This window comes from Arthrobacter alkaliphilus (assembly GCF_021483235.1).
Taxonomy (GTDB): Bacteria; Actinomycetota; Actinomycetes; order Actinomycetales; family Micrococcaceae; genus Arthrobacter; species Arthrobacter alkaliphilus.
This window is the reverse complement of record NZ_JAKEEC010000008.1, coordinates 1-115343: the sequence shown is the minus strand read 5'-3', so window position 1 is coordinate 115343 and position 115343 is coordinate 1. Positions and strand designations below refer to the sequence as shown.

Genomic DNA, 115343 nt, shown 5'->3' with positions numbered 1-115343 from the left:
ACAAGGTCCCCAAGGGGAACGTGATCGGCACCGACCCGGGAGCAGGGTCCCGGGTGGCACCGAAATCGCAAGTCGTGCTGAACGTTTCAAGTGGCCCGGTCTCGGCAACTGTTCCGGCGGGCCTGAACGGCCTCACCGAAGCCGCTGCGCGCGACCTCCTGCGCCAGGCGGGACTTGTTGGCGGATCGAGCACCTTGGCCAACAGCGCCACGGTTCCCGCGGGCTCCGTTATTAGCACCAAACCGGCTTCGGGTGCCGTGGTTGGCGTGGGCAGCACCGTTGACTTGGTGGTTTCCACGGGCAAGGTCGCCGTGCCTCAACTCATTGGTCTGACCGAGCCCGATGCCGAAGCACTGCTCAAAGCGAACGGCCTGGGCATCGCAGTCACCCAACAGGAGAACTCGCAAGTAACTCCTGGAAAGGTGACAGGCCAGGGCGATGCCTACAATTCCCTGGTGGAGCAAGGAAAGACCATCAGCGTGATTGTCGCGAAGGCTCCCGCCCCGCCCCCGCCGAGTCCCACTCCGACGCCCACGCCGTCTCCCAGCGAGACCAGGGGCGGCGGCGGAGGAGGATTGGGATTAGGCGGCTAGCGCTGGATCAGGGGGCTCAGCGTGGCAGCACGGGCTGCCGCACCGGACATCCCCAGTGACTCGAGCCAGTTGCCAAGCATGAGGTAGCCACCTTCCGTGAGCACCGACTCCGGGTGGAACTGCACGCCGCAGAGCGGTGCCGTGCGGTGCCGCAGGCCCATGACGACGCCGCCGGCCGTTTCGGCGGTGATTTCCAGGACGTCGGGGATGCTTTCCCGGACAGCCGCGAGGGAGTGGTAGCGGGTGGCCGTCACCGGCGAGGGGAGACCAGCGAAAACGCTCTTACCCTCGTGCTGCACGGGTGACGTCTTGCCATGCATCAGCTCCGGAGCGTGGGTCACGGTCCCGCCGTAGGCCTCGGCCAGGGCCTGGTGGCCAAGGCAGACCCCGAACATCGGCTTGTTGTTGTCTCCGCACCACTTGATCAGCTCAATGCAGACGCCGGCTTCGGCGGGCGTGCCCGGACCGGGCGAGATCAGTACGCCATCGCGCGCTTCCGCCAGCTCAATCGCTTCGGCAAGGGTGACGTCGTCGTTGCGGACCACGGTGGTTTCCGCACCGAGTTCCTGCAGGTAGCCGACAAGGGTGTAGACGAAGCTGTCGTAGTTGTCCACGACGAGGATTTTTGTTGTGCTCATGGCTGCGGTGCTGAACCAATCGTTGAGTCGGTGAAGGTGGTGAACTGTGACATCCAGGGAAAGAGGAACTGGACCATCAGGACAAGTGCGCAGGCCACGAGGGCCGCGGATGTCAGGATGCGCACCCAGAGGGGACCCGGGAGGTGACGGAAGATCCATCCATACATGGCTTAGCCCTTCCCGGCCGTCTGGGCGACTTGCTTGGCAATGTCTTGTGGAGGCCCCGCGGATGCCGGCTGCCAGCTTTCCAACACGGAGTAGGCAATGATGCGTTCTTGCGCTCCGAAGCGCGGATTGCAGCTTGTCATGGTGAGGTAGCTCTGAGTGGGCACCGCACCGGGCTGTGTGGGGACGGGCAGAAGGACATCCGTCCGCGACGGCAGGACGATCTGGTTGTTGCGGAACACATACGTGTAATACCCGTCCTTGGTCTGCACATAGATCTTGTCGCCCGGAACCAGGAGATGGATGTTGTCCAGCACGGCACCATGGGTCTGGCGGTGCCCTGCGACAGCGAAGTTGCCGGGCGCGCCAGGCATGCTCGTGGTTCCGTAGTGGCCAAGGCCCAGGGTATCCAGGATGTCGGAACCGGTTCCCTCAATAATGGGCCGCGAATAGTCCGGGCCGAACCGGGGAATGTACATGATGCCGATCATGCCGCCGTGCGCGGGAGCCTCGGCCACCACGGGCTTGCCGTAGTCGGGAGGTGCGGCAGGGTTGGCGGGGGCAACAGGCGCCACGGGTCCGGCAAGGCTCTTCGCAAAGCCCTGGACGGCCTGGCTTTGCTTGGCATCGGCTTCGACGTTGGTCCACCACAGTTCCCACGCCACAAAGAGCAGCAGGATGAGTCCTGCCGTGACGAGCAGTTCGCCCACGACCTGGATGACCTTGCGCACGATATCGCCCGTACTTGGCCGTCCTTTGCGGCCGGCCGGGCGCGGCTGGCGACCCGCCCGGCGGGTACCTTCCGTGCCTGTTCCTGCGCCGTCGCCCGGCACGGCAGCGGCTTGCTGCGTCTGCTGCTGCGCCACTGGATCTCCTCTTTGCAGGCGCGGATGCCCGACGACGAGCAGGCCCCGAAATCCGGCTAGACTTGACTGCTAGAACGAACCCCGGAATTGCCGCGTGCGCGTTGACCGCTGGAATTTTCCTCCTTGCAGGATATCAAGCCGGCGCGCGGCCTTTCATTCAGCCGGCCAAGGAGGAACCGTGCCCGAGTCCAAGCCCCGAAAGAGGGCCTCCCGCCCCACCGAAGCGGCCACTGCACAGCAGTACAAACCGAACCCGGTCTGGTACAAGCCGGTCATGTTCGGTCTCATGATCATCGGCCTGCTGTGGATCATCACTTTCTACATCACCAGTGGCCAGCTTCCCGTGCCCGCATGGTCGTCCTGGAACATCGTGGCGGGCTTCGGCATCGCGATCGTCGGGTTCCTCATGACCACGCGCTGGCGCTCCTGAGCGGCGACCTCACATTCCGGCCGCCTGAAGCGTCTTCCAGACATGACCACCAGGCACACAACCATCGGGTCCCGGCTGGGCCGGCTGACGCTGACTGCGCAGGATGATCTCCTGACCGGCATTTTCTTCGAGGGTCACTGGCATATGCCGCCTTCGGAGTTCTTCGGCGAAGCCGTCCCGGCTGAGGATCCCTTGTTCCAGCAGGCCGCTCTTGAACTTGGCGAATACTTGGCCGGTGACCGGACCGTGTTCGATGTCCCGTTCAAGGCTTCAGGGAATCCGTTCCAGCAGCGGGTCTGGGCGCGGCTCGAAGAAATTCCGTACGGGGAAACCGTCAGCTACGGGGGACTCGCCGTCGAACTGGGTGACCGGAACCTTTCCCAGGCTGTCGGCTCGGCGGTTGGCCGGAACCCCCTGAGTATCATCATCCCGTGCCACCGGGTTGTTGGGCATGACGGAAGGCTCACCGGATACGCCGGCGGCCTCGATAATAAGCGGTTCCTCCTCGAACTCGAAGAACCCGCGGCGGCGAAGGAAAGCAAGCTCTTCTAATGGAGCCCAAGAAGCCGTTCGAGCTGGTTGTCCGGGAGCACGGACCCACGGTCCTGCGGGTGTGCCGCGCGGTCCTCGGCGACCACGACGCGGAGGACGCCTGGTCCGAGACTTTTCTCTCTGCTTTGAAGGCCTACCCCGAGCTGCCGGCCGGTGCCAACGTCCAGGCATGGCTCGTCACCATCGCCCACCGCAAGTCCATCGACATCGTGCGCTCAAGGAACCGCCGGCCGCTTCCCGTGGATGAGCTGCCTGTGCGACCGTCCGGGCTCGGTGTCCCCGGCAACGGCCACCGGGAGGTGCTCGACGCCGTCGGGCAGCTTCCGCCGAAACAGCGCCAAGCGGTGGCGTACCACTACATCGCCGGGCTCCCGTACAAGGAAGTCGCCGGGCTTCTCGGCGGAACTCCCGACGCCGCGCGTCGCGCGGGAGCCGACGGCGTCAAGGCGTTGCGCGCCATTCTCTTCGATAGCTCCTTGAGTTACGTGAAAGAAGAAACACCATGACCATCCACCATGATGATCCAGGCCTTTCCGAGATCCTCGCCCCTCTCGAACCCGCAGAACCAGCCGTCATGCAGAGGCTCCACGAGCGGTTGACGGCCGCAGCTGCGGAGCAGCACACGCTCGACATTGCCTACCGCACGGTGGATTCCCCGATCGGCAAGCTGCTCCTTGCGGCCACGGAACGAGGAATTCTGCGCGTGGCATTCGAGGTGGAAAACCACGACGCCGTGCTGCAGTTGCTCGCGGAAAAGCTCAGTCCGCGGATCCTCTTCGCACCCGACCGCCTGGATCCCGCGGCCCGGGAGCTGGACGAGTACTTTGCCGGGACCCGGCGCGAATTCGACCTTCCCGTGGATTTCAGCCTTTCGCGTGGATTCCGCCTCAGCGTCCTGGAACACCTGCCGCGGATCGCCTACGGCCACACGGAAAGCTACGCACAAGTCGCTTTGGCGACCGGAAGCCCGCGGGCCGTGCGCGCCGTTGGCACTGCGTGCGCCACCAACCCGTTGCCGGTGATTCTTCCTTGCCATCGGGTGGTCAAGTCCGATGGATCGTTCGGCAGCTACCTCGGCGGTACGGAAGCCAAGCGTGCTTTGTTGGCTCTCGAGGCCGCATGAGTTCAGGATGGACGGAACCCCTGTTTCCGCTTGAGTTGCCGGACCCGCCCGACGCCGGTCCACGGGAGATCGCGCCCGGCGCTGTGCACCTGCCGGGTTGGCTGAGCCTGGAGCAGCAGGAGTGGATCGCGGCCCGTTTCGAAGAGTGGACGCGGGGTCCCGTGCCCCCGCGCGCCGCCGTCCTTCCGGGCGGCCACCCGATGTCCGTGCGAACGGTCTGCCTTGGCTGGCACTGGCAGCCCTACCGGTACACCCGGGAGGCATTTGACGTCAACGGGCGGCGGGTCCTCGACTTTCCCGATTGGATGGTGCGCGTGGGCCGCAAAGCAATACTGGAAGCCTATGGCGACCCTGCCGAAGCCGGCGCTTATACGCCGGACACGGCGCTCGTGAATTTCTACGACGGGGCCGCCAAGATGGGGATGCATCAGGACAAGGACGAAAAGTCCCGGGCCCCTGTGGTGTCCCTGAGCATCGGAGACAGCTGCGTCTTCCGCTTCGGAAACACGCAGACGCGCACCAAGCCGTATACCGACGTCGAACTCTCCTCAGGGGACCTCTTCGTGTTCGGAGGCGCTTCCCGTTTCGCCTATCACGGAGTCACCAAAGTTCTCCCCGGAACCGCTCCTGAAGGCTGCGGGATTCCTGAGGGACGGATCAACATCACCATGCGGGTCACTGGAATGTCGTAGTGCTTAGGCACAATGTCAACAGCACAATGTGAACAACTGCTTCTGCCCGGCGTCTTGAGAAGGAAAGCCATGAACCCGCCTGAGAACGGCACCATTATCGGCGATGACGGCCTTGCTCGTCCCCCATGGGCATCCGTCGACCCGCTCATGCGTGAGTACTACGACCACGAGTGGGGCATGCCTGTACGGGACGAACGGGGTTTGTATGAGCGCATCAGCCTCGAGGGCTTCCAAGCGGGACTGTCCTGGGCCACCATTTTGCGCAAACGGGAGGCCTTCCGGACTGCTTTCCTGGATTTCCACCCTGAAAGCGTCGCGGCTTTCACGGAGGCGGACGTGGAGCGGTTGATGCAGGATTCGGGGATCGTACGCAACCGCCTCAAGATCCGTGCGGCCATCACCAACGCCAAAGCGACCATCGCCTTGCGGGACGAGGGCGGGCTGGTGGACTTCGTGTGGTCGTTCCAACCGGAGTCCACGCCGGAGCCGCGGACGTTTGCCGACGTCGCTACCCAATCGCCGGAGTCGATCGCCCTGTCCAAGGCGTTACGCAAAAAGGGCTTCGCTTTCGTCGGCCCCACCACCATGTACGCGCTGATGGAAGCGATCGGGATCATCGATACCCACCTTCTTGACAGCCATCGTCGGGGCAGCTCCGGGGTTTGGCCCTGATGGGCAGCCGCTTTCCACAGAAGTGCGTAACTTTATCCACAACTGTGGACAATTTCTGTGGACATCCATGTATATGAGCCGGGAATCCCCGGCATTCCGGCGATAGCCGGGGCTTCAGGCTATGTTCCGGGGGTTTTACCCAGCGTGCACAAGGCTGTGGATAGTGTCCGCGGTTTCACTGAGAGTTCACTCTGAAGAGTTGAGAACTTCATTCTGAACCTGCTCACGCCCCGCAGTGATCGGATTCCGGACCGCTTTTGCCGACCCCGACGCGGTCTTGGCCGACATGTGAAAGAATATGCGTATGAATGCAGATAAGGGGCATTACCCGGCTGCAGTGTCTCAGCATCCTGTTGGCCATCACCACGGCCACGACGGACACTCGCACGGGCATCATCACGACGACGACCACGACCACGACCACGAGCACGACCACGAGCATCACGCGGGTGTCAAAGGGTGGCTGTACGAGCTTTTTGTCCCGCACACCCACGATGCCGCCGATTCAATCGATGACGCCCTTGAGTCCAGTGCACAGGGCGTCCGCGCACTGAAGATCAGCCTTTTCATCCTCTTGGGCACCACGCTCCTGCAGTTTCTTGTGGTCCTCATCAGCGGTTCGGTCGCGTTGCTGGCCGACACCATCCACAACTTCTCGGACGCGCTCACGGCCGTGCCGCTGTGGATCGCGTTCATTCTGGGACGCCGTCCGGCAACCCGCCGCTTCAACTACGGATTCGGGCGGGCGGAGGATCTTGCCGGACTGTTCATCGTCGGCGTCGTCGCCCTTTCGGCAGTGGTCGCCGCCTGGCAATCCATTGATCTCCTGTTCCATCCGCAACCCCTTCACAATCTGTGGTGGGTTCTTGCCGCCGGAGTCACAGGCTTCGCGGGCAATGAAATTGTGGCCGTCTACAGGATCCGGGTTGGCCGGCAGATCGGGTCCGCTGCGCTCGTTGCCGACGGCGTGCACGCGCGCATAGACGGGTTCACCTCCCTCGCCGTGGTACTCGGAGCTGGCGGCGTTTTGCTCGGTCTACCGTTGGCGGACCCGATCGTCGGCCTGCTGATTTCGGCAGCCATCCTTGTCCTCCTTTGGGGTACGGTTCGCAGCATCGGACGGCGCTTGATGGATGGCGTGGAACCGGAACTGCTCGACAGCGCCCAGGCGGCGTTGGAAATGGCGCCCGGCGTATTGTCAGTGCCAAAGCTGCAACTTCGGTGGGTCGGCCATCGCCTGCAAGGCGCCAGCACGATCGTCGTCGCCAACGTGCCGCTGTCAGAGGTGGAACAGACTGTCAGCCGGGCCAGGTATCGGCTGGAGCACGCACTTCCGAAGCTCGACGACATGGTGATACAGACCGTTACTGCCGGCGGACGGTGATCAAAGGATCCCGTTCCCGACCGCTCCCCAGCCGCTCCGGATATGATGGCCCACTGAACCTTATGTTGAGGCACTGACCCGATCTTGAGCCAGGGAACCGGACCTGCCGACCGCCCAGAACGACGAAAGAAGACGCCACATGAGCCAGCAAGCGATTCCGGCGAAGCCTCGCCGAAACGTCGAGATGGTGCTGCTGGTGTTGGCACTTGGCGTCGGCATTGGCGCACTTGCGATGACCAGCGTCGACAAGAAGGAAGCCCTCGACGTTGGCTTCTGGCTTCAAGCCGGTACCTTGACGGCGCTGGCCGCTGCTTTCCACGTCGTCCTGCGGTTCAAGGCAAGGTTTGCGGATCCGCTCATCCTCCCGATTGTGGTGGCTTTGAACGGCCTCGGCATCGCCATGATCCGGCGCCTGGATGTCTCGAACGGTACGACCGCCGGGGCGAATCAGCTCACCTGGACGATCGTCTCGGTCTTGGTAGCCGGCGCCGTCTTGTGGCTTTTGAAAGACCACCGGCTTTTGCGCCGCTACACCTTCATCGCACTTGCGGTCAGCGCTGCCCTCCTCATCCTTCCGCTGGTGCCGGGCGTTTCGGCAGGCGAGATCAACGGCGCCAATGTCTGGATCCGCCTCGGTTCACTGCAATTCCAGCCCGGCGAAATCGTGAAGATTACGCTCGCCGTCTTCTTCGCCGGCTACCTGTCCTCCAACCGGGATCTGATCCTGCTTGCGGGCAGGAAATTCGGCCGCCTGCAATTCCCCAGGATCAAGGACACCGGGCCGATGATCACCGCCTGGGCGGCGAGCGTTGGCGTGCTGGTCTTCCAGCACGATCTAGGAATGTCCATACTGTTGTTCGGCTTGTTCATCGTGATGATCTACGTTGCCACGAGCCGGGCCAGTTGGCTCGTCCTCGGCGTCGTACTCATGCTCGTAGGCGGGTACTCCGCGGCAAAGATCTTCCCCCACGTCGGTTTGCGCATCGACGCCTGGATCAATGCCTTCGACCCCCAGGTCTTCACCCGGTTCCCCGGCGGCAGCGCCCAGATCGTCCAAGGCCTTTTCGGAATGGCCGACGGCGGCCTGATCGGCAAGGGCCTCGGGCTCGGGAGCCCGGACCTTGTGCCTTTTGCGAACAGCGACATGATCATCGCTTCCCTCGGTGAAGAACTGGGCCTGATCGGGCTGTTCGCGATCGTTCTCCTGTACTTGCTCCTCTTCACAAGGGGATTCCGGGCCGCACTGGGCATCCGGGATGCCTTCGGGAAGCTCCTTGCCTGCGGCCTGGCCTTCACCATGGCTCTTCAGTGCTTCATCATTATCGGCGGCGTCACCCGCCTTATTCCCCTCACTGGACTGACGACGCCGTTCCTCTCTGCCGGCGGATCCTCACTCCTGGCCAACTGGATCATCGTTGCCCTGCTGCTGCGGATCAGTGACGCCGCCCGCAGGCCCCAAACGGTTGCTACCCAGACCGAACACGTTCCGGTCTGACACACGCCGGCAACCGCTTAGCGAGCGGCCCCGGCCAGACGCGTCAACACGGTAGGCCGGAGTTACGCACTTAACAACAGGCAGCTACCCACAAGTTATCCACAGCTGGGGAAAAGCTGTGCCTGCCACGTGGAAAACTCCCGGAACGGCGGGCCCCACAAGGCCGGAAGGCCATCGAACTACATTGTTGTGAGTTATTAACAGTGTTGATAACCCTGTTGATACAGTGCTCTCTTGGGCGCTAACGCCGCGGTTGTCCACACCCATGCCGAAAATAGCCCCCTTGTCCACATACCCACAGGACCGCAGGCAAAAGTTATCCACAGGTGTGGACGCGATTTGCCCCAGAGAAGGCAAATCCCTGCAATACCGCCTCGCGAAGTGCGTTTGCCAGAGAACTACACGCCTGTAAGTTACGCACAGTGTGGATAACTCCTGTGGAAAACAGGTCCCAGGAACCTTGACCGAGTCAGCACGCAGTTTTAGGCTGGAAGTACTCAACCCATTAGTTGATAAACCAGTTGCTTGAATACTGGGTACGAGGCATAAGTCGGTTCAGGCCCGGAGCCAGGCAGGGGAGACGCATGCAGGACACGATTCGTACGGCTGCGCTGGACGCGGAAGACCAGCTCAACAGGGCGTTCATGGCCCTGGCGGACCCTGTCCGCCGGCAGATACTGGCGAGGCTGGCCTTGGGCGATGCCACCGTCAACGAGATCGCCCAGCCTTTCCCTGTCACCCTCCAAGCCATCTCGAAGCACCTTCAGGTGCTTGAGGGCGCAGGGCTCATCACGAGGAGCAGGGAAGCGCAGCGCCGTCCCTGCCACCTGAATACCACGGCGCTCGGCCCGTTGGCCGAATGGATCGAGAACTACCGTCTTCAGGCCGAAGAACGCTTCACCCGGCTGGACGAGCTCTTGGCCGAAACGGCCGATCAGGACAATCCGGAAAAGGAGAAGGACAATGAGCACCAACACAACCACCATTGATGTCACGGCAGGGACGCCGTTCATCGATACGAGCCGGGACTTCGACGCCGCGCCGGAGCGCGTGTTCCAGGCCTTCACGGATCCGCAACTTGTCATGAAATGGCTGGGTCCGCGTCGCCTGGAAATGCGTGTGGAGTCATACGAGGCACGGACATGCGGGAGCTACCGCTACACGCATGTGGACGGCCAGGGCAACGAGTTCGGGTTCCGTGGGGTCTTCCATGAGGTCCAGGAGCCGTTGCGGATCATCCAGACCTTCGAATTCGACGGCGCCCCTGGGCAAGTGACGCTGGACACCATCAGGTTTGAAGACCTTGGCGGCCGCACCCGCGTGGTGCAGCACTCCGTATTTCCCTCGGTGGAGGCACGGGACATGGCATTAGCCAGCGGCATGGATGCGGGCATCAAAGAGTCGATGGACCGCTTGGCGGAGCTCCTGGGCTAAGAAAAGCGCAGGGGGTGTTATCCCGCCGTCGCCCGAAGGACGGTGGCCAGGATCAGGATTCCGGCCACCAGGGCCATGCCGGCAGTCTGCAGCAGCGCCTGGCGCGGTCCACGCGGAGCAAAGGCGATCGCGGCCGCACACAGGGCACCGGTAACAAGGCCGCCCAAGTGGGCCTGCCAGGCAATGCCGGGGACAACGAATCCAATCACGCCGTTGATGGCTATCAGGATCCACAACTGCCGGGTGTCCCCGCCGCGACGGCTTTGTATCACCAAGAGTGCGCCGAAAAGGCCGAAAATAGCGCCTGACGCACCTACCACCGCGACGGCGGGCAGCGTCGGCGTGAGCAGCAGGAAGCCTACGGAGCCGCCAATGGCTGACAACAGGTACACAGCCAGGAAGCGCACACGCCCGAGGACGGGCTCAAGGAATTGGCCGAAAACCCAGAGCATGTACATGTTGAGCAAGATATGCAGAACAAAGCCCTGTGAGTGGACAAAAGCACTGGTCAGCATGCGCCAAGGCTCGACGTCCCCGTATTGCGGCATGGCGTAAACGGACGCGAAAGCAAACTGGCCGAAAACCGCATCGTCGGGAACCAGCCACTGCGCCACGTACACCAGGGCGCACAGCCCGATAAGCAAGTACGTCGCCACAGGGCGGCCGGTCGCGACGGCGCCGCCGTAGGCGGAACGCGCTGCCGGCGTCGAACGCTTCAGTTCATTGACGCAGTCAATGCATTGGAACCCGACGGCGGCCGCCCGCTGGCACTCGGGGCATGCTGGTCGCCCGCAACGCTGGCACCGCACATAGGAGGGCCTGTCCGGGTGCCTGGGGCACACCGGAATGTCTGCAGACGGCTCTGCCGCCGGGATTCCGTAACTCATATGCTGTTCAGGCTCGCGGAATTAGAGCTGGACGATGTCAATGCTGTTGATGACGACGTCTTCAACGGGGCGGTCGCCCATGCCGGTGCGGACCGACTCGATGGCGTCCACGACCTTCTTGGACTCTTCGTCAGCAACCTCGCCGAAGATGGAGTGCTTGCCGAAAAGCCAGTCGGTGTTGACCGTGGTGATGAAGAACTGGGAACCGTTGGTTCCCTTGCCCATCTGGATGCCGGCATTGGCCATGGCCAGCTTGTAGGGGGCGTTGAAGTTGAGTTCCGGGTGGATCTCATCGTCGAACTTGTAGCCCGGTCCGCCGATGCCGCGGCCGAGGGGATCGCCGCCCTGGATCATGAAGTCTTTGATGATGCGGTGGAAAATCGTGCCGTTGTACAGCGGCGTGCCGGTCTTGTCTTCGCCGGTCTCCGGGTGCGTCCAGGACTTTTCGCCCGTGGCCAGGCCAACGAAGTTGGCGACCGTCTTGGGCGCGTGGTTGCCGAAGAGGTTAACCCTGATGTCGCCGAGGCTCGTGTGGAAAGTTGCTTGTGCGGTTGCGATGGTCATAGGGCCATTCTTCCACGCAGGGTCAACGCCGTGGCGGCCAGGCAGGTGGTTCCGCGCTCGGTGAAATCTTGCATGAATCCGCCGGATAGATAGCCGGTGCCGTACAAGCGACGTAGGCTAACAACAAACGAGCATGTTGATCGGGAGGTAGTTGTGAAGAAATCGGACCGAATTGCCCGCGAACTTGAACACACGGTTGTGAACGGTGTTGAAAATGCCAAGGACTGGGCGGCACCGCGGGTTGAAGCAGCTGTGAACTGGGCGGTTCCCCGCATCCAGCACGGAATCGACTCCGCTTCTCCGAAGCTTCAGGAAGGCCTGAAGTCGGCGGCGACCAACCTCGCCGACGGCGTTGCAACTGTCACGCCAAAGCTCCAAGAAGGCCTGGCGAACCTCGCACCAAAGATCCACGACGTCGTCGAGGACGCCTCACCCAAAATCCAGGAAGCCCTCAACAAGGCCACTCCGGCACTTGGCCACGCCCGTGACAAGGTTGTTGAGGAATACCTCCCCAAGCTCTCGGAGCAGCTCGGGCAGGCCTCCGTGGTTGTCCACCAAGCCCTTGAAAACGCACCCGCACAGGTGGACGCAGTCGCCCAGAAATTGGTTGACTCGGGAGTCGTTCACAACCTGCAGGAGCAGGCACAAGTCACAGCGGCCCAGCTGAAGGCCGCGGCCGAGGAAGCATCCAAGACAGTCTCGAAAGAACTCTCGAAGACCCGGAAGCCGAAAAAGCGCGGATTCCTGATCTTCACGGTCATCGCAGCAGCGGCCGCGGCCGGCGTCGCCGCGTGGCGGGCCAGCCGCCCGGTCGAGGACCCCTGGAAGACTCCCGCCCCGGTAACTCCATCGCCGACACGGGCCGCCGAGGCAGCCGAGAAGGCCGCCGACAAGGCCAAGGAAGCTGCCGACAAGCTGGCGGACAAGGTCGACGATCTGAAACTCAAGGTAGCCGACAAGGCTGAAACCGCCGCTGAGAAAGCAAAGCACGCTGTCGAAGACGCTACGGAGACCGCGGACAAGGTGGCGACCGATGCCAAGACGGCGGTAAAGAACATCGCCGCCAGCCTGCACAAGGACGAAGAGGCCAAGGAAGAGGCAGCCACGGAGGAAGCGGCCAAGGAAGAGGCAGCTATCGAGGAAGCCGGGAAACACGAGGCCTAGAATCAAGCCATAGTCGTTCCAGATTGAAGGGATTCCGGTTCGCCGGGATCCCTTCAATTGTTTGGCCACGTGTCACCGGGGGCTCCCTCAGGGGACACCGGCCTGATGTTAGATTTGTGGAGATGCTAGCCGACAGATCTTTCGCAGATGCAGCCACTAACGCAGCCGTCGCACCCGTGAAGCCGAGCGTTTCAATCGTCATTCCGGCATACAACGAGGAAAGCGTCATACGGCAGTGCCTGATCGCGGCCATCTACCAGTCTGTTCCTGCCGACGAGATCATCGTCGTGGACAACATGTCCACAGACCGGACGGCGCAGATCGTCCAGCAGATGCAGCAGGAATACCCGGAGAGCCCCATTATCCTCCTAAGCCAGGACGAGGCACAGGGACTCATCCCCACCCGTAACTTCGGCCTCAATAGGGCCACGTCGGATGTCCTGGGACGGATCGATGCCGACTCCGTTGTGGAACCGGACTGGGTCGAGCAGGTCCAAAAGGCCTTCGCCGATCCCTCGGTGCAGGCTGCCACGGGCCCGGTGGTCTACTACGACATGCCGATGCGCCGATTCGGCCTCAAGGCCGACGACAAAATGCGCCAGCTGATGCTTCGGCTGGCGAAGCACCAGTACCACTTCCTTTTCGGCTCCAACATGGCGCTGCGCCGTTCCGCCTGGGAAACCATCCGCGACGAAACCTGCCCGGATGAAAAGGACGAGATGCATGAGGACATCGATCTTTCGCTGCACCTTGCCGACCACGACCTCAGGGTGCAGTACTGGCCGCAGATGGTCTCGGGCATGTCAGCCCGCAGGCTCGAGGATTCCCCGCGAGACTACCGCTACTACGTGACCCGCTTCGACCGCACCTACAAGGCCCACAACGTCAAGAAAATGGCGTTGAAGGCGCCCATGGTGGTCTTCTTCTCCGTCTATTTCCCGGCCAAGCTGCTTCGCGCCATCCACACAGCCAATGCGAGCCAGAGCGTTCGCCGCGGCGGCCTGTAGCCCCGCTTAGTCAGCACCGAGTTCGGCGACTGTGCCTTCGCCGTCGCTCTTGCCGCGCCGCTGGCCGGCCACGACGACGGCGAGTCCAACCAGAATGAGGGCAAGTCCCGCATACGTGCCGGCCGGCAGGGTCTCATGCAGGAAGGCCGCTGCAAGAAGGGCAGCGCCCGGAATCTCCAGCAGGATGATCATGGACACCAGCAGAGGACTCATGGTGGCCAGGAGATGGTTGAAGGCGGTGTGTCCCACAAGTTGTGCACACACAGTGATGGCAAGGATCCCCAGCCAGCCGCCGGCGTCGAACCCTACAAGTGGCTGGCCGCCCGCCAGGGCCAGCACGGCGACGATGGCCGCACAGATCCCGTAGCAAAGCGTCGTGTACGTTCCGACGCCCATGCTCTGGCGGGCTTTGCCGCCGGCCAAGGTATACAGCCCGGCCAAGGCACCTCCCGCGACAGCCAGGAGGTCGCCAAGGATCGCCGTTCGGGACGTCCCCATATCGAAGCCCGTGATGGCCACGACGCCGCCCAGCGCAATACCCAAGCCCACCAGGACCGGCCAACGGTGCTTTGTGCCGCGGAGGAGCTGGAAGACGGCGATCCACGCAGACTGCAGGCACACCAGGGCCGTAGCGGCCGCCACCGAGGTGAGCTGGAGTGCGGTGATGAAGCACGCGAAGTGGAAGGCCAGCGCCACTGCTGCAACAGCGGACCACGTGAACTCGTTGCGTCTGACCTTGCGGAACCTGCGCGGCTCGCGGACCAGGATCGGTGAGGCCATGACGACGGCGGCGATTGCGTTACGCCAGAAGGCGATAGCCAATGCCGTGACGGACGTAGCGCCAAGCGTTCCTGCGATGAGGGGTCCGGAAGAGGCGACGCCGAGCACACCCAAGGCAGCAACAATGAAGTTCACGTTTCAACCTTAGTGGTGCGCCTTTCGTGGGTGATGACAGTGGCGGCCAGGGCGATGGTGAGGCCAATGACGGTCTCGAGCGCGCGCTGACCCAGGAGGGTGCCGATCGAGGCTGGCAGCATGAGATCGCCTAGCAGAAGGGCCATCGAGGTGAAGAAGACCAGGCCGATGCTGTAGTTGCGCCCGGTGGTCAGCTCGGTGCACGCCTGGAGCACGGCGATCAAGATGATCGCGGCATAGCTGCTGGGGTGGGCCGCCAGGACGAGGGCCGCGACGCCGAGGCCGGCGGCGGTGCCGATCACCCGCTGGGCAGCGCGCGTGAGGCGGGCATGCAGGTCAGGTGCCGACATGGGGACGGATGCCGTGACGAAGGTCCAGTAGGGGTGGCCGATGCCGCTGGTCGCGACGGCGAGGCCGGCGGCGGCGATACCGAGCAGATACCGGGCGGCGTGGCGGCCCACCGGTTCGGACGGGCGTAGGTCGCCCCACGACAGCCGGTACCGCACCGGGTTCCCGTCGTCCCCGCCTTCCGCGCCGTCGCCGCCGTCGCGGGCAGTGCGACCCGGGAGAGCGAGCAGCAGCGCGAAGACGGCCGCTCCAGCCGCAGCGAGGGCGGCTGCGGGCACCGTGTCCAGCGCGATCGGGACCGTGGCCGAGGCTGTGAGGGCGAAGACCGGGTTGAGGGCTCCGGCCGGATGCCATCGGCCCAGTTCGGCCAGTACTACTGCGACGCTGGCCCAGACGGCGGCCACCGGGACGAGCAGCCAGAGCCGGAACGGGACGGTCGCCACTAGCGCGCCGACGACGACGCCGACCACCAGCACCGCACCCGCCTGCGCCTGCATGGCCACGCGTACCCGGGCCGGCTCGTGTCGGCCGTACAGGGCGGTGAATGCACCGATCGCCGCGTACAGCAGCAGGTCATCGCGACCGAACGCCAAACAAGCCACCAGCGGCACGAAGATCGCCAGGCTTGCCCGCAGGGCCGTCCAATGCGCGCCGGCATGCGGGCCCAGGTCGAAGACTGCCGCCCACCAGGACCGAGTGGGGGTGGGCTGCGTCATTTTCGCCTTCCGAAGTGGTACAGAAATGAAGTACTTCAAGTTTACTACAGTTATGAACTACTATTCTGGTTGACCGAGGCGACGGCTACGGGGCTGCGGAGGAGCCGGATGGATCAGGACACGGACGGACTGCCCGCTCATGGCGACGTGGTGGACCGAATGCAGCGTGAGTGGGCCCGGCTGCGCCCGGACCTAAACTTCGCCAGCCTCGGGGTGATCCATCGCGTGCTGCGCGCTTCGCGCCTCATCCTCGAAGCCAGCGACGCCTTCCTCGCCAGCTACGGGCTCACCCGCGGCGAGCTGGATGTGCTGTCCGCGCTGCGCCGTTCGGGCGAACCGCTGAGCCCAACGACGCTGGCCCAGACGCTGCTTGCCCCGCGCTCCGCGATCACCATGCGGCTGAACGCCCTCCAGGCCCGGGGTCTGCTGAGCCGGACGGCCAACCCGGCGGACGGCCGCTCGTCCCTGCTCGTCCTCACAGACACCGGCACCGCGCTCGTGGACGAGGTGATTCCCGCCCAGCTCGCCTTCGAGGATGCCCTCCTCGCCGAAGCTCCGGCTTGGGCCGTCGAGGCCTTGGTTGATCCCCTGCGGGCACTGACCTCAATGTGGGAGCAAGGACGCGGCCACTAAAGCTGGCGACGCGGAAATTAGCTACCGACGCGATAATTCCCTGTCGACACCGGAATTCGCGTGTCGGTGGTCCACGAGCGCCGCGCAGAGAATTTTCCGCGTCGAACGGCGGGTACGGGAGCAGGACTATCTGCTGGTGGGCATCAGATCCGCTGTCCCATAAGCAACCCGGTTCTGCCAGTCCACGATCGTGACGCTTCGAACCTTGAACGCCGGAACCGGCGGCAACTGGAAGGACTGCGAACCGCCACCACCGGGTTTCAGGTTCGCACCAATGTCCATACCCTTCGGGTCGTCGACGACCATGTTCCCTGAGGGATCCTTGGACAACGCGCCCTCGTTGAGCACGACCTTCAAATCTTGGTCAGAGGAAACCGAGACGCCTTCCAAAGTCAGCGTTGCCCCGGCAGTGGTTCCCGTGATGCGAACGCTGCCGGTGGTCCTTGCCGCTTGGCTCACGAACTGCCCGGACAACGGAGCTCCCCATGACGCGGCAACCGAAGTCGGCGTCGGACTCGGATAGGGAATCGACACAGATGCCTCCGTGCTTCGGACCTCAGAACCGGCCGACGGCGCGACATAAGTACAGCCCGCCGTCATCACCGCGACGACAGCAGCGACAAGAATCCGGCCAACGGGGATGGCCTTGGCTTCTCGATGCGTCGGCATCAATATCCCCTTGCAAGAAGTCATCACGGATATCCGTTTCAGTGCGCGGGAGTACCGTCTGCACACCCCAATGCCGCCAACTTACCAGCAACCAGACAACCTTTGACCAGGTGCGAAGTCCGCCCACCTATTGCCCGATCCCTGGGTGGTGCGGTCGAGTAAGCGGACCAAAACGTCCACCATCGCGCCAAAATCCGCGACATACTGAGGAAAACAAAAGAGCCAGACGGTCTAGCCGCCTGGCTCTTCATTATTTCCTATGGTGGAGGCACGGGGACTCGAACCCCGAACCCCCTGCTTGCAAAGCAGGTGCGCTACCAATTGCGCCATGCCCCCATAAGAAGCAACCCGTCCATACTACCCTAGTTCTTTCGATGGTTTTCACCACTTCCGGACAGGGCGTCTCTCGCTAGTCAACCGTGTCGGTTGCCTTGCTCCAGACTGTCTTCTGGGCTTCGGATTCCTGCACTTTTTTGAAGAGCAGGACGCCTGCGATCGCAGCTGCAACTACCAGCAACTTCTTCACATGCACCCCGTTCCGGTTCAGTTTCCCGAACCATTAGCAAAACCTGTGCAGGTTCCGTGGGCGTACCAGGACTTGAACCTGGGACCTCTTCGTTATCAGCGAAGCGCTCTAACCGCCTGAGCTATACGCCCCGATACCTCTTCGGGCCGAGACACGACTTTACAGCACATCCCGGCCCGATCTCAAATCGAGGTATTTCCACCACTGTTTTCCAGCAATTTGCCTCAATTTCCGACGGCTTGGCCTAGTCGTCGGTGAGGGTCACTCCAATGCCGCCCACGAGAGTTGCAGCAATGTTATAAAGCACGGCGCTCAACATGGACAAAGCGGTGAGCAGCACAACATTCACCACGGCAATAATGGTGGCGAAGGAGGCTACTTGGCCGAGGGATGCGACCTTCTTGAGTTCGAAGCCCCCGCTTTCCGAGCCCGCCAGGGTACCAAGAAGGCTGTCCACCTGGTTGAAAATGCCGGTGAGGTCCAGAACGGTCCAAAGCACGATTGCGGCAATCACGGTCACGATGCCCAAGGCAACGGACAAGAGGAATGCCATTTTCAGGACAGACCACGGATCAACCTTGCTGACGAGCAAACGCGCGCGGCGGACCTTCGCCTTGGGTGCTGGCTTCACGAGCCCCGGGGTCCCTGCGGCGGGCCGCTGCTGGCCCTGCACTGGGCGCTGGCCGGGCACGGCGGGGCGCTGGCCGGCAGGACGCTGTGTGCCTGCGGGGCGCTGTCCAGGAACAGCGGGTCGCTGACCGGGAACCGCCGGTCGCTGGCCTGGAACCCTTTCCGCGCCGGTTCCTGCCGCACCCGGGCCGGATGCCGCAGGCCGCTGTTGGGGACGGGCCGGTGCGTCTACCCGTGGAGTAGCCGACGGCTGCCGCAATCCTCCAGGGACACCCGTACTCGGCTTGGGATATGAGTCCGAATTACTCACTCGTTACCTCCGGTATTGTCTTCGTTCAGCTCGACGCCGGACCCATTACCGGATCCTGCGGCCGATCCCGATTCGGCCGTCGCGGTCGCCTGATCGGCGCCGCCGTTTGCAGCCAACGTTACGTCATCGTCCGCCTCGGACGTTCCTCCGGCGGGATTTTCGACACTATTGACGCTTGATGCGTCGTCGGTGCCCTCATCGTCGTCGGACTCGTCAAGGCCGCGTTCGCTGTTGCGGGCCACCTCGATGATGCGGTCGTTCTTGTCAGGCTTCGCGAAGATAACGCCCATGGTGTCGCGGCCCTTGGCAGGGACGCCCGCGACGGCGGAACGGACAATCTTGCCGCCCTCCATGACCACCAGGACCTCGTCTTCTTCGTTGACGATCAGCGCACCGACAAGGTCGCCCCGCTCTTCCTGGAGCTTGGCCACCTTGATGCCAAGGCCGCCACGGCCCTGGAGCCGGTACTCCTCGACGGCGGTGCGCTTGGCGTAGCCGCCTTCGGTGACCACGAACACGAACGATCCGTCCTGCACGACGTCGGCCGCGAGGAGTTCGTCGTCTTCGCGGAACTTCATGCCGGTCACACCCGACGTGGCTCGACCCATGGGGCGCAGTGCCTCGTCGGTGGCCGTGAAGCGGATTGACTGGCCCTTGCGGGAGACCAGGAGGAGATCGTCGGTTTCGGACACAAGCTGCGCCGAGACGAGTTCGTCCCCGTCCCGAAGGTTGATGGCGATGACGCCGGCTGTTCGGTTGGTGTCGTAGTCTTCCAGGCGCGTCTTCTTCACAAGGCCGTTCTTGGTGGCGAGCACCAGGTACGGGGCTTGCTCATAGTCGCGCAAGTCAAGGACCTGGGCGATGTGCTCGTCCGGCTGGAAGGCCAGAAGGTTTGCCACGTGCTGTCCCTTGGCATCGCGGCCGGCCTCGGCAAGCTCGTACGCCTTCGCCCGGTACACGCGGCCCAGGTTGGTGAAGAACAGCAACCAGTGGTGGGTGGTTGTGACGAAGAAGTGCTCCACGACGTCGTCGCCACGAAGCTGGGCACCCTTGACGCCCTTGCCGCCCCGCTGCTGCGAGCGGTAGTTGTCGCTGCGGGTGCGCTTGACGTATCCGCCGCGGGTGATGGTGACCACCACTTCTTCCTCGGGGATGAGGTCTTCCATGGACATGTCACCGTCGAAGCCCATAAGGATGTGCGTCCGGCGCTCATCGCCGTGCTTGGCCACGATTTCGGCCAGTTCCTGGCTGATGATGTCGCGTTGGCGCTGCTCGGAGGCCAGGACCGCGTTGTATTCCGTGATCATGGCTTCGAGCTCGGCGTGCCGGTCCTGGATCTTCTGCCGTTCCAACGCGGCGAGCCGGCGGAGCTGCATGTCGAGGATGGCGCGGGCCTGGAGTTCGTCGATCTCCAGCAGTCCCATCAGGCCGTCACGGGCCGCCTCAGTGGTGTTGGAGGCGCGGATGAGTGCAATGACCTCGTCCAGCATGTCCAGCGCCTTCAGCAGAGCGCGCAGGATGTGCGCCTCTTCCTCGGCTTTGCGCAAGCGGTAGCGGGTCCGCCGGACAATGACGCTCATCTGGTGGGCCACCCAGTGCCGGATGAAGGCGTCCAGGCTCAGCGTACGCGGGACGCCGTCGACGATCGCCAGCATGTTGGCACCGAAATTGTCCTGCAGCTGGGTGTGCTTGTAGAGGTTGTTGAGCACAACCTTGGCCACGGCGTCGCGCTTGAGCACGATCACGAGCCGCTGGCCGGTACGGCCGGACGTCTCGTCGCGGAGGTCCGCGATGCCTTGGATCTTGCCGTCCTTGACCAGCTCGGCGATCTTGATGGCAAGGTTGTCCGGGTTTGCCTGGTACGGAAGTTCGGTGACCACCAGGCATGTGCGGCCCTGGAGTTCCTCGACATTCACCACCGCGCGCATCGTGATGGAGCCGCGTCCGGTCCGGTACGCGTCCTCGATGCCCTTGTGGCCGAGGATGGTGGCACCGGTCGGGAAGTCCGGACCTTTGATGCGCACGAGCAATGCCTCGAGCAGTTCTTCGCGGCTGGCCGAAGGGTTGGCCAGGTACCACTGCACGCCTTCGGCGACTTCGCGGAGGTTGTGCGGCGGGATATTGGTGGCCATGCCGACGGCGATGCCGGAGGAACCGTTGACCAGCAGGTTGGGGAAACGCGCCGGCAGGATGGTGGGTTCCTGGTTCTTGCCGTCGTAGTTGTCCTGGAAGTCGACGGTTTCCTCGTCGATGTCCCGGACCATCTCCATCGCCAGCGGCGCCATCTTGGTTTCGGTGTACCGCGGGGCAGCGGCGCCGTCGTTGCCCGGGGAACCGAAGTTGCCCTGGCCGAGGGCGAGCGGATAACGCATCGTCCAGTCCTGGATGAGGCGGACCAAGGCATCGTAAATCGCCGTGTCACCGTGCGGGTGGTACTGGCCCATGACCTCCCCCACAACACGGGCGCATTTGTTGAAGGAGCGGTCGGGGCGGTAGCCGCCGTCGAACATCGCGTAGAGAACGCGCCGGTGGACCGGCTTCAGGCCGTCGCGGACGTCCGGAAGCGCACGGCCAACGATCACGGCCATGGCGTAGTCCAGGTATGAACGCTGCATTTCGGTCTGCAGGTCCACCTGGTCCACGCGGTCGGTCAGCACGTCGCCCTCAAGCACGGGTTCCGGCAGGTCGGCCGACCCGGCGGGAACCTCAGGTGTTTCTTCACTCATGGTTTATGATTTCCGTTTCAGGTATATGTCAGTACTGGAATATTTCTAGGCTTTTGGCCTGTCTAGATATCCAGGAACCTGACGTCCTTGGCGTTCTGCTGAATGAAGTTCCGGCGCGATTCCACGTCCTCACCCATCAGTACTGAGAAGGTCTGGTCCGCCGCCAGGGCATCGTCCATGGTGACTTGCAGGAGCGTGCGGTGCTCCGGGTCCATCGTGGTGTCCCAGAGTTCGGTGTAGTCCATTTCGCCGAGGCCCTTGTAGCGCTGGATGCCGTTGTCCTTCGGGATCCGGTGGCCGGCGGCTTGGCCCGATGCCAGCTTGGCGTCACGTTCGCGGTCGCTGTAGACGTAGTCGTGAGGGGCGTTCGACCACTTGATGCGGTACAGCGGCGGCTGGGCCAGGTAGACGTAGCCGTTCTCAATCAGCGGACGCATGTAGCGGAACAGCAATGTCATCAGCAGCGTCGTGATGTGCTGGCCGTCCACGTCTGCATCGGCCATCAGCACGATCTTGTGGTAGCGCAGCTTGGAAATATCGAAGTCCTCGCCGATGCCCGTGCCGAAAGCCGTGATCATGGACTGGACTTCGTTGTTTCCAAGCGCCTTGTCCAGACGCGCCCGCTCGACGTTCAGGATCTTGCCGCGCAGCGGAAGGATGGCCTGGGTCTCGGGGTTGCGTCCGCGCTTGGCAGAGCCGCCGGCCGAGTCACCCTCCACGAGATAGACCTCGCAACGCGCGGGATCCTTTGAGGAACAGTCGGACAGCTTTCCCGGCATGCCGAAGGATTCCAGCGGGCTCTTGCGGCGCGCGTTGTCACGGGCCTTGCGGGCGGCCATGCGTGCTTGTGCCGCCTGGACAGCTTTGCGGATGACGTCGCGCGCGGGGCCCGGGTTCCGTTCCAACCAGTCGCCGAGCTGGTCGGTGACCACCCGTTGGACGAAGCCCTTGACCTCGGAGTTACCCAGTTTGGTCTTGGTCTGGCCCTCGAACTGCGGTTCCGACAACTTCACGGAGATGACGGCCGTGAGGCCCTCCCGGATGTCGTCACCTGTCAGGTTGTCATCCTTCTCCTTGATGATGCTCTTCTCACGCGCGTAGCGGTTGATGAGCGAGGTCATCGCCGCACGGAAACCTTCTTCGTGCGTGCCGCCCTCGTGCGTGTTGATGGTGTTGGCGTACGTGTGGACGCTCTCGGAATAGGCCGTGGTCCACTGCATGGCGGCCTCGACGGCGATGTGCCGCTCGGTGTCTTCGGTTTCGAAGGCAATGACGTCTTCGTGAACGACTTCTACCTTCTTGTTCGAGTTCAGGTGCTTCACATAGTCGAGCAGGCCGTCGTCGTACTGATAAACAACAGTGCGGTGTTCAGCGGCCACTTCGCCCTCAGTCGCGACAGCGTCCAGATCCAGGTCGTCGTCGCCTGCTCCTGCGACAGGACGCTCGTCCGTGAGGGTGATGCGGAGGCCCTTGTTGAGGAAGGCCATCTGCTGGAAGCGTGCGCGGAGGGTTTCGAAATCGAATTCGGTGGTCTCGAAGATGCTGCCGTCCGGGTAGAACGTCTGGGACGTTCCGGTCCGGTCCGTTGCCTCTCCCTTGACGAGTCCACCCTGCGGCTTGCCGCCATCGGCGAAACTCATCCGCCAAACGTGGCCCTGGCGGCGCACCTCGGTGTCTACCCGGCGCGAAAGGGCGTTAACGACGGAAATACCGACGCCGTGGAGGCCACCGGACACGGCATAGCCGCCGCCGCCGAACTTGCCGCCCGCGTGCAGGATGGTCATGACAACTTCGACAGTTGGCTTCTTCTCGGTCGGGTGCATGTCCACCGGGATGCCGCGGCCATCGTCCACGACCTTCACGCCACCGTCGGCCTGGAGAGTCACTTCAATGTGGGTGCAGTACCCGGCAAGAGCTTCATCCACCGAGTTGTCCACCACTTCGTACACCAAGTGGTGGAGGCCACGCGGGCCTGTGGATCCGATGTACATACCCGGGCGCTTGCGCACCGCTTCGAGACCTTCAAGAACGGTAATGTCGCTCGCACCGTACTCCTTGGATCCCGACGGCGTGTCCGGCTTATGGGCGTTCTCCTTCGCGGGATCTACTGCCAAGGTCTCTGCATTGTCGTTAGCCACAGGCGCTTTCGACTCCTCCGTGTTCGATGGTCGCCGGCCGTCACCGCACCAAAAAGCACGTCCGTCAGGACACACCACAGGGATACGGCAGCCGCCAACAAGGGACGCCACTGCTAACGCCGGCTACTTCGTCAATGGCGGATCCGCTTTTACAAGTACTGCCCAGCAGAGCCAAACGACGTTCACCGGCGCCCAGTTGTCTATCCCGATTCTATCGTGACTGGACGCAGTTCCTTGCAAAAACCGGACCTTATGCCCAGGAAAGTAGCTCTGGGAGGCCGCTGGCCCCATCTGCAAGCCGCCAAAACGGCACCCTCTAGGGGGCTGTACGCCCCGGGGAGGTTTCTGGCCCCTGTGCGCCTTTCAAGCAAATATCCAGATCGAGGCGCACTGGAAGTTACCCGTAGGTATCCCGGGGGCCTCGCCCATTGACGCTTCGGGCGCCCTTCCGCCAGCTCGGTGCGGTCGGCGCGAGGACCTGGATGGAAGTCACCACTCCGTCACCGAGTTCCTTTCGGAACATCTCCAGGAGGCTGGTGCTCAGGAGCCGGAGCTGCGTTGCCCATGCCGTGGAATCGCAGCGGACATGGAGCGTGGTATCGGTGAAGCTCTCCGGTGTGCAATGCGCGGAAATCTCCGGTCCCACCAGGGCATCCCATTCGGCCATCACGGAACCGACGGCCACTGGAGACGTCCAGCCGCGTTCAGCGACGAGCCTCCCGACGACTTTCCCCAAGCCAAGCGGATCCCGGCCGCTTCCATGGAATTGGCTGAAACCACGGGTGTCGCGGACACCCTTGCGTTGCGGAGCGGCGCCTGTCCGCGGGGCGGCCCGGCGGACTTCGCCTCGTGCGGCGGCCGCCTCGCGCATGCGGTTCAGAGCTGATTGGGCAGCGTCAATCTCGTCCGGGTCCCTGCCCGGCTGGCGTCCGCCCGGCCTATCCTTCTCCATCGATGCCTCCGGGAACAACCTTCACGCGCCGCCCCGCAAGTTCCTCGGGAATGTCGGCGTCGACGGCGGCCGTCACCAAAACCTGTTCGGCGCCGGCCACTATTGCGGCCAGTTTACGCCTGCGCTGCACGTCCAGTTCGGCGAACACATCATCGAGGATGAGTATCGGAGCAGAACCGCCGGTCCGGGTGTCATCGAGCATGACGTAGTAGGAGGCCAGCCGCAGGGAGAGGCACATGGACCATGTTTCGCCATGGGAGGCATAGCCCTTGGCTGGAGCTTGGCCAAGAACCAATTCGAGCTCGTCGCGGTGGGGTCCGACGAGGGAAATTCCACGCTCCAACTCCTTGCGGCGCGAAGCAGCGAAAGCCTGGACGTAGCGCTCGGTGAGCTGTTCCACGGACAATCCCCGGAGATCCTCAACCCCGTCCGGACCTTGAGCGGGCCGCTCGGAGGGACCGCCGTCGTCGTCCAATGCACCCTGGATGGTGGACCGGTAGACCGCGCTTGCTTCCTTCGATCCGTCCGTCAAAAGCGCGTACGCGCGTTTGAGGTGGGGTAGAAGCAGTTCGACGAGTTCAAGCCGTGCATGCAGGAGCTCGGCACCGGCCCGCGCCATATGCTGGTCCCACACATCCAAGGTTGCCTCGTGGGCCGCGGTGAATTTCCCGGTCCGGGCCGATTTCAACAGGGCGTTGCGCTGTTTGAGCACGCGGTCGTAGTCGCTGCGGGTGGCCGCGTGCGCTGGCAGGAGGCTGACCAGCAGTTCGTCCATGAAGCGCCGGCGGTTGGACGGATCACCCTTGACCAAGGCCAGGTCTTCCGGGGCGAAGAGCACTGTCTGGCAAATGCCCAGGATGTCGCGGGCGCGCACAGGGTTTCCGCGGTTGATCCGGCCACGGTTGGCTCGGCCGGCATTGATTTCGAGCTCGACCACCGTCGACTGCTCACCGCGGACAAGCTTCGCCCGGACCAAAGCACGCTCCGTGCCGAAGCGCAGGAGTGGTGCATCCGTACTGACGCGGTGTGAACTCAAGGTGGCCAAGTATCCGATGGCTTCCATGAGGTTCGTCTTACCGATGCCGTTGGACCCCACGAGGACCGTCACGCCGGGGCCCAGCTTGAGGTCAACCTGCGCGTAGCTGCGGAAATCGGTCAGCGAAAGATGCTCGAGATACACGCGTACTGCTGGTCGGCCGGGGCCTAGTTGGCCGGACGGGTGGCGTGTCCGCCAAACTGGTTGCGCAGCGCGGACACCATCTTCATGGCCGGTGAGCTGTCTTCCCGCGAGGAGAAGCGGGCGAACAGCGCGGCGGTGATGGCCGGCGCGGGGATCGCGTTGGCGATGGCTTCTTCAACGGTCCAGCGGCCTTCGCCCGAGTCCTCGACGTAGTCCCCGATGGAGGCCAGGCCCGGGTCCTCATCCAGGGCTTTGACCATGAGGTCCAGCAGCCAGGAGCGTACAACCGTGCCTTTTTGCCAAGCACGGAAGGTGCCGGGAAGGTCCTTGATGATGTCCTTGGCGGCGAGCAGCTCGTAGCCTTCGGCGTAGGCCTGCATCAGACCGTATTCGATGCCGTTGTGGACCATCTTCGCGTAGTGGCCTGCTCCGACGCCGCCCACGTGGACGAAGCTGTCGGCACGGTCACCTTCAGGACGGAGTGCGTCGAATACCGGCATGGCGAGTGCGATGTCTTCGTCCGAGCCGCCTGCCATGAGCCCGTAACCGTTCTGCAGGCCCCAGACACCGCCCGAAACACCGCAATCGGCGAAGCGGATGTCCTTGGAGGCCAGGAAAATGGAGTGTTTTTGGTCTTCGGTGAAGCGCGAGTTGCCGCCGTCGATCACCATGTCCCCGGCAGAAAGCTTTTCGCCGAGTTCGGTGATCACGGCATCGGTGATGGCGCCCGAGGGAACCATGACCCAGACCAGGCGCGGTGTTGGAAGGGCGGCAATCAGTTCGTCAATCGACGCGACGTCGGCGACGTCCTGATTTTGGTCGAAGCCAGTGACTTCGATTCCGCCGTTCCGCATGCGTTCACGCATGTTGAAACCCATTTTTCCAAGGCCGATTAGTCCGATGTGCACGGTGTGAACTCTTTTCTGCGTTGGTGTGGTTGGGCCCACGCCGCCAGGGTTCCCTGGCCGTGGGGGCCGCCGGCGACTAGTTGGGGAGGCGGACAGGCATCACGAGATAGCGGTAGTCGCCCTTGTCATCGCCGTCAGCGTCAACCTGGGCGGTAATCATGGCCGGTTTGGGCGCCGTGGTGAAGGAGAAGCGCACGAACTTGGTTTCGATCACGCTCAGGCCTTCCACCAGGTAATGCGGGTTGAAGGCCACTGTGATGTCTTCGCCGCTGAGCTGGGCTTCCAGTTCCTCGGAGGCCTGCGCGTCTTCGCCGGTACCGGCATCGAGGTTCAATTGGCCCTGCGTGAATGCCAAGCGAACAGGGGTGTTCCGTTCGGCAACCAGGGATACGCGGCGAACAGCTTCAACGAGTTCCTGGGTCTGGACCGTTGCATGGATCGGCGTGGAATCCGGGAACAAGGACCGGATCTTCGGATAGTCGCCGTCGACCAGCAAGGACGTGGTGGTGCGGCCGCCGCTTTCGAAGCCAATCAGGCGGCTTTCGTCATCTGCGAGTGCGAGATGGATGTCGCCGCTGCCGCCGAGGGTCTTGGCCACCTCGTTGAGCGTCTTGGATTTCACCAAGGCACTTGTGGAAATTCCCGGGGTGACGGGTTTCCACGGTACTTCCCGCATGGCGAGGCGGTAACGGTCGGTGGCGAGGAGGGTGATCATGTCATCCTCGATCTCCATCCGGACACCGGTGAGGATCGGCAGGGTGTCATCCCTGCTGGCCGCGATGATGACCTGCGAAACGGCTTGCGCGAAGGCGTCGCCGGGCAGGGTTCCGCTGATCGCGGGAAGTGCCGGAAGCGGGGGGTACTCGGATTCGGGCATGGTCGCGAGATGGAAGCTGCTTCGGCGGCATGTGAGCGTGACCTTGCTGCCGTCGGTTTCGATGTCGACGGGAGCAGAGGGGAGGCTGCGGCAAATATCGGCCAGGAGGCGGCCGGAAACCAAAATGGTCCCCTCTGTTGTGATGTCAGCCGGTATCTCCAGACGCGCGGAGGTCTCGTAGTCAAAGCTCGAAAGGCTGAGTGTTCCGGCTTCTGCTTTGAGCAGGAGGCCTGAGAGTACCGGTACGGGCGGCCGCGGAGACAAGGACCGGGCTGTCCATGTGACGGCTTCTGCCAAGACATCCCGCTCGACTCTGAACTTCACGGAAGGGTGCCGCCTTTCATTGCTGCTGCCAGTGTTCCACCGGAAACTCCGTGAGGAGTCCCTCAAATCGGCGCCCCGGAACCTGAAAGCTGCATGGTCCGCACTGAGCGAACTACAAGGCAGCGCCAAGGATGGACGCGATGCAGACAGCTTAGCCGGAACTTCGGGCATTAACCCATCCCCGGCCTTCCGGCTTGTGGTTCGAGGCAGCCGCGGGCTGCCTCGACGGTGGGAAGGAGGGAGATTGTTATTTGAGGGACTTCAATTTTTTGGGATTAGTAGTGTTAATAACCTCTGTGGAAACTGTGGATAACCGCCCCTGGTCCCGCAGTTCCGCGGTTAAGCCCTGTTCACGATGTGTGGGTGAGAGGGGTTTTAAACAGGGTGTGGACGTGGATAACCCCAAGGGCGGTTTTTAACGATCCACAGACGGCTTAAGGGTTTTAAGCCCATTAACCGCGCTTGTCCCCTTAAGTATCCACAGGCTTATCCACATGTGCCTGTTAATAAGGTATTAGTACTTGGCGGGAGCAGCCTCAGGAATCGCGTTGCTGCTGCTTGATGCGGTTGGTCAGCTCAGTGACCTGGTTGTAGATCGCGCGCCGCTCGGCCATCAGTTCGCGGATCTTCCGGTCCGCGTGGATCACCGTGGTGTGGTCCCGCCCGCCAAGCTCCTGACCGATCTTCGGCAGGGACATGTCGGTGAGCTCGCGGCACAGGTACATGGCGATCTGCCGCGCAGTCACCAATGTCCGCGTACGCGACTTGCTGCAAAGCTCGTCCATGCTGAGCTTGAAGTAATCGGCGGTCTGCTTCAGGATCTGCTCGGCCGTGATCTCTTGGGCGCCATCGTCGGTGATCAGGTCCTTCAGCACCATTTCGGCGAGGGCCACGTCCACGGGTTGGCGGTTGAGGCTGGCGAACGCAGTGACGCGGATCAGGGCGCCTTCAAGCTCACGGATGTTGCTGGAGATCTTGGAAGCGATGTACTCCAACGCGTCGTCGGGCGCGGACAGTCCCTCGCTCTGGGCCTTCTTGCGGAGGATCGCAATGCGGGTTTCGAGTTCCGGCGGCTGGATATCGGTCAGCAGGCCCCATTCGAAGCGGGACTTCATGCGGTCCTCGAAGCCGGCAAGTTGCTTGGGCGGGAGGTCCGAGGTGATGACCACTTGCTTGTTGTTGTTGTGCAGGGCGTTGAAGGTGTGGAAGAACTCCTCGAGCGTCCGGTCCTTGCCCGCCAGGAACTGGATGTCATCGATCAGGAGCACGTCGACGTTGCGGTAGGTGGTCTTGAAGCTGGCGCCTTCGTCGTCGCGGATGGAGTTGATGAAGTCGTTGGTGAACTCTTCGGAGTTCACGTAGCGCACCCGGATGCCGCCGTAGAGCCGGCGGGCATAGTGGCCGATCGCGTGCAGCAAGTGGGTCTTGCCGAGCCCGGAGTCACCGTAGATGAACAGGGGGTTGTAGGCCTTGGCCGGTGCTTCGGCCACCGCGACGGCGGCAGCGTGGGCGAAGCGGTTGGAGGAACCGATCACGAAGGTGTCAAAGACGTACTTCGGGTTGAGCCGGCCGAATTCGTGCGAAGTGCTCGGCGGGGTCGGCTGTGGCTTGGATTCGACAGCCAGGCCGTTCGGGGAAGAGAGTTCGACGGCGGGAGCCGGTTCTTCGTGGATGGGCACCAGATCCGTGTCCACGTCGATTGCACAACGGATGTCGTCGGAAAAGACGCTGCGGAGGGCGTCATCGAGGGCGTCCTTGACCTGCGTCTGGAGAACCTCGCGGGTCAGTTCGTTGGGCACGGCCACCAAAAGAGTGGAGCCGATCAGGCCCTGCGCCTGCGCGAGGATGACGAAACCACGCTGCCGGGGTGTGACGCGATCGTCTTGTTCCAGCAGGCTCAGCACCCTCCGCCAGGAACTTCCGACCGTGTTGGCGTGGTTGGCTTCGTCTACCGTCATCAATTGGTTTCCTCGAGTGCTTGCTTGCCTGGATTGGGCAGCCGAAGGTCCAAACCATGAGTGGATTCCGAACCGAATCCACAGGGTTATGCACAGTCCGTGGATAATCGGCTACTGAGACACTCTAGGGGATGGAAACTCCAGAAGATAGCTGGCAAGAAGCTTGTGGATAATTACACCGTTGTGGTTCTGGAACGGGGTCTGTGACCCGCTTCATCCACAGGCTCGCGCGCATACTTAGCCACAACTGGGGATAGCCGGCACCGCGGCTCCCGGTTTGACCTTGGGCGTCTTTTTGCCCTAACGTTGTGAAGTCCTATGTGTCCGATTTTCGACCACCCATGCCTCCGGTAGATCCGGTGTTGGGTGGCGGCGGATACTCAATAAACTTAGCGTCGGCCAGTTCTTCCCCTTTTGATCGGGTGGGCGCACCTTTGATCCACTGGAGTAACTAACGTGAGCAAGCGGACTTTTCAGCCGAATAACCGCCGTCGGGCCAAGAAGCACGGCTTCCGCCTTCGTATGCGCACCCGTGCCGGCCGCGCCATCCTGGCCGCCCGTCGTGGCAAGGGCCGCGCCGAACTGTCGGCGTAAATAACTGGCTCGTCGGTCAGTCTTCCAAGCGAGTCAATAGGTGCTGGCCACCCGTAACCGTCTGCGGACTTCTACCGACTTTTCAACAACTGTACGTTCCGGCGTCCGCAATGGACGCCGGAACTTAGTGTTATATACGGCACCTATCGGTGCCAGCGAACCTAGTCGCATCGGCTTCATCGTTTCCAAAGCTGTCGGGAACGCTGTCACCCGGAACCTCGTTAAGAGGAGACTGAGGGAAGCAGGTGCCCTGTCTTTGAAAAGGCATGGCACGGGCCTTGCAGTTGTGGTCCGGGCGTTGCCCGCGGCCGCGACGGCGAGCTGGGACCAGCTGCTGACCGATTACAACACCGCCTTGGCGGTGACCACGAAACGGCTCGGCGGATCCTCTCCGCGGGCTGTTTCGCCCACCCAGGGCACCACAACCGAAGGGACACCGCGTGCATGAGCTGAGCTCCGCCGTCGTCCGCTTCTTTAGAGCCGCTCCGAGGATCCTCGGAACTTTTCTGTGGGAGCTGCCGCGCAACGTCCTCATCATCTCCTTGAAGATGTATCGCAGGATCATCTCTCCCCTGTACGGCCCGGTATGCCGGTTCTTCCCATCCTGCTCGGCATATGCCCTCGAAGCGGTGACGGTACATGGTGCCGTCAAGGGAAGTTGGCTCGCAGTGCGGCGCCTCGCGCGTTGCCACCCTTGGAACGCCGGCGGCGTGGACCACGTCCCCGCCGGACACCGCCACTGGCCCGAAGGCCAGACGCCCACAATTGTTGTACTGAACAACCCGGACCAGTTCCTGGCTGTGTGGTCTGATGAAGACGGTCGCCGCACAGCGGCCTGAGGAAATAGGGAAAACGTATGGACATCTTTGGAACAATTCTGGCCCCGTTCAAGTGGCTAGTGTCCGCAATCATGCTGGGGTTCCACGACGGGCTGAGCTTCCTCGGCCTGCCGCCGGAAAACGGCTGGACCTGGACGCTGTCCATCATCGGCTTGGTGATGGTGATCCGGGCCGCCCTGATCCCTGTCTTCGTCAAGCAAATCAAGGCGCAGCGCGGCATGCAGCTGCTTCAGCCTGACCTGAAGAAGATGCAGGCGAAGTACAAGGGCAAGACGGACCAGCTCTCCCGCCAGGCTATGGCGCAGGAACAGATGGCGCTGTACAAGAAGCACGGCACCAACCCGTTTTCCGCCTGCTTGCCCATGCTGATCCAGATGCCGTTCTTCTTCGCGCTGTTCCAGGTGCTTTCCGGTGTCACCCAGGCCCGCCAGGCCGGCACAGGTATTGGAGCGCTCAGCCACGAGCAGGTGGTGCAGTTCGACGAATCCAGCATCTTCGGCGCTCCGCTTTCCGCGTCCCTGCTTCACGGGGGTGGCGGCGATCAGACCGTTGTGTGGATCCTCTCGATCGTGATGATCCTTGCCATGACGGCTTCGCAGTTCATCACGCAGAAGCAAATCATGGCCAAGAATATGTCCGAAGAGGCCATGGCCAGCCCGTTCATGCGCCAGCAGAAGATGATGCTCTACATCCTGCCGCTCGTCTTCGGCGTCGGTGGCATCAACTTCCCGATCGGTGTTCTCATCTACTGGACCACAACCAACCTGTGGACCATGGGCCAGCAGTTCTTTGTCATCCGCCGCATGCCGACGCCGGGTTCCCCGGCAGCGAAGGCACTCGCTGAGCGCCGCGCCGCCAAGGGCCTTCCCTCCCAGCCCCTCCTGGGAGCTAAGAAGGACGCAGACGTCGCCGCCGAGGTGGCCGCCGTGGAGGTCAAGGCACAGCAGCGCATCCAGCCACAACGTAAGAACAGGAAGAAGAAGTAATGTCTGTTGAAAGCACCGAAGAGGCAACGGCCGCTGCTGCCGCAGGACTGGCGGATGCCGCTGACGAGACTTACGAATCTGGCGCCCCGGCCGGTAAGGGCAGTTCCGTGAGCCGCCTCGAGGAAGAGGGCGACGTCGCCGCGGACTACCTTGAGGAGCTCCTCGACATTGCCGACATCGACGGCGACATCGATATCGAGATCCGCAACGGCCGCACTTACATCTCGATCGCGGCCGAAGACAATTCCGAAGGACTTGAGAGCCTGGTAGGCCGTGACGGCGAGGTACTCGAAGCCCTGCAGGAGCTCACCCGCCTGTCCGTGCTTTCGGCGACCGAGAACCGCTCCCGCCTGGTGCTCGACATCAACGGATACCGCAAGGAACGCGCCGGCGATCTGCAGCAGATTGCCGAAGACGCCGTGGCTAAGGTCAAAGAGACCGGCGCGCCTGTGGCACTTGAACCCATGAGCGCGTACGAACGGAAGATCGTACACGACGCTGTTGCGGACCTCGGCTTCGTCTCCGAGTCCGAGGGCGAAGGCGCCGGCCGCCACATCGTAGTTTCAAACGACTAGCGGATCATGGTTGACATCACGGCAGCCGAACTTCAGGCGGCAGAGAAGATTTTCGGTGACCGGCTTGGCCTCGCCCAGCGGTACGTGGAACATCTTGCGACCTCCGGAACCGAGCGCGGCCTGATTGGTCCGCGCGAGGTTCCCCGCCTGTGGAGCCGGCACGTTCTCAATTGCGCCGTCATCGAATCCGCGATTGCCCACGGAAGCCACGTTGCCGACGTCGGTTCCGGTGCGGGGCTTCCCGGCTTGTGCTTGGCGATCGCACGCCCCGATCTTGAACTCACGCTGATCGAGCCCCTTGAGCGGCGTGTCATCTGGCTCCAGGAAGTCGTTGACGATCTCGGGCTCGCCAACGTGACGGTCATGCGCACGCGGGCCGAGTTGGCAGTGGGAATGGTCGACGCCGACGTCGTCACCGCCAGGGCGGTCTCTGCGCTGACTAAGCTGGCAGGCTTGACCATCCCCTTGCTTAACGGCAAGGGTGAAGTGGTTGCGATCAAGGGCCGAAGCGCGGCCGAGGAGATTGAGCAAGCCGCAAAAGTGATCCGCAAGCTCGGAGGTGTGGAGACATCCGTCCTGGTTTGCGGGCAGGAACTCCTGGAAGAACCCACCACAGTGGTAAGGATCGTCGTTAACAAACAGCCGAAGATCGCTTAGCTTCGGCGCTGTGTCCCGCGTGTCCGCAACTGAGCGGTTAAGCTAGAGAACGGCAGCTAGAGCCGAATGAGAGTGAGAGTGTGACAGTGGGCAGTAGCGAAACCTCCACCCAGCGGATCCCGCCCTTTGTTTCCTTGGGATCGGCACGGGCCATGGCTGCACCCTCGGCGTCCTTCGAATCTGCGTTGATGCGCACGAATTCGGTTGCGAACGCTGCTGTTTCACGTGAAACGGTGATCGACGGACACGACAACGTGATGGACTCCATCGACGACTCGAGCCCGATCGCGCGCCAGCTCGCCAACGAGACCCGGCGGCGCGAGCGTCTGGTGGGCCGAGAGCTTCCGAAGCCGGAGAAGACCCGGATTTTCACCGTCTCCAATCAAAAAGGCGGGGTCGGAAAGACCACCACCACGGTGAATATTGCGGCTGCCCTCGCTTCAGCCGGACTCAATGTCCTGGTCATCGACATCGATCCCCAGGGAAATGCGTCTACGGCGCTGGGTATCGAGCACCATGCCGACGTCGACAGCATTTACGACGTGCTGATCAACGATCTTCCACTTGGTGACGTTGTGGCTCCTTGCCCCGATATTCCCAATCTCCTCTGCGCTCCCGCCACCATTCACCTGGCGGGCGCTGAAATTGAGCTGGTCTCCCTCGTGGCACGCGAGCAGCGACTGCGTCGCGCAATCGATGTCTATTCGCAGGAACGCGCAAAGGCCGGAGAAGGCCGCCTGGACTACATCTTCATCGATTGCCCTCCGAGTTTGGGCCTGCTGACCGTCAACGCCTTCTGCGCGGCCAGCGAGGTACTCATCCCTATCCAGTGTGAGTACTACGCTTTGGAAGGGCTGAGCCAGCTTCTCAAGAACATCGAGATGATCCAGAAGCACCTCAATGCCGAGCTGGTCGTTTCCACGATTCTTCTCACCATGTACGACGGCCGGACGAACCTCGCAGCACAGGTGGCGTCCGAGGTCCGTCAACATTTCCCGAACCAGGTTCTCGGGGCAGTGGTTCCCCGCTCTGTGCGCATCTCGGAGGCTCCGAGCTACCAACAGACGGTGATGACCTATGATCCGTCTTCCAGCGGCGCGTTGTCCTACATGGAAGCCGCCGCGGAAATCGCCGAGCGCTAGACTTCCTTAACCACTGCAATATCCTTGGCGGGCTCCATTCTTGCCATTCCACCGGAGGGACATACTAATGAGCGAAAAGCGGCGAGGCCTGGGTAGGGGTCTTGGGGCTCTCATTCCCAGCTCCGCTTCGGCCGGCGCATCGGGCACCAGCGCTCCGACGTCCCGCCCTGTGGATCTTTTCTTTCCTGAGGCCCGCAAGGCCCCGGAAACCCTGGATACGCCTGAGGTCCCAGAAACCGAGGTAGCGAAGAGCTCTCCCTCACGCGGATCCTCGTCGAGGGGTTCGACGGCGGAAAAGGCCCCCGCTGCGAAGTCACCGGCCGCGAAGGCCAGCCAGGATGAGGACTCGTCCGTATCTGTGCCGGCTGCGGCCAATGCCGAAGTTTCGCGGGACATCGTTCCTGAGTCGGCCGTCCCAGCAGCGTCCGAGGTCCAGCTGGTGGAGGTTCCCGGGGCCCGCTTCGCCGAAATTCCGGTCGGGGACATTCATCCCAACCGCAAGCAGCCGCGCAGCGTCTTCGATGAGGACGACATGGCGGAGCTGGTTCACTCTGTCAAAGAAATAGGCGTCCTCCAGCCAATTGTGGTGCGTACTTCAACCGAAAAGGGTGGAGAACCGTACGAATTGGTGATGGGCGAGCGTCGGTGGAGGGCCGTACAGGCTGCCGGCCTTGAAACCATCCCGGCGATTGTCCGTGATACCAGTGATGACGACCTTTTGCGCGATGCCCTTCTGGAGAACCTGCATCGAAGCCAACTGAATCCTTTGGAAGAAGCAGCCGCGTATCAGCAGCTGCTGGAAGACTTCGGCACTACGCATGAGCAGCTGGCCGATCGGATCGGACGCTCGCGTCCTCAGGTGTCCAACACGCTCCGTCTCCTCAAGCTCCCTCCCTTGGTGCAGCGGCGCGTAGCAGCCAATGTGCTCTCGGCCGGCCACGCTCGCGCGCTGCTCGCGCTCCCCGATGCAGCTGCGATGGAGCGTCTTGCGCAGAAGGTTGTCGCCGAAGGCATGTCCGTGCGGGCTACTGAGGAAGCAGTGGCGTTGTACCAGGATCCGGCTGTACCGCCCAAGAACAGTATTCCGCGTCCCAATGCGCGCCATGAGCGCCTCGACTATCTTGCGTCTTCTCTTTCTGACCGGCTCGACACCAACGTGAAAATCACGCTGGGCGCTCGAAAGGGCAGGGTTAGCATCGAGTTTGCAAGCGTTGAGGATCTCAACCGCATCATGGATGTTCTGGCGCCTGGAGACGAAGGCTAGTTGCTCGATCTTTGCGGAGAGGGGCTTGTTTCTTAGGAAACGAGCCCCTTTTCGATTTAAGTGCGGCGGCGTGGCAAGGGAGGCGGGGCGGCCAGGATGGTGGCGTGGCAAGGACTGTGGCGTGGCCAGACGGCAGCGCGGCAAGGACGGAATTGAGCGATTTATTCTGCGACGTTGCAATCATTCGGCCGCTACGATTGCACTGTTGGTTTGATGCCTTGAACCGCTAGGTGTTTGGCGGATCGGACGCTGTTTCACGTGAAACGGGCCTACCATTTGCGTGAAAGCAGCATCGATCCCTTCTCCTGCACGTGCTGCGTGATGGCCTTAGGTGCGAGTCGTCTCGGATCTGGCTACGTACGTTTCACGTGAAACTATGGTGTGTCGCGCTCTTCCACTTTTGCTTGTCCGATCTTCCGGTATACGGAAGTTGAGGCATCGCATTCAGAGGCGGAAATGCCTCTGATCGCCCATCCCCTTCGCAGCTGATCGCTGTCGCCAGCTCCGATCTTTGTTTCTCCCTGTGCCCTCCGGCCGCCCGTGTGAGAACGCCTTTAGACCCTTCCCCTGGGGCTTTCTAACGGGGCCACTTTGCCGCTCAAGGCGCCTGATCTCGAGTTGAGCAGTTCGACAAATCTCGCGTCCGCGAGTGCGACACCGACAGCAGCGTCTTTCGCGTCGAACGAGCAAGCTGGTCAGCTCACTCCATGTTTCACGTGAAACAGACGGGTCGAGTGGGGTGTCAGGTCTTGATAGTCATCGAGGCGGTGCCAGAGCCCGAGCCTTGTACGCCAAACCTCCCGAAACCCACATGCCTCCTCATTGTGCCCCTCCGTGCGTCGTTTCACGTGAAACAGGGACGGGGGTGGTGGAAAAAGCTGACGCCCAAGTAAACAGGTTGCAATCGGTAGTTCACTACCAGTTACTGAGGAGTTCCGCAGGCCAAAATTGGGCGAGCACAGACTCGCAGCTTTGGGCGAAGCCGGCGGTGTCCGCGAGAAGCTCGCCGGCATGTCCCAAGGGGGTAACAACAAGAAGAACCGGTCGGAACCATCTGGGCGCCGCGTCCCGGGCCTCCCCCGATGCTCAACTTTTGACTGCACGTTTCTTCCCCTAGCTCCGATTGGCGCCGGACCTAGGGGCCCTACTGGCTTTGGAGTTTCGAACTCGCCGTCTTCGGCGCAGGAGTTGCTCTATCCGCTGCTATTTGCTGGCCTTGAGCCTTGAGCCTTGAGCCTTGGGCCTTGGGCCTTGAGCCTTGGGCCTTGGGCCTTGGGCCTTGGGCCTTGGATCCCGGTCCGGGGGCTCGGGGGCGGTCGGGGCGGTTGGGGCGGTTAGAAGGGCGAGCGGCGGGCCCGGGTTGGGGTGGCTATGGCCCCCACTCGCTCAGGTATATGTACGTCGTGCCGATATACGCACGGAGGCTCGTTCAGAACAATAGATCGGGTATGGACCGGCCAGCCATCAGCGCTAATCGGACCGGCGTCCGCGTTAATCTTCAGCGGATGGCCGGCCATGACTGTTGGTCCGCATTCTCAGCTGCAAACTGGAAACCCTAAGCGGTGCGGATGGCGAGAGACGCGCAGCTGACTTCTGCTCCAAAGCCACTTGGGCACTGGCTAGATCAGTCCAAAGTACGGATTGTTCCTTAGGCCCGTTTTCGAGATATTCCTTGCCTCCCCTGGGTTGGTCCTCCTGTCCGGGTTTGGAGCGCACTGCCCCGGGCTCTTGTTTCTCCTCGGTCTTCTTGGTGCGGATGTGGCCCGGGATGGATACGGGGGCAACAAACCTGCTAGACCAGGCACACTGTTGGAAACGCAGCGCCCGGAAGGCTGCGGTCACGGCGTGTTTGACCTTGGGCCCGTCGCAGCGCGGTCGTGACTGCGCAAACCTCGGGTAGAACGATGAAGCGTCTCGATGTCCTAGTGGTGCGAAGTGGATAGGTACACCGTAGCCAGGCCGGTGCGTGAAGCTCGCACTTCTCCAGTTCGCGCGCTGTGGCGATCACTACGAGCTCTCAGATTCGCTGTTGAAAAGTCGGAAAGCGGCGGTGGATATTCCTGTGGATAACTTTGTTGATAAACCAGCCCAGTGGAAAGGTAGACAACGAACTCGGAACGCGACAGGCATGGGCCACCATTAGTTCCCTGCGGAGGTACATGCTTTCCGGCGCCTCCGTTTCACGTGAAACCATGACATCGGGGCCGAAGATGGGTTGTTCGAGCGCGATTGGGCTCGATTTCGGTGGATTTTTGATCTTTGCGTGCGATCTGCGACCAGAGTGGCCCTGCTTTCGCGGATGATTATCGGTGGGACTTCGGAACAGCTCCCGCCGTGCTCTTTTGTTGGACCGCAGGAGAGATGCACGGCCGCGGTTTTTCATAGTGGAAAGGCCTGTGGATAACTGTGTGCACAACTTACGGCCGTGCGGTGGATATCGCACCCGTCGTTTGCACAGCCGTTGTGGAAGGCAAGCCAAATATCGGCCTCGACGTCGCTGGTCGGACTAGCCATCGGCGCTGCCCCGGCCATCCTGCACTTGGCCCGCAGAACGTTCGAGGGCACAGGCGCCCGTTATGTTTCACGTGAAACTGCGACAGTCCCATAAGGAAGTTTTCGACCGGGCAAGGGAAGAAGCTGGGCAGTCACGGAAGACTGGGAGGTCCCCGCGGACAGTAGGTATGCAAGGCTCGGCTCTTGATCAGCCGGCCCGGCACGACGGGCATGTACCGCGGGACCGCGGCGAAGCCCGAAGAAGGATGCCGCGGCCGGGAGGCCTGGCGCTATGGCGTCGACGGCTTCTAGAGATCCAAAGTCAATCCCCCACCACTCCGGCTCGCGCGCGCGGATGCAGCATCTGCGCGATGACTCCAATGGACGGGCGCAGCTGCAGGTTTAGCGAGTTTGATTGGTTTGAGCGACCTTCCAGTACCCTTGCGACTAGGGAGGTGCATGGAGGTCGGTCATCGACCAGCCTCGCTCGTTCAGTAAGTGGTACCTCGGTGAAATGTCCTCATCCACTAGCAGGGCAACACACGATTTGCCTCTGTGCTTTCCTCGGGTTCCCCACGGATGATGCCAGGAAGAGGCGGTCCCAGTTCTGTCGCTAGGCACCCGGACGGGCAATAGCGACTTGGGGGATTCGCCCGGGTGAAAGCTGTTGCTGTCCGTAACGATCGCCAGTATCGCACTGCTCGCACTTCTGAAGGCTTCCACAGTGAAGCTTTCCTTGGGTGCGGGCGACGACGCCAGTGGTGCCGGGGCAACAAGCATGTTCGGCCACAAGTTCCACTTACGTCGGCGGCATAACCCTTGTGGGCGCTGCACGCCAAGGCATTACTCGCGCTCAGTAATTTGAACAGAACTGTATGAGGGATGCGGCCTGGATGGTCGCAGGATCCGCTTGCGACTCCTATTGAGGCGTCGGACCTACTTGCATCGGTGTCCGAGCTGAGGTGACCTTGATCCCCCTAATCCTCAGCTGCTCCAAAGTCCGGCAACCAAAGCTGCTGCTAGTGCGCCGCGCGCAGAAGGTGTCCCGGCACCTGAATTGCAGCGAAGAAAGGGGCAAATACGAACATAATCGGTTCATACCTGCTAGGCGCTGTTCCCTAATACAGCCTGTGCTGCACGCTGAAGGATATGCGGTCGGTTCCAGGTCTCAGTGTCCAGTCTCCGAGCTGTGCCGCTCCGGTAAATCCGGAAGCCGCTTGACGTTTGCATGCCCAGTGTCGGACGGCATAGGGCTAGGATCGCCCGGAGCGCCCAGCGGGCACCAAACAGTCCGCCGTTTCACGTGAAACATTGAAGGCAGCTGAGACTCCGTGTCGATACCCACTCGCCCGATAGTGCATCGACGATGGGTCCAATCGCAGTCCCCATAGTCCGACTTCAGTTGGAGTGGGCCGCAACCAAGTTGCGGAACACAAGGTAGACAACGCGGGTCGCTACGTCGCTCACGAACTCACCGAGGCCAAGATGGTGTTTGTGTCGATCAGCGGTGACGTTTCACGTGAAACGGTCGTATGTCTACGTTCTCTAGGTTTACGCTCGGAAAAAGAAGAGCCCCTTCTAGCGACAAATTGAATGCGCCGTGTTTCACGTGAAACGGCGACCTAATGGCCCTCGTTGTCGGCTGATACGGCGAAGCTGGCAAATAGGAGGCTAGCATCTGTCATCGCTTAAAAGTGTCGGACCCAGACCGGATTTCTCAAGGAGCGGCTCGACATGGGCAGGCACGACAAGCCGACTCCCGACGGGCCGCCTGGCCCATCCCCCGGCTGATTCCTCAGATCCCGGCCTGGTTCCGCCTATCCCAGGCCGCTCCGAACCGCGGCGATGTGAGCCAGGAACGTCGAAGGCATCTGAAGGGAAAAGCATCAGTTTTGAAAACTCAAATGGATTCAGAAGCTATGGACTAAGTCGGATCGAAGCATGAAAAAGCCGGTGGCCTTCGCGCAATAGCGAGGACCACCGGCTGAATCAGCGGCAACCGTGTACACGGAAGCCAGACGCTCCTAGGAAAGGACGGACTCAAATTCCTTCTCGAAGAACTGCTTCGGCTTGGCGCCGATAACCGTGCTCTTCACTTCTCCCCCGCTGAACAGGTATACAGCGGGAATAGACGTGATGCCGTACTCAGCGGCGATGGCCGGGTTGTCGTCAACATTCAACTTGACGACGTCTACCTTGTCTCCGTACTCAACAGAGATCTCGTCGAGGATCGGACCCAGCTTGCGGCACGGGCCGCACCATTCTGCCCAGAAGTCCACAATGACCGGCTTTTCAGCGGCCAGGACGTCGGTGCTGAAACTGGCGTCGGTAACGTTCTTAGCGTTGCTCATAATTCTTTCCCTTCGAATGGATGGCTGCTGTGCCGTTTAGGCGTGCAGGTCTGCAAGATAGTGCTCGACGTCCAAGGCCGCGACACAACCGGAACCGGCTGCTGTGATGGCCTGGCGGTAGGTGGGGTCGACGACATCGCCGGCAGCGAAGACGCCCCTGATGCTGGTCTTCGAACTGCGACCGTCAACCGCGATGGTTCCTTCAGGAGCGAGGTCCAGCTTGCCCTTGACGAGTTCCGTGCGGGGGTCGTTTCCGATGGCGACGAAAACGCCCGTGACGGCGAGTTCGGATTCGGTACCGTCAAGGAGGTTCTTCAGCTTCAAGCCGGTCACCTTGTCCCCGCCAATGACGTCTACGACCGTGCTGTTCCACACGAAGTTGATCTTCTCGTGGGCCAAGGCGCGGTCTGCCATGATCTTGGAAGCCTTGAGGGTATCGCGGCGATGTACCACCGTGACGGACCTGGCGAACTTCGTCAGGAAGAGCGCTTCCTCCATGGCGGAATCTCCACCGCCGATCACGGCGATGTCCTGGTCCTTGAAGAAGAAACCGTCACAGGTTGCACACCAGCTAACCCCGTGTCCGGAAAGCCGCTTTTCATTCTCAAGGCCAAGCTCACGATATGCAGAACCCGTGGAGAGGATGACGGCGCGTGCCTTGAAGGTCTCCCCCGTGCCGATAGTCACGGACTTGATGTCGCCGTCGAGCTCCAGTTCGGTGACATCCTCGAACAGAATCTCCGTCCCGAAGCGTGCCGCCTGCTTTTCGAAGTTCTCCATGAGATCGGGTCCCATGACGCCCTCGGGGAAACCTGGGTAGTTCTCGACGTCTGTTGTGTTCATCAGTTCGCCACCGGCGGTGACGGAACCGGCGATGAGCAGCGGATTCATGTTGGCGCGTGCCGTGTAGACGGCCGCCGTGTAACCGGCAGGCCCCGAGCCTACGATGATGACATCACGTACGTTGGACGCGGTGTTTTCTGCGTTGCTCACTGGTGGGTGAACCTCTTCCTTAGTCGATGCACCGGATCCTTGCGGCCGGCCACATGGCACAACCCTATGGCGGCGCGGAATATTCCGATGTTCCCGCGGACCCTAATATCCGCCACCATTCAGGGTACCGTCCGGCAACACAAAGCAAGGAAGGACGAGCGGTCCGGTTACCGGACTTGACGGACGGGCATCCTGCAGCCGACTACTGGACCTTGATCTCCGCAAGCCGCAGGCCATAGCCATAGCGCGTCTTCGGCGCGGTCAGCTTCGGCAGCGACTTGATGGAAATGATGACGTATTGTGCCGTTACGGGAGAACTGAGCGGCATGGTGAGTTCCGGCGAGGTGAAGCTGTTGGTGCCGACCAATTTGGCACCGTCCATCGCCGGACGGTCGTTGGTGTAGACGTTGATGTTTCCACCGGAAGCACCCAACTGGCTCAATGTGACGGACGTCACTTGCGACGGTGCCTTGAGCTTGACGAGGAGTGAAACTCCATCAGGAGCCAGTCCACCCCAGTCTGCGGTAGCGAACTCCATGTCCGACCAGTAACTCGCGGCATTTCCGTCGAAGGTCTTGACCAGGTCTTTGTCGTAGGTCGCCGCGAACTCGAAATCACCCATGCGGGTGACGCCTTCAATGACCGGCGGCGTTGGGACAGGAGCTGCTGCCGATGCACTAGTGCTCGGCTGAGGGGTCACGGGTTGGGACGCCGTGGCCGACTGTTTGGCTGCGGGCGAACCGCCGGGAATGAGATTGCCGAGGTTGGTGACAGCCAGAATCAGACCCACGATCAGGACGGCGGCAAGGACCCCACCGACGAGCCAGCGGAAGGAGCGGGGCTCGCGTACCGGCTCGTCGTCGTAGTACTCGTCCTCGTCGAGTTGCTCCGATTGCGCGCGCGCAGTCGACGGGAAGCTCGATGCCCCTCGGCTGTAGCCGCCGGCAGCGGGAGCATCGCCGGAAGCTGCAGCCCCGCGCGAGCGAGCATCGTCGTTAACGAAGCCGTAGTCGTCTTCGGACCAGAGGGAAACCTTGGATTCCTGGGCTGGGGTGGCAGAGGTGGGTGCTTGAACAGCCTGGGTGGCGGGCGCCTGGATTTGCTGGGGAGCGGTGCGGTCAGACTCAGCGGCGCCGTTCGACCGGGCGGCTTCGCCCGCGTCGTTCTTTGGTTTACTGGTACCTTTTACCGCCGCCGCGGCAGCAGCACCTGCTCCGGCTGCAGCGGCGGCGAGCCGTGAACCGATGCCTCCGGGGGTCGATGCAGGCTGGCTGGCAGGCTTGGGCGGGACAATCGGGCGCCGCGGGCCAGTGGCGGCATCTGGCTCTGGTTCGCCGGCCGGATTCCGCTCGACCTCGTCGTAACTGATGTACTCGGCGTCATGCTCTTCGTCGTCGTACAGCCCGTCGTAGGTCTCGGGCTCGTGGGACCGGGCCTGGCCGAAGATCTCGCTGCCGAGTGTGTCTGTGAAGAAGGGCTCGACGTAGGGCGGGTTGGTAGCCACTACGAGGTCCAGCAGGTCAGGAGCGCTGCTGTGGTTGGTGATGAGGTAGGTGGCGGCGTCGCTGACCCCGAGATCGAGGATCTGGACATGCCCTGGCCGTTCGCCGGTGGCCACCTCCCGGGCGCTCTTGGCAACCTGCTCGGCGTTTCCAGGGCCGGCCACGAGGATACTGACAGGCCTGTTGAGGACCTGGTCCACGCCGTCGAGCACCAGATCTTGGTCGTGCGAAGTCAACACGGTTGCTGTGACTTTGTAACGGCCGCCAAGCACTGATCCGACATCGATCGGGTGGGACACGGGTTCCTCCTATGACTGTCCGGAAGCTGCGGGTCCTGAATACGGGATCCGGCCAGCCGGGGGACCCGTGGTCTGCAACTACCTGTAATTAGTTTCTGATCCTAGCTGATCGGGCCGTTGCGGCTCCCGGTTTGCGAGGATGCGTCACCTTTTACGGCGGGGGCCGCCGCGGAAATATGGGTTGTTTCCCGGGGTTCCCTGATAGGTGCGGCGGCCGGGCAGCGGAATGACCGGCCTGCCTCGACCACCCTGCGCGGTGCTTGGAATGTCTTCATCCGGCAGATATGACTTCTCGACGTCGGACCAAGCGTCCACCTCGCCCTTCCCTTCGGCTGGGGCTCCATCCCAACCATCCTTCGCCGGGACGGTCTTCACTGCTGGTCCGGCCCGGAAGGATGCCGCGTCGAACTCGCCCGAGATGCGCGGAATGAGCCCGGTGTCGTCGGACACTGTGGCGCGGACCGACGTCGGGGGCTGTTTTCCGCCCGCGGACGGTGCTTCTGCCACCGGAGCGCCCCGGCCGAGCCGGCCAAGCACGGGGCTGAGCAAATCCCGGAGCTCGCTCACGTGGAAGGCACGCAGGAGGAACAGATACGCAAGGAGCATGATGGGCCCGACGACGACCACCGTCACCAAAGCGGCGGGCCGGCTGCTCCAGGCGAAGCCGTCAGCACGATAGCTGCCCAGGAGCCACAAGGCCAAGGCGCCCGCAATCGCCGAGCCCAAGGCGGCGTAGCCCATGCGGATGTACGAGTTTGCGATCCGGGGGCCGTCTACATGGCCGAGGAGGCGTCGCAGGAACCAGACGCTGATGACCACGGAAAGAATGTTGCCAAGCGTGTACAGGACGGCGATCGCGAAGATGATCCGGCCCACGGGCAGGAACTGGATGATGAACGCGCCCACAATGTTGACCAAGGCCAAGATGAGCTGGATGTAGAAGGGCGTCCGTGCGTCTTCGTTGGCGTAGAAGACCCGGGACATCATGAAATTGGCGCTCATGAACGGCGTGCTCAGCGCGAGGATCGTCAGCGTCTGGGCGAGCATGACGCCGTCTTGGGGCTTTCCGCCGGAGAAGAACATGCCCAACGGTCCGGCGAGGGCGAACAGGGCGAGCGCTCCGAAGACCGTGGCCACCGCCATGGTCCGCAGTCCGTGCGAGAGGGCTTCGCGCAGCTCGGCCTTGTTGCCCGCCTGGGAGGCGTGTGCCATCCGGTTGAACAGCACTGTGGCGAGCGACAACGCAATGATCGAGTGCGGCAGCAAGTACAGCTGGCTGGCGACTTCCAGAACCGCGTTGCCTGGGAGGGTGGCGGCCGCAGGGTCCTGGGCGTGCTCCAGGCGGAGCCGTTCGGAGCCGGGAATCGTGGCGATCCGCATGACGTAAAGGAAAGCGAGCTGCCCGACGGCGGCGGTCAGCAGCGTCCAGACGCTCAGTTTCGCTGCCTGGCCCAGTCCCACGCCACGCCAGCCGAAACGCGGCCGGAGCCCAAGCCGCAGGCGGAAGACGGGGACGAGGAGTATGGCGGTTTGCGCGAGCACGCCGAGGGTCGAGAAGCCTGCGATCAGGAAAGTCTGGAAGGGCCCCCAACTGTCCAACGTGTGGGGGTTGGTGTTGTTGGCGCCGAGGATCCAGATGAACATGCCCAGTCCGGCGATAGCCACCACATTGTTCAGGATCGGTGCCCACATGGCCGGGCCGAAAGCGCCGTTCGCGTTGAGGACCTGGGTCAGGAGCGCATACAGACCGTAGAAGAAGATCTGTGGCAGGCAATAGAACGCGAAGGTTACGGCCAGCGATTTCTGTTGCGGTGAATAGCCCTGGGTAGTGAGATCGATAACCAGCGGCGCGGCCAGCGTGACCAGCGCCGTCAGCGTCAACAGAACCAGCACCGCCAGAGTCAGGAGCCTGCTGATGTAATCGGCGCCGCGGTCAGGCCCCTTGCTCGCCTTGATGATCTGCGGGACAAGCACGGCGTTGAACACCCCGCCGGCTACCAGGAGGAAGATCAGGTTGGGCAGGTTGTTTGCATTGATGAAGGTATCGTTGACCGTCGATCCCAGGCCCAGTGCGGCGCCAAGCATCCAGGTTTTGGCGAAGCCGAGGAACCGTGAAACGAGCGTCCCGGCGGCCATCACGGCGCTGGAGCGGGTTTCTCCGGACTGGGTTGACTGGGTTGTTTTGGCGGCAGACATTGTCATTATCGTCCCATGACCCGGGCCGCCTGGTGCGTCAAGGCCATATAAAAGGACGCGTCAGAGGTGTTCGGGCAGGACTTCCCGGGCAAGATCGGCGATGCGCCGCTCATTGGGAAAGGACAACTTGCGGGCCAACTCTTGGAGCGGGACCCAAGCGGCATCAATGGCCTCTTGGTCTGGATCGTTCTCGATGGTCAGCTCACCGCCCGTGGCACGCAGGAGGAAATGGTGCACAGTCTTGTGCACGCGGTGCCCGCTTACCGTGAACCAGTAGTCGATGCTGCCGAGGGGCGCGAGGACCTTGCCTTCGATCCCGGTCTCCTCCGCAATCTCACGCACAGCTGCTTCTTCGTTGTTTTCCTTGCCTTCCGGATGTCCCTTCGGCAGGCACCACTCGAGCCGGCCACCCCTGTTCAGGCGGGCGATGATCGCAACCCGCAATTCGCCGTCGGACGTGTCTACTACGACGCCGCCGGCGGAGACTTCTTCCACGGTCGGAAGGGCGGCCTGTGCCGGGTGCGGAGCGGGCGCGACGTGGGCACCAATTGCCGAAGGCAACGGTGCGTTCGTCCTCCTGCCAGGAGCACTCGGGATCGGGTTGGCCATGAAGTCCACTCTAACGACTCTTGCCCGTTGGTGATGACCGGGACATGGACTCTGGGTGACGTACGGATGGCGTTCGCCCGTGATCCCGGTGCATTCGCGACGTAATCGCATCGCGATGACATCGATCCGGTGGGACGGCGCGGCGAAATCTGACAAGCTTAAGGAACTATGGCGCAAGTATTGGACAGTTCTTCAGTCAATTTCCAGATGGATCCAGTGGTCCTGGACCTCGGCCAGCGGTTTGTGGACGCCGGATTCGAACTGTCGTTGGTTGGCGGCCCGGTGCGGGACCTCTTTCTAGGCCGTGTCTCGCCTGACTTGGACTTCGCCACGGACGCCACCCCGGATCAGACCCTGTCCATCATCAAGAGGTGGGCCGACAATTTCTGGGAGATCGGCCGCGCCTTTGGAACGATCGGAATGAAGAAGTCCGGCTTCCAGATCGAGATCACGACGTACCGCGCCGAAGCCTACGACGCCGATTCCCGCAAGCCCGTGGTGGCCTTCGGTTCCTCGCTGCTGGACGATCTCCTGCGCCGCGACTTCACCATTAACGCCATGGCCCTTCGGCTGCCTTCCTTGGAACTTGTGGATCCGTTCGGCGGGGTCCGCGATCTCCATGCTTCGGTACTTGCTACCCCGGGATCTCCGGAAGCGTCATTCTCCGACGATCCCCTGCGCATGATGCGTGCTGCCCGCTTTGCTTCGCAGCTCGGCGTTTCGGTGCGCGAGGACGTCCGCCTTGCCATGTCCGGCATGGCCGAGCGGATCAACATCATTTCCGCTGAACGCGTGCGCGAAGAACTCGTCAAACTCATCAAAGGGGCGCACCCGCGTGCCGGCATCGACCTCCTCGTGGAGACGGGACTGGCCGAATTCGTCCTCCCCGAGGTTGCTGCCCTGCGCCTTGAAGCCGATGAGCACCACCGGCACAAGGACGTGTACCAACACTCCCTTCAGGTCCTCGAGCAAGCCGCATCGCTCGAAACAGGCCCGGACGGCCCGGTGCCCGGTCCGGACTTTGTGTTGCGCTTCGCCGCGTTGATGCACGACGTCGGGAAGCCGGCGACGCGCCGTTTCGAACCGGGCGGCGCGGTGAGCTTCCGCCACCACGACATGGTGGGCTCCAAGCTGACCGCAAAACGCATGAAGACACTGCGCTTCGACAACGACACCATCAAGGCCGTGGCCCGGCTCGTCGAGCTCCATATGCGTTTCTATGGATACGGAGACGCCGGCTGGACCGATTCCGCCGTCCGCCGTTACGTGGCAGATGCCGGCCCCTTGCTGGAGCGCCTGCATCGACTCACCCGGTCCGACGTCACTACGCGTAACCAGCGCAAGGCGGACCGGCTGTCCTTTGCCTACGATGACCTTGAGCGACGGATCGGGGTCCTGGCCGAACAGGAATCGCTCAACGCTATCCGGCCGGATTTGGACGGAGCGCAGATCATGGCTTTGCTGGGACTCAAGCCCGGCCCCGTGGTCGGGCGCGCCTATAAGTTCCTGCTGGAGGAGCGCATGGAGAACGGTCCGCTGTCCCAGGCGGATGCCGAGTCCAAGCTCCTGGAATGGTGGGCTGCGCAACCCGAGTCCGCCGTCGAACTTTCATCGGAACCAGCCGTCGATGCCAAAGCAGGCACCGCCGAACCAGAGGAGTCCTAAGTGAACCCTGTAGCCAGGCCCTCCCGGCCACAGCTCTGGATCATGCGTCACGGGGAGACCGAATGGTCCAAGAGTGGCCAATACACCGGTTTGACGGACCTTCCCTTGACCGTGGAAGGCGAGCAGCAGGCGGTGGAAGCCCGCAAGATCCTGGAGGGCATCGACTTCGACCTGGTCCTGACCTCCCCGCTGCGCCGCGCCCGGCGCACCGCGGAGTTGGCAGGCTTCCCCGACGCTGTCCACGAACCACTCGCTGTGGAGTGGAACTACGGCGACTACGAAGGCATCAGTTCGGACCTCATCCGCAAGGACAACCCGGACTACCTGATCTGGTTCGACGGCGTTCCCAATGGCGAGACGCTCGACTCCGTGGCAGCCCGTGCCGACAAGATCATCGCCCGCGTCCTCGAGTCCGGAATGGACAACGTCCTGATTGTGGCGCACGGCCATTTCTCCCGCATCCTCACGGCCCGCTGGCTTGAATTGGATGCCCGGGAAGGACGCCATTTTGTCCTGGGAACAGCCAAAGTTTGTACCCTGGGATGGGATAAGCGGACGCCTGCCATTCTTCGCTGGGGACTGTAGAAGAATTAATTTCTAAATTCTTTGTAATTTGCTGGTCAACAGCGCGATTCATAGTGTAACTTTATTTTTGATCCCAGAGCGATCCGCCGGGATTGAGGCGTGCACTCCCAGTCAGTCAGCTGCGGTAGTGCCAAAGCGGAAAAGGAGGTTGGGAAAATGATTACTTTGACTAGCGGATGGAAGATGACCGTTGCTGGCGCCCCGGCCTTCGCTGCTCGACGCCGTTTTTCGGCCTAACTCCCCCTGATGTACTGCCTCCCCTGATTATCCAGGGGAGCCTCACAGTGCAATCGGGCGCCGAGCCGGGCCTGCCACTGAGCGGTATCACGCGATCGACGTGGTGCGCAGTTTCCTCATAGTTCGGAACCAGCTTCTTTGTTGGGGACGGCTGCCCCGTGGATGCCGGAACTCCTTGCATCGGTTGTTTTTACGGTCATTCCATAAATCCGCTTAATCCACCCGCCATTGCCGCACATTCACGCGTCTAATTCTGCCGCTGTTTCTTCGAATTCAGGGGGCTTAATTGTCGTGCCCGAATTCCGGCGATTCTCTCACTAGGAAAGGAGGTGACTCCGTGGCCAAGCGCCTCAAGGACCTGATGGTCTTCAACGCCAAGCCTGTTGTCAAAGATAAGACCCTCTTCAACGGACAACTGCTGGACCAACGCCGGGAAGACGTCTACGTCGTCCTGCACCAAATGGGCGTCATCCGCTAACTGTTCCCGGCCTTCGCAATCCAGGAGGGACTGATGGCACGCATCGGACCGTTCGCCTCGGAAGCCCACGCGGCTATGCGTGGGCTTCCGCCTTTTAATGGCCGGATCCCGTCCCCGGCGCCTGCGCTAAGCTCGATTCCATGCAGGAGACGAAGCCGCACAGCCCGGAAAAGCGTGCTCGCTTTGTGGTTCCCAGCCGCAACGATTCCCTGCTAAGGAACTTCACCGAGTTGATCGGAGGACCCCTCGGCCGGCGGTCCTCCCCCGGAGCCATCTCCCCCGGATTCTTCACCGTTGAACGGGTCCTGATCATCCTCACGGTCGCTGCGGCGCTTCTGTCGATCCTCATCAAGGGCTATTGCCGGGTCAACGGATGGCACACTCCGCAGCAGTTTTACGCGACTTGCTACTCGGATTTTCCCGAACTCTTCAGCAGCCGGGGCCTCGCGGACGGCGTGTTTCCGCTCTTTGACCAGAGAGCCCTCTTCGAATATCCCGTGATCACGGGGCTGATAGCCGGCGTCACTGCATGGCTTGTGCCAGGGCGCGGTGCCAGCCCGGAACGGATCCTTGGATATTTCGACGTGAATGCGACCTTGATTGCGGCCATGTGGATTGTGGTTGTCCTGGCCACTGCGCGCATCAACCGGCGCCGGCCCTGGGACGCGGCCATGGTGGCCCTGGCTCCCGGGATGGTGTTGGCCGGAGTCATCAACTGGGACATGTGGGCCGTGGCCATGCTCGCGGTGGGCATGTACTTCTTCGCAAAGGAACGCCCCGTCCTGGCCGGCCTGTTCATCGGTTTGGGGACGGCCACGAAGCTCTATCCGCTGCTGATACTCGGAGCGGTTTTTCTGCTCGCCTTGCGCACCGGCCGGCTGCGGGTCTTGTTTGTGACTGCCCTGTCCGCGACGGTGGCCTGGCTGGCAGTCAACGCTCCGGTCGCAGCCGTCAACCCGGCCGGTTGGCGCTACTTTTTCGACTACACCCGTGATCGCCCCGCTGGATACAGCTCTCCATGGTTCGCCTACAACCTGATTGCCGAACGCCTTCACTTTGGCCAGCTTGGCCCGGAAGCCATCAATGCACTCGCGATGGACATCTTCCTCATCGCCTGCGTTTTGATTGCCGGATTGGCCCTGACAGCGCCGCGCCGCCCGCGCCTGGCCCAGTTGACGTTCCTGATAGTGGCGGCCTTCATCCTGAGCAATAAGGTCTATTCGCCGCAATACGTGCTCTGGCTGGTGCCGCTTCTGGTGTTGGCGAGGCCCCGGTGGCGCGACTTCCTGCTCTGGCAGGCCGCCGAAGCGTTGCATTGGACCGCCACCTGGATGTACCTGGGGCAGGCGAGCAGTGGCGGGGCCGCACAGAACAACATCGATATGCCGTACTACGTCATGGCCGTGATGCTTCATATGGCCGCAACCGCATATTTGATGCTGAGGGTCGCTTGGGACATTTGGGAACCCCATCTGGATCCGCTCCGGGTCCATGTAGTGGATGATCCTCACGGTGGTGTGTTCAACGGGGCCCAGGACTGGTTGCGGATAGACATCAAGAGGCCGGCAGCTTCGGTACTGCCATGGCGGCGGATGGCCTTGCCCCCGGATGCGTCCGAATCGGCCGGCGTCGCCGCACCGTCCGGGCGCGAGTCAGTGTCCCCCGCCCGCGGCGAGGTCGAACGCGATGGCTGACGTCGCCGTCGTTGGCTCCGGGCCGAACGGCTTGGCCGCGGCGGTGCTCATGGCCCGCGCGGGACTGGCTGTGCGCGTCTACGAGGCGGCCGCGACGATCGGCGGGGGCATGCGAACGGCAGAACTGCTGGAACCGGGCCATCTCTACGACGTCTGTTCCGCGGTCCACCCGATGGCTCTGGCTTCGCGTTTCTTCCGGGAATTCGAACTTGGGCGGCGCGTGGAGCTCCGCGTTCCGGACGTCCAGTACGGAACGCCGCTCGACGGCGGAAGGGCAGCGCTCGCTTATCGCTCTCTCGAGCGGACCGCAACTGAACTAGGGGCTGACGGGGCTGCGTTTGCCCGCCTTATGGGACCGCTCGTCGAGCGGCTCGGCGGTGTACTGGACGTGACACAGAACCAGCTGCTGCGGATGCCTGCAGACCCCGCCGCGGCATTGCGACTCGGCCTCGCAACCTTGGAGCAGGGTTCGCCCTGGTGGAACCGGCGGTTCTCGGGAGATGCGGCTCCCGCTCTCTTGACGGGTGTTGCGGCCCACGCCGTCGCTCCCCTGCCTTCGCTCGCTGCCGCGGGGGCGGGACTCCTTCTGGGCGCACTGGCTCATGCCGGCGGATGGCCCATCCCGGTGGGCGGTTCCGTGGCTATGGCAGAGGCAATGGTCCGGGATATCGAGGCCCATGGCGGAGTGATCGAGACCGGCGTGCAGATCGGTTCATTGGAAGAGATGGGTCCAGCGAAGGCGATCCTACTTGACGTTGCGCCACCGGGTCTGCTGCGGATTGCCGGTACGGCACTCCCCGACCGGTATCGGCGGTTGCTGGAAACATTCCGATTCGGGAATGCGGCGTGCAAGGTCGATTTCATCCTTTCCGGGCCGGTGCCTTGGACAGCTCCGGGGCTGGCTGAAGCAGGGACGGTGCACGTGGGTGGTACGCGTGCCGCGATGGCCGAGGCCGAGAACCTGGTAGCGGGCGGCCGGCATCCCGAGAAGCCGTACGTCCTGGTGGCCCAGCCATCCATCGTGGATCCGGGGCGTGCACCCGCCGAGCGGCATATTCTCTGGTCCTACTGCCATGTACCGAAGGGGTCGACCGTGGACATGGCCCAGGCGGTCATGTCCCGGATCGAGGAATTCGCGCCGGGCTTCCGCGACCTGGTTATTGGCTGGAAGACGACGACGGCGGCGGGTTTGGCCGACTATAACGCGAACTACCAAGGCGGCGATTTCAGCGCGGGGCTGATGGACATTCGGGGGCTGGTGCGCCGTCCCGTGCTCTCCCCTGTGCCGTGGCGGACGCCGTTGCCCGGGGTGTATCTGTGTTCCTCGTCCACGCCTCCAGGACCCGGAGTAACAGGAATGCCCGGGTACCACGCAGCTAAATATGCTTTGAAAGACATATTCGGACTGCAGGTACCCGGGCTCGGTTTGGGCGCGTAACCCCCTCAGACGCCCGGTCACCTATGCCGGAAAAATCCCCGACGCCCGGTCACCTACGGCGGAAACATCCCCGACGCCCGGTCACCTATGTGCCACATTCCCCCGACGCCCGGTCACCTATGTGCCCCGGTAGGTGAGCGGGCGTTGCGTTAGTTCGCTGCCGTGAAGCGCATCCGGCGGTGGGCCGGGGTCTCGATTTCGTCCAGCATCGCTACGGCGTAGTCCTGGGTGGAAATGGTGCTGCCAGCCGGGGTGTCCTTGGCAGTGGAGTAGATGGCGGTACGCTCACCTGGCTGGATGACCGGCGCTGGTGCCAGCACGGTCCAGTCCAGGGTCTCTGGAGCTTCCTTGACGGCGGCAAGGGCGGTCGCCGCGGTGGTGGCTTCGGCCTTGTACGCCTCAGGGAAGTCGGGCGAATCGAGGAGCCGCACACCGTCGATCTCGAGGGTTCCTGCGCCGCCGACAATCAGGAGGCGCGTCCCTTCCGCGTTGCTGAATGCCGTGTCCATTGCAGCTAGCCACTCAGCATGGTCGCCGCCGGTGCGGCTGGGCCCGGTGGCGAGGATAACGGCGTCGTGCGCTTTGGCGATCTCGGCGAACGTCCGCCCATCAGCCTGATCGGCGGCGACGGATTTCGCTCCGGCGACCTCCGAGCCCGTGCGCGAGATCGCCGTGACCTCGTGCCCGCGGGTCAGGGATTCGTTGACTATCTGGCTTCCGACCATGCCGGTTGCGCCGTAAACTGCGATTTTCATGACTCTCCTTGGGTTGCTATCCTTGCAATATCGAAACAGTATCTAATTGATACTGATAGCTTCAAAGGAACTTAGTTACCTCATGGATACCAGAAGCCTGCCAGCAAATGTGCTTGACCCTGATTGCCCGTCCCGGGTCATCTTTCAGCGCATCGGTGACAAATGGGCTTCGTTGGTGGTCCAGGTCCTCGCGGATGGTCCCGTCCGGTTCTCGGAGCTTCGCAAGATGGTCCATGTGGTGACGCCCAAGGTGCTGACCCAGACGCTCCGCACCTTGGAACGCGACGGACTCATCACCCGAACGGTCCATGCCCAGGTCCCGCCGCGCGTCGACTACGAACTGACCGAGCTCGGAGCGTCCTTACTGGAACCCTTGACGCTCTTGCGTCTTTGGGCGGAGGACCATGTCCCCAGCATCCTCAAGGCCCGCGACGCATACGACGACGCCCAGGACGAGGCTGTCATCGGGGACTGACCCTCCTCGCGAACCGTCACGAAAGCGCAACGTGCTGTGATTTGTCTCATTCTTGTCAGCCCGAGAAGGCATAATTGCGCAAATGGGGAAAACCAAGAAACTTGTCCTGGGGCTTGCCGCCCTGATGATTGCCGGCTCGCTATCTGCTTGTGATGACGGCCGCTCCGGCGCCGAGGGCGCAGCCAAGCAACTCGCGTCGTCCCTCGCGGCGCTCGACGTCGGATCGCTCGCCGTTGACGGCAAGGGTGCCGCAGCGGCAAACGAGCAACTCAAAGCGGTGTTTGCCGCCCTCGATCCGGCCAAGCCTGCGGTTGAAAGCGGAGCGGTGAAGCTCGACGGCGACAAAGCGTCGCTGCCGCTCAACTTCACGTGGAAGATCGGAAGCGCTGAGTGGAAGTACACCTCGCAGGCCGCCCTGAAGAAATCGGGCGACAAGTGGGCCGTCCAATGGAATTCCGCGCTCCTGGAACCGGACCTGAAGGACGGCGAAGTCCTCGAGAAAACGGTCACCCCGCCTGCCAGGGCGGAAATCCTTGGTGCCGGTGACGCGAAATTGATCAGCTACCGTCCCGTGGTTTACGTCGGCATTGATAAGACCACCATCGGATCAGCCGACCCTGCGGCTTCGGCGGCAAAGCTTGCGCAACTCGTCGGTGTGGACGAAGCCGCGTATGTGAAGCAGGTCCAGGCAGCGGGCCCGCAGGCCTTCGTCAGCGCCATCACGCTGCGTCAAGAAGGCCGGACCATCACTGACCAGCAGATTGCAGCAATTCCGGGCGCCCGTGGCATTCCGGACTCCCTGCCCTTGGCACCGACACGTACCTTCGCACGCCCTGTGCTGGGTAGCGTCGCTGAGGCCAGCGCCGAACAGATCCAAAAAGCCGGGGGTGCCCTGAAAGCCGGAGATGTCGTAGGGACCGGCGGCCTGGAGGAACAGTACGACGCCCGGCTTCGAGGCCAGGATGCGGTCTCTATCAAGGCCCGGCCGCAGGGCATGACGGATGAACAGCTCAAGGCAGCCAAGCCGGATCCTCGCCGGGTGCTTTTCGCCGTCGATGCCAAGCCTGGAGATCCTTTGAAGACCACGCTGGATCCGCGCTTGCAACAGCTCGCCGAAGACACGTTGGCGGGTGTCGGCCCGGCCTCGGCAATCGTGGCGCTCCGCCCGTCCACCGGAGCTGTCCTGGCAGCGGCCTCCGGCCCTGGAAGCAACGGGTACAACACGGCAATGCTGGGTCAGTACGCCCCGGGCTCCACGTTCAAGATCGTTGATTCCCTCGCCTTGATCCGCAATGGAATGACCCCGGACTCCAAGGTTGAATGCACGCCGACCATTACTGTGGACGGCCGGACCTTCAAGAATGCCGAAGGTTATCCGGAGTCGGCGCTCGGTTCTGTTGCTCTGCGGGACGCATTCGCGCATTCATGCAACACTGCCTTCATCAACGCCAGGGACAAGGTCAGCCAAGCCCAGCTTGAATCCGCCGCGGCCTCTTTGGGAGTGGCGGTCCAAGCCCCGAAGTTGGGTGCCGATGCCTTCCTGGGCTCCGTCCCCGGAAGCGCCGATGGCACCGAGCACGCGGCTTCGATGATCGGCCAGGGCAAAGTATTGCTTTCTCCGCTCGCGGCGGCCGTCATGGCCGGTTCAGTCGCCCATGGCGCGCCTTTGTCGCCGCAACTCGTTCTGAACCCCGGCGCAGCCTCACCGTCTGCGGGTGCCACGCCGACGGCCAGCCCGGCGTCGGCGTCGGGATCCCCTTCAGCGTCGGCCTCCGCTGCGCCGGTCTCTCCCACCGCACTAGCCACCGCACCCGCCTCCGACAAGCCGGTCACCCCTGCCGAGGCAGCAGCGCTGAGCGACATGATGAGGGCCGTAGTGACCTCCGGCCACGCCGGTTTCCTCGCGTCCGTGCCGGGGGCGCCCGTGGGTGCCAAGACCGGGACGGCCGAATTCGGAAAGGACAACCCGCCTAAGACGCACGCCTGGATCGTCGCAGTGCACGGAGACCTGGCCGTGGCAGTGTTCGTGGAGGACGGCGGCCTCGGTGCGACAACCAGCGGCCCGCTGCTCAAATCGTTCCTGACCGCCGCCGGCTAAGCGTCGCAGCCGCTCTGGACAGGCCTTTCCCGGCAGGTGCACACTTAATTCAACGCTTGGTGAATTAGTTGCGGCAATCGTTGGGGAGCGGCCATGGACCATTTCGAAAGCACCACCTGCGTCGTAGTCGGTGGCGGACCCGCGGGGGTGATGCTCGGGCTCCTGCTCGCCCGCGCCGGCGTCGACGTCACCGTCCTCGAGAAGCACGCCGATTTCCTGCGCGACTTCCGCGGCGACACCGTCCATCCCTCCACCATCCGCCTGCTGGACGAGCTCGGACTTGGCGAGGGATTCCGGGCCCTCCCCCAAAGCAAACTCGGCAATTTCAAGCTACCCACGCCCGACGGCGAAGTGACCTTGGCGGCCTTCGACCGCCTCAAGGCGCCTTACGACTACGTCGCCATGGTTCCGCAGTGGGACCTCCTGAATTTCCTGGTCGACGCCGCCCGGCAGGAGCCGCAGTTCACCCTCCGGATGAATACTGAAGCCACGGACCTGCTGCACGACGACGGCGGGAAGGTCGCCGGGGTCGTGTACCGGACGCGGGACGCGGAGTCGGGGGTGGAAACCGGGACGGGTGAGCTACGCGCAACGTTGACAGTGGCCTGCGACGGCCGCAGCTCGGTGCTGCGGCAAAGGGCAGGCTTGATCCCCCGCGAATTCCCGGTTCCCTTCGACACTTGGTGGTTCAGGCTCTCCCGCCACGCGGACGAACAGGCCCAATTGGCCTCCATCATGCCGCGGTTCTCCGGCAAGGAGATGTTGCTCAGCCTGACGCGCAAAGATTTCTACCAGATTGCCTACATTGCGGAGAAAGGCAAGGACGCCCAGCTCCGCGCCGAAGGAGTCGAGAGATTCCGCGCGCGTGTTGCCGGCCTTCGCCCCGACTTGGCGGACCGCTTGGATGAAATCGGGTCTATAGACGATCTTCATTTGCTCGACGTGAAGCTCAACCGGATCAAGCCATGGCACAAACCAGGGCTCCTCCTCATCGGAGATGCCGCGCACGCCATGTCGCCGGCCGGGGGCGTGGGGATCAACCTTGCCGTCCAGGACGCCGTTGCCGCGGCGCAGCGCATCGCCCTGCCGCTGCTCCGCGGTACCCTCGGCGAGTGCGAGCTCGCGTCAGTCCAGAAGCGCAGATGGTTTCCCACGGTGGTCATCCAGCAGGTCCAGCTCCTCATCCAACAAGCAGTCTTTGCCCCCGCTGTGAAGGGCCAGCTGGCGGGGCCGCCGAGTCCGCTGGTCTTTATCGCACGCCACCTGCCGTGGTTCGGCAAAATCCCCGCGCTCATGATCGCCTTCGGACCACGTCCGGAGCACGCCCCGGATTTCGCACGCCGGAAGCCCTCGGCGGCGCGGAATCCGGCGTGAGCAGGCGGGCCGCCGCCCGGGACGGCTGAGGAGTCACGTACGGGCCATGGGAAGATTGAACGCGTGGCCCATATTGACGTTTCCGGCATCGACTATTTCCTCTCCGACGGCACCCAACTGCTCAACGGCGTGACCTTCAAGGTCCCGGACGGCAGCAAGACAGCGTTAATCGGGCCCAACGGAACCGGCAAGACGACACTTTTCAAGATCATCGCCGGCGACCTCGTTCCCGATGAAGGCGTGGTGGGCAGGTCCGGAAGCATGGGCATCATGCGGCAGTTCGTCGGCCAAGTCCGCGACGAATCCACCGTGCGCGACCTGCTCGTCTCGGCGGCGCCGCCCGCGCTTGCCGCCGCCGCCCGCGCCGTCGACGAGGCGGAGCTCGCCATGATGGAGCACGACGACGAGCCCACCCAAATGCGGTACGCCCAAGCGATCGTGGACTGGGGAGACGCAGGGGGCTACGACGTCGAGACCGTTTGGGACGAGGTCTGCATGGCCGCGCTGGGCATCCCCTTCGACCGCGCGCAGCACCGGCCGGCGTCGAGCCTTTCGGGTGGCGAGCAAAAGCGCCTGGTGCTGGAGGCACTGTTCTCCGGACCGGACCAGCTCCTGCTTCTGGACGAACCGGACAACTACCTCGACGTGCCCGGCAAGCGCTGGCTTGAAAACAAGCTGAATGAGTCCAAGAAGACGGTCTTCTTCATCAGCCACGACCGCGAGTTGCTCAACAACGCGGCCGGCCGGATCGTAACCCTCGAACCCGGCATCAACGGCGCCGGCGCCTGGGTCCACGGCGGCGGATTCGGCACGTATGTGGACGCGCGCCGCGATCGCAACGCACGGTTCGAGGAACTGCGCAAGCGCTGGGACGAGGAGCACGTGAAGCTCAAGGAACTCGTCAACATGTACAAGACCAAGGCCGCATTCCGCTCGGACATGGCCAACAAATACCAGGCCGCGCAGACCCGCCTGGCCAAGTTCCTGGAGGCTGGGCCGCCCGAAGCCCTGCCCCTCGAGCAAAACGTCAACATGCGGCTGCGCGGCGGCAGGACGGCCAAACGCGCGGTGGTGGCCGAAAAGCTGGAACTGACGGGCCTCATGAAGCCGTTCTCCACCGAAATCTGGTTCGGAGACCGCGTGGGTGTGCTGGGCTCCAACGGTTCGGGCAAGAGCCACTTCCTGCGGCTGCTTGCCTCCGGCGGCACGGACCCTGAGCGTGAGCACCTGCCCGTGTCCGACGTCGAGATCGCCGAAGTCCCGCACGAAGGGACCGTGAAACTGGGTGCCAGGATCCGTCCCGGATTCTTCGCGCAGACACATTCCCGTCCCGACCTCCTTGGCCGGACGCTCCTGGAGATCCTGCACCGCGGCGACGAACACCGTTCCGGGCTGGGGCGCGAGGCGGCTTCCGGCGCACTCGACTCGTATGGGCTGGTGGGGTCGGCGGAGCAAAAATATGAGTCGCTCTCCGGAGGACAGCAAGCCCGCTTCCAGATCCTGCTGCTGCAGCTTTCCGGCGCCACGCTGCTCCTGCTGGACGAGCCGACGGACAACTTGGACCTCCACTCGGGCGAAGCCTTGGAACGGGCCATCGATGCTTTCGAAGGCACCGTTCTTGCCGTCACGCACGACCGCTGGTTCGCGAAGTCATTCGACCGTTTCCTCGTCTTCGGTTCCGACGGCAAGGTCTACGAATCCGCCGAACCCGTCTGGGACGAGTCCCGGGTAGAGCGGGCGCGCTGACTTCAGCCCGCCCCTGGGGACGCCCGGTCACTTTTGGTGCGTTATTTGGAAACCCCCTGGTCACCTATGACGTGTTTTCCTGGAACGCTCGCCCACTTGCTCGACGGCGGTCGGCCGGATCTGAACGGGCGTTCCCGACTTTGGCGCCAGAGGTGACCGGGCGTTCCCGACTTTGGCGCCAGAGGTGACCGGGCGTCGCCGACGGGGGCGCCGGAGGTGACCGGGCGTTCCCGATTTTGGGGTCAGAGGTGACCGGGCGTCGGGGTCGGGGGCGGGGACTTTCCCCGCTACGGTGGAAGCGGTAAGCATCTCCCTTGCACCAGCTTTACCAGTCCGCCTGAACGCCGCCCCGGATGCGCCTTCCGTACATCAAAGCCAACAGGAAGTTCTGACCGTATGACCACCAGCACCCGAACCGCACCGAACGTCAATGCCGCGGCAATCGCCACTTTCCTGGTATTCGGCATGAACGGGCTGGTTTTCGCCAGCTGGGCGGCGCGCATACCCGCCGTCACGGAGACTCTGCACCTTACCTCCGGGCAGATGGGCACGCTTTTGTTGTGCACCGCGGTCGGGTCCCTCGTTGCCCTGCCCTCCGCAGGGTGGGTTGTGGGCCGGATCGGTACGGCCAACACGGTCCGCGCCGCCGGGCTGTTGGCCGCGTCGGCTGGAGCGGCAATCGCCTTCTCGTTGATGGCGGGGTCCGTGGCCACCACTGCGCTGGCGCTGTTCTTCTTCGGTGCGGGTGTGGGCCTGTGGGACGTGGCGCAGAACATCGAGGGGGCCGACGTCGAACACCGCCTCGGGCGCACCATCATGCCGCAGTTCCACGCAGCCTTTAGCGGGGGTGCCTTTGTTGGCGCGCTGGTCGGTGCATGGCTTTCCCAGATCGGCGTCGGACTGCCGGAGCACTTGCTGGTCATCGCAGGCGTCGTGGTCCTCCTCACCGTGACTGCTCCCCGCTACTTCATGCCGCACCAATCCACGGCAACGGCTCACGACGACGGCGCGCCCGCCTTGAAGGGTCCCTTGGCCTGGCGCGACTCCCGCACTCTGTTGATCGGCGTCGTCGTCCTCGGGGCCACCCTGACGGAAGGCGCCGGAAACGACTGGATCGCCAAGGCTTCCGTGGATGGCCTGAACACTTCCGAATCAACGGGCGCTCTGTTGTTCGCCCTCTTCGTGGCGGCGATGACCTTGATGCGTTTCCTTGGGGGCCGTGCTATCGATCGGTTCGGACGCGTAGCCGTGCTGCGGGTCAGCATGGCCGCCGCAGCATTGGGCCTGGCTCTCTTCGTTTTCGCGGGCAACCTCATCCTTGCCGGGGTAGGTGCGGCCCTCTGGGGTATCGGCGCCGCGTTGGCCTTCCCGATGGGCATGTCTGCTGCCGCCGATGATCCGAAACACGCGGCCGCACGCGTCTCGGTGGTCTCCACACTCGGCTACGTGGCGTTTCTCGCCGGACCACCGCTCCTGGGATACCTGGGCGACCAGACCGGTATCCGCATGGCACTGCTTGCCATCGGAGTGCCGATCCTGATTGCCCTGTGGTTGGCCGGCGCCGCGAAGCCCCTCCCGAAAAGCAAATGACTTGCAGTTGTTGCCGTTCGACGGCAACAACTGCAAGTCAGTTCGTCGTTTTCCGGACGGCGGCTACGGCGCGCTGGTTGCCGGGGCCGAAGGGACAGCAGTCTGCGATGCCCCGTTGGTGGGAGCGCCGCTCTGCTGGTTGCGGCGCTGCCCGCCTTGGCCGTTGTAGCCCTGGCCGCCATTGAAGTTCTGGAACTGGCCACGGCCGGGACGGGCCTGGGCGTCCATGGCCTTGGTGACGCCGACGCCGGCAAAGAATCCGACGGCAACCAGCAGGACGGCGAGGAGGATCGTCGTCAGGCGACCCATCTTGAAGCGCTTTTTGGGCACGAATGGCTCGGGCGCTTGCCCCCATGGTTGCCCGGCGGGTGCCTCGGCCGCCGGTAGGACCGCGGTTGGCTGGTGCGGTTGTGCGGAGTATTGCGGCAGCGGCTCGGTTTGGTTTTGCGGACCCGGTTCGGGCGCGGGGTAAGACATGTGGATCTCCTGATTGGTTTTGTTTTGAGTTGAAGGGCGGCTATTCGTACCGCAGGGCGTCGATCGGCCGCAGCTTCGCCGCCTTGTTGGCCGGGTAGATTCCGAAAATCAAGCCGATCGCCGCGGATACCATGAACGACAGCCACACGGTCCACCACTGGACTTCGGGTTGCGTTCCCAGCAGGGGGAAGGCGCTGCCGATGTAGCCGGCGGCAATTCCAAGCACCCCGCCGATCAGCGAAATAATGAGCGACTCGATCAGGAATTGGCTCACAATGCTGCCGCGCGAGGCTCCGATCGCCTTGCGGATGCCGATTTCGCGGGTACGTTCGGTGACGGTGACAAGCATGATGTTCATGACGCCGATTCCGCCGACCAGGAGTGAAATGCCGGCCACGGCCCCCAGGAGGATGGTTAGCGTTGCCGTGGTGGTGGTGGCCGTCGTGAGGATCTGCGCCTGGTTCCGCACTTGGTAGTCACGGTTTGCGGAAGTGACGTTGTGCCTGGCATCGAGGATCATTTGGATCTCGTTTTGGGCCTGGTTCATTACGTCGGCTGACTTCGCCTGGACGCTGATGGAGGAAAGGGACGGCGAGTAGCCGGTGAACTTATCCTGCGCGGCGCTGTACGGGATCACCACAATGTCATCCGGATCATTGAGTCCCGATGAACCCTTCTGGGCCAGGACTCCGGAAACCACGAAATTCTGGCCGTTGAGGGCGATTGTCTGACCCACGGCAGAGGTCACCGAGTTCCCCACCAGGTCCTGCGCCACGGTATTTCCAATCACGGCCACTGCGGTGCCATTGCTGGCGTCACCGTCGCTGAAGTAGGAACCTGCCGCGAGCGTGTCGTTCGAAATCGAAAAGTACGACGGCGTGGTCCCCACGAAGGTGGCGACCGCGTGGGTTGCGTCCTGGTACGTGCCCGTGACGTTCTGTGCCGTGACCACCGGTGCCGTCGCGGCGACGTCGGGGCCCATGACGGGATCAGTCAGCGCCGCCATGTCCTGGAGCGTCAGGTTGGTACCGCGGGAGCGCGGACCGGTGACGGTTTGTCCGCCACCTGCTGAGCGGCCGCCCGCCGTCGTCTGGCGGCTGACCGTAAGCACGTTGGTTCCGAGCTTGCCGATCTGGGCCTTGATGGCGTTGGAGGTTCCGGCGCCCACGGCCAGCAGGATGATGACCGATGCGATGCCGATCAAGATGCCCAAGGTGGTGAGGATGGAGCGCATCTTGTTGGCCATCACCCCGGTCAGGGCGAAGCGAACCGATTCCGCGATCATCATGCCGGAACCGCCGTCGCAACAGCGTGCGCGTTAATGGCGCGGATCCTGCGGTCCTCGATGATGTGACCGTCCTGGAAGCGGACCACGCGATTCGCCCGGGCCGCGACGTCCGCCTCATGGGTGATCATCACGATGGTCCGGCCGCTTGCGTGCAAGGACTCGAAGAGGTCGAGGATTTCGTGTGAGGACTTGCTGTCCAGCGCGCCCGTAGGCTCGTCGGCCAGCAACAACACCGGGTTTGTCACGAGTGCCCGGGCGATGGCAACACGCTGCTGCTGTCCACCGGAGAGCTGTGAGGGCTTATGGTCGGCCCGTTCGGCCAAACCAACTGAGCCGAGCACTTCCAAGGCCCGCTCGCGCCGTTCCTTGCGGTGCACTTTGGCGTAAGCAAGCGGCATGGAGACGTTGTCCACGGCCCGCGTGCGGGGTATCAGGTTGAAGTTCTGGAACACAAAGCCGATTTTCCGATTCCGGATCTGCGCCAGTTGGTATTCGTCCAAGGTCCCGGTATCGATGCCGTCCAGGTGGTAAGTCCCCTGGGTGGCGCCGTCGAGGCAGCCGATGATGTTCATCATGGTGGACTTGCCGGAGCCAGAGGCGCCGATGATGGCCACGAAATCGCCCCGGTCAATGGAGATGCTGACGGAATCTAGTGCCCGTACTTCGGCTTCGCCTTTGCCGTAGATCTTGCTCACCGAGTCCAGTTGGATGACTGCGTCGTTCACGGCTGCTTACCCGCCATTTCCGCGGGAGCCACCGCTGCCGCCCGTGAAGCCGGAACCGGAGCCGCCGCCGAACCCGCCCGTGCCGCCAAGTCCGCCCGTTCCGGTTCGTCCGTTGGTGCCGGTGGTGTCCAAGGTGGAGGAGATGGCCGGGAGTTCAATCTGGTCGCCCGCGTTGAGTCCTGTGAGCACCTGGGTGCGGCCGTTGTCCGAGATCCCGGTGGTGATGGTCACCGCCGTTGGCGTCCCGTTCTTCATCACGTTGACTGTCTGCTTGGATCCCGTGGTAGTGATCGCAAGCGAGGGCACGGTCAGTGCGTTCTTGGCAGTCGCCGTGGTGACTGTGATGTTGGCGCTCTGGCCGAGCCGCAGGGCAGCCGGGGCGTTCGTGATGGAGATCGTCACGGGGTAGCTGACCACGTTGTTGGTGGTTGTGGCGTTTTGGGCGATCGCCGTGATGGTGCCGGTGACCGGTGCCGCGGACGGGTTGGTCTTGAGTGCCGGGAAGGTGAAGGTGGCCGAGTCGCCGATCTTCATGGCGGCGATATCGGATTCGGCGAAATTGGCGATGACCTGCAGGTGCGCGGTATCGCTGATGGTGATCAGTCCGGAAGACGCTGTGCTCGCGGCGCCCGTGGAAGCACCGGAAGAACCCGAAGCACCCGAAGCCCCGGATGCCCCGGACGAACCCGAAGATCCGGACGAGCCGGACCCGGAAGAGCCGGCGTTGCCTCCGACGACGGCGTTCACGGCCGTGACGGTACCCGAAACCGGGGCCGCGAGTGAGCAGGACTCCAGGTTCTTGGTTGCGGTGTCCACGGCAACCTGGGCAGAGGTGGTGTTGGAGGTGGCGCCGCCACTGTTTTGGGCGGAATTGAGGGCCGTCGATGCCGAGGCGATCTGCTCTTTGTCCTTCAGCGCCGAGCTGGCTTGTTGGTTGGTTGCCTGCGTCAGCGCTTGAGTGTCCTTCGCCAGCTGGGCCTGGGCTGCGCTGAGGGCATTCTGGGCCGGCTGGCTTTTCGGCTGGGCAGTGGCAGCCGCCTGGGCGGTGGCGAGATTGGCATTGTCATCGTTCACTGCGGTCTGCGCTGCGGCCACGGCACTGGCTTGCTGGCTCGCGTCGAGGTCAGCCGTTTGTTGGGCGTTCGTAAGGCTCTGGCTCGCCGAAGCCACCTGGTTGCTGGCTGAAGCCTGTTGTTGGTTCGCCTGCGCCGCGGCGGAATCCAGTTGCGCCTGGGCGACGGCCAAGGCGTTTTGGGCGTTCGTCGGGTCGATGGTGACGAGCACCTGCCCTGCGGTGACCTGTTGACCGATCAGCGCGGAGACGGTCGCGATGGGCCCTGTGCAGTTCTGCGCGTTGATGACGGTGGTGCTTGCGGGCGAGACATTGCCGCTTGCTGTGGAAACTGCAGCGAGGTCGGCTGCGGTGACGGCGATGGTGCGGACGGTGGTGTCGGCAGCCGTTTGCGGCACACCGTTCAGCACGAAGAAAGCGCCGGCGGCAATGCCGACGATGGCCACCCCGATGCCGCCGTTGATGAGTTGAGGTCTTGAGAGCATGCCCGAAGACTATGGTGGTTCTCTTGGAGAATGCCGAGTGCTACCTGATGGTTTACCCTACGCGTGATCAGCCCTACCGGGACCAGCGTACGCGGCGCGCGATCCTCGCCCTCTGCACAATCCAACTGGTCCGCCGATACTCTGGTGGGATGGGCAGCAAGCTGCGATGGGGCCACTGGGGCATTAAAAAGGTAGCACGGCTCGATCGTGCCATTGTCCGAGTGGTTTCCCGATGGCCGGAGGGCCGGCATGATGCCTTCTGGAAGAACCTCTCGGGGGCCGCTACAAAGGGCAAGCTCTGGTTCGCGGTGGCTGGCGTCTGTGCGGCAATTCCCGGTAAGCCCCGCAACGCCGCAATCCATGGACTCCTGGCTCTTGGGGTTGCCTCGGCCGTCACCAACCTAGGCTTCAAGGCCCTTCTTCCACGTACGCGGCCGTTGCCCGAGCACCTTCCGGTCTTCCGTTTTGTCAACCCGCAGCCCACAAGCTCGTCGATGCCTTCGGGCCATTCCGCATCTGCCGTGGCCTTTACTCTTGGCGTCACGCTGGTGGATCCCCGCATTGGTGCAGTTCTGGCTCCTGTTGCGGCCGGCGTGGCGTATTCCCGGGTTCACACGGGGGCCCACTGGCCTTCCGACGTTGTGCTGGGCTCTGCGCTCGGCGCCGGAGCGGCCCTCTTGACACGCAAGTGGTGGCCGGCCCGGCCTCCCATTCCGGACACGGACCGGACACCGGCCGACGCGCCGGCAGTGGGCGACGGCGAGGGGCTGAGCATCGCGGTCAACGCCCTCGGCGGTTCCTACTCGACGGACACCGAAGCCCAGCTGCGGAAAATATTCCCGAAAGCGCATATCACCCTGATCTCCGACGGCGATGACGTGCCTGCGGCAATCCAAGCCGCAGCAGGGCGGCCCGGGACAAAGGCCGTGGGGGTGTGGGGCGGCGATGGAACGGTCGGCACCGCCGCGGCGGCCGCCGTCGAACGCTCACTGCCGTTGCTGGTGCTGCCGGGCGGAACGCTTAACCACTTTGCCCGCGACGTGGACGCCCGGTCCCTCGAAGGAGCCCTCAAGGCCGCCAAGACGGGCTCTGCAGCGTGGACAGATCTGGGCCATGTGAGCGCGGGCCGGGGGGTCTACGGCACGGATGAGGTCACTGAACTCATCATGCTGAATACTGCCAGTGTTGGCGTCTACCCCAACTTGGTCCGCCGCCGTGAGCGCCTTCAGCCTGCCTTGGGGAAACCCCTTGCGGGGCTCGTTGCCGGCCTGCGCACTTTCGGGGCGGCAACTCCCACCACGCTCCTGATCAACGGGGTGCGCCACACGCTGTGGATCCTTTATATAGGACGCGGCCGGTATTACCCGCGGGATCTGGCGCCACTGATGCGGCCCGTGCTTGACGATGGGGTGCTGGACATTCGGATGGTCACAGCCGATGAGCCCTTCGCCCGCTTGCGGCTGCTGTGGGCGGTTGTCACCGGAACCGTGGCTACATCGAAGGTCGCCCACTTCAGTGAAGCCGGGGAAATCAGCATCGAGGCCATCGGAGCGCCGCTGGTGATTGCGGTCGACGGCGAGCCGTTGCCGGGTGTCCGGACCGCGAAGTTCGCGGTCCGGCGTCGTGCGCTTCGGGTCTATTCACCGCTTGACTAGCGTGTGCCCCATGCCCCGCAAACCGGGTGCGGGCCGTCGTCATCCATAGGGACTACCCTGACCGCCCCCTGAATCATCCCTGAGACCGGCGAATTCCGCGGCTCGGGTAGATAGCGTTGTACTTACAGTCACCACACAGCTGCAGCAAGCGGAGGGAACGCTTCCATGATTGAGGCAACAGGCTTGAGGAAGGTCTACGGCGCCAAGACAGCCGTGGACGGAATCAGCTTTACCGTACAGCCCGGGAAAGTCACGGGCTTCCTCGGCCCGAACGGCGCCGGCAAGTCCACCACCATGCGCATGATCATGGGCCTCGACCGCCCGACGTCGGGTGACGTCCTTGTCAACGGTTTGCATTACTCCCAGCACAAAGCCCCGCTCCACCAAGTGGGAGCGCTGCTCGACGCCAAGGCGGTCCACACGAGCCGGAGTGCGTACAACCACCTGCGCGCCATGGCCGCCACCCACGGGATTCCGAACTCGCGCGTTGACGAAGTCATCGAGATGACCGGCCTTACCGCAGTTGCCAAGAAGAAGGCCGGAGGGTTCTCACTCGGCATGGGCCAACGGCTTGGCATCGCCAACGCACTGTTGGGTGACCCCCAGACTCTCATCCTTGATGAACCGGTCAACGGACTGGATCCCGAGGGCGTTCAGTGGGTCAGGAACCTTGCCCGTTACCTGGCAGGCCAGGGCAAGACCGTCTTCATTTCGAGCCACCTCATGTCCGAGATGGCCCAGACCGCCGACCATCTCATTGTGATCGGCCGCGGCAAGATCATCGCCGACACCTCGGTGGATGCGCTGATTGAGAGCCAGAGCCGCAAGCGCACGCTGGTCCGTACCTCGGAGACCACCCGCCTGTCCGAGTTGCTGGCCCGCGACGGTGTCAGGGTAGAGCAGAACGAGCGGGAAACCTTGGAAATCTACGGGGTGGATCCGATCCGCATCGCCGAGGTCGCCCTCGACAACCGCGTGCTGGTTTACGAACTCACGCCGCTCACGTCATCACTGGAAGAGGCCTACTTCCAGCTGACCAAGGACGAGGTGGAATACCACTCGCACATCACCGGCGGACCGGCAGGACCCGGTTACCCGCCGAGGGGAGGCCCTGCAGGTACCGGCCCCGCATCCGCTGCCACCATGGAAGGGATCCAGTCATGAGCACCACCGTTAGCGAGAATCATGCAGTCCCGTCAGCGGGGACCGGTGGCGTCACCTTCCTCCGGGTACTGAACTCCGAATTCATCAAGTTCCGCACCCTTATGAGTACAAAGATCCTGTTGGTCCTCACCTTCGTGGCGATTGTCGGCATCGGTGTGCTGTCCGCCCTCGTCCGCTGGAACTTCATCAACCAGCTGGTTGTAGTCGGCCGGCAGGGCCATAAGGAAACAGTGCAGCAAGCCGTTGACTCCTTCCCGCCCGGATCGGGATTCAGCCTTTACAACCTGCCCAACGCCGGACTCAACATCGGCATCCTCGTCATGGGCTCCCTGGCCGTGCTCTTCATTGCCTCTGAGTACGCCACCGGCATGATCCGGTCAACCATGAACGCAGCGCCGGGGCGGCTCTCCACCTTCGGCGCCAAAGCCGTGGTGCTGGTGGTGGTGTCCTACGTCCTTTCGGTTGCAGCCGCCGCAGTGACCTTCCTCTTGACCGCACCGATGTTCGCCAACTTTGGGCTTGACCTCGGCTGGAACACAGACGGCGTCCTCTACAGCGTTTTCACCGGGGGCCTTTACGTCGCCGGGGTGGCGCTGATCGGCCTCTCGCTCGGAACACTGCTGAAGAACCCTGCCGGCGGCATCACCGTCCTGGTGGGCATCATGTTCGTCCTCCCGTTCGCGGGCAATTTCCTCGGCTTCGCCCCCGGTGAATTCTGGAAGTACGTCCCCCAGTACCTCCCCAGCGAGGCAGCTGGCCGGTTCCTGGCTATCGGGCACGCGGACGGTATGCCGGACCCGTGGCAAGCGGGGCTCGTGTTCCTCGGCTACATCATCCTGTTCATGGTTCCTGCCCTCATTGTGCTCAAGAAGCGCGACGTCTGATTCGGAACCGCCTGATTCGCAATCCAAGTGCGCCCGCTCTAGGTAACGCCACTAGGCTCAAGCCATGAGTGACGAGTTGCCAGCGCAGGACGCGTCGGCCCACGTGGCCGACGCGTCCTTTGCTGAAATCGCGCTCCGCCGCCGTGGCAGGATCCGCCGCTTTCTCTTTGAGCACCCGCGGGTCATGGACTTGGTGGTGGTGCTTTGCTACTCGCTCCTTTCGCTGCCGACGCTGATCAGCTCCATCGCGGACGGCAAATGGCTCGCGGCCCTGCTGCTCGTAGCCATTGCCGGCATCCTGTTCCTTCGACGCCGCAACCCGCTCAGTGTCACTGCGGCCGTTTCGGTCCTCGAAGTGGCAGTGACGCTGCTGAATCCCTGGGGTTCGAACGTCTCCGCGGGATTGTGGTTCGCGCTGTATGCGGTGGCCGTGGCGAGGACGCGGGCCTTCGCGTTGACTGTATTCGGCGCGGCGAGCTTGCCGCTGACGCTCGTGTATCTCTTCATGTGGACTGCTCCGGCGACACCTGCCAACGGCGAGCCGCTCCCGGAGAATTTCCACCTCATCAGCAACATCGCTGCGGCGGCCAGCATTATGTTGTCCAACCTGATTGCCACCGGCATCGGCATTTCGGTGCGGCAGCAGCGCGAGCATGAGAATGAAATCCGGGCCTGGGCCGCCCGCACCGCCCGCTTGGGTTCCGTCACCGAACGCAACCGGATCGCACGGGAAATGCACGACGTCGTGGCCCACTCCTTGACGGTCATGATCAGCCTCTCGGACGGCGCCGCCGTCGTGGTCAAGAAGGATCCCGGGCGCGCGGGTGAGGTGCTTGGCGAACTCTCCCGCACCGGCAGGACCGCGCTGGCCGACATGCGGCGCGTCCTCGGCGTGCTGCGGGACGACTCCGGGGGGCCGGCGCCTTTGGAGCCCTTGGTCTCCGGGCACGACCTGAGCAAGCTCCTCGACGGATTCCGGACGGCGGGGCTGCCGTTGCACTACTCGCACACGGGCCCTGCGCTTCCTGAAGACCCGGCATTCCAGCTCACGGTCTACCGGATCGTGCAGGAATCCCTGACCAACGTGCTCAGGTACGGGCGCTCCTTGAGCCAAGTGGACGTGCGGATAGTGCGGCAGGGCGACTCGGTCACCATTGAAGTGCTCGACGACGGGCGGGGCTTCCGGGAGCCTGGAACCGACGAGCCCGCCCTGGGAACGGGCCAGGGCATCGCGGGAATGCGCGAACGTGCGGGAATATATGCCGGAACCGTGGATGCCGGTCCGGGAATCCATGGCGGGTGGCGTGTCCGTGCGGAGCTGAAATGGAACGGCGACAAGGGGAAATCATGACCGGCAATGGTCCCATCAGGATTCTTTTGGTAGACGACCAGCCCCTGCTACGCATGGGATTTCGCCTCATCCTGGAAGGCGAGGAGGACCTCGAAGTGGTGGGCGAAGCCTCCGACGGCGCCGAAGCCGTGCGGAAGGTAAAGGAACTGGAACCGGACGTTGTGCTCATGGACGTGCGGATGCCTGCCATGGACGGAATCGAAGCCACCCGGCGGATCACCGCGTCGGCAACCAACGCCAGGATCATCATCCTCACCACTTTCGACCTCGATGAATATGCTTTCTCCGGGCTGCAGGCAGGGGCTTCCGCCTTCCTGCTCAAGGACGTTGCGCCGGCCGAGTTGGTCCAAGGCGTCCGGCTTGTGGCCAGCGGCGATGCCGTGGTGGCTCCGAGGGTCACCCAGCGGCTCCTGGAGACGTACGTCCGGGGAGGCCGCGTGCACGGCGGCCAGGCCACAAACCCTCCCCGCGATCCACTGCTTGAAGAACTGACGCCCCGCGAAACCGAAGTACTGGAGGCAATCGCCGGAGGGCTGTCCAACGCGGAAATCGCCCACAAGTTCTTCCTCTCCGAAGCCACGGTCAAGACCCACGTCCGGCGGATCCTCACCAAACTGCACCTGCGCGACCGGGTCCAAGTGGTGGTCTACGCGTACGAAACCGGACTCGTAGTCCCGAGCAACCCGGATTACTAGGGACGCGGATACCGCCTCGCCTGCGTCATCGGCGGCCGCGGCTAGACTCGGAGCCATGCCTTCGAATTCCGCTGCAGAACACATCCAGGACCTTGGCGCGTATGTGAGCGCATCGCCGTCGAGCTTCCATGCGGTCAGCGAGGCCGCGCGCCGGCTCGATGCGGCCGGTTTCACGGCCCTTGATGAACTTCAGCCTTGGGAAGGCGGGGCTGGCTGTTTCTACGTGATCCGGGATGGCGCCCTCATCGCCTGGGTAACACCGGAAGGCGCCACGCCAACCACGGCTTTCAATGTCCTTGGCGCCCACACGGACTCTCCGTCCTTCAAGCTCAAGCCCAAGCCGACAACCGGCAAATTCGGTTGGTTGCAGGCTGGCGTCGAGGTCTACGGCGGCCCCCTGTTGAACTCCTGGCTGGACCGTGAGCTTCGGCTCGCAGGGCGGCTTGTGATGCTGGACGGCACCCAGCACCTCACGGTAACCGGACCGCTCCTGCGCTTTCCGCAGTTGGCCATCCACCTGGACCGGGCTGTCAATGACGGCCTGACGCTCGGCAAGCAACAGCACATGAATCCCGTGTTCGGCCTCGGCGATCCCGATTCGGCGGACGTTCTGGCGATCCTGGCGGACTCGGTGGCCGGGGCTTCCGTGGATCCCGCGCAGATCGGCGGCTACGACATCGTTGTCGCGGACACCCAGGCGCCCGAGCAGTTCGGCGCCAAGGGCGAACTCTTTGCATCCGGACGCCTTGACAACCTCTCTTCAACCCACGCCGGGCTCGCGGCACTCATTGCGCACGCGGCTGCGGGCGCGCCGGCTGCCGGCCCCATCGCGGTCCTGGCCGCCTTCGACCACGAAGAAATCGGCTCAGCCTCGCGGTCGGGCGCCTGCGGACCGATCCTCGAAGACATCCTCACGCGGATCTCTGATGGATTGGGCGCCACGGCGGGCGAGCGGCGCCAGGCGTTGTCGGCGTCGTTCTGCGTTTCCGCGGATGCCGGCCACGCGGTCCACCCCAACTACCCGGAGCGGCACGATCCCGCCAACCGGCCCATCCTCAACGGCGGACCGCTGCTGAAGATCAATGCCAACCAGCGCTACGCCACGGACGCCCCCGGCGCGGCATTCTGGGCCCGGCTCTGCGGCGACGCGGGCATCCCCTACCAGGAGTTCGTCTCCAACAACGACGTTCCGTGCGGCTCCACCATCGGCCCGCTGACAGCCACCCGGCTGGGGATCCGGACGGTCGACGTCGGGGTGCCACTGCTCTCGATGCACTCGGCGCGCGAGCTCTGCGGTGTTGAAGATCCGCACCGTTTGGCCACGGTCACGGAGTTGTTCTTCCAAACCGCGATCTAGCTCAGGACGCGAGGCTCACCACGAGGTTGATGGTGGTGGCCAGGATCCCGACGCCGAAAACGTAGGCGAGCAGGCTGTGCCGCAAGGCTGCGGACCGCATCGCCCTGGTGGTGATCGAGGTGTCCGAGACCTGGTAGGTCATCCCGAGGCTGAACGCCATGTAGGCAAAATCCGTGTACTGCGGTGGTTCTTCTTGGTTGAAGTTGATGCCTTGGGGCGGCTCGGCCGTGTAGTAAATCTCGGCGTACCGCAAGGTGAAGAGGGTGTGCACCAGAAGCCACGATGCCACTGCACCGCCGAGGGCAAGCAGGGCGAGCATGAATTTGTCGATCCCGTGCGCCTCCTTCGCTCCGAGCATCACCAGGACGAAGGCGGCGAGGGATCCGATGGCGGCCAGCAGGATCAGGAGGTCCGCGGTGGGCCGCCGTGGGTCCTCTTCCCTGGCATGGATCCTCGTCTGATCGGCTTTCATCGGGTTGATGATTGTCCACACGAAGACGTTGTAGACCGCGGCGGCCACCGCCCACCCCGCCGCGGGCGCGTAGATCCATCGTCCCCAGACTCCCGTTGCCACCGCGGCGGCGATGCCGGCGACGATCATGATCACGAATCGTAATTGGGAACGTTTGGCACGGGCAGACTTCGGACGTTGGCTCATGGCTGCAGCGTTCATATTCAGATCATGGCATGCCTCGCGGCAGACCCCGGCGTCACGCCACGCAGACTTTTAGCGTCCCGGCACGCTCAACTGCTTTGCAGGCTCAACTGCCCGGCCGGGGCGAGAACATGATGACGGCGACGCCCAGGATGCAGATCATGGCGCCGATAATGTCCCACCGGTCCGGGCGGAATCCGTCCAGGAGCATTCCCCAAGCCAATGACCCGGCGATGAACACGCCTCCATAGGCTGCCAGGACGCGGCCGAAGTGTGCGTCAGGCTGGAACGCCGCCACGAAACCGTAGATACCCAATGCTGCGATGCCAAGGCCCGCCCACCACCACGGTTTGGCCTCCCTGACCGATTGCCACACCAGCCAGGCCCCGCCGATCTCGGCGACGGCCGCGAGAATGAAGAGTGCCACGGATCTGAGGACGGTCATGGGTTCAGTCTGCCCGAGCCAGGGGTCGCCGTTCCACGCGGATCATCCACATACCTGGGTTGTCCACATACGCAACGCCGCGGATTCCGTTCCGCCGACACGCCGAATAGGCTTTGAGGCAGGAAATGGACTAAGATATTGAAGTCTGTGCTGCGTCCTCTTCCGCTTCCGGAAGCGTTCATCAGCACTGTTCATCGCAAATGAACCTCCTGTTACGGAAATGCCGTAACCGCTTAGCCCAAAGGAGGTGGGTTCACATATGCGTCCTTACGAATTGATGGTAATCATCGACCCCGAGGTCGAAGAGCGTACCGTAGAGCCGTCGCTTCAGAAGTTCCTCAATGTCATCACCAACGATGGTGGAACCATCGAAAAGGTTGACATCTGGGGCCGTCGTCGCCTCGCTTACGACATCAAGAAGAAGTCCGAAGGTATCTACGCAGTGGTGAACTTCACCGCGAAGCCGGAAACCGCCAAGGAACTTGACCGCCAGCTGGGTCTCAACGAGACCATCATGCGCACCAAGATCACCCGCCCCGAAGAGCAGAAGGTTGTTGCTGAGTAATTTCAGCTCAACGCTTTCATTCTTTACCCCGCAGGAACGAACAAGGAGGCAGTAGATGGCAGGCGAAACCACTATTACGGTCATCGGTAATCTCACCAATGACCCCGAACTGCGGTTCACACCGTCAGGCTCGGCCGTAGCTAACTTCACCATCGCTTCTACTCCCCGGACCTTTGACCGCCAGTCCAATGAGTGGAAGGACGGGGAAACCCTGTTCCTTCGCGCATCGGTATGGCGCGAAGCAGCCGAAAACGTCGCCGAATCCCTCACCAAGGGCATGCGCGTGATCGTTTCCGGCCGTCTGAAGAGCCGTTCCTACGAAACCAAGGAAGGCGAGAAGCGCACCGTAATCGAGCTCGAGGTCGATGAAATCGGCCCGAGCCTGCGTTACGCCAACGCCAAGGTCAACCGCACCCAGCGCTCCGGCGGCCAGGGTGGTCAGGGAGGCTTCGGCGGCGGCAGCAACAGCGGCGGCTTCGGAGGTGGCGCTGGTGCAAACCAAGGCGGCAACTCCGGCGGAACATGGGGCGGCGGCCAGTCCGCACCGCAGGAAGACCCCTGGGCTACCCCGGGTGTCAGCAATGCGGGCGGATGGGGCAACGGCCCGGATTCCGAACCTCCCTTCTAAACATTCATAAAAAGTTCGACGCCGGAACCCGCCGGACGTGCCGCGAGGCACCCGGGTGGCGACCGCCGTCGAGCACCACCATCCCGTGGATCCATTCCACGGGCTCCATAGAAAAGGAGCTCCACGATGGCTAAGGCTGAACTCCGTAAGCCCAAACCAAAGTCCAACCCCTTGAAGGCCGCTGACATCACCGTCATCGACTACAAGGACGTAGCATTGCTGCGCAAGTTCATCTCCGACCGCGGCAAGATCCGCGCCCGTCGCGTCACTGGCGTCACGGTGCAGGAACAGCGCAAGATCGCACAGGCAATCAAGAACGCCCGCGAAGTTGCCCTGCTGCCTTACTCCGGCGCTGGCCGCGGCTAAGGAAGGGATTAACTAACATGGCAAAGCTCATTCTGACCCACGAAGTAACCGGTCTCGGTGCTGCTGGCGATGTTGTCGAGGTCAAGGACGGTTACGCACGTAACTTCCTGCTGCCCCGCGGCTTCGCTCTGACCTGGACCAAGGGTGGCGAGAAGCAGGTTGAGTCCATCAAGGCTGCCCGCGCTGCTCGTGCCCACGCTTCGGTTGAAGCTGCACAGGCCCAGGCTTCGGCACTTTCTTCCAAGAAGGTCAAGCTCGTAGTGAAGGCCGGCGATTCCGGCCGTCTCTTCGGTACCGTCAAGCCGGCTGATGTGGCTGCTGCAGTTGAGGCCGCAGGCCTCGGCTCCATCGACAAGCGCAACGTTGAACTGCCGAACCACATCAAGTCCCTTGGTTCGTACCAGGCCAACGTCCGCCTGCGCGAGGACGTTTCCGCTGTCATCGACCTCGAGGTCGTTGCAGGGAAGTAATTCCTGACGCAGCTTGAAGGACCCCCGTCCCCCGGTTTTCCGGAGGCGGGGGTCCTTTGCTTTGCTCGCTCAACCCCGGTGATAGCCTGCCGGGGTGAACCATGAAACCATGCGTAGCAGGCCCTTCTCCCAGGTGGACGTCTTCACCGACGTGCCGTATCTCGGCAACCCGCTTGCCGTCGTCGTCGACGCCGAAGGGCTCAGCACGGAGCAGATGCAGCACTTTGCCCACTGGACCAACCTGTCCGAGACAACCTTCCTCCTGCCGCCGAGCGACCCTGCTGCCGACTACCGCGTGCGGATCTTTACCGGCAGCGAGGAATTTCCTTTCGCCGGACATCCAACCCTCGGCTCGGCGCATGCGTGGCTGGCGTCCGGCGGGGTGCCGAAACAGGCGGGGATCCTGGTTCAGGAATGTGGCGCAGGCTTGGTCAAGGTAAGGCTCGACGGCGGCCGGCTTGCCTTCGCCGCGCCGCCACTGACCCGTTTCGGTCCTGTGGACGAGGGAACCATGGAACAGCTGGCCGCCGGCCTTCGGCTGCCCCAGGCCGCACTCCTGGATGCATCGTGGCTGGTCAACGGGCCTGAATGGATCGGCGTGCTACTCGAATCGGCCGAGCAGGTCCTTCGCCTTGAGCCGGACCTCGCAGCGTTGCGGGGTCTGAAGGTCGGTGTGATCGGTCCTCATGAACAAGGCGCAGGAGCCGATTTCGAAGTCCGGACGTTCATACCCGGAGATGCGATGGTGGAGGATCCGGTGACCGGCAGCTTCAATGCGGGGGCTGCCCAGTGGCTTATCGGCACCGGCAGGGCTCCGGAACAATACATCGCCGCGCAAGGCACCGTGCTGGGCCGGGCGGGTCGGGTCCATGTCGCGATGGAGCAGGGCGTGACCTGGGTGGGTGGAAGTTCCGTGATGTGCATCCAGGGCACCGTCCGGCTGTAGGCGGGGAATAAACGGCACGGGGCAACGGTTTGGGAGTATAGATGCAAACGCATGTACTCTGGTTTGAGGCAATCGAACCACTTAGCAAAGGAGATCGCCATGGAGACCCGCCGCATAACCGTCCTTTCCGCCGGACTTGGCGTACCGTCGTCGAGCAGGCTCCTCGCAGACCAGCTCGCCGCGTCGGCCAAGCGTCAGCTGGGTGATGCAGGATATGAGGCACGGGTGGACGTGGTCGAACTCCGGGACCTTGCTGTGGATATCGCCAACAACTTCGTCACCGGCTATGCGTCGCCGCGCCTCGCAGAGGTGATCGCCGGCGTCGAGGCTTCGGATGGCATCATTGCTGTAACTCCGGTCTTCAGCGCCTCCTACAGCGGGCTGTTCAAGTCCTTCATCGACGTGCTCGACCCTAAGTCCTTGGACGGCAAGGCCGTTCTGCTGGGCGCGACGGGCGGCACCGACCGGCACCAGATGGTGCTCGACTATGCCATGCGTCCGCTCTTCACCTACCTTCGCACCCGCATGACCCAGACGTCCGTTTTCGCCGGACCCCAGGACTGGGGAAACACCGACGACGGCGCGTCGCCCCTCTCGGTCCGCGTAGACCGCGCAGCCGGCGAACTTGCCCGGCTCCTGAGCGGCGAACAGCCCCATCGCAAGCCTGAGGCGATGGAATCCCTGCCTTTCGAGCAGCTCCTCGCAGGGATCACAGCGGGACGCTAGGCGGGCTGCGGCGGGGCCGTCCGAGGTCCTAGTCCTCCAGCAGCTCGATGAATTCCCTGGCCTGCTTCATGCTGATATCGGAATGTTTAGTCAGGGCCAACGCCGCGCCTTCGATGTCGCCACTCTTGGCCAGGGTGCGGATCCGGCCGTAGATCTCGTCGTTGAGCAAATTGCTGCTCACTTCGCGCGTGACATCACCCTTGCTGACGATTGCCCTGTACCGGTACGGGAAACGCTCGGGCTCGTCGTCGTCGGGCATGAGTTCCTGCGGGGCGGGCTCGGGCCTGCGGAAGGGCTGCGGGTGCGCGGCGAGGGCGCCAACGGCGTCCCGTGAGGCGCGCAGGCCCTCTCCGGTGGCGCTGAGGTACAGCTTGATGGCCGCCATGGCTTGACCCTGGGCGATCAGGGAATACAGCTGCCGGTGTTGATCCTCGCTGAGCTTCGCGGCGGCCTCGCGGGCCAGCTCGACTGGGTTCACCGCAGCGTTGCTTGTGGCCGCATTGTCGCGGAGTTCCGCTGCGCGGCGCGAGAGCACGCGGCTCACCAGCAGCACGCCGATGACGACGGCCGCCAGGATCAAGACCGGAACGAGTAGGGATGACATGCGCTAAAGCCGATCTATGTAGTTCTTGGCGGTCAATAAGTCCGAGTGGGTGCTCTTGCGCAGGAGCTTGATGGCCTGAATCTTCTGCCCGCTGCGGACCATGCCCTGCAACTGCAGGGCGAGCTGTGGATTCAATTGCCCGTTGGGGAGGATGGGACCGTTGTAGGCGGCCTGGCCGGGCCATGTGGACGTCTCGGTGCGGGCCCTTGCCGCAGTTGCGGCCTGCACTTGGCTGGCCTGATGCGCCGCCGAGCGGGCAGCAAGCTCCCGTTGATAGCGTTCGGCATCGGATAGCCCCGGATTGCGCGGCTTTAACGCCGCCGCCAGGGCCCAAAGCACAGCCACAAGGATGATAACGGGCATTGCGACCAGCAGTGCATCCCCAATGGTGAAACCCATACCTAGAGCTTATGTCAGAACGGGGGTTATCCACAGCATATTCCCGCTTCGGCATAGCTTCTGAGAGCCGGCTGTCAAATTCGGAGCATGATTGTGGCGAGTATCACATTCCTGGCATATTCACCCGCCTTTGGACCGTCGCGCATGGGCCGTGGGACCGGATTGAGCGAATTGGCCTGTGGATGACCCGGGGGTAAAAATACTTTTCATCCACATGGCGCACTGGGTGTTTTCCCAGTTCAGAGGCCTTTTTTCGGAGGAAGAATTTCTCTTTCCACAGGGTCTTGCACAGTCTGTGCACAAGCAGGGGTATGTATTCCACACTTTATCCACAGGCCCGGCTTGGTGCCTGCGAAAAGCAGGGCTAACGTGTCTGAGTACCTGCTTTAGGTACGTGGAAAACCCGGTTTCTTGTGGACGGCGCCTTGGTGCCGTTCAAAAGCAGCGCGCTCCCGGACCAGTCTGTGGATAAGTTGTGGAAACCCGGGCAACCAGAATTGTCAGTGCCTTAAGGGACACTTTGGACCAGCCGGCATAAACGGCGCGGTCGGAGCAACCCACACCGGGGCATTGGCCAGCATCGCCGGGGAACAGTTATCTGCCGCGGTACACAATGGAGGACGGCTTTGTCAGTTACGCACTTGGATTCGATCGAGGGCGGCCGGACCTCGGACGCCAGCCGCAGGCCTCCCCAGGACATCCCTGCTGAGCAATCCGTTCTCGGCGGCATGATGCTGTCCAAAGATGCCATTGCCGACGTCGTGGAAATTGTCCGCGGCCATGACTTTTACCGTCCCGCCCACGAGACCATTTACGAGTCCATCATCGACCTCTACGGCCGGGGCGAGCCTGCCGATGCCGTCACGGTGTCCGATGAGCTCACCAAGCGGGGCGAGATCAACCGGATCGGCGGCCCTGCCTACCTGCACGAGCTGATCCAGACCGTACCCACGGCGGCCAACGCGGGCTACTATGCCGAGATCGTTGCGGAGCGGGCCGTCCTGCGCCGGCTCGTGAACGCCGGCACCAAGATCGTCCAGATGGGCTACGGCCAGGATGGGGAGGTCGAAGACCTCGTCAACCAGGCGCAGGCCGAGATCTATGCCGTGGCTGAACGCCGCACTGCGGAAGACTACGTGGCGCTCAAGGACGTCATGGAATCCACCGTTGACGAGATTGAGGCGTCCGGCCACCGCGGGGAGGGCATGACGGGCGTACCCACCGGGTTCTACGAACTCGATGAGCTCACCCACGGTCTTCACCCGGGCCAGATGATCGTCATCGCCGCGCGCCCCGCCGTCGGTAAGTCCACGTTCGCGCTCGACTTCGCCCGGTCCGCTGCCATCAAGAACAACCTCGCCACCGTGATGTTCTCCCTGGAAATGGGACGCAACGAAATCGCGATGCGCCTGCTGTCCGCGGAAGCCACCATTGGTCTGCAGGACCTGCGCAAAGGCACTATCAAGGACGAGCAGTGGTCCAAGATTGCCACCACGATGGGCCGCATGAACGATGCCCCGCTTTTCATTGATGACAGCCCCAATATGTCCCTGATGGAAATCAGGGCCAAGTGCCGTCGCCTGAAGCAACAGCACGACCTCAAGCTGGTGATCCTTGACTACCTCCAGCTCATGAGCTCCGGCAAGAAGGTGGAATCCCGCCAGCAGGAAGTTTCCGAGTTCTCGCGTGCGCTCAAGCTGTTGGCCAAGGAGCTCCAGGTTCCGGTCATCGCGCTCTCCCAGCTCAACCGTGGATCCGAACAGCGCCAGGACAAGCGGCCCATGGTTTCGGACCTCCGTGAATCGGGCTCCATCGAGCAGGATGCCGACATGGTCATCCTGCTCCACCGCGAGGACGTTTACGACAAGGAATCCCCCCGCGCCGGCGAGGCCGACATCCTCATCGCCAAGCACCGTAACGGTCCCACCAAGGACATTGTGGTCGCCTTCCAGGGCCACTACTCCCGTTTCGCGAACATGGCGGGCGAGACCGGCGGCGGGTTCTAGCTTCCGCTGGGCAAACCTTCACGGCATCGTGCTCAATGGCGCGCAGCACCCACGAAGTCCAGGGCCTCACGGGCAAGGGCCAACCACGAATCCTGGTCCTCGGCCGTGACGGTAAGCCACTCCTTCATTGGACGGCCCTTGCCGGCGTCGAACGGCGCACCGGTGCCGTTGCTGATCAGGGTGCTGACGCGATCGTGCGGCAGTTTCACAACGAGCCTGCCTCCGGAGACCATCGCGAAAATCGAGCCGTTGACTTTCAGTGCGGACGAACCGAATCCGCGCTGTCCCGGTTCGCCCGGAACGCTCACGCCCGGGACAGTCCTGAATTCGTCGATGAGCACGTTGAACCGTTCCTCAGCCAACATGAGGACATCTTCCCGCCTCGGACGTCGCGGCGCCAGACCCTTGCGGAACGCCTACGCGCCGTTGAGCAAATGATCCGGCATCCGGTTTCCGGGGGCCCGCCCACGGATCTCCAGCAGTTCGCGGGCGTGTGCGTGAAGGCGCCGGTCCTCGTCCGAGACCGGCACCCAGGGCGGGATTGGAACAGACGTGCCGGTCTCATCGCGTGCAACCATGACCGTGAGGCAGTACGTTGTCAGGTTCATCTCACGGCTCTTCGGGTTACCGGAGCGCACGTGCACAGCAATATGCATGCCCTTGTGGCCCGTGTAGACGAGCCGGGCTTCTACTTCCACCACATCGCCGATCAAGAGTGGGCGGTAGAAGCGCACTCCCCCGGAGAACACTGCCACGGTGTCCTTGCCGCAATACCGGGAAGCGCAGACGTAGGCGGCCTCGTCGATCCACTTCATGACAATGCCGCCGTGGACCTTTCCACCCCAGTTGACGTCCGTGGGGGCGGCCATGAAGCGGAGGACAACGCGTTCGGCAGTGCCGGCGTCGGTATATTCCTGTGCGTTCATGGCTTCGACGATTTTCTCCCGCACGGCGATCCGCGCGAGTGCGTTGTCGCGCTGCTCGGTCTCCTCCGGCGTCGAGGGTTCGAACTGGGGGACTGGAACCGGGCGGCCGTCGGGGCCGACGGCGACGAAGATCACCAGGCACTGGCTGCGCATCGTTGCCGGGCCCCCCTTGGGGTCGCCGGAGGACACGGTGGTCCGGATATGCATGGAAGAGCGGCCCGTATAGACGATGGTCGCTTCGACCTCGACCATGTCTCCGCTGTTGACCGGGTCGGCGAAATGGATGTTGCCCACGTATGCCGTGACGCAATAGGACTTCGCCCAGCCAACAGCTGCCGCGTAGGCGGCTTTGTCCACCCACTCCAGGACCGTGCCGGCGTCGACGGACCCGCTGTGTCCGACGTCGGTGGGAGAAGCAAGGAACCGCAGGGTGACGGAGTGGGAGGGGAGCTCGCTCATGACGTGAGTGTATCGACGGCGCGGACCCGGGCGCGTTGTATGACGGGCGGACCGGGGTCGGCAGTGTCGGCGCCCCCGGCTACTCTGGGAAAGTGCCTGAAACAGTGACCCGTCCCACCGCGCATTCCACTGCCCGCGAGATCCTGCGGCTGGCCATCCCCGCCTTCGGGGCACTCATTGCCGAACCACTCTTCCTCCTGGCCGACTCCGCCATTGTGGGGCACCTTGGCGTCCCACAGCTGGCCGGCGTAGGGCTGGCCTCCACGCTGCTTTACACCGCGGTGGGACTTATGGTCTTCCTGGCATATTCGACCACTCCTGCGGTGGCCCGGGCCATTGGCGACGGAAAGCTCGCCAAAGCGCTCTCTGCAGGGCGCGACGGCGTCTGGCTGGCCTTGTTGCTGGGTACTGTCCTCGCTGTGGCCGGGTTCCTCGCTGCTGAGCCGCTGGTCAGTCTTTTCGGTGCGGGCGGCGAGGTGCGGGCCTACGCCGTCGAGTACTTGCGCTGGTCGATGCCGGGGCTTGTTGCGATGCTCCTGATCTTTGCCGGCACGGGCGTGTTGCGCGGACTGCAGGACACGCGCACCCCCTTGGTGGTCGCAACGGCCGGATTCGCTGTCAACATCGCCCTGAATTGGTTCCTTGTCTACGGCCTGCATTTGTCTGTTGCGGGATCAGCCATCGGCACCAGCATCGCCCAGTGGGCCATGGCCGCCGTCTATTTGGTGATGGTGGGACGGAACGCGCGCCGCCACGACGTTTCACTGCGCCCGGACTGGCGCGGAATCCGCACAATGACAACGGTGGGTTCATGGCTCATGCTCCGCACCCTCAGCCTGCGCCTGGCCATCCTGGCCACGGTCTTGGTGGCCACGTCCCAAGGGTCCGTGAACCTCGCGGCGCACCAGCTGGCGATGACCATCTTCTCCTTCCTCGCCTTCGCCCTGGACGCCCTCGCGATTGCTGCGCAGGCCCTCATCGGCAAAGAACTTGGAGCCTCCCGTCCGGCCCGGGCACGCGATCTCACCCGCACGATGATCCGCTGGGGCGTCGGTTTCGGCGTGGTGACCGGGGTGGTCCTCGCAGCAGCCGCTCCGTGGGCGGGCATCCTCTTCACCTCCGACGCCGGAGTGCAGTCCGCGCTCACCGCGGCACTGTGGGTACTCGCCGTCGGGCAGCCCCTCGCCGGATACGTCTTCGTCCTCGACGGTGTCCTGATCGGCGCGGGCGACGCCCGCTACCTGGCGATTGCCGGCGTCGTGAACCTCGCTGTATACCTGCCGCTGCTGGCGGCCGTCCACCTGGCCAGGCCAGGCGGAAGCGCGGGGCTCGTGTGGCTCTGGGTAGCGTTCGCGCTTGGCTACATGCTGGCCCGCGGAGTAACTCTTGGGCTGCGCGCCCGCTCCGACAAATGGATGGTGCTCGGTTCGCACTAAACTGGACTGGTGACTCTCCCCGCCTCTTCAGCGACTTCATCCACGCCCGCGGCAGCCGCGCTCTGGAAGCCCGTACTTCTCCGCGCCTGTGTTGCGCTGGTGTTTGGAGCCGTGACGGTCTTTTGGGGCTCGCCGTCCGTTCACGTTCTCGCCTGGGGCAGCGGACTCTACCTGCTCGCAACCGCGGGAGCAGCGTTCCGCGCGTCGAGTGTTCCGGCGGCTGCGGCCACCGTCGTCGGCCTTGCAGGTGTGGGTGCCTTGCTGACGCAGTCCGACACCGGGGTGGGCGTTTCAGCGCTTGTTGGCTTGTTGGTTCTCGGAGTGTTTGAACTGGTCCGCGGATTCCGGCAGCGCGGACGTCACGTGCTTGCCCGCGACTGGATCATTTCCGGTGTGGTGGCGATCGGCACCGCCGCTGCGTTGCCGTTCTTCATCAGCCTTGGCGCGCACGCGCTCCTTGGTGTTGCGGGCGGTGGCGCCATCATATCGGGAGTCTTGTGGGTACTTTCCGGGCTGAGCCTGCGGCACGATGGGCGAACCGCCTCCGCTGAGGCCGTAAACTAGTAGTTGTACGTTCTACCCTTCGTAGAACTCTCACGGCGCGACCGGCGCCACCACCCACATTGGAGGAATGACCTTGGCTGACCAGAAACCAGGAGAGCCGCGCAAGATGCGGACCTCGGTTAAGGGACCGCTGATGTTCTCCGCGTTCTGGGGTGTCGTGGTCTTTTTCGCCGTGCTCATTTTCGGCTCCGGCGGCAGCGCCCGCGCTCCGCGCTTTGACCTCGCCTTCACCGGCGCCGGCATCGCGTTCATCGTGAGCCTTGTCCTCGCCGCGATGCTTTCCATGAGCCACAAGGAAAACGCCGAGCACCTGGGCAAGGGCTCCGGCGTGAACCTGAGTTCCCGGAAGCCCGGCCAGGCAGCCCCGCGCCCCGATGAAACGGAAGCCCCCGACGCCGACTAGGCCGTTAGCTCATTCCGTACCTGAAGCCTTCCGTGCCCGGTAAGCGGCCACATGGGTTCGATTCGCGCAATTGCCCGTGTCGCAATAGAGCTTGGAACGGTTGCGGCTCAAGTCCAACACGACCGCGTCGCAATCCTCTGCAGCGCACACCCGCAGGCGGTCCATTTCCTTGCTGCGGATGACGTCCACGAGTGCCATCGCCGCCTCCGTGCCCATCCGAACGGCGAGGGGGGCTTCAGGCGTAGTGGCGTGCAAGTGCCAGTCCCAATGGTCGTGCTTGACGAGTTGGGGGAGTGCGCGTGCGTCGCTGAGGAGTTTATTGACGGCCTGTGCGGCTGCGTCCTCATCGGCCGTCCAGAGCGAGGCCAACTGACTCCGCAGGCGCTTCACGCTGGCCAATTCCGCCTCGGTTCCTTCCCTGGTTCCCGTGAATTCTTCCGCGTCGAGGAAAGCGTGGAGCGCGGCGGCACTCGTGAGGGATTCAGTGCCGTTGGCAGCCGTATTGATCAAATTGACCACGCTTCGGAGCGCCACCTCAGTGTCAGGTGCAAAAAGCACTTTGACTCCTTACATCTCTCGGGAGTAGTGTCAGCAGCGTAACCCATTTTACTCCTGACAGGAGATTGCTGTGTCGGCTGCAACAAACCGGGCGGGGGCTGGCGGCTTCATGGCCTCGGGCCTGGGGCTCGCGCTCTTTTCCTCAGCCGTTTTTGGCTTGTCCGGCTCGTTCGCGAAGTCGCTCCTGGAAACCGGATGGACACCGGGCGCGGCTGTCGCCATCCGATTGAGCGGTGCCTCACTGGTTTTGGTGATCCCGGCGGTCGTCGCGCTGCGCGGCCGTTGGCACCAGCTCAAGGAAAACTGGCTCACCATCCTGTTGTTCGGGCTGATCGGTGTTGCGGGCTGCCAGCTTTTCTATTTCAACGCGGTGTCCCGGCTTTCCGTCGGCGTCGCCCTCCTGCTCGAATACCTCGCGCCGACCATGATCGTCCTGTGGCTGTGGGCCTCAAGCCGACGCCGCCCCCGGGCTCTCACGGCAGGTGGAACGCTGCTTTCCCTAGGCGGACTGGTCCTGGTGCTCGATCTCACCGGCTCCGTGAAGGTGGACTTCGTTGGCGTCCTTTGGGGCATAGCGGCGGCTGTCTGCCTTGTCATCTACTTCTTCATCACAGCAAAGCAGAACGATACGCTGCCGCCCATCGTGCTGGCTGCCGGCGGACTCATGGCCGGCTCACTCCTTATCTGGATAGCGGGCGGGTCCGGTCTGCTGGCCATGACTTTCTCCGTCTCGGACACGCAACTGGGGCCGTGGACCACGCCGTGGTGGGTCTCGGTCGCCGGCCTGGTCATCCTGTCCACCGTGCTATCCTACGTCACTGGAATCATGGCGGCCCGAAGCCTCGGTTCCAAGGTGGCCTCTTTCGTCTCACTCACCGAAGTGCTCTTCGCGGTGGTTTGGGCGTGGCTGTTGCTCGCCGAATTGCCCGGCCCCATCCAGCTAATAGGCGGTGTACTTATCGTGTGCGGGGTGGTCCTGGTTCGGATCGACGAGCTGCGCGCGGACAAGCGTGTTGGCATGGAGTCCGGCATGGGCGGCGCGGCCCTGGAACTTGACCACGCGAACGACGTCGAGCCGGTCCCTTCGGAGAAGGTGCCCTAGACCGCGACGTGCGCGGCCGCCGGGCCTAGCATGGTGATATGTGCCGGAACATTCACACCCTCCACAACTTTGAGCCACGAGCCACCTCGGCGGAGGTGGAAGCCGCAGCATTGCAGTACGTGCGCAAGATCAGCGGCACCACCAAACCGTCCAAGGCCAACGAAGAGGCCTTCGCCCAAGCTGTCCATGAGATTGCGCATGCTACCCAGCATCTGCTCGATTCCCTCGTGACCCATGCGCCGGCACGCAACCGCGACGAGGAGGCGGCCAAAGCCCGGGCCCGCGCGGCCGTTCGTTTCGGAACTGCCTGAAACAAGGCCCTACTTGGCGAAGGAACGCAGCCGAAGCGAGTTCGCGACCACCAGGACCGAGCTCGCCGCCATGGCCGCGCCGGCGATCATCGGGTTGAGCAATCCGAGGGCTGCCACGGGGATACCGATGGCGTTGTAGAAGAACGCCCAGAACAAGTTCGTCTTGATGGTGCCGAGGGTCTTCCGGGACAGCTCGATGGCTTGCACCAACTGGCCGAGGTCGCTGCCCATCACGGTCAGATCCGAGGCCTCGATGGCTACGTCGGTTCCCGATCCCATGGCGATGCCAAGGTCAGCCTGTGCCAGCGCCGCGGCGTCGTTGACCCCGTCCCCGGCCATCGCCACAGTAGACCCCTGGGATTGAAGCTTCCGTACCGCGTCCACTTTGCCTTGGGGCAGGACCCCGGCGAAGACATCCTCCGGGGCGATCCCGACGGCGGTGGCCACTTGGGCGGCGACGGCGGCGTTGTCTCCAGTCAGCAGCAGAGGGCGGATCCCGAGTTCCTTGAGTTTCGCGATCGCTGCGGCCGAACCCGGTTTGACAGTGTCGCCGAGGGTGACGATTCCTGCGGGTTTCCCGTCCACGGCAACCCAGATGGCCGTGGAGCCGCTGGCTTCCTCCGTGGCCAGTGCCCTGCGCTGTTCATCGCCAGGGAAAATGCCGTTCTCTTCCAACCAGGTGGTCCTGCCGGCCACGACCGTTTGCCCCGGGCCGGTTCCGTTTAGCGCAACAGTCCCCCGGACTCCGCCGCCCGGGGCGGAAAGGAAGTCCTTCACGCCCGGGAGCGAACCGGCGTCGGGCAGTGCGGACTTGGCGGCAGCCGCGATCGCGTGGGCGATGGGGTGCTCCGACGCAGCCTCGACCGCGCCGGCGAGGGACAATACATCGGCAGGGGAGTGGCCGTTCAAAGCCAGGGTGTGCCGTACGGCGAGCTTGCCGCTGGTGACGGTGCCGGTCTTGTCCAACAGGATGGCGTCCACGGTGCGTGTGTCCTCGAGGACCTGCGGGCCCTTGATGAGGATGCCCAGCTGTGCGCCGCGGCCCGTTCCGGTCAGGAGGCCCACCGGCGTCGCGAGCCCCAGCGCACACGGGCAGGCAATCACCAGGACTGCGACGGCCGCCGTGAACGAGGCATTGAGGTCCCCGCCCAACGCGAGCCAAAGGACGAAGGTAACGACGGCGATGCCCAGCACCACCGGGACGAACACGGCGCTGATGCGATCGGCAAGCCGCGCGATCGGGGCTTTGCCCGTCTGCGCCTCGCTGACCAGCCGCCCCATTTGCGCCAGTGTGGTCTCGGACCCGACGCGCGTGGCGCGGACCAGCAAACGGCCGGAAGTATTGATGGTGGCTCCCGTGACCTGGCTTCCCGGCCCGACCTCCACAGGAACGGATTCACCGGTGACCAAAGAGGCATCCACGGCCGAGGAACCGTCCGTCACCAGGCCATCAGTGGCGATCTTCTCTCCGGGCCGAACAACGAAGACGTCCCCGGCCACGAGTTGGCCGGCCGGGATCTTGTGCTCGACGCCGTCCCGGAGCACCGTTGCGTCCTTGGCTCCGAGATTCAGCAGGGCCTTGAGGGCATCGCCGGCTTTCGCCTTGGCATTGGCCTCCAGGAAACGGCCCAGAAGCAAGAACGTGGTGACCACGGCAGCAACTTCGAAGTACAGCGCACCGCCCATGCCACCTGGGGATTCCATACCAGGGTGTTCCGTGAGCAGGGGGTTGGCAAAGAGCTGCCACGCGGAGTAGAGGTACGCGGCCAGGACACCAATGGAGACGAGCGTGTCCATGGTCGAGGCGAGATGCCGCGCATTGACGGCGGCGGCCCGGTGGAAGGGCCAGGCGGCCCAGGTCACCACGGGGAGGGCCAGCAGCCCGGCGACCCAGCCCCAATGCGGGAACTGAAATGCCGGGACCATCGAGATCGCGAAAACGGGGACGGTCAGGATGGCGGCGACGATCAGGCGCGGCCGCAACGTTGACGCTGCAGGGCCGTGGGACATGTGGTCTTCATGCGGGTGCCCGCCGTGCTCGCCGTGCTCGCCGTGCTCGCCGTGCTCGCCGTGCTCGCCGTGCGTGTGGGGCTCGGGCGGACGTGGGCTCGTTTCGCGGATCCGGGCCTTGTAGCCCGTTGCGTTCACTGTGTCCACGATTTGCTGGTCTGTCACGCTGTCCGGGACCCTGAGCCGGGCTGATTCGAGGGGCAGGTTGACGGAAGCTTCCACGCCGTCGAGCTTGCCCAGTTTGCGTTCCACGCGGGCCACGCAGGAGGCGCACGTCATGCCCTCGATGTCGAGCTCGATGATGCGGGTGCCCGTTTGATGGAGGAGTTCGTGATTACTCACGTTGGTCCCTAAGCCTCGCTGGCGACTACCAGGTAGCCGGCTTCGGCGACCGCTTCGCCGATTTCGGACGGCGACAATTCCCGGGTGGAGGTGATGGTGACGGCGGAGATTCCCCCGGCATTCAGGTCGATCTCGACATTCTCCACCCCCGCCAAGGACTCGATTTCCTCGCTGACCGCGGAAACGCAGTGCCCGCACGTCATGCCGGAAACGCTGACGTTCGTCTGGATGGTGGCGCTGTGGCCCATGGTGTGCTCCTTGGTGGTGAGTTGAATGGTGTGGTGAGTGCTTGCGGGGTTACCGCAGCAGGCGCCCGATGGCATCGGCGGCCTCCTTGACTTTTATGTCGATTTGCTCCGCGCGCACTTCGGGATCGGACTCCGATGCAGCTCCGACGACGCAGTGCCCGATGTGTTCCTCTACGAGCCCGAGGCTCACAGCATGCAGGGCTTTCGTGACGGCCGCGACTTGCGTGAGGATGTCGATGCAGTATTTGTCCTCTTCGACCATGCGCGCAATGCCGCGTACTTGGCCCTCGATCCGCTTGAGGCGCCGCAAGTATGCGTCCTTGTTGGAGGAGTAGCCGTGTTGGGAGTGCGCCCCATCCTCGACTTCAATGCCCGGGGTCACATCAAGCGTGCTCATGTAGCCAAGTTATACCCCCTAGGGGTATAAATCAAGTACCCCCTGGGGGTATTTTCCGAAGACGCGGCCCAGGTCTCGCCCCGGCCGTCGGGCCGCTACCCCCAGCTCACCCAGTCCTCTGGTCGGAGTGAGGGCCGGCCGAGCAGGTAGCCCTGGGCCGCGGTCATCCCGAGCTTGGTGACCGCGGCCAGCTCGGCCTCTGTCTCGATCCCTTCGGCCACCAGCACGGCCCCGATTTCGCACGCGAAGCCGACCATCGCGGCTCCGAGGGCCCGCTGCGCCGGATCACCGTCGATTCCTGCGATGATCTCGCGATCGAGCTTGATGAGGTCCGGCTTGAGCTGCAGGATGTGGCGCATGGAAGCAAAGCCCGCACCGGCGTCGTCCACCGCGATTCTCAGGCCGGCGCGCCGCAACGGTGCCAGCGCTGCGGCGAGCGGCGCGTAGTCGCCGACCTCCTGGCGTTCGGTGACCTCAAGCACGATTCGTCGTGGAGGGACGGCCGAATCCACAATGGCGGCTGCCAACCGAGGGTCAAGGCATGCTCGGGGTGAGAGATTCGCCGAGATGTACAGCTCTGACGGGAGCCGGGCCGCGGTGGTGAGCGCTGTCCGCAGTGCGAGGATTTCGAGCTCGATATCCAAGCCGATCGAGGCGGCTTCCATGAAACGCGCCTCCGGGGACAACGCTTGCGAACCGCTGAACCTCGTCAAGGCTTCCACGCCAATGACGCAGCCCGTCCCCAGCCGCCGGATCGGCTGGAACGCTGTAATGAGTGATCCGTCAGTGAGCAATTCCTGCACCCGGGCAGTGACTTCCGCGTGCGAACGTGCTGTCTCTTGATTCAGGAGCCGGCAGGTGCCCTCGAACCCGCAGTCCCTGCCCTCCCGGTCGCGCACCGGCCTTCCGGCGACGTCAATCAAGACGCGGCTACCGTCCCGGCGGCGGCACACGGTGACAATCCGTGACCACGAGGAGTCTCCGCTTTCCCTGGCTTTCCAGTCCACACGAGCGTCCGCCAGGTCCCCGGGATCGATGAGCCCGGTGATGTGCCGCCCAAGAAGTTCGGAAGGTTCGTACCCCGTGATGTCCTTGCACGCCGGACTGCAGAAGGTAAAGCGGCCATCGGGACCAGTGGCCCACAACCAGTCGCCGCTGGTATGCAGCACGGTGTCCATCAGGCGCGCTGTCCGGTACGCCTGGCTTCGTTCCCGCTCCTGCTCCCGCACGAGGCGCCACGCAGCCAACACGACCAGCGGCACCATCAGGAGGGCCAGGAAGGCCGGGAATCCGGCTGAGCCATCGATGCCGAGCCACGGTGGCAGTCCGAAAGCCATGGGCAGGCGGATGGCCAAGGCGACTGCAGCCTCGATGAATATGACTGCCAGGAGCCACCAACCGGTCGAACCCGATGCCGGCCGGCCCGGTTGGCGTCCTTCACGGGAAGACGGCACCTTGAGGCTACGGACGCGCAAGAAGGGCATTCCCCAATAGTGCCATCAGTGCGGTACCGGGCGTCCGCAAAACTCAGCGCTACGGAAAATTCCTGACGACTCTGGAAATCCGTGGGCGCCAGGAATTTTCCGTAGCGAGGGTAGCCAGGCTTAAACAAAGAGCTCCGGAGTGCGTTATTGGGGGATACGCACTCCGGAGCGGCCTTTGGAGCAGGTTCTTGAGTTCCTGCTGACAAATAGCTTACGTGCCCCCACAGCACTCCGCTACCAATCTGGATAACTACTTTCACTTTAGTTTTTCCGGCCCGCCATTCCGGGCACCTCCGGCGTTTGACCACGTCCCCGGCCCCTTGTAGAGCACCGGGCTCCGGCCTAGCGTTAACGTGCACAGGAAGGGGTGGTCCCCGTGGAGATCTTCATGTGGTGGCTGGACATAGACCTCAAGAGCAAAGAATGGCTGCGCGAAAACCTTCGTGCCACCGAGCTTCCCCCGGAAGTTGCGCAGTGCATCGCGGATGCCGGCGGCCCGCGCCTTGAGGAGCTGGCCGGTGGACTGAGCGACGCCGACTGGGACTTCATCGAGACGCAGTCCGAGTTCGTGGACTGAGGCGCTTTCCCGGACCGGTTTCTTAAACCGTTGCGGCTCCCGCGCCGGGATGGTTGCATGGGGTGCATGGCTACCGCAGAGAGTTATGTCTTGGCGATCGGGACCAAAAAAGGGCTGTGGCTGGCACGCAGCACAGACCGCAAGGAATGGTCCCTCTCCGGTCCGCACTTCCTCATGAGCGAGATCCCCAGCATCGGGATCGATACGCGCGGGGACAGCCCGCGGATCCTGGTGGGCGTGCGCTCCGAACACTGGGGACCCACCGTGGCCCACTCCGATGATCTTGGCGCCACTTGGACCGAGCCTGAACAGGGCGCGATCAAATTCCCCGAGGGCACCGATGCCGCCCTGGAACGGATCTGGCAGATCTACCCGGACTCCGCGTCGCGGCCGGGGGTTGTCTGGGCGGGGTGCGAACCGATCTCGGTCTGGAAATCCACCGACGGCGGTGAGCACTTCGAGTTGAACCGCGGCCTGTGGGACCATCCGCACCGCAGCGAATGGGGAGCGGGTTACGGCGGAGCTGCCGCCCACTCGATCGTGGTCAACCCTTCCGGGGAGAACGTCCACGTCGCCATGAGCACGGGAGGCGTTTACCGATCGCTCGACGGCGGTGCCTCCTGGGAAGCGCGCAACAAGGGAATCTCGGCCTATTTCATGCCCGATCCCAATCCGGAGTTCGGCCAGTGCGTACACAAGATCGCCGCCGATGCCGCCGTCGAAGGCCGGTTGTACGCGCAGAACCACCATGGCGTGTACCGCACCGACGACAACGGCGAGAACTGGATCTCCATCGCCGATGGTCTGCCCGCAGATTTCGGCTTCGTGATGCTTACGCACCCCCGGCGCGAGGGCACCGCCTGGGTGGTCCCGATCAAGGCCGACGGTGAGCGGATCCCGCCGGATGGCCGCCTCGCGGTGCACCGCACAGACGACGCCGGCGGATCGTGGAAGCGATTGGATGTGGGATTGCCGGACCACGAATACAACGCGGTGCTCCGTGACGCGGCCGCCGTGGATTCTGCCGAGCCGGCCGGGGTGTATTTCGGAACACGTGGCGGCTCGGTCTATGCAAGCGCCGATGAAGGCGAGTCCTTCATCGAAGTTGCCTCGCACCTGCCCGATGTCTTGTGCGTGCGCGCTGCCGTTGTGCCGGGAGTTGCGTCCGGCGACGCGGCCGACGATGCGGCCGTCCAATCGGCCGTCGAATCGGCTGCTTTATCGGAAGCCGAATCGGCCGCTTTCGCCGCAGCGTCCACCGTGCCTGCCTAGGACGGACCTTGGCCGAGATCACCGTGGTTTTGCCCAGCGTTCTCCAGCCGCTCGCCGGCGGGCAGTCCTGCCTGACTACGCCCGCCGACGGAGCTGTGACGGTGGAAAGCTTGCTTGATGCTGTAACGGGGGACTATCCGGTGCTGGCCCGGAGGCTCCGCGATGAAACCGGGTCACTCCGCCGCTTCGTGAATATTTACGTGGGCGGCGAGGAGGTTCGGCGTCTGAAGGGCTTGGAAACTGAGGTTGCGGCCGGCCAGGAGGTCTTGATCATCCAGTCCGTGGCTGGCGGCTGAGGGTCCGGGGCCAGGTCAGGCCACTCGCCAGACTGTGCATTCGTCGGTATTAATGGCCTTGCGCAGGCCCGTCAGCTGATCCATGATCCAAACGACGCCGATTCCCGGGGCCGTTTCCTGGACGCTGCCCTTGCGGATGACGACGTCATCATAAGACGGTCCGACGGAAAGACGCGCCTCGATCTGGTCGCCGCGGTGCAGCTGGTCGAGTGCGCGGATTCTGGTGGGGCGGGTTGATACTTCCTTTGACATGGTGGCCTCCCTGGCTGGAGCTGCCAGCAATTGCCGGCTCCTCCAGTGTGGACGCCCAATGTTGCAGGGTGATTTCGCGCTGGTTAGGTATGGGTAAGAGTTCCGGGAAAAGAAAAATCCATTGCTGCGCAAGTGTCGTTCTGGGCGGTCAAAACGGCACTTACGCAGCAATGGATGGAGTGGGGAAGGCGTGCTGCTACTTCAGGCCGAGTTCCGCCGTCGGGGTCTTGAAGGATTCCCGGGCCGTCAGTGCTGAAACTGCGGCGATGATGCAGATGACGCCGGTGAAGATGCTGATCTGGACCCAGCCGCCGGCCTTGGTGCCGCCCATCGCGGCGACGATTGCCGGAGCGAAGCCTGCCATGAGGAAGCCGAGCTGCGTGCCGATGGCCAAACCCGAGAAGCGGACCTTGGTGCTGAACATTTCGCCGTAGAAGGAGGGCCACACGGCGTTGGCGGCGGCGTAGCCGAAGGAGAAGTACACCACGGACACCAGGAACATGAGCAGTACGTTTCCGGACTCGAGCGTCAAGAGGAACACCGGCGTCATAATGGCGCTGGATACCGCACCGTAGATGAACACGGGCTTGCGGCCGATCCGGTCAGCGGCCTTGCCGAAGAGAGGCTGGGTGCCAAGCGCGACGATGTTCGCTGCCACGACGAGCCAGAGGGTGATGGTGCTGTTGACGTGGGCAACGTCCTTGGCATAAGTGATGGCCAGGGTGCCGAAGACTGTGCTCACCGCAGAGATGAAGGCGCAGCAGACAACGCGCAGGACGTCGGCCCAGTGCAGCTTGAGGAGGTCGGCCACGGGGAGCTTGGCGATCTGGTTGTTCTTCTTGGCCTCGGCGAACGCAGGCGGCTCGTGGAGGGAGCGGCGGATGAAGAACGCCACGACCACGACGACGGCGCTAAGCCAGAACGGGATGCGCCAGCCGATGCCGTACTTGACCTCGTCCGGCAGTGCGACCACCGGGATGAAGACCAATGCGGCGAGGATCTGCCCACCCTGGGTGCCCGTGAGGGTCCACGAGGTGAAGAAGGAGCGACGGTTGTCGGGTGCGTGTTCCAAGGTCATGGACGAGGCGCCAGCCTGCTCGCCGGCGGCGGAGAGGCCCTGGCAAAGCCGCGCGAACACGAGCAATGCCGGAGCCCACCAGCCGATGGTCTTGAAGTCCGGGAGGCATCCGATGATGAACGTCGCACCGCCCATGAGCACCAGGGTGAACATCAGGATGCGCTGGCGGCCGATGCGGTCGCCGAAGTGCCCCAGGATGACTGCTCCGACAGGCCGGGCCACGTATGCGAAGCCGAAGGTCGCAAAGGACATGATGGCCGCGTTGGCGTCTGCGCTGGGGAAGAAGACGTGCGGAAAAATCAAGGCCGCGGCCGAACCGAAGATGAAGAAGTCGTAGTACTCGACGGCGCTGCCGAGGAAGCTGGCGAGGGCAGCCTTCTTCGGCGTTCCTGACGTGGCAGTGCCCGGCGTCGTAGACGGGATCGTGTGACTCATGGTGTTCCTTTTGTGTGACGGCGATGTCGCATCTGGCTGAAATGTGCATACCTGGAACGTCGTTGTTTGGTCCGGCAGCGGCCTCACACTGTAGCCACATTGTGAGAGCTACTTGTGCGATATAGCAATAATGGCTGTGAGCGCAGTCACTTGTCAAGAGTTTTACTCACGATCTAGATATAGCTCTCACGATGTGGCAATCTTTAGATATGGATGTGAAGGAAGACACAAAAACCGACATGGTCGGCAAGGCCTTGGGCCTCCTTGTATTGCTGGGCAACGAGCCGAAGGGAGCGAGCGCTTCCGAGCTCGCCCGCCAAGCCGAACTGCCCTTCAGTACCACGTACCGGCTGCTTGGATCCCTGACCCGCGACGGATTCGTGGACTACGAGGCCGACGGCCGCCGCTACCACCTTGGCCTTCGCGTCTTCCAGCTCGGCCAGCGGGTTTCCAACCACCACGGCTTCGCCGGTACCGCGCGGCCTATCCTGCAGCGCGTGACGGAGGGGACGGGCGAGGCCACGATCCTGTCGGTGCGGGACGGCCACCACCATCTCACCGTGAACAAGGTGGACGGTCCCCAGATGTTCCGCGTCACCAGCGACCCGGGGCATCTTGGAATGCTGCACACCACGGCGGTGGGCAAGGCGCTGGTGGCCTTCGCGGACGACGAGGAGCGGAAGGAACTGGTCGAGGAGCTCGAGTTGGAGCCCCTCACGGAGTTCTCCATCACCGACCGCGATGCCTTCCGCCTGGAAATCGAGAAAATCCGGCGGCAGGGATACGCGCTCATGGACGAAGAGAACGAGATCGGCATGCGCGCCATTGCGGTCCCTGTGCTCAATTCCCAGGGAGTCGCCTTTGCCTCCCTTGCCACCGCGGTCCCCGTTTTCCGAATGAGCGTGGAGCAGCTCGTCGGCGTGGTCCCCCTGCTGAAGAGTGCCGCATCCGAGCTCGCCGACCGCTTGCCGCAGCGTTAGCAGCACCTTGCATTTGTTCGCGATAAGAACACAAGTGCAATATATGAACTTTTTGTGTAGTCTGATTCATACCGCCCGGCGGAGCAGCAGGCTTTGGGTACCCAGAGGGAATCCAGGGAAGGCTGAGCCGTGGGTGTAGTTGTCAAAGGAGCAATGAGCATGAGCAACCGAGCCGAATCCTTCTTGGTGGGCCTGATTGGCGAAGGCGTTTCGCCTTCGCTGACGCCGCCCATGCATGAGAAGGAAGCCGACGTGCAGGGGCTGCGCTACCTGTACCGGCCTATCGACCTGCTGGAGCTCTCCCTGCCCGGCTCCGCCGTCGGCGATCTGCTGACCGCCGCTTCGCGGCTTGGTTTCAACGGCCTCAACATCACGCATCCGTGCAAGCAACTGGTCCTCCCGTTCCTCGACGAGATCTCGGAAGACGCAAGGCGGCTCGGCGCTGTGAACACCGTGCTGATCCGGGACGGACGATTCATCGGCCACAACACAGACTTCTCCGGGTTCGGCGCGGCCTTTGCCGGCGGCCTTCCCGACGCCGGCTTGGACCACGTGGTCCAGCTGGGCGCGGGGGGTGCCGGCTCAGCCGTCGCGTACGCCCTTCTTTCCGCCGGCGTTAGGACGCTGGACCTCGTGGACGTGGATCCCGTTCGCGGTGCCGAACGCGCCGCCGAGCTCGCCGTTTTGTTCCCGGACAGGACCGTCACGGCGCGTACGACGGCGGAGCTGCCGCAGCTGATGCCGCTCGCCGACGGTTTGGTGCACTGCACGCCGGTGGGCATGGCCGCCCATCCAGGCCTCCCACTGGACATGTCCCTCGTCGAGTCCCGCCATTGGGTGGCCGACATCGTTTACCGGCCGATCGAGACGCAGCTGGTCCTGGAGGCCCGCGCCAAGGGTTGCCGGGTGCTCGACGGCGGACGCATGGCCGTGGGACAGGCCGCCGACGCTTTCCGCATCTTCACGGGCCGCGACGCCGATCCGGAACGTATGCGTGCACACTTCCTCGAACTGGTGAGCGCCGAAGAAGCCAAAACCCTCGCAGGAGCTGGTCACTGATGCGCACGGGAATCGCCACTGTCTGCCTCTCCGGCACGCTCAAAGAAAAGATGCAGGCGTGCGCCATCGCAGGCTTCGACGGCATCGAGATCTTCGAACAGGACCTTGTGACCTCGCCCCTCAGTCCCGAGGACGTGCGGAAGATGGCCGCCGACCTTGGGCTCGGCCTGGACCTGTACCAGCCGTTCCGGGACTTCGACAGCGTCTCCGAAGGCCTGCTGCAGGAAAACCTGCGCCGGGCGGATGCGAAGTTCAAGCTCATGTCCCGCCTCGGCATGGACACCATCCTGGTGTGCACCAACGTGGGAACCGCCACGATCGACGACGACGACCTTCGCGCCGAGCAGCTTTCCCGCCTGGCGGAGCTGGCCGGCGACCACGGAGTCAAGGTGGCGTACGAGGCGTTGGCCTGGGGCAAATACGTCAACGATTACGAGCATGCCCATCGTTTGGTGGCTGCGGTGGACCACCCCAACCTGGGCACGTGCCTGGACTCCTTCCACATCCTTTCCCGCGATTGGGACACGGCGCCCATCGAGGCGATCAAGCCCGAGAAGATCTTCTTCGTCCAGGTGGCCGACGCTCCGAAGCTCTCCATGGACGTGTTGTCTTGGAGCCGCCATTACCGCGTGTTCCCGGGCGAAGGGCAGTTCGAGCTGGCCAAGTTCATGGGCCATGTGGCCCGCGCCGGCTACTCCGGCCCGGTGTCGCTGGAGGTCTTCAACGACGTCTTCCGCCAATCCGACGTCGAACGCACAGCCGTGGACGCGATGCGCTCGCTCATCTGGCTTGAGGAACAGAGCGCCAAATGGCTCGACGCGAACGCGTCCGCTACTCCGGGAGGCGTGGCCGGTGCCACGCCGGCCAAAGCCGCGGGCCGCCGTCGTTATCCCATGGAACTGGCCACGTTGCCCAAGGTGGCCGAGCCTGCCGGATTCAACTTCGCCGAGGTCAAGACTGACGGACCCGCGCAGCTTGAAACGCTCCTGGGCCAGCTCGGCTTTACCTTCGACGGCCGGCACCGCACCAAGGATGTCCAGTTGTGGTCCATGGGCCACGCGCGCGTCATCATCAACGAACAAGCGCCGTCGCACAGTCAACCTGCCATCGCGGCACTGGGGTTCGACGTCGACTCTCCCGTCATTGCCTCCGCCCGCGCCCAGCAACTCAAGGCCCCGGTGGTGCCTCGCAAGGTGCAGGCCGACGAGGAAGTGTTCCAAGGCATCGCCGCCCCGGACTCCACCGAGATCTTCCTGTGCCAAGGTAATCCTGACGGCACGGCTGCGTGGACTCGGGAATTCGGCGAAGGCCTGGAGCGTCCTTCCGGGGGAACGCGGGCCGTGATCGACCACGTGAACCTGGCCCAGCCATGGCAGCATTTCGACGAAGCCGTCCTCTTCTACACAAGTGCCCTGGCCTTGGAACCGCAGCCGTTCGCCGAAGTGCCGAGCCCCAGCGGCCTGGTTCGTTCGCAGGTCATGCAGACCAGCGACCGTGCCGTGCGCCTGGTCCTGAACCTTGCGCCGCTACTTCAGCAAGGCGACCGCAAGAGCTACCAGGAACACATCGCGTTCGCAGTGGACGACCTCGTGGCCACGGCCCGGGCGGCACGGGAACGCGGACTCGAGTTCCTCCGGATTCCGGCCAACTACTACGAGGACCTGGACGCACGCTTCGCCCTGGATCCTGCCTTCCTGGCCACGCTGAAGGAACTGAACCTCCTCTACGACCGCGACGCCAATGGTGAATTCCTGCACTTCTACACCGCCACGGTGGGAAGTGTTTTCTTCGAGATGGTGGAGCGCCGCGGCAACTATGACGGCTACGGTGCCCCCAACGCCCCGGTGCGGCACGCCGTGCAATACGACTCGCTCCACTCCCGAAACTGACAACCCACCAGAAATGACGAAAGCAACCACCCGAAAGGAGCCGGCCGTGCTGCTAGACGAAAATGCCGGGCACCACCAAGACGATGAGCTCGTACCGGCAGCGGAGCCGCATGCCGGGCACGCGCCGTTGGACGCCGCAGCCGAAACCCAGGCCGATCTCAGCGCTGAGATCCAGGCGATCGGCGACGCCTACCGCCGCGCCCTGAAGGACGGCGCCGCGCCGGAGATCCAGCCGCGCCTGGACTTCGCGCCGTACCGCAGCAGCATCCTGCGCCACCCCACCAAGAGCCTGCACCACGCGGACCCGGAGACCATCGAGCTGTACTCGCCGGCGTTCGGGCACCAGGATGTCCACGCCTTGGAATCGGACCTCACCATCCAGCACAACGGCGAACCGCAGGGCGAGCGGATCATCGTGCAGGGCAGGGTGCTCGACGGCGACGGCCGCCCGGTTGCCGGCCAACTGGTGGAAATCTGGCAGGCCAACGCTGCCGGCCGCTACATCCACAAGCGCGACCAGCACCCGGCCCCGCTTGACCCCAACTTCACCGGCGTCGGACGCTGCATCACCGGACCTGACGGCTCCTACCGGTTCACCACCATCAAGCCCGGCGCATACCCGTGGAAGAACCACCTGAACGCCTGGCGTCCGGCGCACATCCACTTCTCGCTGTTCGGCACGGACTTCACCCAGCGGATCGTCACGCAGATGTATTTCCCGGGCGACCAGCTGTTCCCGCTGGACCCCATCTACCAATCGATCGTGGACCAGGACGCCCGGGACCGGCTTGTGGCCACCTACGACCACGATCTGACGAGCCCCGAGTGGGCCCTCGGCTACAACTGGGACATCGTCCTGAGCGGCTCGAAGCGGACCTGGACCGAGAACGAAGCGTTTGGCGACGCCGGGGATGAGGAGTAAGGACATGAGCAAGCTGACACCCACACCAGGGCAGACCGTTGGCCCGTTCTTCGGCTACGCACTTCCCTTTGACAAGGACAACGAGCTCCTTGCTCCGGGAAGTGCCGGAAGCATCCGCCTCCAGGGAACCGTGTACGACGGCGCCGGCGAACCCATCCCGGACGCCATCCTGGAGATCTGGCAGCCCGACTCCGAAGGCAACGTGGTCCAGCGCACCGGCTCCCTGGTGCGCGACGGCTATACCTTCACCGGTTGGGGCCGCGCCGCCGTGGGCAATACGGGCGTTTTTACCTTCACGACGGTCAACCCCGGTCCCACCGAGCCCCTCCCGGGAAAGCCGGCTGCTGCCCCCTTCATCTCCGTGGCCGTCTTTGCCCGCGGCCTCATGAACCGCCTGTTCACCCGCATCTACTTGCCGGAAAACGAGGAAGCGCTCGCCGCCGATCCGCTGCTCAGCTCCCTTGACCCCGAGCGCCGCAGCACCTTGATCGCCCGCCGCGACGCGGATGGCGGCCTCACCTGGGATCTGCGGCTGCAGGGCGAGAACGAGACCGTGTTCTTGGACTTCGAAGGCGCCTCCCAGTGAGTGGCGACGGCGATTTCGGGCTGCTCAGCCCGGTGTCGGCGTCGCCCGCCGTGGTGGCGCTGACGGGTGACCGTGCGGTGATCGCGGCCATCCTCGACGTCGAGGCCGGCTGGGCATCCGTGCTCGAAGAGGCCGGATTCGCGCCCGCCGGTTCCGCCGCCGTCGTCGCCGAGGCCGCTGAACCTTGGGCCTACGACGCCGCTTCCATCGCCGAACGCGCACAAGGCGGCGCCAACCCGGTCATCCCGCTGCTCGCGGACCTCCGGGGCAGGGTCAGGGGATTGGATGCCGGCGCGCTTGCCGCCGTGCACACCTCCCTGACCAGCCAGGACGTCCTGGACTCTGCCTTGATGCTGCTCGCGCACCGCGTGGTTTCCGTGCTTCTCGCCGAAGTAAGAGGTACGACGGCGGCGCTCGCCGCCCTTGCGGAGCAGCATGCGGACACGCTGTGCGTGGGCAGGAGCCTGACGCGGCATGCGCTTCCGTTCACGTTCGGGCTCAAGGCGGCGCAGTGGTTCCACGGAGTGGCAGCTGCGGCCCGCCGCCTTGAATCGCTGGAGTTGCCTGTGCAGTTCGGCGGGGCCAGCGGCACCCTCGCTGCCGGCACCGTACTCACGGAAGGCTCGTCGTCGAACCCCTTTGCGTTGGCCGATGCCTTGGCCGGGAAGCTGGGCCTGGCTCCCGCTCCGGCTCCGTGGCACACCAACCGCGTCCCCGTCACTGGGCTCGGCGACGCGCTGGCATCCCTGACAGACTCCTTCGGCAAGATGGCCTCTGACCTGCTGTTCCTCAGCCGCCCCGAGGTTGCCGAGCTGGGCGAGCCCCTTGCTGCCGGCCGGGGTGTCTCTTCGGCCATGCCGCACAAGCAGAATCCCGTGTTGTCCGTGCTGGTCCGCAGCGCTGCGCTCCAGGCCCCTGGTTTGGCCGCGCAACTGCACCTTGCCGCCGCGAACTTCAACGACGAACGCCCGGACGGCGCCTGGCACAGCGAATGGCCCGCCCTCCGGGGTTTGCTTCGGCTCGCACTCGGCGCCGCCACCCAGCTGCGCGAGCTCGCCGAAGGACTCTGTGTCTTCCCCGAAGCCATGCGCCGCAACCTGGAAATCTCCGGGCCGTTGCTCCTCAGCGAAGCGGTGGCATCCTCCGTTGCTCCGCTCCTGGGCGAAGACAGGACCGATGCGAAGGCCAAGCTGCAATCAATCGTCGACGAGACCCTGCAGGCGCCCGTCGCGGAACAGGCCCGGATCTACGCCAAGCTCCTCCGCGAAGCCGTTCCGGCCAGCAAGCTCTCCGATGAGGAACTCGCGGCGCGGCTGGACCCCGCGAACTACGTGGGCGAGGCCGCCGAGATCAGCCGTCGCATCCTCGCTGCGTACCCCGAATTCACATCCACCCATCCGAAAGGAGCCGATCGTGGCTAAGCCAAGCATCAAGGCCGTGCTGCTGTCCCCGCAGCGGACCCTCGGGGAGAAGCCGCTCCTGGTGGTGGGGAATTCGCTCGGAACATCCACGGTGCTCTGGACCGAAGCAGCGGCCCTGCTCGGCAACGAGTTCGACGTCGTGGGCTGGGACCTGCCCGGCCACGGCGTCTCGCCCGCGGCCTCCGAAACGTTCAGCGTCGCCGAGTTGGCCGACGCGGTGGTGGACCTGGTGGATTCGATCGTGCCGGGTGCCGTGTTCGACTACGCAGGAGTTTCGTTGGGCGGGGCCATCGGACTGCAACTGGGCATCAAGCACGGAGAACGGCTCAAGTCCCTGTCCGTGCAATGCACCGGTGCGAAGATCGGCACTCCGGAGGGATGGCTGGAACGCGCTGAAACGGTTCGTGCACAAGGAACCGCGGTGATGATCCAAGGCTCCGCGCAGCGTTGGTTCGCTCCCGGTTTCATGGACCGCCAGCCGGCGGTAAGCAGCCGCCTCCTGCATTCCCTGCGCGACGCCGACCGCTTCAGCTACGCCTTCTGCTGCGAGGCCCTCGCGGGCTTCGACGTCCGCGCCGAGCTCGGCAGCATCACCGTCCCCACGCAGGCACTGGCCGGCGTCGAGGACACTGTTGCGCCGCCGTCGTTCGCTGAAGAAATCGCGAAAGGCATCAACTCCAGATTCAACTCCGGTGGCGGCAGCGCCGTTTCCGTAGCGCTCGACGGCGTCGGGCACCTTGCGCCCGCGGAGGCACCAGCCGTCGTCGCGGACCTCATGCGCACGTTCATGAAGGAGGCCGGAAAATGAGCACTGATCCCAAGCACGGTGCCGTCCAGCGGGACGCTACGTCGCAGGAAATCTACGACGCCGGGATGGCGGTCCGCCGCGAAGTGCTCGGCGACGCGCACGTGGACCGCGCCAACGCGAACAAGGACGAATTCACCGACGACTTCCAGGACATGATCACCCGGATCGCCTGGGGCGGGATCTGGACCCGGCCCGGAATCGACCGGCGGATGCGTTCCGCCGTCACCATCACAGCGATGGTGGCGCATGGGCACTGGGAAGAACTGGCCATGCACATCCGTGCGGCCCTCACGAACGGGCTGAGCAGGGACGAGATCAAGGAAATCCTGCTGCAGACCGCCATCTACTGCGGAGTCCCCTCCGCCAACACAGCATTCAAGACAGCGCAGGGCGTTTTCGCCGAACTCGACAGAGCCGCCCGCCAGCCCGAGTAGCCCCCACCACAGAATTCGAGGAACCTATGAACCAGGCGTATGTGTACGACGCCGTGCGCACCCCTTTTGGAAAATTCGGCTCCGGCCTCGCCGGGGTAAGGCCCGACGACCTCGCGGCCCACGTGGTGCGTGAAGCCGTGAAGCGCGCACCGGCGCTCGATGTCGAGCGGATCGACGAGGTGGTGTTCGGGAACGCGAATGGTGCCGGCGAGGAAAACCGGAACGTCGCCCGCATGGCCACCTTGCTCGCAGGGCTTCCGACATCGATCCCGGGCACCACGGTGAACCGCCTTTGCGGTTCGTCGCTCGATGCCGCGATCATTGCCTCGCGGCAGATCAACGCGGGCGACGCCGAGCTGATGCTGGTGGGCGGGGTCGAGTCCATGTCCCGCGCCCCGTGGGTATTGCCCAAGACGTCCAAGCCGTACCCTGCCGGTGACATGACGCTGGCTTCCACCACGCTGGGCTGGCGCCTGGTCAACCCGGCCATGCCGACGGAGTGGACGGTCTCCCTGGGTGAAGCCACCGAACGCCTGCGCGAGAAATACGGAATCACCCGGGAGCGGCAGGACGAATTCGCGGCGGCCTCGCACAACCTAGCTGCGGCTGCCTGGGACGAGGGCTTCTACGATTCTTTGGTGACCCAGGTTCCAGGCACGGAACTGGTCCGGGATGAAGGCATCCGGGCGGGTTCGACGGCGGCGAAGCTCGCCGGGCTCAAGACCGTATTCCGGCCTGAGTCCTCAGGTTTGGAAGGCGGAACCGTCACCGCGGGCAACGCATCGCCGCTGTCCGACGGCGCCTCCGCGGCCTGGATCGGATCCGAGGCCGCGGCCGGGCTGCTCGGGCTGGATCCGCTGGCCCGCATTGCGGGGCGCGGGGCGCACGGCAACGATCCGCAATTCTTCGGCTACGCCCCGGTAGAGGCAGCGAACAAGGCCCTCGCGAAAGCGGGCATCGGCTGGGAGCAGGTGGGCGCCGTCGAACTTAACGAAGCTTTTGCCGCGCAGTCCCTGGCCTGCATCGATGCGTGGGGGATCGACCCGTCCATCGTGAACCGCCACGGCGGGGCAATCGCGATGGGACATCCGCTGGGCGCCTCCGGCACCCGGATCCTGGGGACCCTGGCCCGCAGCCTGCAAGCTTCGGGCCAGCGCTGGGGTGTCGCGGCGATTTGCATCGGCGTCGGACAGGGCCTGGCCGTAGTGCTGGAAAACGTGACTGCCGGCGTAGCCGGGAAAGAGGCCTAGGAATGCTGCAATTCATTGACACTGTTGGCGAAGCAGTTGCCGCCGTCAAGGACGGCTCCACCGTGATGATCGGAGGCTTCGGAAACGCGGGCCAGCCGTTCGAACTCATCGACGCGCTGCTCGATTCCGGCGCCACCGACCTCACCGTGGTGAACAACAACGCCGGCCAGGGCGACCAGGGGCTCGCGCTGCTGATCAAGGAAGGCCGGGTCCGCAAGATGATCTGCTCCTTCCCGCGCCAATCGGATTCCTGGCACTTTGATGCAAAGTTCAAGGCCGGGGAAATCGAGCTTGAGCTCGTTCCGCAAGGCAACCTGGCCGAACGCATCCGCGCTGCCGGGGCCGGCATCGGCGGGTTTTTCACCCCCACCGGCTACGGCACCATGCTCGCCGAGGGCAAGGAAACCCGCATCATCGACGGACGCGGCCAAGTGTTCGAGACACCCATCCACGCGGACATCGCGCTGATCAAGGCACTCAAGGCCGACGGCAAGGGCAACCTCGTCTACCGCAAGACGGCCCGGAACTTCGGGCCCATCATGGCGGCCGCGGCCAAGCACACCATTGTCCAGGTGTCGGAGATCGTTCCGACCGGCGCCTTGGACCCGGAGAACGTGGTGACTCCCGGGATCTACGTCAACAGCATCGTAAAGGTGGCCTGATATGAGCATCCAGACCTCAGCAACTCCCTTGGGCCGTAACGACCTCGCCGCCCTCGTGGCGCGCGACATCGCGCCCGGTTCGTTCGTGAACCTCGGCATCGGCCAGCCCACGCTCGTCTCCAACTACCTCACGGAAGAGCAGAACATCACGCTCCACACGGAGAACGGCATGCTCGGCATGGGCCCGGAGGCGAAGGGCGATGAGATTGACGACGACCTCATCAACGCGGGCAAGATCCCGGTGACCGAGCTCCCTGGAGCATCCTATTTCCACCACGCCGATTCCTTCGCGATCATGCGCGGGGGCCACCTGGACATCTGCGTGCTCGGCGCTTTCCAAGTATCCGCCACGGGCGACCTCGCCAACTGGCACACCGGTGCGCCTGGCGCGATCCCGGCCGTCGGCGGGGCAATGGACCTGGCCACCGGCGCCAAGGACGTGTTCGTCATGATGACGCTCCTGACCCGCGACGGTGCGTCCAAGCTCGTCGAAACCTGCAGCTACCCCCTCACCGGCGTGGGCTGCGTGACCCGCGTGTACACGGACAAGGCGGTCTTCCTGATAGGGCCCGACGGCGTGCAGGTGCGTGAGACGTTCGGCCTCACCTTCGAAGAACTCCAGGCCCTGGTTCCGTTCCCCCTGGTGCCGTTCGAGGAGAAGGCGGCCGGCGCCGTCGTCGGCGTCTAAATGGAAGCGCGAACTGGCAGCAGATGCCCTCTGAAAGCAATTCACAGGGCAAGTGCTGCCAGTTCGCGCCAATAGGATTGGTAACCATGACCGACGCAGCAGTAGCCGGAGCGCCCCAGGCCAGTGACCAGTACGTGCAATCGCTGGCGCGCGGATTGTCCGTGATCCGTGCTTTCAACGCGGCCAACCCGGTCATGACGCTCAGCGAGGTGGCGGCCCGTACCAACCTGACGCGTGCCACGGCGCGGCGGTTCCTCCACACCCTGGTGGAACTGGGTTATGTCCGCACGGATGGCAAGACCTTCGCCCTTACGGCGATGGTCCTGCAGCTTGGCTATTCGTACCTGTCGGCGTTGTCCCTGCCCCAGCTCGCACAGCCGCACCTTGAAGAGCTTTCCCTGAAACTGGGGGAATCGACGTCGGCCGCGGTATTGGACGGCAGCGACATTTTCTATGTGGCCCGTGTGGCCACGCGCCGGATCATGACGGTCGGGATCTCGGTGGGCACGCGCTTCCCCGCCTACGCCACGTCCATGGGCCGGGTCCTTCTAGCCGGCCTGACGCCGCAGAAACTGGAAGAGTACCTCGCGTCGGTGGAGCTCAAAGCCCTGACCCCGCGAACGCTGACGTCCCGGGAAGAGCTGGTTGCTGAGCTGGATCGGGTGCGTGCACAGGGCTGGTGCCTTCTGGACCAGGAGCTGGAACTCGGGCTCATGTCCGTGGCTGCCCCGGTCTGGAACCACAACGCGGGCCATGTGGCTGCCGCCGTCAACGTCTCCCTTCAGGCCCAAAACGTCGCCGCGCAGCCCGATCCGGCATCCTACCTCGAATCGGTCAGGGAACAGATCGTAAAGACCGCGCGGGCGATATCGCAGGACGTCTCGGCGAAGCACTAGCTTTCGCAGCTCCGCGGGCTTACAACCACAGGCTCGTCACTCCGGTGAGGCCCTGGACCTGGACCGGTGTGTTGCTGCTGTTCGTGGTGCCGTTGCCGAGTTGGCCCTGCATGTTGTAACCCCATGCACGGACCGTTCCGTCGCTGAGCACGGCGAATGTGTCGTAGAGGCTGCAGGCGATCGAGCGGGCTCCGGAGAGACCTTGGACTTGGACCGGGGTGCTGCTGTTGGTGGTAGTGCCATTCCCGAGCTGCCCGTACCAATTGCCGCCCCACGCCCGGACCGTTCCGTCAGCGAGCAAAGCGTAGGCGGAGATTTCGCTTGCGATGACCTTGGTAGCGCCGGTGAGGCCCTGGACCTGGGCGGGTGTGCTCCTGCTGGTGGTGGCGCCGTTGCCGATCTCGCCGTAGTCGCCGAAGCCCCAAGCCCAGACCGTGCCGTTTCCCAACAGCGCGTACGCAGTGCCGCCGTTGGCCGCGAGTGACGCGACACCGGTGAGTCCCGCGACTTGTACCGGGATGTTGCTGTTCGCCTTGCCCCCATTGCCCAGTTGGCCGTAGCCGTTGTAGCCCCAGGCCCGGAGCGTGCCGTCGGCCAAGACCGCGTAGGCCGTACCGTAACTCGCAGATACCGAGGAGGCGCCGGTGAGGCCTTGGACCTGGACGGGAACGTTGCTATCCGTGGTGGTGCCGTTGCCCAGTTGTCCGGACTGGTTGCTGCCCCACGCCCGGACCGTTCCGTCGCTTAGCACCGCGTAGGCCGTGCCGCCGTTGGCCGCTATCCCGGTGGCCCTGCCGAGGCCGGCGACTTGGACGGGTGTGCTGCTGTTGACCGTGCTGCCGTTGCCGAGTTGGCCGGTGGAATTGTCTCCCCAGGCCCACACTGTTCCGTCGCCCAGCAAGGCATAGGCGGTGCTTCCGCTGGCAGTGATGGACACGGCCCCGGAGAGACCCGTGACTTGGACCGGGGTGCTGCTGTCGGTGGTGGTGCCGTTGCCGAGCTGGCCAAAACCGTTTCCGCCCCAACCCCACACCGTACCGTTGACCAGCGCCGCATACTTGCTGTTCATGCCTTGCGCTGCCATGACCGTGCCTGACAGGCCCGAAATGCCGACCGGCACGTTGCTGAAGGCTGTAGTTGCCGTGATGCCGAGTTGGTGGTTGTAATTGTCGCCCCAAGCGCGGATGGTTCCGTCGCCCAGCAGCACGAATGCGGTACCTCTTGCGACCGTGATGGAGGTGGCCCCCGCAAGGCCACTGACTTGGACCGGGGTGGTGCTGTTGGTGGTGGTGCCGTTGCCGAGCTGGCCTGAGGGGTTGAGCCCCCAGGCGCGGACCGTTCCGTCGAGCAGCACTGCATACGCCACCGCACTGGTGGAATTCCCCTTGTCGGCCGTGATGGTCACGGCCCCGGAGAGGCCCGTGACTTGGACCGGGGTGGTGCTGTTGGTGGTGGTGCCGTTGCCGAGTTGACCGGACTGGTTGAGGCCCCAAGCCCGGGCTGTTCCGTCGCCCAGCACGGCGTACGCGGTGGCTTTGCTCGCCGAGATGGACGAGGCGTTGCCAAGGCCTTGGACGCGGACAGGAGTGTAGCTGTCCGACGTCGACCCGTTGCCGAGCTGGCCGGCGTCGTTGTGCCCCCAGGCGCGGACGGTCATGTCGGCGAGCAGGGCGTATGCGTTGGAGTTGCTGGCCGCGATGGAAGTGACTCCGCCGAGTCCTTGGACCTGGACCGGGGTGTTACTGGTGGTGGCGGAGGTGCCGCTGCCGAGCTGGCCGCCCGAATTGTCTCCCCACGCGCGCACGGTCCCGTCGGTCAGTAAGGCGTAGGCGCTGAAGTCGCTGGCCGTGATTGACCTGACCCCGGTGAGCCCGCTGACCTGGACGGGCGTGCTGCTTGCGCTGCCTGTGGTGCCGTTGCCGAGTTGACCTGTGAAGTTGGCGCCCCAAGACCGGACGGTTCCGTCCGTGAGCACGGCGTAGGCGCCGTAATATGTGGCCGTGACAGAGGCGACGCCCGAGAGGCCCTGGATCGGGACAGGCGTGCTGCTGGTGGTGACGCCGCTGCCGAGCTGCCCCGAAGCACTCTCACCCCAAGCCCGCACGGTCCCGTCGCCCAGCAGCGCGTACGCAGTCCGCCCGTTGGTCGTGACAGCTGTGACCCCGCTGAGGCCCTGGACCTGGATTGGCGTGCCGCTGTCCGCGGTGGTTCCGTCGCCCAGTTGGCCGACGGCGTTGGAACCCCAGGCACGCACTGTCCCGTCGGCGAGCAGGGCGTAACTGGTAGACCCGTCTCCCGTGACGGCCTTGACCCCCGGGAGCCCGACGACGGCTGCCGGAGTGGCGAGGTATGGTGTGCTTCCGTTTCCGAGCTGGCTGGATTGGTTGTCGCCCCAGGTGACCGATGAACTGCTTGACGGCCCGGCGAGGAAGTAGCCCGCGACGTCGGCGATCAGCTGGGTGGCGCCGTCGGAGCGGTTGAAGAGGGAGATTTTGCCGTCGGCGCCCACCGGGACGGTAACGGCGCCCGGCACGGTCTGGCCGCCCGCGAAGTTCACGTTGGAAGCGTCCGGCCGGCTGCTCCCCGAGGCGTAGGCGGTGACGAACCCGAACGATTGCGGGCCGGTGACGGTGAGGTTGAAAACCGCAGCCGCCACGCCGGCGGGAATACCGTTGACGCCGCCCACCCTGAAGGAGACCGTCCCGTCCGGGCCTGCGGGTGCGCTGCCGCGGGTATCCAGGAGACGCGCCGGGTTCACAGGGACGAAGGCGCCGGGAGCGCTCGCACTCCCCGCCAGATAGTAGCCCGCGACGTCGGCGATCAACTGGGTGGCGCCGTCGGACCGGTTGAAGAGCGCGACTTTGCCGTCGGCGCCCACCGGAACTGTGACGGAGTTTGGAACTGTCTGGTCCTTGGCGAAGTTGATGTTTGAGGAATTCGGCCGGAGGGTCCCGGAAGCGTAGGCAGTGATGAACCCGAACGAGGCCGGGCTGGTGACGGTGAGGTTGAAAGTGACCGCGGAGATTGTCGCCGGAATCCCCTTGAGCCCGGCAACCTGGAAGGACACCGTGCCGTCGGGGCCCGCGGGCGTGCTGCCGCGGGTGTCGAGCAGCCTGGCCGGGGCTATGGGGGCAAAGGCGCCGGGCACCGTCGGGGTTCCGGGGAGGTAGTACCCGGACACGTCGGCGATCAACTGGGTGGTGCCCGAGGAGCGGTTGAAGAGCGTGACTTTGCCGTCGGCGCCGACCGGTACGGTCACGGAGTTGGGAACCGTCTGACCTTCAGCGAAGTTCACGTTGGACGAGTTCGCCCGCGTGGTTCCGGAGGCGTACGCGGTGATAAACCCAAACGACTGCGGTGCCGTGACCGTGAGGTTGAAGGTGACTGCCGCGGGGGTGGCGGGTATCCCGTTCACGCCACCCACCTGGAAGGACACCGTTCCGTCCGGGCCTACGGGTGCGCTGGGACGTGTGTCAAGGAGCCGGACGGGTGAGATCGGGATGAAGGCGCCTGCCGCCGTCGGTGGCGCCGAACTCCCGACGACGGCGACCGGCGCCGTCGCGGAACCACCGGTGATGGCCGCGTGGGCACGGGGTACCGCCACACCGGACACGACGAGCAGGACGCCCAGTGCCGCAGCCACGCCAATGGCACCCTGCCGAAGCCATGCACGCAAAGACCCCATGAAATCCCCGAAAGACATGGCTCCCGATGAAGGGAAAACCCCTATTGATCCTCGCGAAAATTACCACAAGGGCAGGGCCATGGTTGGCTGCGGCGCGGCGCGCGGTGCGCGGGGACGTTGGGCGATATCGCAGGACGTCTCGGCGAAGCACTAGGCCTGGGGTCGTTGCCACGGCGCGTTGAAGCGCGTAGGCTCGCGGCCCATGACCGAACTGGACGGAGAGGGGCGCCCGGAACCGCCCCTGGCAGGCGACGAGGCAGCTACCCTGTTGGGCTTCCTGGATTACCAGCGCGCCACCTTGGCGTGGAAATGTTCGGGCCTCGACGCGGCCGGCCTGAGCGCGACTGTGGCTCCTTCCTCAATGACCCTGGGCGGCCTGCTCAAGCACCTCGCCTATGTTGAGGAGGACTGGTTTTCACGATGGCTGCACGGCAGGGACCGGCAGCATCCGTGGAACACCGTGGACTGGAAAGCCGACCCCGACTGGGAATGGCATTCGGCGGCCCAGGACTCACCCGGGCAGCTGCGCGCTCTCTGGCAGGACAGCGTGTCCCGCTCCCGCTCCCTCACCGCGGAGGCAATGGCCGACGGCGGCCTGGACCGGCTGGCCGCGCGTACCTGGCCGGACGGGCGGGCACCCAGCCTGCGATGGATCGTTGTCCACATGATCGAGGAGTACGCGCGGCACAACGGCCACGCAGACCTCCTCCGGGAGTCTGTGGACGGCCTTACCGGGGAGTAGTTCACTGCCGAAACCCTTGGCGGATACTCGGCCCACTGAATTTGGTGTTCACTGGGAGAGTGGATCTGCAGACGGTAGGAAACGCACAGAAACTCGTGCTTTGGATTGCCATCCTGGCATCTTTTGTCTCGTTTCTGGACAGCACCGTGGTCAATGTCGCGCTGCCCGCCATTTCCCGTGAGCTGGGTGGGGGGCTGGCCACGCAGCAGTGGGTGGTGGACGCTTACTTGATCACCCTCGGTTCGCTGATCCTGCTCGCCGGATCCCTTTCGGATGTCCTTGGCAGGATCCTGATTCTGCGTGTTGGCCTCCTCGGGTTCGGCGCGACGTCGCTGCTGTGCGCGTTGGCACCCGACCCCGCCGTGCTCATCCTTGCGCGTGGGCTTCAAGGCGCGGCGGGAGCGCTCCTCGTACCCAGTTCCCTGGCCCTCATTACGTCCGTCTTCGATGGGCCGGCGCGGGCGAAGGCCATCGGCCAATGGACGGCGGGCACCACAGTCGCGTTCATCGCCGGCCCCTTGCTGGGCGGAGTGTTGGTGGATTCACTCAGCTGGCGCTGGGTTTTCGGGATCAATGTCCTGCCCATTGCCGTGACGATGTACCTGCTTGCCATCTTGCGGGCCAAAGATGTGCGGGAGGAAGGCATCCGGATTGATTATCCAGGGGCTGTACTCTGTGTCCTCGGGCTAGGCGGCCCGGTGTACGCCTTGATCGAACAAGGCCACTTCGGTTGGGAAAGCCCGCTCATTCTCTTGCCGTTCTTCTTCGGAATCTTGTGCTTCGCCGGGTTCATCTGGCGCCAGAAAACGGCGAAGCAGCCGCTCATGCCGCCGGCATTGTTTAGTGTCCGGAACTTTGGGGTCGGGAATATCGCGACCTCGTTCATTTACGCGGCACTGTCGATCGGCGGGTTCATCGTTGTGCTTTTCCTGCAGCAGGTTGCCGGGTTCCCGGCCACGCTGGCCGCCTTGGCCCTGCTACCTGTCAGTGTTTTGAACATCGGCCTTTCGTCCTGGTTCGGATCGCTCGCGGGACGTTTCGGCCCGCGGTGGTTCATGGCATTCGGCCCCATTCTGGGCGGCTGCGGATACCTCCTCATGCTCTCGGCCGAGACACACGTCGGTTACTGGACGCAGCTGTTTCCGGGCATTGTCCTGTTTGCCGTCGGCCTCTCCGCTACAGTCGCGCCGTTGACTGCCGCCATTCTTGGCTCCATTTCGGAACAGCAGTCCGGCATCGGTTCCGCCGTGAACAACGCCGTCAGCCGGGTCGCCGGGCTGCTCGGCATCGCCTTTGTGGGGGTAGTGGTTGGCGAGAGGCTAGACGTCAACGCGTTTCACCGGGTGGTGATCCTGACGGGCGTCCTCCTGATCATCGGGGGCATAGTCTCGGCAGTTGGCATCCAGAATCCGGGAGGGAAACGCACGGGCGGCTGAGCAGGTTCCCTTCGACCGCAGGCCGGAGGGCCACCCCCTCCCGCCCACGCGTTCCGCGTCCTAGACTCAAGCCAACGAGCGGCTCGGGCCGGATGTTCGCGAAGACAACGGGGTTTCGGGAAGGGGAGTGGCGTGAAGGTAGGCATACCGCGGGAGACCCGGAAAGGCGAACGGCGTGTGGCCGCCACACCGGAAACCGTCAAGCAACTGGTGGAGCTGGGCCTCGAAGTCCTCATCGAATCCACTGCGGGAGCCGCCGCAGGATACGGTGACGCCGAATACTTGAGGGCCGGCGGCACCGTCGTCCCCGAACTGGACCCCGGAGAACTGCACGTCTACGCCCACGTCCGGCCGCTGGAACGGACGACGGCGCTTGCCCTCAGCCGGGGTGCCATCACCGTGGGATTGGCCTCGCCGTCGTCGGAGCTTCCCACCGTACGCGCGCTCGCCGACGCCGGCATCACGTCCTTCGCGCTTGAACTCGTGCCCCGGATTTCCCGCGCACAGTCAATGGACGCGCTCACTTCCCAAGCCTTGGTTGCGGGATATCGCTGCGTGCTGGAAGCCGCCATGCGACTGCCGCGTTTCTTCCCGCTCTACATGACGGCGGCCGGAACCATTCCGCCCGCCAGGGTGCTGGTGCTCGGCGTCGGCGTCGCGGGCCTGCAGGCTATCGGCACGGCAAAGCGGCTCGGCGCCCGCGTCTCGGCCAACGACATCCGGCCCTCCTCGGCAGATGAGGTGGCCTCCATGGGCGGCACGTTCATCAAGCTCGACGTCGAAAATGCGGAGGCCTCCGGCGGCTACGCCCGGGAACTCAGTGCCGACCGCGGTGCCCTCCAACGCCAGCTCCTCGCCCCGCATGTCGCCCAGGCGGACGTGTTGATCACGACGGCGGCCGTCCCCGGAAGGCCCGCACCGCTGCTCGTGACCCGCGAAATGGTGCAGGGCATGCGGCACGGTTCGGTCGTCGTCGACCTGGCCGCCGAGTCCGGGGGCAACGTGGAAGGCTCCGTCCCCGGCAAGGAAGTGCATGTTCCGACCGCCGACGGCGACGGCACGGTGACCGTTGTGGGGATGAAGGACGCCGCGTCTGCGATGCCGGCGGATGCCTCGCGGCTCTATGCCAAGAACGTGGCAAACCTCCTGGCTCTCATGACCCATGACGGAATCGTGGATCCGGACTGGACCGACGAGGTGGTGCAGGGGACCTGCCTCACGCACGAGGGAATAGTCCGGCACGGCCCGACGGCGGAGGCGCTCGCGGCACTTGGCCAAGCGCACGCGGCGGAATCCGTTGGCACGGCGAACGAGGGAGTCTCCTGATGGACGGAATTGCCTTGCTCACGATCACCGTTTTGGCGGTCTTTGTGGGCTTCGAGGTGGTTTCCAAGGTCTCAAGCACGTTGCACACGCCCTTGATGTCCGGAGCCAATGCCATCCACGGAATCATCCTGGTGGGTGCCATCATCGTCGCCGGGCAAGCCTCCGATCCGTGGGTGCTCGCCGTGGCCCTGCTCGCCGTCGTCCTCGCCACCGCAAACCTGGTGGGCGGATTCGTCGTGACGGACCGGATGCTCGAGATGTTCCGCGGACGCAAGCGCCAAGTGACCCCGGGCAGGAAACCGGAACTCGAAGAGCCCGAGGCCAAGGAGGGCGTGCGATGAGCCTCATCGATCCGGTGTGGACCTCGCTCCTCTACCTCGCGGCCGCCGTGTGTTTCATCCTCGCGCTGAAGGGACTCAACTCTCCCCGTACCGCCCGACGGGGCAACTTAGTGGGCGCCTTCGGTGCCGCGCTCGCCGTCGCCACGGTCTTCTTCTCGGTCAGGATGGACAACGTTCCCTGGATCCTGGGCGCGATGGTAGTCGGTTCGGGCGTGGCCGCGCCGGTCGCACGCCAGGTCAAGATGACCCAGATGCCGCAGCTCGTGGCGTTGTTCAACGGCGTCGGTGGCGGCGCCGCCGCGCTCGTTGCACTCCTGGAACTCCCGCACACGGAAGACCACTGGGTCCGCGTGGCCGTTGTCTTCACCCTGTTGGTGGGCGCGGTGTCATTTGCCGGTTCCGCCATTACATTCTCCAAACTGCAGGAGCTCGTGACCACCAGGCCCGTGGTGTTTCCCGGCGTGCCGGCCCTCATGGGAGCGGTCCTGCTCGCGGCGGTGGGTGCCGCCGTCGCCGTCGTTTTGAGCGGTTCCCCCGCGCTGGCGCTGCTGCTCCTGCTGCTTGGGCTGGCGGCGGGCGTGCTGCTGGTGCTTCCGGTAGGCGGCGCGGACGTGCCGATTGTCATCTCGCTGCTGAATGCGTTCACGGGCCTGGCCGTGGCAGCGTCCGGCCTGGTGCTTGGCAACGTGCTTTTGGTGGTGGCCGGCACGTTGGTCGGCGCCTCGGGCACCATCCTCACCCGGGCCATGGCCGCAGCCATGGGCCGCAGTGTTGCGGGCATCCTCTTCGGCGCGTTCAAGGGAGGCTCGACGGCGGGGTCGACGGCGGTGAGCGACCGTCCCGTCCGGTCCTCCAGCCCCGAAGACGTGGCCGTCCTCCTCGGTTATGCGCAACGGGTCATCATTGTTCCCGGCTATGGGCTCGCTGTTGCGCAGGGCCAGCACACGGCCGCGGAACTGGCCCTCGCCTTGGAATCACGGGGCATCGACGTGGACTTCGCGATCCACCCGGTGGCCGGCCGCATGCCCGGGCATATGAACGTCCTGCTCGCCGAAGCCAATGTGCCCTATGAGTCGCTCAAGGAGATGGGCGAGATCAATTCGGAATTCCGGACAGCCGACGTCGCGCTGGTGGTCGGAGCGAACGATGTCGTCAATCCGGCCGCGAAAACCACTGCGGGCTCGCCGATCTACGGCATGCCCATCCTGGAAGTGGCCGAGGCGCGCCAAGTAGTGTTCCTGAAGCGCTCCATGCGGCCGGGGTTCGCGGGAATCGAGAATGAGCTCATGTACGAACCGCAGACCACCTTGCTTTTTGGCGACGCGAAGGAATCCCTCACCAAAGTGTTGAGTGCGGTCAAGGCGCTCAACCTTAGTTAATCAAGCGAGGAGTGCCCGCGGCCCGTTCCGCAGTCCGATCGGGTGGACACACTCAGGATCGAAGTGAGCCGCGGCCGCCCAGGCGGGTGAAACCACTCAAGACACGGCAGGATCCAACGCCCTACCATCGGCCGAAGACCCTGGGTGGAAATGCCCCACATCCTTGACGGTTGCCCGGCTTCGAACGGACGGTGAGTGGAGTGGCTGGATCCTTGACGCATGAGCCGACGCCTCAACGACGTTTCAGGATCCGTGGGCCCGCCATTGGAGCATGCGCCGCGATGGTCCTTGCCCTGCTCAGTGGCTTTGCCCTGCCTGCGCACGCGGCTGCGAACACCATCATTTCCCTGACCTTCGATGATGGCAACGCCGACCAGATGACCGCCGCGGCCACGCTGAAAAACCTCGGACTCCACGGCACGTATTTCGTCCCTTCCGGGTGGGTTGATCAGCCGAGCTATCTCACGTCGGCGAACTTGCAGCAACTCTATGCGGACGGCAATGAGATTGCCGGGCACACGGTCACGCACCCCGATTTGGTCACCTTGACCTCGGATGAAGTGAAGCGGCAAGTGTGCAACGGCAGGGTCGCCCTGGCAAACATGGGCTTCAAGGTCACCAGCTTCGCCTACCCCTTCGCATCCTCGGACCCCGCAGTGCAGACCATCGTGAAGAACTGCGGGTTCAACAGCGCTCGCGGGCTCGGGGACCTTTACAGCAAGGACGATCCAGGGCTTCCGGCGGCGGAAACCATCCCGCCCGCCAACCCCTACAACACCGCGGCCCCGGAGGAAGTGGACAGCACATGGACGCTGTCCAACCTGGAAGACTCCGTGAACAAGGCCCAGGCGGCCGGCGGTGGCTGGGTCCAATTCACGTTCCACCACATCGCGACGGGGACCGATCCGACGCTTACCATCAGCCCCGGCCTCTTCAACCAATTTGCCTCCTGGCTGGCGCAACAGCAGACGGCCGGCAGCATTGCCGTCAAGACCGTTGACCAGGTGATCGGCGGCGCGGTGCAGCCACTCGTCTCCGGTCCGCCGGTGCCACCGCCACCGCCGCAGGGCACAAACATGATCCAGAACCCGGGCCTGGAGACGCTTACCAACGGGATTCCGCTGTGCTGGGCCGCGGGTGGTTATGGCACCAACACCCCCAGCTATTCAGTGGTCTCGCCGGGCCACACGGGGAACAACGCGGAGCAACTGACCATGAGCGGCTACGTCAGCGGTGACGCGAAGCTCCTGCAGTCCTTGGATCTGGGCGGTTGCTCGCCCACGGGAACTCCTGGCCACATCTACCAGCTCAGCGCCTGGTACAAATCCAATGTCATCACCCAATTCGAGGTGTATTACCGGACTGGAACGGGGTATTGGACGTATTGGACCGCGAGCCCGCTATTCAACGCGAGCAGCAACTGGACCCAAATAACCTGGACTACTCCTGCACTTCCGGCCGGGGCCTCGGGTATCAGCTACGGGTTGAACATCCAATCGAACGGTTCGATCACCACGGACGACTACTCCATGATCGACGTCAGCCCGGCTTCCCCCACGGCGCCGGCCGCTCCGACGGGGGTCACCGCGACGGCGGGTAATGCTTCCGCGGTGGT

General features: G+C 63.8%; 111 protein-coding genes and 2 tRNA genes (1 of these 113 running past the window's edge). 71 read left to right on the top strand and 42 right to left on the bottom strand.

The window, feature by feature from the left end:
- Positions 1-593: the final stretch of a Stk1 family PASTA domain-containing Ser/Thr kinase gene (gene pknB / locus L0B83_RS08215; RefSeq protein WP_234757917.1), read on the top strand. 1336 nt of this gene lie to the left of the window's left edge; only the last 593 of its 1929 coding nucleotides appear in the window; the start codon falls outside the window, past its left edge; its stop codon occupies positions 591-593.
- Here the strand turns inward: pknB and L0B83_RS08210 are convergent.
- Both L0B83_RS08210 and L0B83_RS08205 read right to left on the bottom strand, forming a co-directional pair.
- A complete protein-coding gene (locus L0B83_RS08210) occupies positions 590-1231 on the bottom strand; it encodes an aminodeoxychorismate/anthranilate synthase component II (protein WP_234757916.1) in 642 nt (213 codons plus the stop codon). The two genes, pknB and L0B83_RS08210, sit on opposite strands and share 4 nt — an antisense overlap.
- Positions 1232-1401: 170 nt before the next feature.
- On the bottom strand, positions 1402-2262 hold the full coding sequence (locus tag L0B83_RS08205) for a class E sortase (RefSeq protein WP_372461173.1): 861 nt from the start codon (positions 2260-2262) through the stop codon (positions 1402-1404).
- 178 nt (positions 2263-2440) lie between these two features.
- Here L0B83_RS08205 and L0B83_RS08200 point away from each other — a divergent pair, with 178 nt between their 5' ends.
- The 10 genes from L0B83_RS08200 (at position 2441) to L0B83_RS08155 (ending at position 10044) form a co-directional block, all read left to right on the top strand.
- Positions 2441-2692 carry a cell division protein CrgA gene (locus L0B83_RS08200; RefSeq protein WP_234757915.1) on the top strand — a complete coding sequence of 84 codons (252 nt, stop codon included), beginning with the start codon at positions 2441-2443 and terminating at the stop codon, positions 2690-2692.
- Between the two features lie 42 nt (positions 2693-2734).
- Complete coding sequence (locus L0B83_RS08195) at positions 2735-3244, top strand: methylated-DNA--[protein]-cysteine S-methyltransferase (RefSeq protein WP_234757914.1); 510 nt, start codon at positions 2735-2737, stop codon at positions 3242-3244.
- Entirely contained in the window at positions 3244-3750 is a 507-nt protein-coding gene (locus L0B83_RS08190; RefSeq protein ID WP_234757913.1) for an RNA polymerase sigma factor, read from the top strand. Before L0B83_RS08195 ends, L0B83_RS08190 begins: the two co-directional genes overlap by 1 nt.
- Before the next feature lie 68 nt (positions 3751-3818).
- Positions 3819-4367 (top strand): methylated-DNA--[protein]-cysteine S-methyltransferase, encoded by a 549-nt coding sequence (locus tag L0B83_RS08185; protein WP_372461176.1) that lies wholly within the window; start codon positions 3819-3821, stop codon positions 4365-4367.
- Positions 4364-5059, top strand: coding sequence for an alpha-ketoglutarate-dependent dioxygenase AlkB family protein (locus L0B83_RS08180; RefSeq protein ID WP_234757911.1), 696 nt, complete (start codon positions 4364-4366; stop codon positions 5057-5059). The genes L0B83_RS08185 and L0B83_RS08180 overlap by 4 nt, the downstream gene beginning before the upstream one ends.
- 69 nt (positions 5060-5128) lie before the next feature.
- Positions 5129-5731 (top strand): DNA-3-methyladenine glycosylase I, encoded by a 603-nt coding sequence (locus L0B83_RS08175; RefSeq protein WP_234757910.1) that lies wholly within the window; start codon positions 5129-5131, stop codon positions 5729-5731.
- A 304-nt stretch (positions 5732-6035) separates the two neighbouring features.
- Positions 6036-7115, top strand: coding sequence for a cation diffusion facilitator family transporter (locus L0B83_RS08170; protein ID WP_234757909.1), 1080 nt, complete (start codon positions 6036-6038; stop codon positions 7113-7115).
- 139 nt (positions 7116-7254) lie between these two features.
- Entirely contained in the window at positions 7255-8610 is a 1356-nt protein-coding gene (locus L0B83_RS08165; protein ID WP_234757908.1) for an FtsW/RodA/SpoVE family cell cycle protein, read from the top strand.
- Positions 8611-9194: 584 nt separating this feature from the next.
- Complete coding sequence (locus L0B83_RS08160; protein WP_234757907.1) at positions 9195-9599, top strand: ArsR/SmtB family transcription factor; 405 nt, start codon at positions 9195-9197, stop codon at positions 9597-9599.
- Positions 9574-10044, top strand: a complete 471-nt coding sequence (locus tag L0B83_RS08155; protein WP_234757906.1) for an SRPBCC family protein — start codon at positions 9574-9576, stop codon at positions 10042-10044. The genes L0B83_RS08160 and L0B83_RS08155 overlap by 26 nt, the downstream gene beginning before the upstream one ends.
- A gap of 17 nt (positions 10045-10061) precedes the next feature.
- On the opposite strand, the gene L0B83_RS08150 is transcribed toward L0B83_RS08155, so the two are convergent.
- On the bottom strand, positions 10062-10931 hold the full coding sequence (locus L0B83_RS08150; protein ID WP_234757905.1) for a rhomboid family intramembrane serine protease: 870 nt from the start codon (positions 10929-10931) through the stop codon (positions 10062-10064).
- Positions 10932-10952: 21 nt separating this feature from the next.
- Positions 10953-11495, bottom strand: a complete 543-nt coding sequence (locus tag L0B83_RS08145) for a peptidylprolyl isomerase (protein WP_234757904.1) — start codon at positions 11493-11495, stop codon at positions 10953-10955.
- Between the two features lie 153 nt (positions 11496-11648).
- Here L0B83_RS08145 and L0B83_RS08140 point away from each other — a divergent pair, with 153 nt between their 5' ends.
- A complete protein-coding gene (locus L0B83_RS08140; RefSeq protein ID WP_234757903.1) occupies positions 11649-12659 on the top strand; it encodes a hypothetical protein in 1011 nt (336 codons plus the stop codon).
- 122 nt (positions 12660-12781) lie between these two features.
- On the top strand, positions 12782-13666 hold the full coding sequence (locus L0B83_RS08135) for a glycosyltransferase family 2 protein (protein ID WP_234757902.1): 885 nt from the start codon (positions 12782-12784) through the stop codon (positions 13664-13666).
- 6 nt (positions 13667-13672) lie between these two features.
- On the opposite strand, the gene L0B83_RS08130 is transcribed toward L0B83_RS08135, so the two are convergent.
- Both L0B83_RS08130 and L0B83_RS08125 read right to left on the bottom strand, forming a co-directional pair.
- The gene (locus L0B83_RS08130) at positions 13673-14581 is read right to left on the bottom strand and encodes a DMT family transporter (RefSeq protein WP_234757901.1); all 909 of its coding nucleotides are present in this window, start codon (positions 14579-14581) and stop codon (positions 13673-13675) included.
- Complete coding sequence (locus L0B83_RS08125; protein ID WP_234757900.1) at positions 14578-15645, bottom strand: FUSC family protein; 1068 nt, start codon at positions 15643-15645, stop codon at positions 14578-14580. Before L0B83_RS08125 ends, L0B83_RS08130 begins: the two co-directional genes overlap by 4 nt.
- Before the next feature lie 108 nt (positions 15646-15753).
- Here L0B83_RS08125 and L0B83_RS08120 point away from each other — a divergent pair, with 108 nt between their 5' ends.
- On the top strand, positions 15754-16278 hold the full coding sequence (locus L0B83_RS08120; RefSeq protein ID WP_234757899.1) for a MarR family winged helix-turn-helix transcriptional regulator: 525 nt from the start codon (positions 15754-15756) through the stop codon (positions 16276-16278).
- A 126-nt stretch (positions 16279-16404) separates the two neighbouring features.
- On the opposite strand, the gene L0B83_RS08115 is transcribed toward L0B83_RS08120, so the two are convergent.
- From L0B83_RS08115 to dnaA, 12 genes are all read right to left on the bottom strand, one after another.
- On the bottom strand, positions 16405-16947 hold the full coding sequence (locus L0B83_RS08115; RefSeq protein ID WP_234757898.1) for a DM13 domain-containing protein: 543 nt from the start codon (positions 16945-16947) through the stop codon (positions 16405-16407).
- Positions 16948-17207: 260 nt separating this feature from the next.
- Positions 17208-17283: transfer RNA gene (locus tag L0B83_RS08110), tRNA-Ala, on the bottom strand.
- Between the two features lie 73 nt (positions 17284-17356).
- On the bottom strand, positions 17357-17473 hold the full coding sequence (locus L0B83_RS08105; RefSeq protein ID WP_234757897.1) for a DLW-39 family protein: 117 nt from the start codon (positions 17471-17473) through the stop codon (positions 17357-17359).
- Between the two features lie 57 nt (positions 17474-17530).
- Positions 17531-17604, bottom strand: a tRNA-Ile gene (locus L0B83_RS08100).
- A 113-nt stretch (positions 17605-17717) separates the two neighbouring features.
- Positions 17718-18413 (bottom strand): DUF3566 domain-containing protein, encoded by a 696-nt coding sequence (locus L0B83_RS08095; RefSeq protein WP_234757896.1) that lies wholly within the window; start codon positions 18411-18413, stop codon positions 17718-17720.
- Positions 18410-21139, bottom strand: coding sequence for a DNA gyrase subunit A (gyrA, locus tag L0B83_RS08090; protein ID WP_234757895.1), 2730 nt, complete (start codon positions 21137-21139; stop codon positions 18410-18412). The genes L0B83_RS08095 and gyrA overlap by 4 nt, the downstream gene beginning before the upstream one ends.
- A gap of 62 nt (positions 21140-21201) precedes the next feature.
- The gene (gene gyrB, locus L0B83_RS08085; protein ID WP_308193966.1) at positions 21202-23277 is read right to left on the bottom strand and encodes a DNA topoisomerase (ATP-hydrolyzing) subunit B; all 2076 of its coding nucleotides are present in this window, start codon (positions 23275-23277) and stop codon (positions 21202-21204) included.
- A gap of 397 nt (positions 23278-23674) precedes the next feature.
- Entirely contained in the window at positions 23675-24229 is a 555-nt protein-coding gene (locus L0B83_RS08080) for a DciA family protein (RefSeq protein ID WP_234757894.1), read from the bottom strand.
- The gene (recF, locus tag L0B83_RS08075; protein ID WP_234757893.1) at positions 24216-25409 is read right to left on the bottom strand and encodes a DNA replication/repair protein RecF; all 1194 of its coding nucleotides are present in this window, start codon (positions 25407-25409) and stop codon (positions 24216-24218) included. Before recF ends, L0B83_RS08080 begins: the two co-directional genes overlap by 14 nt.
- A gap of 23 nt (positions 25410-25432) precedes the next feature.
- Positions 25433-26317 carry a phosphogluconate dehydrogenase (NAD(+)-dependent, decarboxylating) gene (gnd, locus tag L0B83_RS08070; protein WP_234757892.1) on the bottom strand — a complete coding sequence of 295 codons (885 nt, stop codon included), beginning with the start codon at positions 26315-26317 and terminating at the stop codon, positions 25433-25435.
- A gap of 76 nt (positions 26318-26393) precedes the next feature.
- A complete protein-coding gene (gene dnaN, locus L0B83_RS08065) occupies positions 26394-27518 on the bottom strand; it encodes a DNA polymerase III subunit beta (RefSeq protein ID WP_234757891.1) in 1125 nt (374 codons plus the stop codon).
- A gap of 536 nt (positions 27519-28054) precedes the next feature.
- On the bottom strand, positions 28055-29476 hold the full coding sequence (dnaA, locus tag L0B83_RS08060) for a chromosomal replication initiator protein DnaA (RefSeq protein ID WP_234757890.1): 1422 nt from the start codon (positions 29474-29476) through the stop codon (positions 28055-28057).
- Positions 29477-29932: 456 nt separating this feature from the next.
- Here dnaA and rpmH point away from each other — a divergent pair, with 456 nt between their 5' ends.
- From rpmH to L0B83_RS08020, 8 genes are all read left to right on the top strand, one after another.
- Positions 29933-30070, top strand: a complete 138-nt coding sequence (gene rpmH / locus L0B83_RS08055; protein ID WP_113716382.1) for a 50S ribosomal protein L34 — start codon at positions 29933-29935, stop codon at positions 30068-30070.
- Positions 30071-30110: 40 nt separating this feature from the next.
- A complete protein-coding gene (rnpA, locus tag L0B83_RS08050; protein WP_234757889.1) occupies positions 30111-30518 on the top strand; it encodes a ribonuclease P protein component in 408 nt (135 codons plus the stop codon).
- Complete coding sequence (gene yidD, locus L0B83_RS08045) at positions 30511-30909, top strand: membrane protein insertion efficiency factor YidD (RefSeq protein WP_372461172.1); 399 nt, start codon at positions 30511-30513, stop codon at positions 30907-30909. The genes rnpA and yidD overlap by 8 nt, the downstream gene beginning before the upstream one ends.
- A 17-nt stretch (positions 30910-30926) precedes the next feature.
- Positions 30927-31895, top strand: coding sequence for a membrane protein insertase YidC (yidC, locus tag L0B83_RS08040; protein ID WP_234757888.1), 969 nt, complete (start codon positions 30927-30929; stop codon positions 31893-31895).
- Positions 31895-32470: a Jag family protein gene (locus L0B83_RS08035; RefSeq protein ID WP_234757887.1), complete on the top strand. Its 576-nt coding sequence runs from the start codon at positions 31895-31897 to the stop codon at positions 32468-32470. The genes yidC and L0B83_RS08035 overlap by 1 nt, the downstream gene beginning before the upstream one ends.
- Before the next feature lie 6 nt (positions 32471-32476).
- Positions 32477-33127: a 16S rRNA (guanine(527)-N(7))-methyltransferase RsmG gene (rsmG, locus tag L0B83_RS08030; protein ID WP_234757886.1), complete on the top strand. Its 651-nt coding sequence runs from the start codon at positions 32477-32479 to the stop codon at positions 33125-33127.
- A gap of 86 nt (positions 33128-33213) precedes the next feature.
- Entirely contained in the window at positions 33214-34269 is a 1056-nt protein-coding gene (locus tag L0B83_RS08025; protein WP_234757885.1) for a ParA family protein, read from the top strand.
- A 67-nt stretch (positions 34270-34336) separates the two neighbouring features.
- Entirely contained in the window at positions 34337-35533 is a 1197-nt protein-coding gene (locus tag L0B83_RS08020; protein ID WP_234757884.1) for a ParB/RepB/Spo0J family partition protein, read from the top strand.
- Positions 35534-40050: 4517 nt separating this feature from the next.
- Here the strand turns inward: L0B83_RS08020 and trxA are convergent.
- The 5 genes from trxA to L0B83_RS07995 all read right to left on the bottom strand — a co-directional run bounded on the left by trxA (position 40051) and on the right by L0B83_RS07995 (position 45928).
- On the bottom strand, positions 40051-40377 hold the full coding sequence (gene trxA, locus L0B83_RS08015; RefSeq protein WP_078107075.1) for a thioredoxin: 327 nt from the start codon (positions 40375-40377) through the stop codon (positions 40051-40053).
- 36 nt (positions 40378-40413) lie between these two features.
- A complete protein-coding gene (gene trxB, locus L0B83_RS08010; protein WP_234757883.1) occupies positions 40414-41370 on the bottom strand; it encodes a thioredoxin-disulfide reductase in 957 nt (318 codons plus the stop codon).
- A gap of 202 nt (positions 41371-41572) precedes the next feature.
- A complete protein-coding gene (locus L0B83_RS08005) occupies positions 41573-43171 on the bottom strand; it encodes an ABC transporter substrate-binding protein (RefSeq protein WP_234757882.1) in 1599 nt (532 codons plus the stop codon).
- Between the two features lie 144 nt (positions 43172-43315).
- Entirely contained in the window at positions 43316-45367 is a 2052-nt protein-coding gene (gene murJ / locus L0B83_RS08000; protein ID WP_234757936.1) for a murein biosynthesis integral membrane protein MurJ, read from the bottom strand.
- A gap of 60 nt (positions 45368-45427) precedes the next feature.
- Positions 45428-45928: an NUDIX hydrolase gene (locus L0B83_RS07995; protein WP_234757935.1), complete on the bottom strand. Its 501-nt coding sequence runs from the start codon at positions 45926-45928 to the stop codon at positions 45428-45430.
- A gap of 216 nt (positions 45929-46144) precedes the next feature.
- Between L0B83_RS07995 and L0B83_RS07990 the strand changes: the two genes are divergently transcribed.
- The 5 genes from L0B83_RS07990 to L0B83_RS07970 all read left to right on the top strand — a co-directional run bounded on the left by L0B83_RS07990 (position 46145) and on the right by L0B83_RS07970 (position 52073).
- On the top strand, positions 46145-47641 hold the full coding sequence (locus tag L0B83_RS07990) for a CCA tRNA nucleotidyltransferase (RefSeq protein WP_234757881.1): 1497 nt from the start codon (positions 46145-46147) through the stop codon (positions 47639-47641).
- A 42-nt stretch (positions 47642-47683) separates the two neighbouring features.
- Complete coding sequence (locus tag L0B83_RS07985) at positions 47684-48226, top strand: histidine phosphatase family protein (RefSeq protein WP_172465594.1); 543 nt, start codon at positions 47684-47686, stop codon at positions 48224-48226.
- Positions 48227-48800: 574 nt separating this feature from the next.
- The gene (locus L0B83_RS07980) at positions 48801-48941 is read left to right on the top strand and encodes a hypothetical protein (RefSeq protein WP_234757880.1); all 141 of its coding nucleotides are present in this window, start codon (positions 48801-48803) and stop codon (positions 48939-48941) included.
- A 140-nt stretch (positions 48942-49081) separates the two neighbouring features.
- The gene (locus tag L0B83_RS07975; RefSeq protein WP_234757879.1) at positions 49082-50635 is read left to right on the top strand and encodes a glycosyltransferase family 87 protein; all 1554 of its coding nucleotides are present in this window, start codon (positions 49082-49084) and stop codon (positions 50633-50635) included.
- A complete protein-coding gene (locus L0B83_RS07970) occupies positions 50628-52073 on the top strand; it encodes a phytoene desaturase family protein (RefSeq protein WP_234757878.1) in 1446 nt (481 codons plus the stop codon). The genes L0B83_RS07975 and L0B83_RS07970 overlap by 8 nt, the downstream gene beginning before the upstream one ends.
- A 149-nt stretch (positions 52074-52222) precedes the next feature.
- Here L0B83_RS07970 and L0B83_RS07965 read toward each other — a convergent pair whose 3' ends face one another.
- Positions 52223-52828: an NAD(P)-dependent oxidoreductase gene (locus L0B83_RS07965; protein WP_234757877.1), complete on the bottom strand. Its 606-nt coding sequence runs from the start codon at positions 52826-52828 to the stop codon at positions 52223-52225.
- Positions 52829-52910: 82 nt separating this feature from the next.
- Between L0B83_RS07965 and L0B83_RS07960 the strand changes: the two genes are divergently transcribed.
- From L0B83_RS07960 to L0B83_RS07940, 5 genes are all read left to right on the top strand, one after another.
- Complete coding sequence (locus L0B83_RS07960; protein ID WP_234757876.1) at positions 52911-53303, top strand: winged helix-turn-helix transcriptional regulator; 393 nt, start codon at positions 52911-52913, stop codon at positions 53301-53303.
- Positions 53304-53385: 82 nt separating this feature from the next.
- Entirely contained in the window at positions 53386-55401 is a 2016-nt protein-coding gene (locus L0B83_RS07955) for a penicillin-binding transpeptidase domain-containing protein (protein WP_234757875.1), read from the top strand.
- 93 nt (positions 55402-55494) lie between these two features.
- Positions 55495-56775 (top strand): FAD-dependent oxidoreductase, encoded by a 1281-nt coding sequence (locus L0B83_RS07950; RefSeq protein ID WP_234757874.1) that lies wholly within the window; start codon positions 55495-55497, stop codon positions 56773-56775.
- Between the two features lie 63 nt (positions 56776-56838).
- Positions 56839-58521 carry an ABC-F family ATP-binding cassette domain-containing protein gene (locus tag L0B83_RS07945; RefSeq protein WP_234757873.1) on the top strand — a complete coding sequence of 561 codons (1683 nt, stop codon included), beginning with the start codon at positions 56839-56841 and terminating at the stop codon, positions 58519-58521.
- 396 nt (positions 58522-58917) lie between these two features.
- On the top strand, positions 58918-60111 hold the full coding sequence (locus L0B83_RS07940; protein WP_234757872.1) for an MFS transporter: 1194 nt from the start codon (positions 58918-58920) through the stop codon (positions 60109-60111).
- A gap of 63 nt (positions 60112-60174) precedes the next feature.
- On the opposite strand, the gene L0B83_RS07935 is transcribed toward L0B83_RS07940, so the two are convergent.
- The 4 genes from L0B83_RS07935 to L0B83_RS07920 are packed head-to-tail and all read right to left on the bottom strand — an operon-like array spanning position 60175 to position 64158.
- The gene (locus tag L0B83_RS07935; RefSeq protein ID WP_234757871.1) at positions 60175-60588 is read right to left on the bottom strand and encodes a hypothetical protein; all 414 of its coding nucleotides are present in this window, start codon (positions 60586-60588) and stop codon (positions 60175-60177) included.
- A 40-nt stretch (positions 60589-60628) separates the two neighbouring features.
- Positions 60629-61876, bottom strand: coding sequence for an ABC transporter permease (locus L0B83_RS07930; protein ID WP_234757870.1), 1248 nt, complete (start codon positions 61874-61876; stop codon positions 60629-60631).
- Positions 61873-62601 (bottom strand): ABC transporter ATP-binding protein, encoded by a 729-nt coding sequence (locus L0B83_RS07925; protein WP_234757869.1) that lies wholly within the window; start codon positions 62599-62601, stop codon positions 61873-61875. The genes L0B83_RS07930 and L0B83_RS07925 overlap by 4 nt, the downstream gene beginning before the upstream one ends.
- 6 nt (positions 62602-62607) lie before the next feature.
- Positions 62608-64158, bottom strand: a complete 1551-nt coding sequence (locus L0B83_RS07920) for an efflux RND transporter periplasmic adaptor subunit (RefSeq protein WP_234757868.1) — start codon at positions 64156-64158, stop codon at positions 62608-62610.
- A gap of 149 nt (positions 64159-64307) precedes the next feature.
- On the opposite strand from L0B83_RS07920, the gene L0B83_RS07915 reads away from it, so the two are divergent.
- The 6 genes from L0B83_RS07915 to L0B83_RS07890 all read left to right on the top strand — a co-directional run bounded on the left by L0B83_RS07915 (position 64308) and on the right by L0B83_RS07890 (position 71264).
- Complete coding sequence (locus L0B83_RS07915) at positions 64308-65813, top strand: bifunctional phosphatase PAP2/diacylglycerol kinase family protein (protein WP_234757867.1); 1506 nt, start codon at positions 64308-64310, stop codon at positions 65811-65813.
- A gap of 165 nt (positions 65814-65978) precedes the next feature.
- Positions 65979-66977 carry an ABC transporter ATP-binding protein gene (locus L0B83_RS07910; RefSeq protein ID WP_234757866.1) on the top strand — a complete coding sequence of 333 codons (999 nt, stop codon included), beginning with the start codon at positions 65979-65981 and terminating at the stop codon, positions 66975-66977.
- On the top strand, positions 66974-67861 hold the full coding sequence (locus L0B83_RS07905; RefSeq protein WP_234757865.1) for an ABC transporter permease: 888 nt from the start codon (positions 66974-66976) through the stop codon (positions 67859-67861). Before L0B83_RS07910 ends, L0B83_RS07905 begins: the two co-directional genes overlap by 4 nt.
- A 64-nt stretch (positions 67862-67925) precedes the next feature.
- Positions 67926-69212: a sensor histidine kinase gene (locus tag L0B83_RS07900; protein ID WP_234757864.1), complete on the top strand. Its 1287-nt coding sequence runs from the start codon at positions 67926-67928 to the stop codon at positions 69210-69212.
- Positions 69209-69907, top strand: a complete 699-nt coding sequence (locus L0B83_RS07895; protein WP_234757863.1) for a response regulator — start codon at positions 69209-69211, stop codon at positions 69905-69907. The genes L0B83_RS07900 and L0B83_RS07895 overlap by 4 nt, the downstream gene beginning before the upstream one ends.
- A gap of 55 nt (positions 69908-69962) precedes the next feature.
- Entirely contained in the window at positions 69963-71264 is a 1302-nt protein-coding gene (locus L0B83_RS07890) for a M18 family aminopeptidase (RefSeq protein WP_234757862.1), read from the top strand.
- A 1-nt stretch (position 71265) separates the two neighbouring features.
- Here the strand turns inward: L0B83_RS07890 and L0B83_RS07885 are convergent, their stop codons facing one another.
- Both L0B83_RS07885 and L0B83_RS07880 read right to left on the bottom strand, forming a co-directional pair.
- Entirely contained in the window at positions 71266-71922 is a 657-nt protein-coding gene (locus L0B83_RS07885) for a DUF1345 domain-containing protein (protein ID WP_234757861.1), read from the bottom strand.
- A gap of 103 nt (positions 71923-72025) precedes the next feature.
- Complete coding sequence (locus L0B83_RS07880; protein WP_234757860.1) at positions 72026-72364, bottom strand: YnfA family protein; 339 nt, start codon at positions 72362-72364, stop codon at positions 72026-72028.
- Positions 72365-72623: 259 nt separating this feature from the next.
- Between L0B83_RS07880 and rpsF the strand changes: the two genes are divergently transcribed.
- The 6 genes from rpsF to L0B83_RS07850 all read left to right on the top strand — a co-directional run bounded on the left by rpsF (position 72624) and on the right by L0B83_RS07850 (position 76065).
- A complete protein-coding gene (gene rpsF / locus L0B83_RS07875) occupies positions 72624-72929 on the top strand; it encodes a 30S ribosomal protein S6 (RefSeq protein ID WP_205654719.1) in 306 nt (101 codons plus the stop codon).
- Between the two features lie 55 nt (positions 72930-72984).
- Entirely contained in the window at positions 72985-73557 is a 573-nt protein-coding gene (locus L0B83_RS07870) for a single-stranded DNA-binding protein (protein ID WP_234757859.1), read from the top strand.
- 126 nt (positions 73558-73683) lie between these two features.
- Positions 73684-73923 (top strand): 30S ribosomal protein S18, encoded by a 240-nt coding sequence (gene rpsR, locus L0B83_RS07865; RefSeq protein ID WP_003800144.1) that lies wholly within the window; start codon positions 73684-73686, stop codon positions 73921-73923.
- A 17-nt stretch (positions 73924-73940) separates the two neighbouring features.
- Positions 73941-74393, top strand: coding sequence for a 50S ribosomal protein L9 (gene rplI, locus L0B83_RS07860; protein WP_234757858.1), 453 nt, complete (start codon positions 73941-73943; stop codon positions 74391-74393).
- Positions 74394-74502: 109 nt separating this feature from the next.
- Positions 74503-75339 carry a PhzF family phenazine biosynthesis protein gene (locus tag L0B83_RS07855; protein WP_234757857.1) on the top strand — a complete coding sequence of 279 codons (837 nt, stop codon included), beginning with the start codon at positions 74503-74505 and terminating at the stop codon, positions 75337-75339.
- A 99-nt stretch (positions 75340-75438) separates the two neighbouring features.
- Positions 75439-76065 (top strand): FMN reductase, encoded by a 627-nt coding sequence (locus L0B83_RS07850; RefSeq protein WP_234757856.1) that lies wholly within the window; start codon positions 75439-75441, stop codon positions 76063-76065.
- Between the two features lie 28 nt (positions 76066-76093).
- Here L0B83_RS07850 and L0B83_RS07845 read toward each other — a convergent pair whose 3' ends face one another.
- Both L0B83_RS07845 and L0B83_RS07840 read right to left on the bottom strand, forming a co-directional pair.
- Complete coding sequence (locus L0B83_RS07845) at positions 76094-76669, bottom strand: hypothetical protein (RefSeq protein ID WP_234757855.1); 576 nt, start codon at positions 76667-76669, stop codon at positions 76094-76096.
- A gap of 3 nt (positions 76670-76672) precedes the next feature.
- Positions 76673-77068, bottom strand: coding sequence for a hypothetical protein (locus L0B83_RS07840; protein WP_234757854.1), 396 nt, complete (start codon positions 77066-77068; stop codon positions 76673-76675).
- 626 nt (positions 77069-77694) lie between these two features.
- On the opposite strand from L0B83_RS07840, the gene dnaB reads away from it, so the two are divergent.
- Entirely contained in the window at positions 77695-79074 is a 1380-nt protein-coding gene (gene dnaB / locus L0B83_RS07835; protein WP_234757853.1) for a replicative DNA helicase, read from the top strand.
- Between the two features lie 32 nt (positions 79075-79106).
- Here the strand turns inward: dnaB and L0B83_RS07830 are convergent, their stop codons facing one another.
- Together L0B83_RS07830 and L0B83_RS07825 are read right to left on the bottom strand one after the other, a co-directional pair.
- Positions 79107-79439 (bottom strand): TfoX/Sxy family protein, encoded by a 333-nt coding sequence (locus tag L0B83_RS07830; protein ID WP_234757852.1) that lies wholly within the window; start codon positions 79437-79439, stop codon positions 79107-79109.
- A gap of 51 nt (positions 79440-79490) precedes the next feature.
- A complete protein-coding gene (locus L0B83_RS07825) occupies positions 79491-80459 on the bottom strand; it encodes an acyl-CoA thioesterase (protein ID WP_234757851.1) in 969 nt (322 codons plus the stop codon).
- A 92-nt stretch (positions 80460-80551) separates the two neighbouring features.
- Between L0B83_RS07825 and L0B83_RS07820 the strand changes: the two genes are divergently transcribed.
- From L0B83_RS07820 to L0B83_RS07810, 3 genes are all read left to right on the top strand, one after another.
- Positions 80552-81895 (top strand): MATE family efflux transporter, encoded by a 1344-nt coding sequence (locus L0B83_RS07820; protein ID WP_234757850.1) that lies wholly within the window; start codon positions 80552-80554, stop codon positions 81893-81895.
- A 9-nt stretch (positions 81896-81904) separates the two neighbouring features.
- Positions 81905-82459, top strand: a complete 555-nt coding sequence (locus tag L0B83_RS07815; RefSeq protein WP_234757849.1) for a hypothetical protein — start codon at positions 81905-81907, stop codon at positions 82457-82459.
- A 67-nt stretch (positions 82460-82526) separates the two neighbouring features.
- Entirely contained in the window at positions 82527-82862 is a 336-nt protein-coding gene (locus L0B83_RS07810) for a hypothetical protein (RefSeq protein WP_234757848.1), read from the top strand.
- Positions 82863-82871: 9 nt separating this feature from the next.
- Here L0B83_RS07810 and L0B83_RS07805 read toward each other — a convergent pair whose 3' ends face one another.
- Positions 82872-83420, bottom strand: coding sequence for a CGNR zinc finger domain-containing protein (locus L0B83_RS07805; RefSeq protein ID WP_234757847.1), 549 nt, complete (start codon positions 83418-83420; stop codon positions 82872-82874).
- A 70-nt stretch (positions 83421-83490) separates the two neighbouring features.
- Here L0B83_RS07805 and L0B83_RS07800 point away from each other — a divergent pair, with 70 nt between their 5' ends.
- Positions 83491-84522, top strand: a complete 1032-nt coding sequence (locus L0B83_RS07800; RefSeq protein WP_234757846.1) for an EamA family transporter — start codon at positions 83491-83493, stop codon at positions 84520-84522.
- A gap of 38 nt (positions 84523-84560) precedes the next feature.
- A complete protein-coding gene (locus L0B83_RS07795; RefSeq protein ID WP_234757845.1) occupies positions 84561-84833 on the top strand; it encodes a DUF2277 domain-containing protein in 273 nt (90 codons plus the stop codon).
- Positions 84834-84842: 9 nt separating this feature from the next.
- Here L0B83_RS07795 and L0B83_RS07790 read toward each other — a convergent pair whose 3' ends face one another.
- The 4 genes from L0B83_RS07790 to L0B83_RS07775 all read right to left on the bottom strand — a co-directional run bounded on the left by L0B83_RS07790 (position 84843) and on the right by L0B83_RS07775 (position 89314).
- The gene (locus L0B83_RS07790; RefSeq protein WP_234757844.1) at positions 84843-87185 is read right to left on the bottom strand and encodes a heavy metal translocating P-type ATPase; all 2343 of its coding nucleotides are present in this window, start codon (positions 87183-87185) and stop codon (positions 84843-84845) included.
- Between the two features lie 8 nt (positions 87186-87193).
- Positions 87194-87433: a heavy-metal-associated domain-containing protein gene (locus L0B83_RS07785; RefSeq protein WP_234757843.1), complete on the bottom strand. Its 240-nt coding sequence runs from the start codon at positions 87431-87433 to the stop codon at positions 87194-87196.
- Positions 87434-87482: 49 nt separating this feature from the next.
- Positions 87483-87830 carry a metal-sensitive transcriptional regulator gene (locus L0B83_RS07780; protein WP_234757842.1) on the bottom strand — a complete coding sequence of 116 codons (348 nt, stop codon included), beginning with the start codon at positions 87828-87830 and terminating at the stop codon, positions 87483-87485.
- A gap of 95 nt (positions 87831-87925) precedes the next feature.
- Entirely contained in the window at positions 87926-89314 is a 1389-nt protein-coding gene (locus tag L0B83_RS07775) for a sensor domain-containing phosphodiesterase (RefSeq protein ID WP_234757841.1), read from the bottom strand.
- Between the two features lie 376 nt (positions 89315-89690).
- On the opposite strand from L0B83_RS07775, the gene L0B83_RS07770 reads away from it, so the two are divergent.
- From L0B83_RS07770 to L0B83_RS07760, 3 genes are read left to right on the top strand one after another with little or no spacing between them, the layout of a single operon-like run.
- Complete coding sequence (locus tag L0B83_RS07770; protein ID WP_234757840.1) at positions 89691-89891, top strand: hypothetical protein; 201 nt, start codon at positions 89691-89693, stop codon at positions 89889-89891.
- A gap of 57 nt (positions 89892-89948) precedes the next feature.
- Positions 89949-91163, top strand: coding sequence for a WD40/YVTN/BNR-like repeat-containing protein (locus L0B83_RS07765; RefSeq protein WP_234757839.1), 1215 nt, complete (start codon positions 89949-89951; stop codon positions 91161-91163).
- An 8-nt stretch (positions 91164-91171) separates the two neighbouring features.
- Positions 91172-91459 carry a MoaD/ThiS family protein gene (locus L0B83_RS07760; protein ID WP_234757838.1) on the top strand — a complete coding sequence of 96 codons (288 nt, stop codon included), beginning with the start codon at positions 91172-91174 and terminating at the stop codon, positions 91457-91459.
- A 15-nt stretch (positions 91460-91474) separates the two neighbouring features.
- Here the strand turns inward: L0B83_RS07760 and L0B83_RS07755 are convergent, their stop codons facing one another.
- Together L0B83_RS07755 and L0B83_RS07750 are read right to left on the bottom strand one after the other, a co-directional pair.
- Positions 91475-91711: a hypothetical protein gene (locus L0B83_RS07755; protein WP_234757837.1), complete on the bottom strand. Its 237-nt coding sequence runs from the start codon at positions 91709-91711 to the stop codon at positions 91475-91477.
- A 196-nt stretch (positions 91712-91907) separates the two neighbouring features.
- Positions 91908-93224 (bottom strand): MFS transporter, encoded by a 1317-nt coding sequence (locus L0B83_RS07750; protein ID WP_234757836.1) that lies wholly within the window; start codon positions 93222-93224, stop codon positions 91908-91910.
- Positions 93225-93433: 209 nt separating this feature from the next.
- On the opposite strand from L0B83_RS07750, the gene L0B83_RS07745 reads away from it, so the two are divergent.
- The 12 genes from L0B83_RS07745 to L0B83_RS07690 all read left to right on the top strand — a co-directional run bounded on the left by L0B83_RS07745 (position 93434) and on the right by L0B83_RS07690 (position 104819).
- Positions 93434-94204 (top strand): IclR family transcriptional regulator, encoded by a 771-nt coding sequence (locus tag L0B83_RS07745; RefSeq protein WP_234757835.1) that lies wholly within the window; start codon positions 93434-93436, stop codon positions 94202-94204.
- A gap of 159 nt (positions 94205-94363) precedes the next feature.
- Positions 94364-95263, top strand: coding sequence for a shikimate dehydrogenase (locus L0B83_RS07740; RefSeq protein WP_234757834.1), 900 nt, complete (start codon positions 94364-94366; stop codon positions 95261-95263).
- Complete coding sequence (locus L0B83_RS07735; protein WP_234757833.1) at positions 95263-97152, top strand: bifunctional sugar phosphate isomerase/epimerase/4-hydroxyphenylpyruvate dioxygenase family protein; 1890 nt, start codon at positions 95263-95265, stop codon at positions 97150-97152. The genes L0B83_RS07740 and L0B83_RS07735 overlap by 1 nt, the downstream gene beginning before the upstream one ends.
- A gap of 49 nt (positions 97153-97201) precedes the next feature.
- Complete coding sequence (gene pcaH / locus L0B83_RS07730; RefSeq protein WP_372461175.1) at positions 97202-98074, top strand: protocatechuate 3,4-dioxygenase subunit beta; 873 nt, start codon at positions 97202-97204, stop codon at positions 98072-98074.
- Between the two features lie 4 nt (positions 98075-98078).
- A complete protein-coding gene (pcaG, locus tag L0B83_RS07725) occupies positions 98079-98660 on the top strand; it encodes a protocatechuate 3,4-dioxygenase subunit alpha (RefSeq protein WP_234757832.1) in 582 nt (193 codons plus the stop codon).
- The gene (locus L0B83_RS07720) at positions 98657-100081 is read left to right on the top strand and encodes a lyase family protein (RefSeq protein ID WP_234757831.1); all 1425 of its coding nucleotides are present in this window, start codon (positions 98657-98659) and stop codon (positions 100079-100081) included. The genes pcaG and L0B83_RS07720 overlap by 4 nt, the downstream gene beginning before the upstream one ends.
- Positions 100074-100889, top strand: a complete 816-nt coding sequence (locus L0B83_RS07715) for an alpha/beta fold hydrolase (protein ID WP_234757830.1) — start codon at positions 100074-100076, stop codon at positions 100887-100889. Before L0B83_RS07720 ends, L0B83_RS07715 begins: the two co-directional genes overlap by 8 nt.
- Positions 100886-101323 carry a 4-carboxymuconolactone decarboxylase gene (gene pcaC, locus L0B83_RS07710; RefSeq protein WP_234757829.1) on the top strand — a complete coding sequence of 146 codons (438 nt, stop codon included), beginning with the start codon at positions 100886-100888 and terminating at the stop codon, positions 101321-101323. The genes L0B83_RS07715 and pcaC overlap by 4 nt, the downstream gene beginning before the upstream one ends.
- Positions 101324-101349: 26 nt before the next feature.
- Positions 101350-102573 carry a thiolase family protein gene (locus L0B83_RS07705; RefSeq protein WP_234757828.1) on the top strand — a complete coding sequence of 408 codons (1224 nt, stop codon included), beginning with the start codon at positions 101350-101352 and terminating at the stop codon, positions 102571-102573.
- A 2-nt stretch (positions 102574-102575) separates the two neighbouring features.
- Positions 102576-103235 (top strand): 3-oxoacid CoA-transferase subunit A, encoded by a 660-nt coding sequence (locus L0B83_RS07700; RefSeq protein ID WP_234757827.1) that lies wholly within the window; start codon positions 102576-102578, stop codon positions 103233-103235.
- A 1-nt stretch (position 103236) separates the two neighbouring features.
- The gene (locus tag L0B83_RS07695; protein WP_234757826.1) at positions 103237-103923 is read left to right on the top strand and encodes a 3-oxoacid CoA-transferase subunit B; all 687 of its coding nucleotides are present in this window, start codon (positions 103237-103239) and stop codon (positions 103921-103923) included.
- An 86-nt stretch (positions 103924-104009) separates the two neighbouring features.
- Positions 104010-104819, top strand: a complete 810-nt coding sequence (locus tag L0B83_RS07690) for an IclR family transcriptional regulator domain-containing protein (RefSeq protein WP_234757825.1) — start codon at positions 104010-104012, stop codon at positions 104817-104819.
- Between the two features lie 19 nt (positions 104820-104838).
- Here the strand turns inward: L0B83_RS07690 and L0B83_RS07685 are convergent, their stop codons facing one another.
- The gene (locus tag L0B83_RS07685) at positions 104839-108522 is read right to left on the bottom strand and encodes an RCC1-like domain-containing protein (RefSeq protein ID WP_234757824.1); all 3684 of its coding nucleotides are present in this window, start codon (positions 108520-108522) and stop codon (positions 104839-104841) included.
- A gap of 184 nt (positions 108523-108706) precedes the next feature.
- On the opposite strand from L0B83_RS07685, the gene L0B83_RS07680 reads away from it, so the two are divergent.
- The 6 genes from L0B83_RS07680 to L0B83_RS07655 all read left to right on the top strand — a co-directional run.
- Positions 108707-109246, top strand: a complete 540-nt coding sequence (locus L0B83_RS07680; protein ID WP_234757823.1) for a DinB family protein — start codon at positions 108707-108709, stop codon at positions 109244-109246.
- A 59-nt stretch (positions 109247-109305) separates the two neighbouring features.
- On the top strand, positions 109306-110682 hold the full coding sequence (locus tag L0B83_RS07675) for an MFS transporter (RefSeq protein WP_234757822.1): 1377 nt from the start codon (positions 109306-109308) through the stop codon (positions 110680-110682).
- A 132-nt stretch (positions 110683-110814) separates the two neighbouring features.
- Positions 110815-112008 carry a Re/Si-specific NAD(P)(+) transhydrogenase subunit alpha gene (locus L0B83_RS07670; RefSeq protein WP_234757821.1) on the top strand — a complete coding sequence of 398 codons (1194 nt, stop codon included), beginning with the start codon at positions 110815-110817 and terminating at the stop codon, positions 112006-112008.
- Positions 112008-112349: an NAD(P) transhydrogenase subunit alpha part 2 gene (locus L0B83_RS07665; protein WP_234757820.1), complete on the top strand. Its 342-nt coding sequence runs from the start codon at positions 112008-112010 to the stop codon at positions 112347-112349. Before L0B83_RS07670 ends, L0B83_RS07665 begins: the two co-directional genes overlap by 1 nt.
- Positions 112346-113728, top strand: coding sequence for an NAD(P)(+) transhydrogenase (Re/Si-specific) subunit beta (locus L0B83_RS07660; protein ID WP_234757819.1), 1383 nt, complete (start codon positions 112346-112348; stop codon positions 113726-113728). Before L0B83_RS07665 ends, L0B83_RS07660 begins: the two co-directional genes overlap by 4 nt.
- Before the next feature lie 281 nt (positions 113729-114009).
- Positions 114010-115343: polysaccharide deacetylase family protein (locus L0B83_RS07655; RefSeq protein WP_234757818.1), on the top strand; the 1334-nt coding region annotated here is incomplete at its 3' end.

Bases quoted from the DNA above. Each gene is read 5' to 3' on its own strand.
- L0B83_RS08210 (WP_234757916.1), bottom strand. From the start codon at position 1,231: ATGAGCACAACAAAAATCCTCGTCGTGGACAACTACGACAGCTTCGTC.
- L0B83_RS08195 (WP_234757914.1), top strand. From the start codon at position 2,735: ATGACCACCAGGCACACAACCATCGGGTCCCGGCTGGGCCGGCTGACG.
- L0B83_RS08190 (WP_234757913.1), top strand. From the start codon at position 3,244: ATGGAGCCCAAGAAGCCGTTCGAGCTGGTTGTCCGGGAGCACGGACCC.
- L0B83_RS08185 (WP_372461176.1), top strand. From the start codon at position 3,819: ATGCAGAGGCTCCACGAGCGGTTGACGGCCGCAGCTGCGGAGCAGCAC.
- L0B83_RS08180 (WP_234757911.1), top strand. From the start codon at position 4,364: ATGAGTTCAGGATGGACGGAACCCCTGTTTCCGCTTGAGTTGCCGGAC.
- L0B83_RS08175 (WP_234757910.1), top strand. From the start codon at position 5,129: ATGAACCCGCCTGAGAACGGCACCATTATCGGCGATGACGGCCTTGCT.
- L0B83_RS08170 (WP_234757909.1), top strand. From the start codon at position 6,036: ATGAATGCAGATAAGGGGCATTACCCGGCTGCAGTGTCTCAGCATCCT.
- L0B83_RS08165 (WP_234757908.1), top strand. From the start codon at position 7,255: ATGAGCCAGCAAGCGATTCCGGCGAAGCCTCGCCGAAACGTCGAGATG.
- L0B83_RS08160 (WP_234757907.1), top strand. From the start codon at position 9,195: ATGCAGGACACGATTCGTACGGCTGCGCTGGACGCGGAAGACCAGCTC.
- L0B83_RS08155 (WP_234757906.1), top strand. From the start codon at position 9,574: ATGAGCACCAACACAACCACCATTGATGTCACGGCAGGGACGCCGTTC.
- L0B83_RS08150 (WP_234757905.1), bottom strand. From the start codon at position 10,931: ATGAGTTACGGAATCCCGGCGGCAGAGCCGTCTGCAGACATTCCGGTG.
- L0B83_RS08145 (WP_234757904.1), bottom strand. From the start codon at position 11,495: ATGACCATCGCAACCGCACAAGCAACTTTCCACACGAGCCTCGGCGAC.
- L0B83_RS08135 (WP_234757902.1), top strand. From the start codon at position 12,782: ATGCTAGCCGACAGATCTTTCGCAGATGCAGCCACTAACGCAGCCGTC.
- L0B83_RS08125 (WP_234757900.1), bottom strand. From the start codon at position 15,645: ATGACGCAGCCCACCCCCACTCGGTCCTGGTGGGCGGCAGTCTTCGAC.
- L0B83_RS08120 (WP_234757899.1), top strand. From the start codon at position 15,754: ATGGATCAGGACACGGACGGACTGCCCGCTCATGGCGACGTGGTGGAC.
- L0B83_RS08115 (WP_234757898.1), bottom strand. From the start codon at position 16,947: ATGCCGACGCATCGAGAAGCCAAGGCCATCCCCGTTGGCCGGATTCTT.
- gyrA (WP_234757895.1), bottom strand. From the start codon at position 21,139: ATGAGTGAAGAAACACCTGAGGTTCCCGCCGGGTCGGCCGACCTGCCG.
- L0B83_RS08080 (WP_234757894.1), bottom strand. From the start codon at position 24,229: ATGGAGAAGGATAGGCCGGGCGGACGCCAGCCGGGCAGGGACCCGGAC.
- dnaA (WP_234757890.1), bottom strand. From the start codon at position 29,476: ATGACGGTAGACGAAGCCAACCACGCCAACACGGTCGGAAGTTCCTGG.
- yidC (WP_234757888.1), top strand. From the start codon at position 30,927: ATGGACATCTTTGGAACAATTCTGGCCCCGTTCAAGTGGCTAGTGTCC.
- L0B83_RS08035 (WP_234757887.1), top strand. From the start codon at position 31,895: ATGTCTGTTGAAAGCACCGAAGAGGCAACGGCCGCTGCTGCCGCAGGA.
- rsmG (WP_234757886.1), top strand. From the start codon at position 32,477: ATGGTTGACATCACGGCAGCCGAACTTCAGGCGGCAGAGAAGATTTTC.
- L0B83_RS08020 (WP_234757884.1), top strand. From the start codon at position 34,337: ATGAGCGAAAAGCGGCGAGGCCTGGGTAGGGGTCTTGGGGCTCTCATT.
- trxA (WP_078107075.1), bottom strand. From the start codon at position 40,377: ATGAGCAACGCTAAGAACGTTACCGACGCCAGTTTCAGCACCGACGTC.
- murJ (WP_234757936.1), bottom strand. From the start codon at position 45,367: ATGTCTGCCGCCAAAACAACCCAGTCAACCCAGTCCGGAGAAACCCGC.
- L0B83_RS07990 (WP_234757881.1), top strand. From the start codon at position 46,145: ATGGCGCAAGTATTGGACAGTTCTTCAGTCAATTTCCAGATGGATCCA.
- L0B83_RS07985 (WP_172465594.1), top strand. From the start codon at position 47,684: ATGCGTCACGGGGAGACCGAATGGTCCAAGAGTGGCCAATACACCGGT.
- L0B83_RS07975 (WP_234757879.1), top strand. From the start codon at position 49,082: ATGCAGGAGACGAAGCCGCACAGCCCGGAAAAGCGTGCTCGCTTTGTG.
- L0B83_RS07970 (WP_234757878.1), top strand. From the start codon at position 50,628: ATGGCTGACGTCGCCGTCGTTGGCTCCGGGCCGAACGGCTTGGCCGCG.
- L0B83_RS07965 (WP_234757877.1), bottom strand. From the start codon at position 52,828: ATGAAAATCGCAGTTTACGGCGCAACCGGCATGGTCGGAAGCCAGATA.
- L0B83_RS07960 (WP_234757876.1), top strand. From the start codon at position 52,911: ATGGATACCAGAAGCCTGCCAGCAAATGTGCTTGACCCTGATTGCCCG.
- L0B83_RS07955 (WP_234757875.1), top strand. From the start codon at position 53,386: ATGGGGAAAACCAAGAAACTTGTCCTGGGGCTTGCCGCCCTGATGATT.
- L0B83_RS07950 (WP_234757874.1), top strand. From the start codon at position 55,495: ATGGACCATTTCGAAAGCACCACCTGCGTCGTAGTCGGTGGCGGACCC.
- L0B83_RS07940 (WP_234757872.1), top strand. From the start codon at position 58,918: ATGACCACCAGCACCCGAACCGCACCGAACGTCAATGCCGCGGCAATC.
- L0B83_RS07935 (WP_234757871.1), bottom strand. From the start codon at position 60,588: ATGTCTTACCCCGCGCCCGAACCGGGTCCGCAAAACCAAACCGAGCCG.
- L0B83_RS07930 (WP_234757870.1), bottom strand. From the start codon at position 61,876: ATGATGATCGCGGAATCGGTTCGCTTCGCCCTGACCGGGGTGATGGCC.
- L0B83_RS07920 (WP_234757868.1), bottom strand. From the start codon at position 64,158: ATGCTCTCAAGACCTCAACTCATCAACGGCGGCATCGGGGTGGCCATC.
- L0B83_RS07915 (WP_234757867.1), top strand. From the start codon at position 64,308: ATGGGCAGCAAGCTGCGATGGGGCCACTGGGGCATTAAAAAGGTAGCA.
- L0B83_RS07910 (WP_234757866.1), top strand. From the start codon at position 65,979: ATGATTGAGGCAACAGGCTTGAGGAAGGTCTACGGCGCCAAGACAGCC.
- L0B83_RS07905 (WP_234757865.1), top strand. From the start codon at position 66,974: ATGAGCACCACCGTTAGCGAGAATCATGCAGTCCCGTCAGCGGGGACC.
- L0B83_RS07900 (WP_234757864.1), top strand. From the start codon at position 67,926: ATGAGTGACGAGTTGCCAGCGCAGGACGCGTCGGCCCACGTGGCCGAC.
- L0B83_RS07895 (WP_234757863.1), top strand. From the start codon at position 69,209: ATGACCGGCAATGGTCCCATCAGGATTCTTTTGGTAGACGACCAGCCC.
- L0B83_RS07890 (WP_234757862.1), top strand. From the start codon at position 69,963: ATGCCTTCGAATTCCGCTGCAGAACACATCCAGGACCTTGGCGCGTAT.
- L0B83_RS07885 (WP_234757861.1), bottom strand. From the start codon at position 71,922: ATGAGCCAACGTCCGAAGTCTGCCCGTGCCAAACGTTCCCAATTACGA.
- L0B83_RS07880 (WP_234757860.1), bottom strand. From the start codon at position 72,364: ATGACCGTCCTCAGATCCGTGGCACTCTTCATTCTCGCGGCCGTCGCC.
- rpsF (WP_205654719.1), top strand. From the start codon at position 72,624: ATGCGTCCTTACGAATTGATGGTAATCATCGACCCCGAGGTCGAAGAG.
- L0B83_RS07870 (WP_234757859.1), top strand. From the start codon at position 72,985: ATGGCAGGCGAAACCACTATTACGGTCATCGGTAATCTCACCAATGAC.
- rpsR (WP_003800144.1), top strand. From the start codon at position 73,684: ATGGCTAAGGCTGAACTCCGTAAGCCCAAACCAAAGTCCAACCCCTTG.
- rplI (WP_234757858.1), top strand. From the start codon at position 73,941: ATGGCAAAGCTCATTCTGACCCACGAAGTAACCGGTCTCGGTGCTGCT.
- L0B83_RS07855 (WP_234757857.1), top strand. From the start codon at position 74,503: ATGCGTAGCAGGCCCTTCTCCCAGGTGGACGTCTTCACCGACGTGCCG.
- L0B83_RS07850 (WP_234757856.1), top strand. From the start codon at position 75,439: ATGGAGACCCGCCGCATAACCGTCCTTTCCGCCGGACTTGGCGTACCG.
- L0B83_RS07845 (WP_234757855.1), bottom strand. From the start codon at position 76,669: ATGTCATCCCTACTCGTTCCGGTCTTGATCCTGGCGGCCGTCGTCATC.
- L0B83_RS07840 (WP_234757854.1), bottom strand. From the start codon at position 77,068: ATGGGTTTCACCATTGGGGATGCACTGCTGGTCGCAATGCCCGTTATC.
- L0B83_RS07830 (WP_234757852.1), bottom strand. From the start codon at position 79,439: ATGTTGGCTGAGGAACGGTTCAACGTGCTCATCGACGAATTCAGGACT.
- L0B83_RS07825 (WP_234757851.1), bottom strand. From the start codon at position 80,459: ATGAGCGAGCTCCCCTCCCACTCCGTCACCCTGCGGTTCCTTGCTTCT.
- L0B83_RS07810 (WP_234757848.1), top strand. From the start codon at position 82,527: ATGACCTTGGCTGACCAGAAACCAGGAGAGCCGCGCAAGATGCGGACC.
- L0B83_RS07795 (WP_234757845.1), top strand. From the start codon at position 84,561: ATGTGCCGGAACATTCACACCCTCCACAACTTTGAGCCACGAGCCACC.
- L0B83_RS07785 (WP_234757843.1), bottom strand. From the start codon at position 87,433: ATGGGCCACAGCGCCACCATCCAGACGAACGTCAGCGTTTCCGGCATG.
- L0B83_RS07780 (WP_234757842.1), bottom strand. From the start codon at position 87,830: ATGAGCACGCTTGATGTGACCCCGGGCATTGAAGTCGAGGATGGGGCG.
- L0B83_RS07775 (WP_234757841.1), bottom strand. From the start codon at position 89,314: ATGCCCTTCTTGCGCGTCCGTAGCCTCAAGGTGCCGTCTTCCCGTGAA.
- L0B83_RS07765 (WP_234757839.1), top strand. From the start codon at position 89,949: ATGGGGTGCATGGCTACCGCAGAGAGTTATGTCTTGGCGATCGGGACC.
- L0B83_RS07755 (WP_234757837.1), bottom strand. From the start codon at position 91,711: ATGTCAAAGGAAGTATCAACCCGCCCCACCAGAATCCGCGCACTCGAC.
- L0B83_RS07750 (WP_234757836.1), bottom strand. From the start codon at position 93,224: ATGAGTCACACGATCCCGTCTACGACGCCGGGCACTGCCACGTCAGGA.
- L0B83_RS07745 (WP_234757835.1), top strand. From the start codon at position 93,434: ATGGATGTGAAGGAAGACACAAAAACCGACATGGTCGGCAAGGCCTTG.
- L0B83_RS07740 (WP_234757834.1), top strand. From the start codon at position 94,364: ATGAGCAACCGAGCCGAATCCTTCTTGGTGGGCCTGATTGGCGAAGGC.
- L0B83_RS07735 (WP_234757833.1), top strand. From the start codon at position 95,263: ATGCGCACGGGAATCGCCACTGTCTGCCTCTCCGGCACGCTCAAAGAA.
- pcaG (WP_234757832.1), top strand. From the start codon at position 98,079: ATGAGCAAGCTGACACCCACACCAGGGCAGACCGTTGGCCCGTTCTTC.
- pcaC (WP_234757829.1), top strand. From the start codon at position 100,886: ATGAGCACTGATCCCAAGCACGGTGCCGTCCAGCGGGACGCTACGTCG.
- L0B83_RS07705 (WP_234757828.1), top strand. From the start codon at position 101,350: ATGAACCAGGCGTATGTGTACGACGCCGTGCGCACCCCTTTTGGAAAA.
- L0B83_RS07700 (WP_234757827.1), top strand. From the start codon at position 102,576: ATGCTGCAATTCATTGACACTGTTGGCGAAGCAGTTGCCGCCGTCAAG.
- L0B83_RS07695 (WP_234757826.1), top strand. From the start codon at position 103,237: ATGAGCATCCAGACCTCAGCAACTCCCTTGGGCCGTAACGACCTCGCC.
- L0B83_RS07690 (WP_234757825.1), top strand. From the start codon at position 104,010: ATGACCGACGCAGCAGTAGCCGGAGCGCCCCAGGCCAGTGACCAGTAC.
- L0B83_RS07685 (WP_234757824.1), bottom strand. From the start codon at position 108,522: ATGTCTTTCGGGGATTTCATGGGGTCTTTGCGTGCATGGCTTCGGCAG.
- L0B83_RS07680 (WP_234757823.1), top strand. From the start codon at position 108,707: ATGACCGAACTGGACGGAGAGGGGCGCCCGGAACCGCCCCTGGCAGGC.
- L0B83_RS07665 (WP_234757820.1), top strand. From the start codon at position 112,008: ATGGACGGAATTGCCTTGCTCACGATCACCGTTTTGGCGGTCTTTGTG.
- L0B83_RS07660 (WP_234757819.1), top strand. From the start codon at position 112,346: ATGAGCCTCATCGATCCGGTGTGGACCTCGCTCCTCTACCTCGCGGCC.